This is a genomic window from Staphylococcus sp. CWZ226 (assembly GCF_018986355.1).
In the GTDB taxonomy this organism is placed as follows: Bacteria; Bacillota; Bacilli; order Staphylococcales; family Staphylococcaceae; genus Staphylococcus; species Staphylococcus simulans.
Genome location: NZ_JAHMSB010000005.1, coordinates 115,344 through 209,069, shown reverse-complemented (window position 1 = coordinate 209,069; position 93,726 = coordinate 115,344). Strand labels below are relative to the sequence as shown.

The following is a 93,726-nucleotide window of genomic DNA, read 5'->3' as shown; positions in this document are numbered from 1 at the left end:
TTAGCATACTATCACCTCATTATCTTATTACTATCATTATACAAGAAATGGGGAAAAGGTTATTATGTAAAATGTTAAAAAATAAAAAATGCCGACAAGTCCGTAGGACTTTGTCGACAGTCTGAAACCTTGCTCTCGCAGCAAGGTTTTTTATTTTGTTGAGATTGCACTTAAAATGCATAATAAAAAAATATAAGATATACTAGGAGTTAAGATGTAAGGAGATGAAATGCATGAAAACTATGTCAGAAATGCAAAAAGAAGTCGATGCATATATCGGCCAATTTAAAGCTGGTTATTTCTCACCCCTTGCGAATTTAGCACGTTTAACAGAAGAAGTCGGGGAGCTTGCTAGAGAAATCAACCATGTATATGGAGAAAAGAAAAAGAAAGATACTGAAGAGGAAAATACGATTAAAGCTGAACTCGGAGACAACCTGTTCGTTTTATTGTGTATCGCAAATTCTTTAGATATCGATATGACCGAAAGTTTTGATGAAACAATGCATAAATTTAATACACGAGATAAAGATCGTTTTGAACGTAAATAAAACTATATAGAGAGATAAAGGAGAGTCGGTTTGAAATGAAGATAGGAATTACATGTTATCCTTCTATGGGAGGTTCAGGTATTATCGCAACTGAACTTGGGATAACACTTGCTGAAAGAGGGCATGATGTCCACTTTATCACTTCAAACTTACCGTTTCGTATTAGAAAACCACTTCCAAATATTACTTTCCACCAAGTAGAAGTAAACCAATATGCAGTTTTTCAATATCCACCTTATGATATCAGTTTAAGTACAAAAATCGCATCTGTAATTCGTGAATATGATTTAGATATCCTACATATGCATTATGCAGTGCCTCATGCGATTTGCGGCATATTAGGACGTCAAATGTCTGGTAAAGACGTCAAAATCATGACGACTTTGCATGGTACAGATATTACAGTGCTTGGTTTTGATCATTCTCTTAAAGATGCGATTAAATTCGGTATTGAAAATAGTGACGTTGTAACAAGTGTAAGTAAATCATTAGCACATCAAACGCAAGAAATCATCGGTACTGATAAAGAAATCATACCGATTTATAACTTTGTCAGAGAAATTGATTTTCCGACAAAACGAGACGATGCATTGAAAAAAGTTTATGGTATCAAACCTGATGAGAAAGTATTGATTCATGTTTCGAACTTTAGACAAGTCAAACGTATTGATACGATTATTGAGACTTTCAAAAAAGTGCATGATCAAATACCATCGAAATTACTATTACTAGGTGATGGACCAGAGTTAATGGAAATGAAACGTTTAGTACGTGAACTAGATATTGAAGATGATGTCATGTTTTTAGGAAAACAAGAATTTGTAAATCAATTTTATCAAATGTCTGATTTAGTACTCTTATTAAGTGAAAAGGAAAGTTTTGGTTTAACTTTATTAGAAGCGATGAAAACAGGTGTTGTACCCATCGGTTCAACGGCTGGCGGTATTAAAGAAGTGATTAAACATGAAGAAACAGGCTTTATTGTTGATATTGGAGATAGCGATAAAGCGAGTGAATATGCGATTAAGTTATTAACGGATGATACGTTGTATCAACGTGTTCGCGAACAAATGTTGAAAGACGTGACAGAACGTTTCAACTCTGAGTTAATCGCAGATCAATATGAATATTATTACAACCAAATGTTAGAGGAAAATCATGAATAAAGACTTATTTTTAAAAGCTGCACCTATTTTAAACCAAATACAAGAGAATGGATTTGAAGCCTATTATATCGGTGGATCGGTCCGTGATTATTTAATGAACCGTCCTATTCACGATATTGATATTACTACTAGCGCTTCTCCCGATGAAATCGAATCCATATTTGATCATACGATCCCAATTGGTAAAGAACATGGAACGATTAACGTGGTTTATCAAAATGAAAATTATGAAGTAACCACATATCGTGCCGAAGGTGAATACAAAGACCATAGACGGCCAGATGAAGTTTATTTTGTACGTGATTTATATAAAGATGTAGAGCGTAGGGACTTTACAATGAATGCGATTGCGATGGATACTGATTTTACCATTAGAGACTATTTTGGCGGATATGAAGATATTAAACAAAAACGAATTGTTACAGTAGGGCCTGCAGAAGAGCGTTTTACTGAAGATGCTTTGCGCATACTACGAGGCTTACGCTTTAAATCGCAATTAGGGTTTGACATAGAAGATGCCACATACAATGCGATGAAAAATCGTATGGCTGATACTGTCTATTTGTCCATCGAAAGAATCATAGTGGAGTTAACGAAACTACTAAATGGTAAAGATGTCGCACACGTTTATCCATTATTACTTGAACTGAATTTCTTTGATTATGTGCCATTTTTCAAAAATTATAAGATGTCACACATTCATATTTGCGAACCAATTTCATTAGAATTTATGCTTGCGGTAATGATGTTTAAACAACCTGAAAATAATGGTGCTTTAGCAAAACTAAAAATTAGTAACGATATGAAAAAGAAGGTAAAAATGTATTGTAGTATTTTTGAAAAGCTAGAAACACTTTCAGATAAAAAAGCATTGCGTCTTTTAGTTTACGACTACGGCTTGCCTGTATTATCTTATATATTGTCGATGCATGAAACACTGAATGAAAACAGGATTTATTTAGGTCATCCTTTAATAATAAATCAAGAATCAATTAAAGAGATTGATAAGGACTTAGTGATTTCTAAAAGAAGTGATATCGCTATCAATGGTAAAATCATATTAGAAACATTAAATCGAAAAGGCGGCCCATGGTTAAAAGATATACTAAGAAAAATAGAATGTGCGATTATCAATCATGAGTTGCAAAATGAACAAAGTGAAATCATAAAATGGGTGAAAGCAAATGTCTAAATATAGTCAAGATGTCGTTAAAATGTTATATGATAATCAATCAGAATATATATCTGGTCAAATGATAGCAGAACAGTTACAAATTTCGAGAACTGCTGTTAAAAAAATTATAGATCAATTAAAAGCAGAAGGGTGTGTTATTCACTCTGTTAATCATAGAGGCCATCAATTAGAACAGCTTGCGGATACTTGGTATCCTGGAATTGTAGAGCAAATTGTGGATGCACAAGGTTTTTTCGATGATGTCTATGTTTATGATACGATTGATTCGACACAGCTTGCTGCGAAACAAAAAATGGTTGGCCATCAAAACGCAATGTTAGTGTTGAGTAATGAACAAACGAAAGGGCGCGGCCGTTTCAACCGTTTTTGGGACTCAGCAAAAGGGAAAGGTCTATGGATGAGTGCAGTATTTCGTCCTAAAGTTCCTTTTTCTTTAATCACTACATTTAATTTATTTATGGCTTTAGCAATTCGCGAATCTATCCAACCATTTTCAAACGATAAAGTTGAAATCAAATGGCCGAACGATATTTATATCGGTTCGAAAAAAGTATGTGGTTTTTTAACGGAAATGTCCGCAAACAGTGATGGTATAGAAGCTGTTATATGTGGTATCGGTATCAATATGAATCAACATGCAGACGAATTCCCAGAAGAGATTGCACATCGTGCCACAAGCATTTTTGAACATGCCGATCAAAAAGTAGACCGTTATGCATTTTTAGATACATTATTAAAAAATATGAAAAAACGTTATATTCAATTCTTAACCGTACCATTTGAATCTATTAGAGACGAATATAGAACACACTCGAATATCTGGCATAGAACATTGAAATTCACAGAAAATGATGAACAGTTCAGTGGTCAAGCGATAGATATCGATAAAGATGGTTTCTTATTAGTCGTAGATGAAGCAGGTACAAACCACCGTTTAATGAGTGCAGATATAGATTTATAGAAAGGAGGCGATCGTGTGAGTCAAACTACTTATGCAGTGGTAGATTTAGAAACGACAGGTAACCAGAAGGATTATGATGAAATCATCCAAATCGGTATTACATTTGTACGTAATTATGAAATTGTCGGCTCATACCACTCTTTAATAAAGACAGACTTAGAAATTCCGCCTTTCATTCAGGCACTCACGTCAATCGAAGACGCTATGTTAACACAAGCGCCATACTTTCATGAAATTGCAGATGAAGTTTATGAAGTCTTGAAGGATTGTGTGTTTGTTGCACATAATGTCTCTTTTGATTTGAACTTCTTAAAAAATGCATTTAGAAAATGTAATATTACTTATCATCCAAGAAAAACGATTGATACTGTAGAATTGTTTAAAATTGCATTTCCAACGGATAAAAGCTATCAGCTGAGTGAATTAGCAGAAAATCATAATATTCCACTGAATAATGCTCATCGCGCTGATGAAGATGCGGCTACTACAGCAAAATTAATGGTTAAAGCTTTTAATGTATTGAACGCATTACCGACTGATACATTGAAACAACTTTATTACTTAAGCAAAGATTTAAAATATCAGTTACATGATGTATTGTTTGAAATGGTCAGACACCATGGCGATCAGCCATTAGATAATCAATACGCTCAATTTGAACAAATCATTTACAGAAAACAAGTCGATTTCAAAGCACCTTCCATTGATTTTGAAGGTTCAACTGAAGACTTTTATAAAAAGGTCATTGACGCTTTGGGGTTCACATATCGACCAAAGCAACTTTATTTAACAGAAATTATTTTAGATCAACTCATGCATAATGATAAAGCATTGATTGAAGCACCCTTAGGTTCAGGTAAATCTATTGCGTATTTAATTGCAGCACTGATGTATAATATTGAAACTAAACAACATGTCATGATTTCAACAAATACTAAGTTATTGCAAAATCAGTTATTAGAACATGAAATACCTACACTAGAAAAAGTACTTGGTTACCGTATCAATGCGGCGATTATCAAAAGTAAACGTGAATATATTTCTTTAGGACTCATCAGTCAGATTCTTAAAGACGAGACACAAAACTACGATGTAACTTTGCTTAAAATGCAGTTATTGATATGGATTACCCACACAGAAACAGGGGACATTCAAGAGCTTAATCTTAAAGGCGGACAAAAGATGTATTTAGAGCAAAAAGCTGAAACTTATGTGCCGGTCCGTCATGATATTCATTACTATAATTTCTTAAAACGTAATGCACAAAATATCCAAATTGGTATAACAAATCATGCGCATTTAATACATGCTTCTCAAGAAAATAGTATTTATCAATTGTTTGAAGACTGTATTATCGATGAAGCACATCGCTTACCAGATTATGCATTAGACCAAGTCACAAATGAACTCAGCTATTCAGATATTAAATATCAACTAGGTTTAATCGGTAAGACTGAAAATGAAAAACTATTAAAGGCAGTAGATCGTCTTGAACAAAAACGTATCTTAGAAAGATTAGATATTCCACCGATTGATGTTTTTGGACTTAAAACCGCAGTAAATGATATTCATGAATTGAATGAACAATTATTTACGACAATCTTCGATATTATCCATGATTCTACGATTCATGATGATGATAATCATAAGATTCATTTTGTAAATCAATTTGATAAAGCGCCGATATTAAAAGATATCCATGAGATTATCCATAAATTGAACTTAACGTTAGAATACTTTAATGGCATGAGTCATAAAACTATCAAATCAATTCGTAAACATTTACTGTACATCAATGACCACTTCCGTGCGATTGAACAAAGTTTAAAAGCAGATCACACATGCTTTTTATCCATTAAAAATTTAGAACAGAAATCAACGATTACGATTTATGTGAAGGATTATAAGGTGAAAGATATACTTTCACATCAAATTTTAGACAAGTTTAATGCCTTAACTTTTATTTCAGGCACGTTAACTTTTAATGGATCCTTTGAAGCTTATAAAAAGTGGTTCAACCAAGATGCTGAATTCAACACGTATATTATTGACGATGTAGTTGATAACCAAAATAAAGCAACTATCTTTATTCCAAATGATGTTGAGCCTTATCATTATCGTGATGTAGAAAAATATGAGCACGCGATTGTCAGTTATATTACAGAATATGTAAATATGACTGAATCTAAATGTTTAGTGCTCTTTACAAGTTACAAAATGATGTATCATGTTCAAGAATTATTAAATGACTTACCTGATTTTGAAGATTACATTATCTTGTCACAGCAAAACAATAGTCAAAACTATAAAATAGCGCAACAATTCAACAGCTTTGATAAAGCAATCTTATTAGGAACAGGAACATTCTTTGAAGGCTTTGATTTCCAAGGTGACGGTATTAAATGTGTCATGATTGCAAAACTGCCGTTTATGAATCAGAACAATACGAAATACTGGTTGATGGATTCAGAGTTTGTCTCCACGTTTAAAGACTATGTGCTGCCTGATGCAGTCATTCGTTTCAGACAAGGATTAGGGCGTTTAATTCGAAACGAAAATGATAAAGGCATCATTGTTTCCTTTGATGGCCGCTTAATCAAAAGTAATTATCAGCATTTCTTTATGCATACGTTAAAAGCATTCAATCAGCAAATCGGTAATCTGCAAAAGTTCAGTAAAATATTAAAGCGATTAACCGCACAATAGAGTTTATCAACTAGAAGAAAACGCATTTATTTGATAAAATATATACGGGTTAAAAGTTAATCAAATGCTCAAAGCAACTTGATAAAATTAGAAGTTTCGAGCAATCATTAATTCTCTAATAAATGTCAAAAAGAAGTATAGGAGTTTGAATAATGAAGACTACAATCAAAGAAGCAAAGAACTACATTGGTCAAGAAGTCACAATTGGCGCTTGGCTTCAAAACAAACGTTCTAGCGGTAAAATTGCATTCTTGCAATTACGTGATGGAACTGGATTCATGCAAGGTGTCGTAGTGAAATCTGAAGTAGATGAAGATACATTTGCGACAGCTAAAAACTTAAACCAAGAATCATCAATGTACATTACAGGTACAATTACAGAAGATAATCGCTCAGATTTAGGTTATGAAATGCAAGTTAAATCTATTGAGATTATTCATGAAGCACATGATTATCCAATCACACCAAAAAATCACGGTACAGAATTCTTAATGGATCACCGTCATTTATGGTTACGTTCTAAAAAACAACATGCAGTGATGAAAATCCGTAATGAAATTATTCGTGCAACATACGAATTCTTCCACGATAACGGATACGTTAAAATTGATCCACCAATTTTAACAGCAAGTGCACCAGAAGGTACAAGTGAATTATTCCACACTAAATATTTCGATGAAGATGCCTTCTTATCACAAAGTGGTCAGCTTTATTTAGAAGCAGCAGCAATGGCATATGGTAAAGTTTTCTCATTCGGTCCGACATTCCGTGCTGAGAAATCTAAAACACGCCGTCATTTAATCGAATTCTGGATGATTGAAGGCGAAATGGCTTTCTATAACCACGACGACAGTTTAGAAGCACAAGAGCAATACGTTGCTCATGTTGTTCAATCTGTACTTAAGAATTGCGCCTTAGAACTTAAAATCTTAGACAGAGACACTTCTAAACTTGAGAAAGTTAAAACACCATTCCCACGTATCACATATGATGATGCAATCGAATACTTAAAACAAGAAGGATTTGATGACATCGAGTGGGGTGAAGACTTTGGTGCACCGCATGAAACAGCGATCGCAAACCATTATGATTTACCAGTATTTATCACAAATTATCCTACAAAAATCAAACCATTCTATATGCAGCCAAATCCAGACAATGAAGACACAGTCTTATGTGCTGACTTAATCGCACCTGAAGGTTACGGTGAAATTATCGGCGGCTCTGAACGTATTAATGACTTAGAATTATTAGAGTCACGTATCGAAGAACATGGTTTAGATAAAGAAAGCTATGAGTACTATTTAGACTTACGTCGTTATGGTTCAGTACCTCACAGCGGCTTCGGTTTAGGTTTAGAAAGAACAGTGGCATGGATTTCTGGCGTAGAACACGTTAGAGAAACAGCACCATTCCCACGCTTATTAAACCGTTTATATCCATAAACAATTCTATGATTTGAATGAAAAATAAATGGGTCCAGTCATGTGTGTAAACGATGACTGGACCATTTCAATAGGTAAAATATCAAAAAAGGAGGGTCACTTTGGATATAGAATTACTTAGAAAACGCCCCGTTGTTATTAGAAGAGAATTACTCGATCACTATGCTGACATGGGATTATCAGAAACTGATTTAATCATCTTATTAAAATTAATTTATGAATATGAGCATTCAAATAAACAACCTTCTATTTCATATCTTAGTAAAGGTACTACGATGAAGGAACGCGAAGTGACAGGTGTTATTCAGCGTCTAATTCAATTAGATTTATTAGATTTAACAGTACAAAAAGATGAAGAAGGACGTTTTGCGGAATTTATGAATCTAGATGGTTTTTATCAATCTTTCAGTAAAATTTTAAAATCCCAAGAAACACAACAACGTGAAATGAATAACCAAGAGTCCTTTAAGTCATTATTCCAAATGATTGAAAGCGCATTTGGCCGTCCTTTATCACCCATTGAAATTGATACATTAAATCAGTGGATTGACGTTGATCACCATGATATTTCAGTGATTCAAGCTGCGGTGAATGAAGCATTGAGTCAAGAAAAAATGAGCTTTAAATACATTGATAGAATCCTATTAAATTGGAAGAAAAACAACGTTAAAACAGTGGAGGACTCTAAAAAGATCAGTAGTCAATACCATACACCGCAAATGAAACATACAGTCAAAAGCATTCCGAAGTTTGACTGGTTGAATCAGGAGGAATCATAATGTTAAGTAAGAAAAAAGCATTAAGTATGATAGATGTCATTGATGAAATGTTTCCAGATGCAGAATGTGAGCTTAAACATGATAATCCATTTGAATTAACCATTGCGGTGTTGCTATCTGCACAGTGTACAGATGTATTAGTTAATAAAGTAACACGTGAGTTATTTAAAAAGTATAAAACACCACAAGATTATTTGGATGTCAGTTTAGAAGAACTGGAACAAGATATTCGCTCAATCGGGTTATATCGTAATAAAGCCAAAAACATTCAAAAGCTATGCCGATCACTTATCGATAAATTTGATGGCAAAATACCTAATAATCGTACAGATTTAGAAAGTCTTGCAGGTGTTGGTCGAAAAACTGCGAATGTTGTATTAAGTGTCGCATTCGGTGTTCCAGCGTTAGCAGTTGATACACATGTAGAACGTGTTTCTAAAAGATTAGGTATTAATCGATGGAAAGACAGCGTCAAAGAGGTAGAAGAACGCCTGTGTTCAATTATTCCAAAAGAAAGATGGAATCAAAGTCATCATCAACTGATTTTCTTTGGACGTTATCACTGTTTGGCACGTGCACCGAAATGTGATATTTGTCCTTTATTCGATGATTGTAGAGAAGGTCAGAAACGATATCGTGAAAAACTAAGAAAAGAAGCTAAAGCATAAGAGGTGATTTTTTGATTACAAAATCTGATTTTGAAGCTTTAGAAGCCCAAATTGATGTCTTTGCGAAAAAGAAACAATTAACATCAGACCAAGGAAAAGCGTTACTTGATGAATATTTAACTTTAATCGAACACTATTTTTGTCAGATTAACAATGTTGAAACAATTGATTACGATAAATTAGAAACTTATCCAGTTGTGCCCATTAATTTCCAAGAACGATTTGATTATATTCATCAACGAAAACATCACTTTATGGGTTATCGTCAGATGAAAACACTCATCAGTGAACTCATTAAAATGAACGCAGCGTATAAAGCAAGACAAGCACATCAAAAACGCTAATAATTTAAATGAAAATGATAAAAGACATGTTTGAATTTCTTGTTCAAACATGTCTTTTCATATTATTAAGTATAGAAAAAAGTGCAGTGCTCAGAAATTTGAGTCACTGCACTTTTATTATTTATGAAGCTTTATTATTGAAAATGGCATGTAGATTAAAGAATCTTGATAATGCATTGCCATTTTGATTATCGCCTTGCTGGTTGTTGTTTCCTTGTTGTTGATTATTGCTTTGTCCTTGTTGGTTATTGTTACCAAAGTTTTGACTTCTGTTATTTGAACCTTGTTGTTGACTATTGTTGCTATTACTGCTGCCGCCTTGAGTAGTACCATTACCGTTTACTTTACGGTTTGTAGTATTGTGGTCAGGGTTGCTAGCAACGTATAAGTCAGATTTGCTTGAACCATTAACTGAAGCTGGACGTTGGAAGTCTTGTCCGTCTCTAGGACTGATATCTGACATCACATCTTCAAGCAAGTATTGTGGATACTCTTGTTCGTTATGACCAACGAATGAGTTTTGACCATATTCTTTAACTTTATTGAAGCCCATCCAAACTGACATTGAGTATTTAGGAGTGAAACCGTTAATCCATACATCTTTCGCTGCGTTATCAGGTAAGTTGTATTGTTGGTAAGTTTCTGAACCATAAGTACCTGTACCAGTTTTGGCTGCTAAGTTAACACCAGATACGCCATGACCATAAGCAGAACCCCAAGCTTCAAATGTACCTTTTAGTACTTCTGAAAGCATGTATGCTGTGTAATCATGCATAGCTCTGTGGTGTTTGTGATCAAACTCTGTAGTATTACCTTCTTGATCAACAACTTTAGTAATACCGTGTGCTTGGTTGTATTCACCGCCATTAGCTAACGCTGCGAAAGCAGAAGCTAAATCAGTAGGTGAGAATTCAGATGATGAACCACCAAGTACTTCTGAAGGACCAATTTCACCTTCATATTTCAAGCCAACTTTGTCTGCAAATTTCTTAGGTGCGTCTTGACCAGCATCTTGTTTCGTTTGTTGCCAAGCTTTCAATGCTGGAATGTTGAAACTTTGACGTAATGCATCATAAAGTGTGACATTACCATGACTCTTCGTATCATAGTTTCTGAATGTAGTACCATCTACCATGTATTCTGATTCGTCTTGAAGTTCATGGTTTGTTGCCCATTGCATATTCTCAATTGCTGGTCCGTAAGATAAGAATGGTTTTAATGAAGAACCAGTAGGGTGAGGGTCAGTTGCTTGGTTACGGTCGACAACATCTTTGAAGTGTCTGCCACCAGAAATTGCGACTAATCCACCGCTCTTACTGTCAACAATTGTTGAACCAACTTGTTGATCTTCGTTCTTATAGTAATTGCCGTTATCAATACGGTTCTGCAATGCTTTTTGAACGCTAGAGTCCATATTAGTATAAATCTTAATACCACTATTCATTAAGTCGCCAAGATTTTTGTCTTGGAACTCAGGATGTGCCATTAATTCAGACTTCACAAAGTTCACATATGAGTTATACTCAGGATCTTTATTATCTGGCTTAATTGCACGATCATCAGCACTACGTTTAACTAAGTTTTTCTCAATTGGTGTATCTTGCGCTTTTTTCATATCTTGTTCAGAAATACGTTTATGATAATGCATTAAGTATAATACAGTATCTTTACGAGATTCCGCTTCTTTAGGATTATCATATACATTGTATAAGTTAGGTACTTGAGGTAAACCTGCTAAGTACGCTTCCTCAACTAAATTTAAATCTTTCAAATCCTTGTCGAAGTAATATTTAGCTGCTGCTTTAATCCCATAAACACCGTCAGAGTAGTAAATTTTGTTTAAGTAGATTTGGAAAATCTCATCTTTACTGTACTCTTGTTCTAAACGATACGATAAGTATGCTTCTTGTGCTTTACGGCCAATCGACTTTTGATCGGTTAAGAATGAACGTTTAACAACTTGTTGTGTTAATGTTGATGCACCTTGTGAACCGAATCCGCCAGTAATGTTTTTACCGACCGCACCGAATAAACGTTTATAGTCTAAAGCACCATGCTTATAGAAACGATTATCTTCAGTAGCTAGAACGGCATCTTTCATATTTTGCGGAACATCTTTTAAGTCCACGTGCGCACGTCTTTGACCGTTATCAAGTGTCTTGATTAATTTACCGTCTTTATCATAAACCTTTGCTGGTATAGGATCTTTTAATTTTGCATCAGAAAACGCTGGCGCTTTCCATGCGTAGTAAGCGAATAAAAGAACACCAACTAAGGCTAAGACAATAAACGCAATTAAAATGAAGCCAATAATCTTAATAATTGTCCTCTTAATATTCCTATTCTGTTTTTTACCAGACTTTCCATTCTTAGAATGAGAAGTCTTCTTTCTTTCCGTCATACGCGGTCCTCACTTTCATCTAATATCAACTTATCAACGGCTTTGAGGTAATTCAATCGTGGTTGATACTGATAAGGAATATGGTAACCATTTTTTCTTATTTCTTCAACTGTAATTGATTTTCTGATGTTATTTTGATGTCTTTGCCAAAAGTTTTCAAAGGAACGATAAGGCAGCATATAAACTTCATCTAATGCTTTAAAACGAATTAGTAAAAATACAATTCCGTTTTGTTCATAGCATGATTTCATATGCGCAACTTGGTGTTCATGAATATTTTGTAATGGAAAAGACGTCTTGCTCTGTGTTTCTTTTGCTTCAAAATCAATATAACGGCCATTATAAATACCGTTATAGTCAGTTGTAGATGGGGTGCGGAAATATGCTTCTTTAATCACAGCTTTACTGCGTTTAGGATAAGAAACATTTACGATTTGAACGGGTGTCGGTTTCTTGTGTATTACTGCTTTACCTGTAGAAAGGTAGTAATCGTTTGATAATTCGATTTCCTTTTCTAAAGTCATCCCACGTCCGCCATACTTGATTTTACTTGAATTGAATGGGTTTGTGCGTCCAACTTTAGTCTTATTTCTATTAAATGGTTTACCATTTGGATAATTCATTTGTTTCACCACACCAACAGGTTTTTAAACCGTAATAATTATACACAACTTACAGTGAGATGCAAACTCTCGAAACTTATTTCAATACAATGCTTACTTAAAAACCTTCCTTTAGTATTTAAGCAAACATTGGTTTGTGTATATGTCACTTATTTTAACGTTAATCAGGCTATTTAACAATATTGAACCCTTTTATCATAGGGATTTAAAGGTTTTCTGAAATGACGTACTTATCAATATATGATAATTTAATTGTGAGGGAGGCGAAATGTGATTGTATACCATTATCTCAACATTAATAGAACAAACCTATATTATGAAACAAAGATATGAAGAAGCTAGATCAGGTAAGGCATATGATTTCAAAAACGAGGTGATGCCTTTTGCTTATCACATCGATGATTTGTTGAACCAATTGGATGGTTATGCAGAAAATATCATTGCGCTTTCATACATGAATCAGTTGAAGTATCAAATACTCAAAGAAAATTTAGAACGCCTTTCTGTCGAATGTCATTATGCTTCAGCAAGCCGGAAACTCTTTATGGATAAACTGAAAAGTGTGAACTATGACTTAAACTATTTAAAGGAAAGTGAAACGCAATATGGTTAAAACAGCATATGTTACCGGCTATAAATCCTATGAATTAAATATATTTAAAGATGATGCACCTGAAGTAAAATACCTTAAATTATTTTTAAAAAATAAATTGCAAAATCTGGTTGAGGAAGGTTTAGAATGGGTATTGATACAAGGACAATTAGGAATTGAAATGTGGACAGCTGAAGTGGTGCTTGACTTGCAACAAGAGTATCCTGAATTAAAGCTCGGTGTGATTACACCTTTTCAAAATCATACAGAACGTTGGAATGAACAAAATCAGTTGAAGTATCAACAAATTATTGAAAAAGCTGATTTTCATGATTCAGTGCATCACGCACCCTACGAAGGACCCTTTCAATTCAAACAAACAGATCAATTTATCCTAGACCATACTGATATGACTGTTCTAATTTATGATGAAGAACAAGAAGCGAGTCCAAAGTTCTTTAAGCGGATGTTAGTTGATTTTGCAGAACAAACAAACTATACTTATGATGTTGTAACGTTTGATGAAATCAATACATTCATCAGTGATATACAGTGGTCTGAAGAAAGTTTCGAATGAGGTGGAGAAAAAATGGCAGATGTATCTTTAAAATTATCAGCAAAAGATATTTATGAGAAAGACTTCGAAAAAACCCTTGCACGTGGATATAGAAGGGAAGAAGTAGATGCATTTTTAGATGACATCATCGCAGACTATCAAAAAATGGCAGACATGAATAATGAAGTAATTAAATTAAATGAAGAAAATCATAAGTTGAAAAAAGAACTTGAAGAGTTACGTTTACGTGTAGCTACTTCTAGACCACAAGAAAACAAAAGTTTTTCTTCAAACACAAATTCTAGTAATGTAGATATTCTTAAACGTATCTCTAATTTAGAAAAAGCAGTATTTGGAAAATAGTTATTCTAAGTTTATGGCTCGAAGTCTGAAAAGTTGTGCTTTTTCGGATTAGCTTTACCATAGACAAAGAACCATGCTATAATTTTAAGAAGTGATATTTCGGGTAATCGCTATAGCAATATAGAGGAAAGTCCATGCTCACACAATCTGAGATGATTGTAGTGTTCGTGCTTGATGAAACAATAAGTCAAGGCTAATAGACGGCAGTGAAATAATCTAAGTCTTTTGGATATGATTAAAGTAGCTTGAAAGTGCCACAGTGACGGAGCCTTTACAGAAATGTAAAGGGTGGAACGCGGTAAACCCCTCGAGTGAGCAATCCAAATTTGGTAGGAGCACTTATTTAGCGGAATTCAACGTATAAATGAGGGAATAAGTGTGCGTAAATACTTATTCCAGACAGATGGTTACCACCGGCGTACGAGTGACTACTAGTGCACGTTATCAGTACTAAGGTACAGAACATGGCTTATAGAAATATCCTCACTAGTTCAGCTCTCCAAGATTGGAGAGCTTTTTTATTTGATATCTCGCTTACTACACATATATTACCGCTTCAAAATTTGCTACAATAATAAAGTAAATCAACAAAAATAGAAGGAAGGTCAATGCATATGTATCAATTATTAGCCGTATGTCCAATGGGTCTTGAAGCTGTCGTTGCAAAAGAAGTTAACGCATTAGGCTACGAAACAACAGTGGAAAACGGAAGAATATTTTTCGAAGGCGATGAAACTGCAATTGCCAAAAGTAATTTATGGCTGCGTACTGCTGACAGAGTCCGATTAGTCATGGGACGCTTTAAAGCAACAACATTCGAAGAATTATTCGAACAAACCAAAGCATTACCTTGGGAAACAATCATTACAGAAGATGGTAATTTCCCAGTACAGGGTCGAAGTGTTAAATCAACGCTTCATAGTGTACCTGATGTTCAAGCAATCGTGAAAAAAGCAATTGTTGAACGCTTAAAAGATGCCTACGCACATAAAGGATGGTTAGATGAAACAGGAAGTAAGTATCCTTTGGAAGTCGCAATTCATAAAGACGAAGTACTTTTAACAATTGATACTTCTGGTTCAGGTTTAAACAAACGCGGATACAGACTCGCACAAGGTGAAGCGCCAATTAAAGAAACATTAGCTGCTGCGTTGATTCGCTTAGCTAACTGGGATGGCAACACACCTTTAATCGATCCATTCTGTGGTTCAGGAACAATCGCAATTGAAGCATGCTTAATTGCACAAAATATTGCGCCTGGCTTTAACCGCTCATTCGTTTCAGAACAATGGGATATCATGCCTGATGATCTATACGAACAATTGCGTGACGAAGCAGATCAACAAGCAGATTACGACAAAGAAGTTGAAGTCTATGCGTATGATATTGATCCTGAAATGGTAGACATTGCGATACGTAACGCTGAAGAAGTAGGATTGAGTGAAGTCATTCAATTCGGTGTCAAAGATGTGAATACTTTAGATATCCATACCGATCAACCTATCGCATTAATCGGTAACCCGCCATACGGTGAGCGTATTGGTGATAGAGAAGAAGTTGAAGAAATGTATCGCTATCTTGGTAAGTTGATGCGTCAGCACAAAAACTTATCAGAGTACATTTTAACAAGTAATAAAGAATTTGAATTTTTAACACAACAAAAAGCAACAAAACGTAGAAAGCTCTTCAATGGTTATATAGAATGTACGTATTATCAATATTGGGCTAAGAAAAAGTAAATAGTTTGAAAAATTGGGGTGACTAGGATGAATCAAGAATTTAAACGCGGCATAGTATACTCCATAATTGCCTATATCCTTTGGGGAACATTACCAATTTATTGGTCGTTGCTCAATGATATCAGTCCGTTTGAAATTCTCGCTTATCGTATTATTTTATCCATGATTTTTATGGTTGTATTAATCATGGCAATGGGAAAAAGTTCACAATTTATAAGTGGCATTAAAGCCTTAACAACCAAACAACTTTGGGCTATTATTCTAGCCGGCTATATCATTACAGTAAACTGGGGCACATTTATCTGGGCGGTAAATAATAATCACGTACTCCAAGCGAGTTTAGGTTATTATATTAATCCGCTTGTCAGCATTTTACTTGCGATGATCTTTATGAAAGAAAAATTCAATAAGTTAGAATGGTTAGCAATTTTCCTTGCTTTTATTGGTGTGCTATACATGACGTTAAAAATCGGCGAGTTCCCGGTTGTTTCGATTATTTTAGCAGTGTCATTCGGATTTTATGGCCTGCTTAAGAAAATTGTACCGATTGATGCTTTAAGCAGTATTACATTTGAATGTATCGTTACAACGCCAGCAGCTTTGATTTATATCGTTTATTTATGGATCTCACATCAAACAACCATTGGTATCAACATGCCGACATTCTGGCTATTGTTCTCAGGGGCTATTACAGCGATTCCATTAATTTCGTTCTCTGCAGGTGCAAGACGTATTCCTTTATCATTAATGGGATTCATTCAATATATCGGTCCGACATTAATTTTTATTTTAGGTATCTTTATTTACAGAGAACCTTTTGATACAAATCAATTCGTTACCTTTATCTTTATTTGGGCTGGAATTATCGTTTACAGCTTATCTCGCTACTTACAAATTAAGCATGCGAATAATCCAGGTCTTTAAAATTATGATGCATTTGACTAAATATCAGTCAGATGCATCTTTTTTATTCTCCGCAACATCGATTTTAATCCTTTAGAGTAAAGCGCTTTTAGTATACAATTAAAGCAATGTTATTTATAAAGGGGTACATAATCTATGACGAGTAACAACCAATTAGATATTTTATATAAATTAAAAAAAGAAGTCGAAAAATCAAACCATCAAGATTTGGTCCATATTATCAACCAAGTCATTAAAAAAGTTTATCTAGATCAATACACATTAACATTTGTCGGTCACTTTTCAGCAGGCAAATCTACATTAATCAACTTACTACTAGAACAAGAAATCTTACCAAGTTCACCTGTACCGACAACCAGCAACACAGCAATCGTCAGTGTCGCTGATAAAAGTGAAATTATCGCAAACTTAGAAGGTCAAAAATATACACGCTTGAATAATTATGATGAAGTGAAGCAATTAAACAGACAAAATGGGGATGTAGAGTCTGTAGAAATTCGTTTTGAATCTGATAAATTCAAAAAAGGATTCACCTTACAAGATACACCAGGTGTAGATTCAAACGTTTCATTACACCAAGCATCAACAGAACAATTCATGTTTACCAGCAATATTATTTTTTATACAGTAGATTATAACCATGTTCAATCCGCAATGAACTTCCAATTTATGAAACGTTTGAATCATGCAGGCATCCCAGTAGTCTTCGTAATAAATCAAATCGATAAACATAATGATGAAGAGCTTTCATTCGATGCTTTCAAACAAAATATTCAGCACGCGGTAGATGAATGGGACTTAGAACTTCTGAAAACATTTTATGTTTCTAAGTATGACCACCCAGAAAATCAAATTAATGCACTGTCTGATTTCTTAATCGAACAAGATACACATCGCGAGTCTATGGAAGACTATATTGAAAGAATCACACAGTTTATTACCGAAGACCAAAAATCATATATTCAAGCTGAAATGCAGGATATTTTAGCAAACTTAGATATTGATGCTTCACAATTTGACCAAGCTTATTTAAACTTCCAACAGAATCAATCTGTTAGTGAAGAAGCACAGTTGTTAAATGATCCAGATAAGCTCTATAAATATTTAAATTATCAACGCAAAAACATTTTAGAAAACGCATACTTAATGCCGCATGAAATGCGTGAAAAGATTCGTCTCTACTTAGAGAGCCAAGTAAAAACATTCAAAGTTGGCGGATTCTTTAATAAGAAAAAGAAAACTGAAGAAGCTAGGGAAGAGCGTTTACAAAATGTAATGACAGCGTTACAAGATATTGTAAATCAACAAATCAGACAGCCTATGCGAGAAGATATGTCATTCTTAACCCGCTTCATCAACCAAACAGACGTCAACCAATCTATTTTAAATCAGCATTATGAAATACCATCCTCACTTGTCACAGATTTATACCAAGAACAAATGAGTATCAGTAATGCTTATGTATTAAACTTCTGTGACGATGTCGTTAAAGCTATTCATCGATTTATTAAAAAAGAATCTGAACCTCTATTAAAACGTGCTATTGAAAATGCTGAAACACAACATGTCGACGATGAAGAAGAGACGGATCAAAATGATTATGAAAAATATATTGAGTTACGTAAGCTGCGTGAATCACTCATCACAAGAAATTATCAACATTATTATATTCATTTAGATGATTCATTAGATAAATTGATTGACCGTACAGAAATCACATATACAAAAGAAGAGCTAGAAACACCGAAAAAACAACTGAACCAAACTAAACAAAAAACTGAGTTAAAATCTGATATCGATATTGAAACAATTAAGCAAGGTATCGATATCATTGATCCTGTTCCTTTATTTGAACAAACCAAATCTGATTTAAAGGCTGCTATTGAACGAATGGATCAACAAATTGTGAAAATCGGCGTCTTCGGTACATTCAGTGCTGGTAAAAGCAGCTTAATCAATGCGTTACTAGGTGAAAATTATTTAGTAAGTTCACCAAATCCTACTACAGCAGCAACAACAGAGCTCTCATATGGTAATTCAAGTGCAATCACTTTAAAACAAGCACCTCAATTACTCGTGGAATTAAATCAATTAGTTGAATCTCAAAAATTCCACTTTGAGAGTTTAGAGGACTTTAAAGCAACAGATACAACAGAGTTAAAACATTCATTGAAGAAAGAACAACTTGCTTTTGTTAATGCGGTTAAAGAACAATTAGATTTATACCAAAATATGATTCAAGATGGTTATCATCACGATATCAGTCAGGATGAAGTGAAAAAATGGAGTGCTCAAGATGAGTATGCTGCGTTTGTGGAAACTGTTCATTTAAACTTACCGATAGACTGGTTGAAAAATAAAATTATTGTAGACTCTTTAGGTCTTTATTCAAATAACCAACGTCATTCTAATGAAACGGAAAAAATATTAACATCATCTGATTTGATTTTATACGTAAGTTACTTCAATCATTCATTTACTGATAACGACAAAGCATTTATTGAGTATATGAAAGAGATGAATCAACTCAATGAAAATCAAACATTCAAGATGATTATTAATGCAGTAGATTTAGCAGAATCAACAGAAGATTTAGAAGCTGTGGAAGATTATGTCAGCGATGCATTACAACAAGTAAATATGCCTGCTGATATTTATAGTGTTTCTAGTCGACGTGCATTAAAAGAGGGCGATGAAGGGCTAAATAAACTAAAAGATAGTCTAGATTACTTTGCGGAGGTCGAATCTAAGGTTGTTTTACAACAACAAATGAAAGCGCAACTTGAACAAATTAGTGCCTCTTATACACAAATGTCAGAAGACTATCAAAATAATCGTGAAGAAATGGAAACGCGTCAACAAGAAGTAAGAAAGATTGAACAAAAAGGCGCGATTCCAAATACGACTTTAAAAACGACTAAACAACATGTTTATAACGAAGTTGAAGATCAAGTATATCACTTGAATGAACGCTTAAAAATTCAATTGTTTGATGAAGTTCGTACAGTATTCAACGGGCAAATGACTAAAAACAATGACTTTGATGCTGAAAAACGTGATGCAGTTAAAACATATCTTGAACAAATCCATGGCAGATTGTATATGGAACAAACTTTAATTGCTGAACGTATTAAAAAATTCTTTAATAAGCAACTGGAAGATCAACTTGCACCTATTGTTAAGCAATTGAATCAATTGCATATTTTATTGCAGCCACACTTTGAGATTGAAATGGATAAAGATAAAATTACAACGATGCATATTGATTTTAATGAAATGTTCGAACATCTTCCGAAAAAATTGACGAAAAAGCGTTTGTTTCAACTGAAAGCACAAAAAGAACTACAAGAGCAAATCACAATGGAAACGGTTGACTTGTTGCAAAACAACATTAACCAATTACGACAAGAGTTAGAACAACAAGTGTCTAAGATGGGCAAGATTGCAGATAAACAATTAAATGAGATTTCAAATGAAATACATGAACAAGCAAGCGCATTATTAAGCGTTAAAATTGATAATAGCTTGATTCAACAAATTGATGCGGCTAACCGTCAATTAAAAGAAATTATTTAACTTAGAAAGAGGAAGTAGTATGACAAACAAAGTATTGCTGGTAGATGGAATGGCGTTATTATTCCGCCATTTCTATGCTACAAGCATTCATCATCAATTCATGAGAAATTCAAACGGAGTTCCGACTAATGGCGTACAAGGATTTGTTCGTCACATCTTTTCAGCGATAGATGATATTCAGCCGACACATATCGCTGTATGTTGGGACATGGGGCAACAAACGTTTCGAAATGAAATGTTTGCAGATTATAAACAACATAGACCAGCACCGCCTGATGAATTGATACCACAATTCGATTTAGTTCAAGATATTTCAAACGCACTTGGGTTTGTTAATATTGGAGTTAAAAATTATGAAGCCGATGATGTTATCGGAACGTTAAGCAGAAATTTATCAGAGGATAACGAAGTTTATATCGTTACAGGAGATAAAGATATCTTACAATGTATAAATCCTAATGTTGAAGTTTGGTTGACTAAAAAAGGATTTAATATTTATAACCGTTATGATTTAACACGCTATCAAGAAGAATATCAATTACATCCGCTTCAACTCATCGATATCAAAGCGTTTATGGGGGATACCGCTGATGGTTATCCTGGCGTCAAAGGAATTGGTGAAAAAACAGCACATAAATTAATCTTAAAATATCAGTCTGTAGAAAATGTTATCAATCACATTGACGAATTGACACCGGCACAACAAAAGAAAATCATCAGCCAATTAGATGATTTGAAACTTTCAAAACAACTTGCAGAAATCCACACTAATGTACCATTAGATGTAACAGCGTTATTTAATCAAATGCAGTATCATCTGGATTTCATTGATATTTTCAATGTCTTAGATACTCACGATTTGAAAGTGTCTAAGAAATTTATTGAAAGAGAATTCTTACCATTTTAATCATTCAAAACAAAAGCGGGAGGGCGTTTCACAGTTAATAACTGTGGAGACGTCCTCCCGCTTCTTTTATTTTAATTGCTGATAGAGCGCTTGTTGCGCATGATGATTGGCTTCTTTATTTTGTGCTCTAGGAATCCAATCAATCAGACATAAATCAAATGCTTTCATTTTCTTCGCTGCTTCAACTAAATAACCTTTAAACTTCTCATTCTTAGCAAAGCCTTTATCTAAACTGTCAGTGATCAGCTTAGAATCGGTATAAATTAATGCTGTAGATACATTTAATTCTAATGCACAGTCTAAGGCAAAATTAAAAGCTTGCCATTCTGCTGAATGATTGTCAGTAGGTGCGATATCTTGCGTGAAAGTTTGATGGTTACTCTCTTCAATAATTGTTGCTGCAATAGATGCTGGTCCTGGATTACCTTTAACTGCTGCATCAAAAAATATTTTAGCCATACATCATTCCATCCTTAATCAAAATATTATATTATCTATACCCTTAATCAGTAACCTTCATCTTTAGATTGAATTTTACCTTTTCGGTACATTGATTTAGCCCAGTAACCAAATGGCACATTAAAGATTGTAGCAAGTAGTTTTAAGAAGTAAGTCGTAATAAAGATTTCAAAGACTGCACCTGCTGGCAGCAAACCAATAAACGCGATACTTACAAAAAGGGCAGTATCAATAATAGAACTTAATGTCGTACTCCCATATGCACGAATTGCAAATGTGCGATCTGACTTGAATACTTTTTTAATCGCATTGAAGATAAAGACATCGATATGTTGTCCGATGATATAAGCGATAATCGAACCTAACGCGATTCTAGGTACTATATTGAAAATTGTACTTAGCGCTTTTTGTGCCATATCTTCTGGAGCGGGAATAAAATGTAATGATAGTTGCATTAAAATTATCATCACTAATGATGAACTAAAGCCCATCCATACTGCTCTTTTAGCTACTTTACGTCCATAGATATCGTTTAAAATATCCGTCGCTAAATAAATAGACGCAAACATTACATTTCCTAAAGTCGCAGAAATCGTAAAGATGTCTACAGTTTTAATTACTTGAATGTTAGCAATTACAGTTCCGATAGCTACCCAAGCAATCAAACCTTGCTTACCGAACAAACGATACATTGCGACCATTAATGTAAAGGTTACTAGAAAGGCAATAATACCTAATATTTCATTGTAAAACATAATTAACCTCCTAAATTTTGTTAATGCGGGTGTTTAGAAACCGCAACTCAACTCATATATTCTATAGAAATCGTACATTAAATGCAATAGCCATTTAGTTACAACTACAGAGTAGAGAGATGAAGTTAACCGTGTCGCATGATATAATGAGGCTAAATTAATCGTCCTTAAACCATTTAAGGTGTTATTAATTATGTAAAGGGAGTGACGATTATTTTTTCAAAATCCGAAAAAAGAGCGCTTGATTCCATAGATGATTTATTAAGCACTTACTGCAAAAATTGTGAATTAAAAACATATAATCGTAAAACAAAAGGGAAAACATATGCACATCATTTTTGTATTTACGAATGTTCAGTAGGTAAACAAATCAAGCAATTTGGTAACGAACTACAATAATTGGGGGTTATTTTGATGGAAATCGTTCGTATTGAACCGACACCAAGTCCGAATACCATGAAAGTGGTATTGAATAAGAAAAGAGAGGACAATCAATCCTCCACCTATACAAAAGTAAAAGAAGGCCAACCTGATTTTATCAATAGACTTTTAGAGGTTGATGGTGTTAAATCCATTTTCCATGTCATCGACTTTTTAGCTGTGGATAAAGCACCAAAAGCAGATTGGGAAGCACTATTGCCTAATATTACAGCTGCAATTAGTAATGAATCTGAAACTGAAACAAATGATACACCTGCACCTGATGAACATTTCGGCGAAATTAAAGCGGAAGTGCTCAAATTTAAAGGTATCCCGTATCAGATTAAACTCACTACTACTAAGGATGAAGAACGCAGACAATTACCAGACTACTTTGTCGATACAATGCTAGCAGCACAAAAAGATGATGACAACGTAGTATTTATGCGTAAGTGGGAAGATTTAGGTACGCGTTATGGCGAACTAGAAGAAGTTATGGATAATGTTGAAGAAGAACTTGTTGCACTATATCCTGAAAATAAACTTAATGAATTAAAACAAGAAGCATTAAATACGGATATTGTGGTTCCAACAGCACACTATCAACATGTGACAGTTGATGAATTTAATGCGGCAGAAGATTGGAAAGCACAACTTAGAATGTTGAAATCTTTCCCGACACCAACCAAAGAAGATTATCCTCTCATCGAAGCTGCATTAAATCATCCTAAAATTCCAATTCGACGCGAAGCTATTGTGCTAGCAAGTATGGTAGAAGATGAGTCAGTTCTTCCATATATGTACCAAGGTTTACAGGATAAAAATCCTGGTGTACGCCGAACTGCCGGAGATGGATTAAGTGATTTAGGATTTAAAGCAGCTTTACCAGAAATGGAGAAAGCTTTAGATGATCCACAAAAGATTGTGCGTTGGCGTGCCGCGATGTTTATTTTTGATGAAGGTGGCGAAGCACAATTACCAGCTTTGAAAGCACATGAAGATGATGACGCTTACGAAGTGAAGTTACAGATTCAAATGGCCATCTCTCGTATTGAAAAAGGTGACGAAGCACTAGGATCTGTTTGGAAACAAATTGCTAACCGTAATAAATAAGCGGAATTAGGATGAATCAACAAATTAATTAGATTACATTTCTGATTATTTCATGTAAAATAAACTATAAATGAACAAGGAGTGTATATTATGAATCCGTATGAAGCATATATGCAAGAACTCGCACAAGGTATGCGTAGCGAGTTAACACAAAATGGTTTTGAAAGTTTAGAAACTGCAGAAGCAGTTGATCAATATATGGACAATGTAGGTGCTGAAGAGACTACATTTGTTGTTATTAATTCAGTATGTGGTTGTGCAGCTGGATTAGCTCGTCCAGCAGCTGTAGCAGTTGCTGAGCAAAATGATAAAAAGCCTGATCACAAAGTAACTGTCTTTGCAGGTCAAGATAAAGAAGCAACACAAGAAATGAGAGAGTTCATACAACAAGTACCTTCAAGTCCTTCTTTCGCTTTATTTAAAGGTACAGAATTAAAACATTTTATGCCTCGTGAATATATTGAGGGACGCGATATTCAAGATATCTGTATGGATATCAAAGATATGTTTGATGAAAACTGTTAATCAATTTGAATTGATTTCATAATCGAAGGTACGGGACAATATTTGATGGCTGACTCAGTCCATCAATTGTCCCATTTTTTATAATTGGAGATACATACGATTTGAGGAGGAGATAGGTATGAATTCATTCGACGAAGCATATCATGACCTATGTAAGGAAATTTTAGCTATCGGGAACGAACGCGATGATCGTACACGTACTGGTACCATTTCAAAATTCGGTCATCAATCACGCTATGACTTAAGTAAAGGCTTCCCTTTATTAACAACTAAAAAAGTATTCTTTAAGTTGATTGCGACTGAGCTGATTTGGTTTATGAAAGGCGACACAAATATCAAATATTTACTAGAATACAACAATAATATTTGGAATGAATGGGCATTTGAAAACTATGTTGAATCAGAAGATTATCATGGACCGGACATGACGAATTTCGCACATCGAGCATTACAAGATGAAGCATTCAACGAAGTTTACCAACAAGAAATGGAAAAATTTAAATCACGCATTCTAAACGATGATGATTTTGCGCAAAAACACGGCAATTTAGGGAATGTATATGGTAAGCAATGGCGAGATTGGGTTGGTGCAGATGGTCAACATTATGATCAACTTGCTACAGTCATCGAACAAATCAAAACTCACCCTACATCTAGACGTCACATCGTATCTGCATGGAACCCAGCAGAAATTGATACGATGGCATTACCGCCATGTCATACGATGTTCCAGTTTTATGTACAAGACGGCAAACTAAGTTGCCAATTATATCAACGTAGTGCAGATGTATTTTTAGGAGTTCCATTTAATATCGCAAGTTATAGTTTACTAACACATTTAGTAGCAAAAGAATGCGGCTTAGAAGTCGGTGAGTTTGTGCATACGATTGGTGATGCACATATCTATTCTAATCATATCGATGCGGTCAAAAAACAATTAAGTCGTTCAAGTTACGAACCACCTCAATTAAAAATCAATACAGATCGTTCAATTTTTGATATTCAATATGAAGACTTGGAGATTGTAAATTATCAATCACACCCAGGTATTAAAGCACCTATCGCTGTATAAAAACAATTAGAATTTTTGAAAGGGGATAAGAATATGACGCTTTCTATTCTTGTTGCGCATGATCAAAACAGAGTAATCGGTAAGGATAACCAACTACCATGGCATTTGCCTAATGATTTAAAACATGTCAAAAAATTAAGTACTGGCAATACACTCGTAATGGGCCGTAAAACATATGAATCTATCGGCAAACCGCTTCCAAACAGACGTAACGTCGTTTTAACACGTGATGAATCTTTTCATCCTGAAGGTGTAGATGTCATACACAATTTTGAGGATATTTATGATTTGCCTGGCCATGTCTTCATTTTCGGCGGCCAAGCATTGTTTGAAGAATTTATCGATAAAGTAGATGACATGTACATCACTGTCATTGAAGATAAATACCAAGGAGATACGTTCTTCCCACCTTATACTTTTGAAGATTGGGAAGTTGAATCTTCAGTTAAAGGAGAACAAGATGAACGCAATAAAATTCCGCACACGTTCTTACATCTTGTTCGTAAAAAGTAATAGGAGGTATGAAAATGCGTAAAAAAATTGTCACAGACTCAACAACAGATTTACCTCAATCATATCTAAAAGAGCACGATGTTCATGTGATTCCTCTTAATTTAACGATTGAAGGCAAATCTTATATCGACCAACAAGACATTTCTTCTGAACGTGTAATTGAGTTAATAGAAGAAGATGTAGATATCAAAACCAGCCAACCTCCTATTGGTAAATTTATTGAAATGTACGATGAATTAGGAAAAGACGGCTCAGAAATCATTAGTATTCATATGACATCTGGATTAAGCGGTACGTATCAAACTGCGTATCAAGCTAGTCAAATGACTGATTCAAAAGTTACAGTTATTGATTCAAAATCCATTTCATTCGGCCTTGGTTTCCAACTGGAACATATTGTTGAATGGAATAACGAAGGGTTATCAACAGAAGAAATTCTTAAAAAATTAAAACATTTACAAAGCAATATCAAACTCTTTGTAGTGATTGGACAATTAAACCAACTGATTAAAGGCGGACGTATCGGTAAAGCTAAAGGTATGATTGGTAATATGATGCGTTTAAAACCAGTGGGCATTCTTGATGATGGACAAATCAAAATCCTTCATAATGCACGTACGCAAAAGTCGAGTATTCAAATTATTAAAAAAGAGCTTGCTCAGTTCATTGAAAATCATTCGATTAAAAAAATCGGCTTAGCTCATGCAAATGCATTAGATTTTGTAGATAAGTTTAAACAACAATTTGCGATTGAAGAAAATAATACTGAAGTTGAAATCAATACGACAACACCAGTTATTTCAACACATACTGGACAAGGTGCAGTAGGATTCGTTGTCTTGCGTCAATAATCGATAATTCTCATGAAAATCATCGGGTTAAAGCAAACTAATAGAAAATAAAGTGCAGTCATGATAAATTTAGAATTGACTAAACGCCGAATGGAGGTAATATTTTGGCATATGCAACATTAGCTGGCGGTTGTTTCTGGTGTATGGTAAAACCATTCACATCATATCCTGGTATTAAGAATATTGTCTCAGGATACAGTGGCGGCCACGTAGAAAATCCAACTTATGAAGAAGTATGTACGAACACAACAGGACATGTTGAAGCAGTACAAATTGAATATGATCCTGAAATCACTTCATTTGAAAATATATTAGATGTTTATTTCAAGACGTTCGATCCAACAGATAATGGTGGACAATTCTTCGATCGCGGTGAAAGTTACCAACCGGTCATTTTCTACCATGACGAAGAACAAGAAAAAGCTGCACAATCTAAAATCCAGCAGTTAAACGAACAAATGATTTTTAATAAACCTGTGATCACACCGGTAAAACCATATAAAAACTTTTACCCGGCAGAATCTTATCATCAAGATTATTATAAAAAGAATCCAATGCATTATGAACAGTATCAAAAAGGTTCAGGAAGAAAAGACTTTATAGAAAGACATTGGGGGGAGCAAAATGCTTAAAAAAAGTAAAAATGAATTAACAGATATGGAATATCTTGTTACTCAAGAAAATGGTACAGAACCTCCTTTCCAAAATGAATATTGGAATCATTTCGAAAAAGGTATCTATATCGATAAACTTTCAGGCAAACCACTATTCACTTCAGAAGAAAAATTTCATTCTGATTGTGGTTGGCCAAGCTTCTCTAAAGCTCTAAGTGACGATGATATCATTGAACTTGTAGATAAGTCATTTGGTATGGTAAGAACTGAAGTACGTTCTGAAAACAGTCATTTAGGTCACGTTTTCAATGATGGACCAAAAGAAACAGGCGGATTAAGATATTGTATCAATTCAGCTGCTGTACAATTTATTCCTTATGATAAATTAGAAGAACTTGGATATGGTGATTTGATTCCACATTTCAAGAACCAAGGAGAGAAATAATATGTTTAAAAAATTATTTGGCAAAGAGGATAAAATAGATAAGTCAATCGAGGTTTATGCACCGATTTCTGGTGAATACGTTAAAATCGAAGATATTCCAGACCCAGTATTTGCGCAAAAAATGATGGGTGATGGCTTCGGTGTTAATCCAAGCGAAGGTGTCGTTGTTTCACCAATTGAAGGTAAAGTTGACAATATCTTCCCAACTAAACATGCGTTAGGTTTAAAAGCTGATAACGGTTTAGAATTATTAATTCACATCGGTCTAGATACAGTTCAATTAGATGGTGAAGGATTCAATGTATTAGTTGAAAGCGGCGATACAGTAAAAGTTGGAGATCCACTAGTTGAATTTGATTTAGACTATATTGGAAATAACGCTAAATCAGTCATTTCACCAATTATTATTACTAATACAGATCAAGCAGATAAAATCGATATCCACCCGCAAGATCAATTAGTTAAAAGTGAAACAAAAGTAATTGATGTGACAATGGGTTAATGAAAGATTATTCATTTTATCAATTTGCGCTTACTGTGCGAGGCAGACCTGATGAAAAAGGTCAATTAGCAGAACAGATTTTTGATGATTTAGCTTTTCCAAAACATGAGTCAGACTTTCATACATTGTCAGACTATATAGAGACTGAAGCTTCTATCAGTTCACCAATGTATGTATTTGATGACTTATTTGATGAATATCAGGAATGGTTAAAATTTTAAATTTTTGACGTAGGGTTGGTGTGAGGCACCAGCCCTTTTATTTTTTATATAGCCATATATAAGTTGATGAACGTGCTGAATTTGGTAAAATGAATTATCCATTCAAACTAGAACTTATTTATGCACATCAACGTAATTTAAGAAAGGGGCATATCCGAGTGACACAACATAATGATGAAACTAATCAACCTTCAGATGAACAAGACTCAAAAAAGGCACCTAAGTTTTTTAAAATTAAAAGATGGAAATTCATCACATTTAGTATACTCGCATTGTTGTTAACGATTATCCTTACAGTCTTTGCGACAATCGCGATAGCACACAAATTTTCAGGGCTAGACGACTCACAAAGAAAATCATTCAGTAAAGTTGAAAGTACATATCAAACATTAGCCAATGATTACTATAAAAAACAAGATTCAGAAAAATTATCTGAATCTGCCATTAACGGTATGGTTAAATCATTAAAAGATCCTTATTCACAATATATGACAAAAGATGAAACCAAATCATTTAATGAAGACGTTTCAGGTGATTTCGTAGGTATCGGCGCTGAAATGCAGCAACGTAATAAAGAAATCAGTGTAACCAGCCCCATGAAAGGATCTCCTGCAGAAAAAGCAGGTGTACAACCCAAAGATGTTTTAACTAAAGTAGATGGGAAATCTATTAAAGGTAAGTCACTGACAGAAGTAGTCAAAATGGTACGTGGTAAAGAAGGTACTGAAGTTACGTTAACTATTAAGCGTGCCAACCAAGAGCAAAACATTAAAATCAAAAGAGAAAAAATCCACGTTAAAAGTGTTGAATACAAAAAAGAAGGCGATGTTGGTGTCTTCACGATTAATAAATTCCAAGAAGATACAGCCGCTGAATTGAAAACTAATATTATGAAAGCACACAAACAAGGCGTACGAAAAATTGTATTAGATTTACGTAATAATCCAGGCGGATTATTAAATGAAGCCGTTAAAATGTCGAATATCTTCATCGATAAAAATAAACCGGTTGTGAAGTTGCAAAAAGGGAAAGAAATAGAATCGGTGAATACTCCGACCGATCCATTAAAAGAAGCAAAAGATATGAAAGTATCTATCCTTGTCAATGAAGGTTCAGCCAGTGCTTCTGAAGTCTTTACTGGTGCAATGAAAGACTATAATAAAGCGAAGGTTTATGGTGAAAAGACATTTGGTAAAGGTATTGTACAAACCACACAAGAATACTCAGATGGTTCGTTATTAAAATATACTGAAATGAAATGGTTAACACCACACGGTACTTATATCCATGGTAAAGGAATCAAACCAGATGTCGAAATTGCATCTCCTAAGTATCAATCATTATCAATGATTCCTGATGACAAAGTGTTTAAAGAAGGCGATCAAGATAAAAATGTCAAATCTATAAAAATTGGTTTAAAAGCTTTGGATTATCAAGTTGGAAAAGAAAACAATGACTATGATGCAAAACTCAAATCTGCAGTTGAAGATTTCCAAAAAGATAATCAATTACCAGTAACAGGCAAATTTGATAAAGAAACGAATCAAAAATTCGCAGAAAAGTTAGTAGATAAAGCGAATAAAGATGATGAAATGTTAGATGCTTTAATCAAAAAATTAAAATAAAGGGGCACAATTTATGATCAGAAACGCATCACAAGAAGATTTAAATGCGGTAGCCGCATTGACAGAAGAAGCCAAAAAAATTATGGCAGAAGATAATAATCCACAATGGGATGAAGCCTATCCATTACTAGAGCATTTTGAGGAAGATATTACAAATAAATCATTATTTGTATTAGAAGAGGAGAATACAATTTATGGTTATATTGTTATCGACCAAAATCAATCAAAATGGTATGATGAACTAGAATGGCCGATAGATAGAACCAATGCTTATGTCATTCATAGACTTGCAGGTTCTGCTAATTATAAAGGCGCAGCAACAGCATTATTTAACTTTGCTGTTGAACGCGCGTTAGATCACGGTGTTGATGTGTTACTCACTGATACGTATGCTGCGAATCAACGCGCGCAAAACTTATTTGAAAAATTTGGTTTTCATAAAGCAGGCGAAGCCAATTTAAATTATCCTCCTTACGATAAGGAAGAATCATTCTATGCCTATTATAGAATTTTAAAATAAGAATAGAGGTATTTATCATGACGAAAATTGCATTTACTGGCGGCGGAACAGTCGGACATGTTTCAGTCAATTTAAGTTTGATTCCAATTGCGAATGAAAGAGGTTACCAAACTTTTTATGTAGGTTCTAAAAATGGAATTGAAAAAGATATGATTTCATCACAATTAACAAATACACCGTACTTCCCGATATCCAGCGGGAAGTTACGCAGATATTTATCATTTGAAAATATCAAAGACGTATTTAAAGTACTCAAAGGAATTTTAGACGCACGTAAAATCTTAAAGAAACAAAAACCAGATTTACTTTTTTCTAAGGGAGGATTTGTATCTGTACCTGTAGTCATCGCGGCACGTTCATTAAATATCCCGGTGATTATTCACGAATCAGATATCACTCCAGGTCTTGCGAATAAAATTTCTCTAAAATTCGCAAATAAAATCTATACAACATTTGAAGATACATTAAAATATCTGCCAAAAGCAAAAGCAGATTTTGTCGGTGCAACTGTTAGAGATGACTTAAAACAGGGTAACAAAGAAAAAGGTTATCAACTGACAGGATTTAACGCTGAGAAAAAAGTGTTATTAGTCATGGGCGGCAGTTTAGGCAGTAAAACGATTAATGATTTAATTCGACGCAATCTTGACGAATTATTAAAAGATTATCAAATCATTCATCTAACTGGTAAAGGACTACTTGATTCATCTATTCAAAAAGAAGGTTATCGTCAATTTGAATTTGTGACGAGTGAATTAACAGATTTACTCGCGATTACAGACATGGTAGTCAGCCGAGCAGGTGCTAATGCAATCTATGAATTCTTAACATTAAACATTCCTATGTTGCTGATTCCATTAGGATTAGACCAGTCTCGTGGCGATCAGATTGATAATGCAAAATATTTCCAATCTAAAGGGTATGCGCAAACATTACTAGAAGATGAAGCTTCTCAACAAAAATTCATGGATGCGTTAAAAGAGATTGAAAATAATCGTTCAACTATTGAACAACAAATGTCGAACTATCACCAGCTATTTACTAAAGAAGATTTATTAGACAAGATTCTTAAAGATACAAACCAAAAGGAAACGAGGGAAAGCTGAGTTGAGTCGAGCTAAAAGAATTTCACTGATTCTAGTATTTACATTGATATTCAGCGCGATTGCTGTGTTCCATCAAAATAGAATCGGTAATTGGATTGATACAGAAGTCTATGATTTTATTTATGCCTCACACAGCATCATTACAACTAGTATTTTTATGGGTGCAACTTGGATAGGCGAAGTATGGTCAATGATCTGCCTTTCACTTTGTGTTGTCGCATTTTTATTAATGCGTAAAATGCAAATAGAAGCTTTATTCTTTGCGATTGTGATGGCAGTTTCAAGTATCTCTAATCCAATTATGAAAAACACAATTGATAGAGAGCGTCCTACTAAATTAAGACTTGTAGAAATTGGCGGCTATAGTTTCCCAAGTGGCCACGCGCAAGGTTCTACATCTTTCTTCGGTAGCTTGATTGCAATTTCAAGCCATTACTTACACGGGACACCACGTGTGATGATGACTTCATTCTGCTTCTTCATGATTGCGATGATTTGTATGTCTAGAATTTATTTAGGTGTACATTATCCTACTGATGTCATTGCAGGTGTACTTGCAGGTGCTGTATGTATTTTATCTGTATCATTATTGTTCAAAGGTAAATTCAAAGCCTTTGCTAAATGAGAATTAAAGTGAGATTAAGTGCTGCTTAATCTCACTTTTTTTAATTTATAATAGAAAAAAACCGATTCTGCTTAATTGAGAATCGGTTAAGTATGTCACGTTACTTTTAGTGTAACGTCAGTATTTACGGGCATATATAAAAGGGGATAAATCGAAAATGACCAATCCAATTAAGAACGAAATGTGGGGGGGGATGTCTCATTTGTGATTGATAATCATTTTCAATTACTATTATACATTAGTGAGAATGGTTGTCAATTAGAAATCAAAAATAATTTCACTTTTTTATTCAACTCCATATTTTTGTCACAATTAATCATTTGATTCGTTTCATTCGTTCTTAAACGTTTTGATTATGATAAAATCATGATTGAGGTGCTTTCAATGACAAAAATATTAATCGTAGAAGATGAGCAAAACTTAGCTCGATTCATTGAATTAGAATTAGTACATGAGAATTATGAAGTTGATATTGAAAATGATGGTGCAGAAGGATTAGAAACAGCATTAAAAAAAGAATATGATCTGTACTTACTCGATTTGATGTTGCCACATATGGATGGTTTAGAAATATGTAAGAGAATACGTGAAGTCAAATCTACTCCAATTATTATCATCACAGCAAAAGGTGATACATATGATAAAGTAGCAGGTTTAGATTATGGTGCAGATGATTATATCGTAAAGCCATTCGATATCGAAGAACTATTAGCACGTATTCGTGCAACATTAAGACGCCAACCAGCTAAAGACATCATCGATATTAAAGGCATTCAAATTAATAAAGAAGCCTTTCGTGTTACGATTGATGGTCAAGAGGTTGAATTAACTAAAACCGAATATGACTTGTTACAGCTGCTTTCTGAAAACTTAAATCATGTCTTGCAACGTGAACAAATATTAAATCATGTTTGGGGTTATGACAGCGAAGTAGAAACCAATGTAGTGGATGTTTATATTCGTTATCTGAGAAATAAATTGAAACCGTTTGGTAAAGAAAAGGTAATCGAAACAGTACGTGGTGTCGGTTATGTGATACGCAAATGAAGCAACGAAAATTAAAAACTCAATGGATGCTAATTACTACGAGTATTACGTTTTTGATTGTTTTCATTTTCAGCTTAGTCATCATTTACTTTTTGAGCATTACTTTAAGAGACAGTGAAATTAATGATGCAGAAAAAAGTGCTGATAACGTTTCAGCTTTACTTGCGACGAAATCTTTGGTTGATATTAAACCTTTAGATTTAAACGCATCACTTGGTAATTTCCAAAAAGTGATTCTGTTTGATAATGACAAACAAAAGATAACCGAAACATCGACTATGAGTGATTTTATTAATAGCACAAAAGGGATTGAACCTTCTCAGTATCACAGTGTTTACGTGCAACGTATTAAAGATGCAAACTTTTTAATCGTTTCTCATCCAGTCGAAACTGAAAAGTTTCATGGTTATTCTGTGATTATCCATTCGCTCGCAAGTTATGATAGTGTTATGCATTCATTAATCATCTTATCGGTGTTATTTGGTATTATTGCCATTATTATTACTGCCACTATCAGTTATATCTTTTCTGCACAAATCGCAAAACCTATTACAATTATGGCTAACAAAATGCGTAAAATCCGTAGAGATGGTTTCCAGGAAAAGTTAGAACTACCGACTGAATACGATGAAACAACTGACTTGATTGATACATTCAACGATATGATGATTCAAATTGAAGAACTATTTGATCAACAACGCCAGTTCGTAGAAGATGCTTCACACGAACTGAGAACACCGCTTCAAATCATTCAAGGTCACTTAAATCTTATCCAACGATGGGGTAAGAAAGACCCAGCAATTTTAGAAGAATCATTAGATATAACAATCGAAGAAATGAATCGTATTACCAAGTTAGTAGAAGAGCTGTTATTATTAACGAAAGAATCAACCTATAAAGATGCTTTAGATGTAGAACCTGTTGATGTAAACGACGAGATTAAATCTAGACTAAAATCTCTCGAACAATTACATCCTGATTATAGTTTTACATTTACACCGTCAGTGAAACCAATATGGCTGAATATTAATCGTTATCAACTTGAACAAGTATTGCTTATCTTTTTGGATAATGCGATTAAATATGATACAAGAGAGAAAAGAATAGAAATTTGTACTGCACTTAAAAATAGACAAGCAACTATTGAAATTACCGATCATGGTTCAGGCATTCCTAAAAAAGACTTAGACTTTATCTTTGACCGTTTTTATCGCGTAGACAAATCACGTTCTAGACAACGTGGAGGTAATGGTTTAGGATTATCGATTGCTCAAAATATAGTGAATTTACATGGCGGTACAATTCAAGTTGAAAGTGAAGTTGATACGTTTACAACATTCAAAATTACCTTCAACGTATAATTACATTTTAATGATAATTCGTCTATTATTGTACAATATTATATTTAAGGTTATATATGTGTATAAAGAGCCGTCATATCGGCTCTTTTTCATGCCATCAAATCGTCATTCTCCCTTTAATTTGTGAACATTTAATGATATTATTTATTTGTAAGCGTTTCAATATATTGTGGAGGGAGTAATATGACGAAATATACACAGGTTAGTGAAGCACCTGTAAATTTCGGAGCTAACTTAGGGGTAATTATTGATTTATACGATCAATATCTACAAGATCCAACTTCTGTCTCTGAAGATTTACAAATTCTATTTAGTACAATTAACAATGACAACAGAGAGGTGGCTGCAGCACCTTCATCAAGTTCTGATGATATGACAATTAAACAAGTTATGCGTTTAATCGATAACATCAGACAATATGGGCATCTGCAGGCAGATATTTATCCAGTCAATCGACCAGAACGTAAAAATGTTCCTAGATTGACACTTGAAGATTTCAATTTAACAAAAGAAGATTTAGAGCAAATTTCTTCAGGCATTGTGTCAGATCATTTTTCTGATATTTATGACAATGCCTACGAAGCAATCCAACGCATGGAAAAGCGTTATAAAGGGCCGATTGCTTTTGAATACACACACATTAACAACAATAAAGAACGCGCTTGGCTCAAGCGACGTATTGAAACGCCATATAAAGCAAACTTAAATAAAAGCCAAAAGCTAGAATTATTCAAGACATTAGCACATGTTGAAGGTTTCGAAAAATATCTTCATAAAAACTTTGTAGGGGCAAAGCGATTCTCTATTGAAGGTGTAGATACCCTTGTGCCAATGCTGCAACAAATCTTAAGTCGTGCAGCTAAAGAAGAAATTCAAAATATTCAAATAGGTATGGCACACCGTGGACGCCTCAACGTTTTAACACATGTGTTAGAAAAACCTTATGAAATGATGATTTCTGAATTCATGCATACTGATCCAATGAAGTTCCTACCACAAGACGGCAGTCTAGAATTAACTTCAGGTTCAGCATGGACAAGTGACGTTAAATATCACTTAGGCGGTACGAAAACAACAGACACTTATGGTATAGAACAACGCATTTCATTAGCAAACAACCCAAGTCACTTAGAAATCGTGTCACCGGTTGTATTAGGTAAAACACGTTCTGTACAAGATGACCGTCATCAAAGCGGCAAAGTACAAACAGATTTCAGAAAATCTATGCCGATTTTAATTCATGGTGATGCTGCTTATCCAGGACAAGGTATCAACTTTGAAACAATGAACTTAGGCAACTTAGAGGGGTATTCAACAGGCGGTTCATTGCATCTGATTACTAACAACAGAATCGGTTTCACTACAGAGCCACAAGATGGTCGCTCAACAACATATTCTACAGATGTTGCTAAAGGTTATGATGTACCGATTATGCATGTTAATGCAGACAATGTTGAAGCAACAATTGAAGCAATTGATATTGCAATGGACTTCAGAAAAGAGTTCAACAAAGATGTTGTTATCGATTTAGTCGGTTACCGTCGTTATGGTCATAACGAAATGGATGAACCATCTATTACAAACCCAATTCCTTATCATGCCATCCGTAAGCATCCAACTGTAGATCACATCTATGGTGACCAATTAGTTGAAGAAGGCATTATCTCTGAGGATGAAAAGAATGACATCTTAGATGATGTTCAAAAAGAACTACGTGCAGCACATGATAAAATCGATAAAAATGATAAAACAACAACACAAGATATGTCTAAACCAGACAATGTTGACTTACCGCTTCAACCTGATGATCGTCAATTTGATTTCGAAGAATTGAAATCAATCAATGATGCATTATTAACATATCCAACAGGTTTTGAAGTCTTGAAAAAACTGAACAAAGTTTTAGAAAAACGTAGAGAACCATTTGAAAAAGAAGATGGTTTAGTAGATTGGGCACAAGCTGAACAACTTGCATTTGCGACAATCATGCAAGATGGCACACCAATTCGTTTAACAGGTCAAGACAGTGAACGTGGTACTTTCAGTCACAGACATGCGGTATTGCATAACCCTGATACTGGCGAAGAATATGTGCCTTTACAACATGTACCAAATCAACGTGCATCATTCGATGTTCATAACTCACCGCTATCTGAAGCAGCTGTTGTAGGCTTCGAATACGGTTACAATGTTGAAAACAAGGGTACTATGAATATCTGGGAAGCTCAATACGGCGACTTTGCGAATATGGCACAAATGATGTTCGATAACTTCTTATTCAGCAGTTATGCGAAGTGGGGCGAACGCTCAGGTCTAACATTGTTCTTACCACATTCATATGAAGGACAAGGTCCAGAGCACTCATCAGCAAGATTAGAGCGTTTCTTACAACTCTCAGCTGAGAATAACGCGACTGTCGTAAATTTATCTAGCTCTAGTAACTATTTCCACTTATTACGTGCACAAGCAGCAAGCTTGGATACTGATGCAATGCGTCCACTAGTTGTCATGTCACCGAAAAGTTTATTAAGAAATAAAACTGTAGCTGACACAATCGATAAATTTACACAAGGCCATTTCGAACCTATCTTGCCAGAAGAGCATGAAACAAGCAAAGTCAAAAAAGTAATTTTAGCTTCAGGTAAAATGTTTATTGATTTGAAGGAACGTCTGCAAAAAGAACCGGATGAATCGATTTTATTGATTGCGGTAGAACGCTTATATCCATTCCCAGCTGACGAAATCAAAGCAGTTATTGATCAGTTGCCAAACCTTGAAACAATTGCATGGGTTCAAGAAGAACCGCAAAACCAAGGTGCTTGGTTGTTCGTATATCCTTACTTAAGTGATATCGCTAGCGATCAATACGAATTGCAATATAGCGGTCGTATTAAACGTTCTGCGCCAGCTGAAGGTGACGGAGAAAATCATAAACTCGTTCAAAAATCTATTATCGAAGAGAGTCTTAACAAAAATTAGGGGGAAATTAGTATGTCTGAGATCGTAGTTCCAGAGTTAGCAGAATCTATTACAGAAGGTACAATAGCTGAATGGTTGAAGAATCCAGGTGATTCAGTAGACAAAGGTGAAGCTGTTGTCGAATTAGAAACAGATAAAGTCAACGTTGAAGTTGTATCTGAAGAAGCAGGTGTTTTACAAGAACACTTAGCAGAACCTGGTGATACTGTTGAAGTAGGACAAGCAATCGCAACTGTAGGGGAAGGCAGCGGCAGTTCATCATCTTCAGCTTCATCTGATGACAAAAAAGAAGAAGCACCAAAATCTGAAGACAAATCAGAATCAAAATCTGAACCAGCAGAAGCTGACAAATCAGAAGAAAAAGAAAGTGCTTCTAGTGACCAACGCGTCAATGCAACACCATCTGCACGTAAATATGCGCGTGAAAAAGGTATCGACTTAGCAGAAGTTGCTTCTAAAGGTAACGATGTTGTACGTAAAGATGACATTGATCGTCAACAACAAGGTAACCAAAAACAAGCTGAGCCAGCGAAATCAGAAGCACCAGCTAAACCACAAAGCAGCACACCAAACAAACCAGTGATTCGCGAAAAAATGTCTCGTCGTAAACAAACAGCAGCTAAGAAATTATTAGAAGTATCTAATAACACAGCAATGCTGACTACATTCAACGAAGTTGACATGACAAATGTGATGAACTTACGTAAACGTAAAAAAGAACAATTTATCAAAGATCATGATGGAACAAAATTAGGTTTCATGTCATTCTTCACAAAAGCAGCCGTTGCAGCATTGAAAAAATACCCTGCAGTGAATGCTGAAATTGATGGACAAGACATGATTACTAAACAATTCTATGATATCGGTATTGCGGTATCTACAGATAATGGTTTAATCGTGCCATTCGTACGTGACTGTGATAAGAAAAACTTCGCAGAAATCGAAAGTTCAATCGCAGACTTAGCAGTTAAAGCACGCGACAACAAATTATCACTTGGTGATTTAATGAACGGTTCATTCACTATCACAAACGGTGGTATCTTCGGTTCAATGATGTCTACACCAATCATTAACGGAAGCCAAGCAGCTATTTTAGGTATGCACTCAATCATCACGCGTCCAATCGCGATTGATAAAGATACAATTGAGAACCGTCCTATGATGTACCTTGCTTTAAGCTACGACCACAGAATTATTGATGGTAAAGAGGCAGTAGGATTCTTGAAAACAATCAAAGAGCTTATCGAAAGCCCTGAAGATTTATTATTAGAATCTTAATCTATAAAGTAAATCATATTACAAACATTGATACGACGGCAGTTTTGCCGTCGTTTTTTTATGTTTATTTTTGAATTTCGAAACAAAAATAAGCAGCGTGATTGATTTAACTCATTAAAATCAATCATCGCTGCTTTTAATTCTATAACATATTGAAAACGACAAGTTCTATAATCGCAAGGATGACAAATACGATACATAAAACTCCGAAATGTTGCTTTTTAAACTTCGCATTTTCTTTAATTCGACCTGTGAAGTAGTTAATACCGGAGTACGCTGCTACAAGTATCGTTAAAGCGAATAATATCCAGAAAGTAAGCATTATTAATCATCTCCTTTGATCCAAATTTTCAGATCAAACATGCCTTTTCTAATCCTATATACTATTACTATACCTTATTTTGACTGAATTCATTCATTGAACACTTCATCATACAAAAACCACTTCATTTAAGTTATAATGAATGAGAAATCACAAAAGAAGGTGTGGGTAAAATGGCAGGTTTACGAAGTGTCACAATAGGTACTCGAAATCTAGAACAATCAATTTATTTATTTCATGATATTTTAGGATTGAATTATGAAAGACAAGGTTCAAAAAATGCAGTACGTTTTGGTGATGCATTTTTAAGTCCGGGTACAAGAATACACTTTATTGAAGTACCAAACTATTCGACAGAAAATAATCATGTCTTAAGTGTCGGTTTAAGAACACCATCAGATTTAGGATTAGAAGAGTATCAATCAATTTTAGACCAAAATGAAATCAAATATGGTGACGTTACTGAAATGAATAATAATAAACATTTTGAATTTAAAGACGGTAACGGACAATTCTTTGATATCTATTCTAATGAAAATAATAGTGGTGTACCATTAGGTATGCCTACCGATGAAGGTACGGTGAATCCGCTTCACCAAATCCAAGGACTTGGACCAGTGATTGTTCAAGTTAACGAAATGTTGCTGACTTCATCGATTTTATCTAAAGTATTCGGCCTTGATCATTTTGCTGAATACACACCGACTACAGATGATGACTTTAAAGTACAAGTATTTCGAATTGGAGAAGGCGGCTTAGGTGGAGAATTACACATCTTCCAAGCTACAGAATCAATCAATTTACCAGAATATGGTTCGGTCGAACAAATCGAATTTAGTACGCAATCTAAACAAGAATATCGCAATGCGGTCCAACAGCTAGAAACAATTGGCATTCCATATCAAACACTTGAACAACAAGATTCAGAATCAGTTCGTATTACAGAAAATAGTGGATTGTCATTCATCTTAACTTTAGAAAAAGCATAACCTGCACAGAAAGGATTGTGAACATATGTTACACGAAGAATGGAAAGACAAACAACCAATTAAAAAGGTAGAAGTACTGCATACAGACGCTAAAAAATTTACAGTATCTGATATGTTGACTATTGGAAAACAATACGATGTCGTTAACGAAACTGAAGAATATTATCAAATCATTGATAACTCAGGTAAAGTTGGCGGTTATTATAAAGAGTATTTTAAAGAAGTTTAATAAGCAATTTGAATTAAATATTCGATTAGGGACTTGGGCACAATGATGTGCCTCGGTCTATTTTTTGATGTATGAAAAGGAGAAATTTTAAATGGCACAACATCAGTATATTAATGCCGATAAAACAGTATTTGGTGACGCATATGCAATGATGCGCTTAAATAAAAACATTTTATTAAAAGGACCAACAGGGTCAGGTAAAACGAAACTCGCAGAATCATTAAGTGAAGATATTAATATTCCAATGCATCAAGTCAATTGTTCTGTTGATTTAGACGCTGAAAGTTTACTAGGTTTCAAAACTATCCAAACAAGTCCAGATGGCAATCAAGAAATTGTCTTTATTGATGGACCTGTTATCCAAGCGATGAAAGAAGGACACATTCTATACATTGATGAAATCAATATGGCGAAACCTGAAACACTTCCTATCTTAAACGGTGTGCTAGACTATCGTCGCAGTCTTACAAATCCGTTTACTGGTGAAATTATTAAAGCAAAACCTGGTTTTAATGTCATTGCAGCAATTAACGAAGGTTATGTAGGTACATTACCGATGAACGAAGCATTAAAAAACCGTTTCGTTGTTATTCACGTCGACTATATTGATGGCGAAACATTAAAAACAGTTATTAAAGAACAAAGTCGCTTAGACGATGATGCACTTATTTCAAAAATTGTCGCATTTAATGAAGACTTACGTACTATGACAAAACAAGGGCAAATTTCTGAAGAAGCTGCAAGTATCCGTGCATTGATTGATATGAGTGATTTAGCAACAGTCATGCCGATTGAACGTGCAATCCAACGTGCGATTATTGACAAGTTAGAAGATGAACGTGAACAACAAGCGATTATTAATGCAATAGAATTGAACTTTTAGTGAGGGATTTTTATGACCAATCGATTTATCAAGTTTAATGATGAAATCTTAGACGCTAAAAAAGTGATGATGTTGCAAGACCTTGCACGTTTACTTTTGGAAAATAATCAAACGCATGTCAAAATTCAAAAATTCCCTTATTATGATCCGATTGAAAATGAATTAATCGCTAGTGTCTTCTGGACACACCGTCCAAGTCATATTGAAATTACTGGACTAAAGACAGATGTTTTACTTGCGACCTATGGTTATCGATTAATGGATGAATTTATTGTGAATGAAGTATTAGACAATCAAGAATTTAAACATCCAAGTTTCTTTAAACAAGTCTTCAAGCTATTAGAAGATATGCGTGTCCTGAATGCGATTGTTAAAATTCGCCCAAGTATGAAAGATGCAATCGCTTTGCGCAAACAAATTCGTCTTAACTATACTGAGTCACAAATCAGTGTTTATCGCACAAAAACAACTTATACTGATTTAATCTTCTTATATTTAGAGAAATCACTATTAACTGAAGACTTTTATGAAGTGCCTAGTATTAGACCTGATTTAGATCCAATCTTACAAAGTATGTATATGTATCTGCCGAATTTCTTTATGAACTACACATCAGAAGACAATAAGTTCTTAGCTGAACGTATTATGTATCAGCTTGATGACTTATTAGATGAAGACATGCTAAATGAGTATTATTACATTCCACGTAAAGTTTATAAAGAAATCCAAGCTGAAACTTTCGATGACCTTAAACGTGTGGATGCAGCAAATGTTGACGGTAAAGATGACACAGATGAAGATGATGACATCGAGACAGCTGAAGCTGACACCAAAGCACAAGACTCTAAATCGCAAGGTGGTTCTTACCTAGAAATGGAACTCCATGAAGGCGAGAACAGTGAAGCTGTCAGTGATAATGACAACGCACGTGAAGGTGATGCTTCTGATGATATGACAGATATGATGACTAAAAAGGGTAAAGGATCAAATGAGACCATAGATAATGAGTCGGGTGGCCAAACAGGTGCTTCATCACAACCTTTTGCTTTAAAAGGTATCAATGAAAATGTGGAAATTAAATGGAATGTGCCGGAAATAACAGCTGAGGATCGTGCAGCATATCACGAAGTAGAACGAGAAGTACAATACGAAATCAAGGATTTAACACAAATCATTGAAAAAACGATAGAACGTGAACAAGTTGATGAACGTCATAACCTTACTAAAGGACGTTTACAAAGAGACTTAATCAATTGGTTTATTGATGACCAATATAAAATGTTCTATAAAAAACAAGATTTAAGTCGTTCCTTCGATGCGACATTCACATTACTTGTTGATGCATCAGCAAGTATGATTGATAAAATGGAAGAAACAATCAAAGGTGTCGTATTATTCCATGAAACCTTGAAAAAACTGAATGTAAAACATGAAGTTTTAGCATTTAATGAGGATGCATTTGATGCTGATGACAAATCGCAGCCTAATATTATTGATGAAATTATCAATTATAACTATTCTATCGGTTCAAAAGACAGCGCTAGAATAATGGAATTAACGCCACAAGATGATAATAGGGATGGTGTCGCAATCAGAATTGCAAGTGAACGCTTATTAAGCAGACCGCATCACCAACAATTTTTAATCATCTTTTCTGATGGTGAACCTTCAGCATATAATTACGATCAAGATGGTATTATTGACACGTACGAAGCTGTTGAAGAAGCTAGAAAATATGGTGTTGAGATATTTAACGTATTCTTAAGTCAAGAAGAAATTACCGAAGATATTGAACGTACCATCCATAATATTTATGGGCAATACGCTTTATTTGTAGAAGGTGTTGAGAACTTACCGAGTCAACTTTCACCTCTATTGAAAAAACTATTATTGAAGTCTGTCTAAAGACCTTATACAATACGCATACAAAACACAATAAGACATTATCTTGTTGATTGTATGCGTATTATTTTGTTTTAAAATTAGTAAAATGACATATTTCACTGATTATGTAACAAATTTCGCGTGATACTTTTTAAATTTTCTGAAAGTTTATATGGCAATTCCTAGTGCATTATGCTAAAATAAAGCAATATTTAAGATTTATAGTAACAGAAGGAGCACATCAAAATGAATAAAAACACATGGATTATCGGGTTTACCTTGTTTGCCATCTTCTTTGGCGCCGGAAACCTTATCTTCCCACCAAACTTAGGACTAGATAGCGGTCATTATTTCTGGCCAGCTATTCTCGCATTTGTATTAACGGGAATCGGGCTTCCGTTATTAGGTGTGGTAGTAGGTGCTTTAGATAAACAAGGTTATATCGGATCATTTAATAAAATATCACCTATTTTCTCAGTAGTATTCCTAGTGGCTATTTATTTAACAATCGGACCGTTGTTCGCAATTCCGCGTACAGCGTCAACATCATTTGAAATGACTGTTACACCGATCATTAATACAAGCAGCCCAATTGCGTTATTTATTTTCTCAGTTATTTATTTCGCAGTAGTATTATATCTTTGTTTGAGCCCTGGTAAAATGGTAGACCGTATCGGTTCATTATTAACGCCAGCATTGTTGATTACAATCATTGCTATGATTATCAAAGGATTTATGGACTTCGGTGGTAATCCATCTAGCCATGGTACAGAAGCATATACATCAACATTAACAGGTTTCTCTCAAGGTTTTACACAAGGTTACCTTACAATGGATGCAATTGCCGCAATTGCTTTCTCTATGATTGTAGTAAATGCAGTTAAAGCAACAGGAGTGACACATGCTGATACAATCTTCAAACAAACAGCAATGGCAGGTGTAATTGCAGCAGCTGGTTTAATGTTCATTTATATTTCTCTAGGTTATATCGGTAACCATATGGTTGTATCTCCAGAGAAATTAAAAGATTTAGCAGCACATGACCAAAACGTCGGTACATACTTACTGACTACAATTGCAGGAACTGGTTATGGTGAGTTTGGTAAATACTTATTAGGTATTATCGTTGCACTTGCATGTTTAACAACAGCATGTGGACTTGTAGTATCAGTAAGTCAATACTTTAATAGTATTTTCCCTAAAATCTCTTACAAAGCTTATGTATTAGTCTTTACTGGTATCAGTTTAGTACTTGCTAACTTAGGTTTAAACCAAGTTATTCAACTTTCAATTCCAGTATTGATGATTTTATATCCAATCGGAATTACAACTGTATTATTAATTTTGATGGCACGATTTGTTCCAATGAAACCAATCGTCCAACAATTTACAATTATTGTGATTACAATTACATCATTAATTAGTGTAGCGGTTGCTAAAGAATGGATTCATTTTGGAGCTTGGAGCAAATTACCACTTGCTAGCAACAGCCTAGAATGGTTCCCAATTGCGATTGTAGCTGTAATTATCGGGTACTTAATCAGCTTAGGCGCAAAAAATCAAAAACCAATCGTTTACGAAAAAGAATAATTCTATAAATCTAGAACGGGAGTGTACAAATCATACGTACACTCCCGTTTTCTATTCTTATTCGTTTTCTATATCTACATACAATAGTTTTACTTTGTCTTTTAACAATTTAATTTCAGCAGGCGTATCAAATAATATTTCTCCATCAATGTCCATTTTAGTATTTGGAGTCGTTTCTAAAGTTGCTTCATCAGTGGATACTAATGTGATATTCTCAGTGATATCATTCCAATTCATACTGTCTTTCACGTGGAAGAAATCCTTAATTAAACTCATATTATGATTTTTGAATAGGAAGATATTCATTTTACCATCGCAAGGGGATAAGTCTTCTAAAGGAATTCTGCTTCCACCGACAAAATTACCATTTGCGATGAGGATCATGGATGTTTCTCCTGAATAACTTTCACCATTTACTTTAACTTCATATTTATAGGTTTCAGGATCAGCAATTACTTTTAAAGTAGTAAAGATATAACTTAACTTACCAAAAACTTTCTTACTGTTTGAATCTACATTTTCTGCATTTTCTACCATCATACCGATTCCGGCAAAGTTTAACGCAATATGACCATTAATATCTAATACATCAAAAGATTTCACTTTAGCTTCAAGCAATTGTTGTGCTGCCTGTACAGGTCTAGCAGCCAAATTTAATGTTTTAGCAAAATCATTAAACGTTCCGCCTGGAATAATGCCGATAGGAATATTCAACTCATTTTTTACGACGCCGTTTACTAACTCATTAACTGTACCATCGCCGCCTAAGATAAAGAAGATATCATATGAATGGTCATCATTTTGAGCTACAGTATCACAAAACTTTTTAATATCTCCTTCTTCTTTACTTAATTTAATTGTTAAATCATCACACATTTGAACTAAGCTTTCTGTTACTTGTCCAATAGATTTATACAGGTTGCCTTGACCTGCAGCTTGATGATAAAACAAAACACCTTTATTGAAGTGTTGTGTCATTAGTTACCAGACTCCTTTGAACTTATCTCGTTATACTTACCCAAAAATTAATATTGTTCAATCATACAAAAGAAAAAACGATTATCTTTCACCAAAACGGTAGGGGAGATAATCGTTTTTGTTTGTTATTGTACTTTATTTTCTTTCATTGTTAATAAGCGGTCTTTCATATCCGCTTCTAAATGTTGCAATTCTTGTTCAGCTTGTTGACGTTTTTCACGACCTTCAGCTTGAATTTGCAATGTTTGTTCAACTGTTTCAATAATATTCTCGTGTGTTGATTTTAATGTTTCAATATCAACAATTCCACGTTCATTTTCAACAGCTGTATCCACTGCATTTTGTTTTAACAACTCTGAGTTCGCAGTTAACAGGTCATTGGTAGTATCAGTAACTGCACGTTGGGCTGACATTGCTTGTCGTTGACGCATCAATGTTAACGCAATAGCCATTTGGTTTTTCCACAATGGAATACTTGTCAAAATTGAGCTTTGAATTTTTTCGGCAAGTGTTTGGTTCACATTTTGAATCATACGAATTTGTGGTGCAGTTTGTAGTGATATTTGTCTAGATAACTGTAAATCGTAGATACGTTTATCTAAACGATCCGCAAATTGTTCTAAATCAGCTACTTCTTGAATATCCATTTGATTGCCTGATTCATATGCCTTTTGTCTTTTCTCAGGTAATTCTTGTTCTAAGATTGCTTGTTTCTTTTCTTGTGCCGCTGCAATATAAAGATTAAGTTCTTCAAAGTAGTCTTTATTTTGATCATATAGACCGTTTAATAATTGAATATCTCTGTTCAATCCATCTTTATGATTTTTTAATTCAACAGAAATACGGTCTACTTGAGAGCCAACTGATTGCATTCTTGAGAAAATTTCATTCGCAGAAGCTTTAGCGCGTTTAAAAATTTTCTTTATGAAAGAATCTTTTTCTTGTTTAAAGTCATCGGGTTGTACTTCTTTAAGTTTTACCATTAATTGATTTAATGTATCTCCGATAGGGCCTGTATCTTTAGACTTTACTTCAGTCAGCATTTTATGTGCGAAAGTCGACATACTAGATTGTGCATTGGAACCGAATTTCATCAGTGAGTCATAATTCATCGGTTCAATCTGATTTGCCAACTCTTGAATTTTCTTTTGTTGTTCTGGCGTGAAATCTTTATTAGCCTCCATGAGTGTCTGGTCATTTGAAATCTGGCTCTGTAACTCTGGATGTGTCGGCATTTCATTTTCGTTAGCCATTAATCATGCTCCTTTCTTTGTAAGTGACGTTGTTGCTCTATTTTATTCATTTCCATTTCAACATCAAGACGTGTATAGTCTTCTTCATTTAATCGCTTTAAATCAGCAACTAAAGTTCTTTTAACTTCATCTAAGGTAATACGTGTTTGTTCTAACTTTTGTTTTTCTTCTTTAGATTTTGCTGGCATTTTTGCCAATCTTGTATAGCTTTCAATCAAGTTCAACGCATTGTCTAAGTGCGAATAGAAAAAGCTATCAACAATAAAGAACTTTTGTGGTTGCTGTCTCACCGTAAAATATATCGTTCGTGCTAACCTATGAATTTCGTTAACTTGCTTGAAATCTTTTATTGATCGCACGTTGATAAAGGATTTTAGTAGTTTTCTAACTTTTGTTTGCGCATTATTTAAATGGTGACGCACAAATCTAAAGTCTCTTCGTGTTAATCCTATTTCATTTAAATATTTTTTGGATGTGAAAAATTGAGTAGGAAGGTAAAAAGCAAAGAATGCTGCAATACCGATTCCTAAATCATATACAAATAATATATCGAATGCATAAATACTTGTGAGCCAAGCGACAATAGCAGCTGGAACACCTACAAGTGTTCCATAAATTCGAGAAATATAATATCTCAATTTACATCTTCCTTTTTAAATAGTTCTAAATCTTTCTAAAGATGAATCTGTATCTAGATGTTCAATGTTGTAGTCTGTGACATTGGAAGCAGGGGAAGCACCCTCGATTATCGCTTGTGTGAATTGTTCGAGTTCTTGTTCTTCACCTTGGGCATATATTTCTACATATTGCTCAACATTTTGTACTGTTCCTGTAATATGATATTTTTGTGCAAGGCGTTCAGTAAAATAACGGAATCCGACACCTTGTACTTGTCCAAATACTTGAATTTTTCTACGTTGCATAAGATCACCTCTTTGTTTTATTATACGAATTTTCAGGGCAAAAAACTAATATTTACTACACAACCCAATATCTAAAAATACAAACACATTTCTTGAAATTATCTCTTCAATAGTTAAGAATATAAAGAGAAATGATTTTCTAAAAAGGGGATTTTAAAGTGTGGACAGTCAATATAATCAGAGCTGACTATGAGGGATGGTGGTTGTTCGATGATTGGCGCGATAATATCTATGAACAATTTCAATTTGAACAATATGAGGATATGCTTAAAAAATACAGAGAACTGATTTGTTTGTCTAAAATGAAGTTTGATAATTTCATAAAAGGTAAGTACAACATTTATGCATTCTACAATAATTGTGATATGGGGTTTTGTGAAGATTGCGATGAAGATATGCAAATATTTTATAGCTTTATCGTATTATATAATAACGAAGTATATTACGACCTCCCAATTATTGACTAATTATTTTTTACTATTTGTATTGCAATGATATGGGGAATGCACTATAATGGGTTTTAAGCAATAGTTTTATTCCATATTGCAAAGAATATTTAGCTCAAACACATATAGAACATACCGATAACATTGCTTTTGCGTGATCTGCAACTAAGGGTGGTATCGTAAGATTTATATTGAGTCATGAACAGTTATTAATCCACCTGCAGCATATACATAAGACTGTTGAAAAGTGATTAGAATGATATAGATATCAAGATTTACTTTTGTGGTTTTACAATACTCTAATTATCGTAAGTATTTTTTGTAATATGCGAATAAGCATATTGAATTTTAGTCTTGGAGGTTTCACAAATTATGAAACAAGGTACAGTTAAATGGTTCAACGCTGAAAAAGGATTCGGTTTTATCGAAGTTGAAGGAGAAAACGATGTATTCGTACACTTCTCATCAATTAACCAAGAAGGTTACAAATCATTAGAAGAAGGTCAATCAGTAGAATTTGAAGTAGTTGAAGGCGACCGCGGTCCTCAAGCTGCAAACGTTGTTAAACTATAATTAATAGATGGCTTTTATTGATTATTAAACACTTTACACTTTGTAAAGTGTTTTTTTCTTTGTCTTTTTCCTTTTTTGGCTTTATCCCCAATATAAAATAGAAGAGAAAATTAAGATAATGATATATTGTTGTTTCTTGGAAAAGAGTGATTTTTCTTCTGTTAATTTATTAAATCTCGTATAATACAAAAAAACGAACTGATCTTATCTCAGTTCGTTTTTTACATTTATGATTTATTTTACTTTTGTATCATTAATAATTAATTGACGTAGTGATTGACGTTTGATAACTTCTCTTGCTTTACCATCTTTCACAAATAACACTGCAGGTTTCTGCATTTGGTTATAGTTAGATGACATAGAGTAGTGATATGCACCTGTTGATAATATCGCAAGGTAATCGCCACGATGAACAGATGAAGGTAATTTCACATCTCGCGCAATAATATCGCCAGACTCACATAATTTACCAGAGATAGTGACTGTATCGTCCGCTTCTTCATCACGATTAACTAATAAGGCATCATACTTTGCACCATATAATGCTGTACGGATGTGATCACTCATACCACCGTCAATAGATACATATTTGTTAATACCAGGAATTTCTTTAATTGTACCGACTTCATAAAGCGTTACACCAGATTCTCCCACAATAGAACGTCCTGGTTCAATACCAATTGTTGGTAGTGGATAATCTGCTTCTTTCGCAATATCTTTTAAAGCATCTGTAATTTCTTTGATACCTGACTCGATAGGGAAGCTGACATCACCTTCAACATAACGGATACCGAAGCCGCCACCAATATTTAGTAAATCCACTTCTAAATTCAAATCTTTTAACCATTTAATCACAATTTTAGCTGTTTCAATCATTGCTTCTGTTCCTTCAATTTGAGAACCAATATGGAAATGGATACCTTTTAAGTTTAATTTATCGCTATTTTGAATTTTTTCAATCGCTTGATCTGCTAAACCATAGCGAATAGATAAACCAAATTTACTATCTTCTTGGCCCGTTTGAATAAATTCATGGGTATGTGCTTCTACACCAGGATTTACACGTAGTACAACATCAGCTGTTTCTGATGCATATCTATTAATTAATTCGATTTCATCTAAAGAATCAATCACGAAATAACCGATTTTACTTTCTAATGCATAACGAATTTCGTGTTTTGTTTTGTTATTACCATGAAAGTGGATGTTTGCTGGGTCGTAACCAGCTTCTAAAGCAGTATAAAGTTCACCTTCAGATACAACATCTAAACTTAATCCTTCTTCTTGTACAAGCTTAACCATTTGTAGGCAAGTAAATGCTTTTGATGCATATGAAATATTATAATCAAGGCCGCTAGCTTCAAATGCTTCTTTATATCTGCGCATTTGATTACGGATTTGGTCCTCATCATAAACAATCAGTGGGGTACCGAAGCTTTGAGCAATCATTTCTAAACTTGTGCCACCCATTGTTAATTTACCATTTTTATATTCTACAACCATTTTATCGAATCTCCTTTATCAAAGAATCATGGTTTAGCGCACTTAATTGTTCAGAGTTCGCGCCGACACCTTTAAACGTATATTCATCAATACGCATATCTTCATTATATAGTATCACTTCATCTTGTGCAGTAACGGTTTCATCAACCGCAACGAACATATGACTCATCATCAAAGCTTTGATAGGGTAACGTTTACCATTAATAATGGCTTCGTGTTTAGCTCTGGTTCTTAAAATACCGTCACCGTAACCCATATCAACAACCGCAAGTTTTGTATGATCTTGTTCGACTTCATACGCAAAGCTATAGCCGCAATAGTCACCTTTATTTACATCTCTGACTTGAATCACATTACCTTTAACAGTAAGTGATTGACTGATAACGTCTTCTGATAAGCTGCTGTAAGGTCTTGAGCCATATAAAGCAATACCGACACGTGCATGCGTGTGATGCGGTAAAAGTTGTTGTTCTTCTCGATAAAATGAAGCACTGTTTTGTGCATGAATTAAATCAAAATGATATCCCTCAGAAAGTAATGCATCGACAACGTCAACCCACGCTTGTTTTTCAATACCATATTCAGGAACATCAAATTCATCTGCGTAACCAAAATGTGTCCATAAACCACTGATAATCATCTGATCTTCATTTTGGTTATTCGCATGATCTTCAAGTACTTCTTTAATTTCTTGTATGGTTTTAAGCCCAGAACGATGAAGTAAGTTCTCAAATTCTAAGTGAACATGGATACCTTGTAACTCTTCTTTATATTGATAGTAATAAGTTAAAGAGGGCAGGGTCATGTGAATATGATTATCTCTTACCGCATCAAAATCATAAACAGCGTTCATTAAAAAAATCGTCGCATTTGGCGCAATTTTTCTGACACGAATAGCTTCAGCAAGTGAAGTTGTGCTGAATGTATCAATGCCAGCTTCTAAAAAGGCTTCTACAGAAAATTCTAACCCATAGTTATAAGCATTGTTCTTCACAACGGCCATTAAATTTTGGTTATGACGTACTTTTTTCGCATTATCTATAAATTGTTGACGGTTTACCGACCAAATCGCTGTCATGAAGAAACCTCCTTGCCATATTGGAATAATAGATTTTCATAATAATCCGCAATACGGATTAATTGTGCTTCGTCGAAGTTAAGTTTCGGTGTATGCAAACCATGTACCCAGTCATTTGCTTCATTACGAATACCGACAAAAGCAAAGTAACTTGGCGCAATTTGGCTATAGAAACTGAAATCTTCACCGAATAAATAAGGTTTTTCTAATTCTACTACATTAAAGTCCGCATCTTTTAAAGCTTTAACGACACCATCATGTAAAGTAGGGTCATTAAAAGTAGGTGGGTAACCTTCTTCAAACTTCACTTCGCAATTAACACCAAATAATAATTGTACACTTTGCGCAATTTTAGACATTTGATCTTTTACTGCTTGTAGATCATTTGTGTCATACGTACGAATTGTACCTTCTAAGTAACCTTGACTAGGAACTGTGTTAATCGCTTCACCAGCATTAAAACGACCAATATGAACTATATTTCTTTGTAAACCATTCAAATGATATTGTTGAATTTGACTCACTTGGTTTAATACATGGATTAAACCTTCACCACATGAGCGTCCTTGTTCTTTATTCGCAACGTGGCTAGATTGTCCTTTTAAGAAGAAGCGATATTCTGTGGCACTCGCAGTAATTTCTTCATTCATAATTGTTACAGTGCCTTCATCATTAAACGGCATAACATGGATACCAAAAACCGCTTCGATTGGATGATGATCAAATGCACCAGCTTTGATCAAACGGTTAGCACCTGCGCCTGTTTCTTCAGCAGGTTGGAAAATAAACACTACATTTTGCGGTAATTCGCCTTTGTCAAATAAAGCTTTGCATCGTCTGACAAATAAGAGTAGGGCAGTTGTATGGCCATCATGTCCACACGCATGCATCACATTTGCTTTTGAACTTTTAAAGTCGATGTCATTTTCTTCATCAATCGGTAAAGCATCAATATCAGCTCTAAACGCAATTGTATGATTACCGTTACCTTTTAAGTGTGCAACGACACCTGTTGCTAAAGGACGTTCATAAGGTACGCCGATAGATTCTAAAAAAGCAATGATATGATTCGTTGTTTCGTATTCTTCCAAACTTAGTTCTGGGTTTTGATGTAAATGGCGACGATGTTGTGTTACAAATTCTAATTCAGTTTGTGTCATAATATCCTTCCTTTTGTCTTACTAATAATATGTATAAAAGGCGTATGTGAGGCTCTGCAAAACGCACACGATACGCCTTTTTTTGATTTATTTAATAGTTGTTAACGTCTGGTTTTTGATTAGTCATTTAATTTACGTAAAGCAGATACGATTTCGCGTTTAGAATCTTCAACTTCAGAAGTTTGTTTGATTACTTTCGCTGGTGTACCTGCAACTACAGTACCGGCTGGAACGTCTTGTGTCACAATTGCACCTGCAGCAACAATTGCGCCTTTACCAACACGAACGCCTTCTAAAATAACTGCATTGGCACCGATTAATACATCATCTTCAATTACAACAGGGGATGCACTTGGTGGTTCGATAACACCTGCTAATACAGCACCTGCACCGACATGTACATTTTTACCTGTTGTTGCACGACCACCTAATGTCGCACCCATGTCGATCATTGTACCTTCGCCAACTACCGCACCGATGTTGATTGTTGCGCCCATCATCACAACTGCACCATCTTCGATAATCGCTTGTTCACGAATGAATGAACCTGGTTCAATACGCGCGTTTGTATGACGTAAATCTTTTAGTGGAATCGCAGAGTTGCGACGATCCATTTCAATTTCTACATCTTCAATGTAGTTTTGATATTCGTCATAGAATTTATCCCAGTCATCTGCTTCACAGAAAATTACTTTAGAATCTTCTCCGCCAAATACTTTAAATGATTCAGGGAATTCTACGTTTTTGAACGCTCCGTTAATATAAACTTTTAGTGGTGTTGATTTTTTCGCATCACTAATATATTGAATAATCTCCTCAGCTGTTAAATCTTTTGCCATGGTAAAAACCTCTCCTTTGTTTAATTAATTATTTAAATTATCAAATGTATAATACCCATTTGGTTTAGAAACCAATCGCTCAGCGGCTGTAATTGCACCGTTCGCAAAGATATCTTTTGATTGTGCCCGATGTGTTAATTCAATCGTTTCATCGACACCAGCAAACAATACTTCATGTTCACCAACAATTGTACCGCCACGAACAGCACTAATTCCGATATCTTCAGGTTTTCTACGTTCAGTTGTTTGTGAGCGATCATAGACAGGATTTACTTCTTTAATATCTTTGATAACATCTAACAATTTAATCAATGTACCACTTGGTGCATCTACTTTTTTATTATGATGTGCTTCGATTAATTCGATATCGTAACCTTGTAAAAGTGGTACGGCAACTTCTAATAATTTTGTCATGACATGGATACCATAACTCATATTTGCACTAAAGAAGACTGGCATGTCTTTACTTAATGCTTGTAGTTTTTCTTGAATTTTTTCTTTTTCACCTGTTGTAGCTACAACAACTGGTAATTTGAAATCTTGGTCTAATAACGGTAATAATAATTCCGGATTAGAGAAATCAATCGCTACTTCAGCATCTTTTGCTTCACTGATTTGTGAATAAGTAGGGTAGGGATAGTCATTTTCAGGATCTGGAACGATAACACCTACAATTTCATGTCCTTGCTCTTCAGTCAAACGTGCCACACGTTTGTTCATTGCACCATATCCGATTAACAAAATTTTCATTAAAGTTCACCTGCTTTATATTTGGCATATGCTTCTTCAAGTTGTTTACGGTCTGATTCTTCTAAAGTCACTAACGGTAAACGTACTTCGTAGTTACCGAATCCTTCAACAGCAGTAAGTGCTTTGATTGGGATAGGGTTAACATCTACTGATAACGCATTTAACAAACGGTTAATTGGTTCGAAATCTTTATCAATAGATTCGCCACGTTTTGCTTTTTCATAAAGCGCTTGGAAATCACCAGGAATCGCGTTTGCGATAACTGAAATTACACCATGGCCGCCTTCAGCGTAATAACGTACAACATTATCATCGTTACCGCTATATAATGAGAACTCAGATAAGTCTAAGCGTTCTTTTAACGCACGGTGATGTTCAAAATCATTAGTCGCATCTTTCAATGCTACAATATAAGGATTTTTCGCTAACTCAACCATTGTTTCTACATCAATTCTCATATTTGTTCTTGATGGTACATCATATAAAACAACAGGTAGTTCTACTGCATCTGCCACTGTAGTGAAGTGGGCGATTAAACCACGTTGGCTTGTTTTATTGTAGTAAGGTGTAATCAGCATAATTGCATCTGCACCTAATTCTTTAGCACGTAATGAAGCATCTAAAGATTTTTTAGTTGAGTTTGTACCTGTACCAGCAATAACAGTTGCTCTGCCATTCACTTGTTTAATAACTGCTTCTAATACTTTTTCTTTTTCATCTTCAGTTAAAGTAGGGTTCTCTGCAGTTGTACCATTTACAATAATCGCTTGAATATTATTGTCTAATAAATAATTAACATGTTTCTCTAATGCTTGATAATCGACTTCATTATTTGTGAATGGGGTCGTAAGAGCTACCCCAACTCCTTCAAATAAACGACTCATATTAAGAAACTCCTTTCATTGATAAAACTTGTTCTAAAATTTGGACTGTATTCAATGCTGCGCCTTTAAGTAAGTTATCTGATGTTACCCAAATATGGAATGTATTATCTAATGAATCGTCTTTACGGATACGACCGACAAAGACTTCATCTTTACCAGTAGAATAAACAGCCAATGGATATTCATTATTTTCTGGATTGTCTACTAAGACAACACGATCATCGTTTTCAAATAGTTCTTGAATTTCTTTTACTGTCGCTGGTTTATCTAAAGTAACGTCCATTTCAACACTGTGGCTGTCTTGTACAGGTACACGCACACAAGTTGCTGTTACTTTTAAGTCTGGTAAGTTTAAGATTTTACGTGTCTCATCAATCATTTTTTGTTCTTCTTTTGTATAACCATTTTCTAAGAAGACATCAATGTGAGGTAACACGTTGTTATAAATAGGATGAGGATAAGTTTTTGGTTCTTCTCCTTTTTCTCCATTTAATAAATCTTCACGGCCAGCGTAACCTGAACCTGATACTGCTTGATATGTTGTATAAGCAACACGTTTTAAACCATATTTATCTTGTAATGGTTTTAAAGGTACCACTGATTGGATTGTTGAACAGTTAGGGTTTGCGATGATACCTCTTGTAAATTTAGGTTCATTGACTTCTGGTACGACTAAATCAATATCATCGTGCATTCTCCATTGACTTGAGTTGTCGATAACAATGGCTCCCGCTTCTTCAAAAATAGGTGAGAAGTGTTCACTTGTAGCGCCCCCAGCACTCATCAATACATAATCAAAATGTTCGCTTGCAGCGTCTTCTGTTAGTTCTTGAACTGTATATGTTTTACCTTGAAACTCGATTTCTTTTCCTGCTGATCTTGCTGAAGAAAATAATACAAGCTCATCAAATGGAATATTTTTACGATCGATTGTCTCTAACATTTTGCTTCCTACTAAACCTGTTGCACCTGCGATTGCTAATTTTGTCATATTCAATTCACTCCATATTATTATTTAAGAAAGTCGTTAATTCTTTCTTGAGTTTCTGATTCTTGCTGCTTTCCAACTTTTAAATATCAAATGTTTCATAAAGTTGTTTGACTGCACGTTCTCCGTTATCAGCATCGATAACATAAGAGATACTGATTTCAGATGTCGTTGTTTGGTAGAACGGAATACCTGCATTAATTAAACTGATGAAAGCTTTCGATGCGACACCTGACATATCTCTCATACCTGATCCAATCAAGGAAATCTTTGCGTAGGCATCATTTAAATTATAATCTAAAGCTTGATAACTTTCTGACAATTTGTTAAAAATACCTTTGATTTGTGTCAAATCAGTATCTTTAATTGTAAATGAGAGCTGTAACCCTTCAAGGTTGACGATTTGAGAAATCATATCAACATTGACTTGTCCTTCTTCAAGTAAAGTAAATAAATCTGTTAAGAGTTTATTATCAGATAGGGGATAGCTGATAGTGACATGCATCATTTTGCTATCTAAAGCTACGCCCGTTACTGCTTTTTTCTCTAGTATTTCTGTTTGTGACATAATCCACGTTCCTTCCACATTTGATAACGTTCTTCCTAAATACAATGGAATGTTATAGTTATTTGCGAGTTCGACACTGCGTGTTTCTAAAACCCCAGCACCCAGTGCGCTCATTTCCATCATTTCTTCGTAAGAAACTACACTTAAACGTTTGGCATCTTTATAAATACGAGGGTCAGTCGCATAGACACCGTCAACGTCTGTATAAATTTCACATGGTGTTTGATTGGCTGCTGCTAATGCAACTGCTGTCGTATCCGAACCACCTCGGCCAAGCGTAGTCAATTCAAGTTCATCATTGATACCTTGGAACCCGGCTACAACAAGTACATCATGCGTTTCAAATGCTTTATCAAAAGTATCAGGGTTGATTTCTGCAATCCTGCTTTTGAGATGATGTCCAACTGTTTTAATTCCGGCTTGATATCCTGTCATGGCTCTTGCTTGAACGCCTATATCGTTTAGCACCATAGACAAGTAGGAAACAGTTTGCTGTTCACCAGTTGTTAATAAGAGGGCAAGCTCTTGTTGTTTTGGTTCGCTGGTCAGCGCAGCTACATTTTCCATTAATTGGTCAGTTGTTTTTCCCATTGCACTGACCACGACAATAAGTTGTTCGTCATTTTCAATTCTATTTTTCAGCATTTCAGCAATATTCCTAATTTTCGTAAAATCGCTGACAGACGAACCGCCGAATTTTAAAACACTTCTCTTCATTGCTTTACATATCCTCCTCGATAGTAGGGGAGAATCACATATATAAAAAGAGCAAGTCCGGAATGCGAACTTGCTCGTAAATTTATATACAAGTGATGCACTCCATTATTTGATAATAATGACAGACCCTTAGCTCTTAACCTGAAAGTCCAACAATCATAACTCTGCATTTATGATTATTTCGGCATCTCACCCTTTCCTTACCAACTGCAACAGACAGTAGGCGTGGCAAGTACTTATGATTGATGCGCCTCATCAAAAAACTATTCAATTAATTAGTATGTATCACATTATACATAGTTACCATTGAGATGTAAACCAGAAATATATGATTTTTGGAAATTTACTGAAAAAAGCCTAAATTCCGAAAGTATTTACTAATTAAGTGTAATTTATACTTTGTTTTTTTCATCGTCTATTATCAATTTTTTAGCTATATACTCTATATAGACTGAACTGTAGGGATTAAACATAGAAAAAGAGGTTAGGATTTTTCACCTAACCTCTGCATAATTTCTAGCTTAATACACCAGTTTCTTTTAGGTACTCTTCGTAACTGATTTCTTTAGAAAGGGCACCTTGTGGGTTTAAGTCGATCACACGGTTTGCGATTGTGTTAATAAACTCAAAGTCATGTGATGTGAAGATGATTGAACCTTTGAATGATTTCAATCCATCGTTGACTGCAGTAATACTTTCTAAGTCTAAGTGGTTTGTTGGTTCATCCATTAAGAGAACATTCGCACTTGAAAGCATCATTTTACTTAACATGCAACGTACTTTCTCTCCACCTGAAAGGACACTTGCTTTCTTCTTCACTTCTTCACCGCTGAATAACATACGACCTAGGAAACCACGTAAGAATGTCTCAGTTTGTTCATCTTCAGGTGCATATTGTCTTAACCAGTCGACTAATGTCATATTCACCCCATCGAAGAATTCTGAGTTATCTTTAGGGAAGTACGTACGTGAAGTTGTCACACCCCATTTAACTGTACCTTCATCTGGTTCCATTTCTCCAGCTAAAATTTTAAGTAATGTTGTTTTCGCAATTTCGCTATCTCCAACAAGTACAGCTTTATCGTTAGGGAACATTGTAAATGAAATGTTATCTAAGACTTTTTCACCGTCAATTGTTTTTGATACGTTTTCTACAAATAATAAGTCATTACCGATTTCACGTTCTGGTGAAAACTTCACGAAAGGATAACGACGAGATGATGGTTGAATATCATCTAATTCGATTTTTTCCAATTGTTTCTTACGGCTTGTTGCTTGTTTAGATTTAGAAGCGTTCGCAGAGAAACGTGCAATGAAATCTTGTAATTCTTTAATTTTTTCTTCTTTTTTCTTGTTTTGTTCTTGCGCCATTTTTTGAGCAAGTTGACTTGATTGATACCAGAAGTCATAGTTTCCGACATACACTTTGATTTTACCGAAGTCTAAATCAGCAATATGTGTACATACGTTATTTAAGAAGTGACGGTCATGGGAAACTACAATAACTGTATTTTCAAAGTTAATTAAGAAATCTTCTAACCAGCTGATTGCAGGGATATCTAAACCGTTGGTAGGCTCATCAAGTAAAAGAACATCAGGTTCACCGAATAAACTTTGAGCTAATAATACTTTTACTTTTTGGTTGTTTTCTAATTCAGACATCTTTTTATCATGTAAATCAGCAGGGATGCCTAGACCTGATAATAATGTTGCTGCATCTGCTTCAGCATTCCAACCATTCATTTCTGCGAATTCGCCTTCTAATTCTGCAGCACGAATACCATCTTCATCACTGAAGTCTGGTTTCATATAGATTTCGTCTTTTTCTTTCATCACTTCATATAAACGCTCGTGACCTTGAATCACAACATCTAATACGCGCTCGTCTTCATAAGCAAAGTGATCCTGTTTTAAAATCGCAAGTCTTTCGTTTTTACCCATTGAAACATGACCTGTTTGTGAATCTAATTCACCAGAAAGTATTTTTAAGAAAGTAGATTTACCTGCACCGTTTGCGCCAATCAAACCATAGCAATTACCTTCTGTAAATTTGATATTTACATCTTCAAACAATTTACGATCGCCAAATCGCAAACTTACATCAGTAACTTGTAACATGAATTTCCTCCATTAATTGATATTTCTAACGCATGAATTATACCACACAAATACGTTTCTTTCGATATATGGCGGTTAAACAAACATAATTCACCTATATTATAGAAAGAATCAATAGAAGTTCTGTCTATAAAAATGTTAACCGTGTTATAATATGCCTAATACAGAAAGTGGAAGGAGTTATTATGGCTTTAAAAGATAACGATATTATCGGTACAATTGAATTTCTCAAAGTAGTCGGTTTGAATGGTTCAACATACCAATTAGCAGGCCCAAATGGCGAAGAAGTGAAACTCAATCAATCAGAAGTAAATGAAGAGGATGACCTGGAAATAGGTGAAGAATATAGTTTCTTTATTTACCCAAACCGTTCTGGCGAATTATTTGCGACTCAAAACATGCCAGACATCACAACAACCAAATATGACTATGTTAAAGTACTAAAAACAGATCGCGATGGTGCGAAAGTAGATGCAGGACTTCCTCGTGAAGTTTTAATCCCATGGGAAGATTTACCAAAAGTTAAATCATTATGGCCGCAAAACGGCGATGAAGTGCTTGCGACATTAAGAATCGATAGTGAGAGACAAATGTTTGCGCGTCTCGCTTCAGAAACAATCGTCAGTCAAATGTACACACCTGTACATGATGATTCACTTCAAAACAATATTATCGAAGCACGTGCCTATCGTGTATTAAAGATTGGAAGTTTCTTACTATCTAAAGATGGTTATAAAATCTTTGTACATGAAAGCGAAAGAAAATCAGAACCTAGACTAGGGGAAGCAGTCAATGTGAGAATTATTGGTCATAATGAAAAAGGCGAGTTGAATGGTTCATTCTTACCATTGGCTCATGAACGTCTTGATGATGATGGCCAAGTGATTTTTGATTTACTTGTAGAATATGATGGAGAACTGCCGTTTTGGGATAAATCAAGTCCAGAAGCAATCAAAGAAGTGTTCAATATGAGTAAGGGATCATTCAAACGTGCAATCGGTCATTTATATAAGAAGAAAATCATTAACATTGAAACAGGCAAAATCAGCTTAACCAAAAAAGGGGAAGCGATTGCTGAATCAGAAAACCAATCTTAATAATATGAAAAACATTGAAACTAGGGTGCACTGCATCCTAGTTTTTTCTATTTTTTGTAATCTCACTGTAAAATAAGCACCTAAAAGAGCGATTTTTACATTCAAAATCAAAGCCACGCAATTTATTTCTCCTTTTTTCAAATTTTTTTACAGAAATTTTCAATCTAATTTCCATTGAGCAATTATGAAGGTCATATTAACACAATATTAAAACGTTGATATGACGCTGTTTATTGTGCGATTGTAAACTTTGTAAAGATTGTAAATTTAATCTGATTTCTCATTCACTGTATATTTACAATTCCTCTATTTGTAATTAACAATCCGTCTGTAATATAGGTGTTGAAAGTAATTACATACAGCTTGAGCAAACAAAAAAATCATAACGCTCAAATGTTTATTTTAGGAGGATTTCTTATCATGAAAAAATGGCAAGTTTTAGGAACTACAGTAATTGGTGCTTCATTATTATTAGGCGCATGTGGAAACAGCGGCGGCGGTAGCAGCGACAGCGGAGATAGCAAGGATAAAGAAGTCAAAGGCGAAGTTAAAGGTGACGGTTCTTCAACTGTAGGACCAATTATTGAAATTTTAAATGAGAAATTTGCTCAAAAATATCCGAACGTTACGGTTTCATCAGGTACTTCTGGTACAGGTGGCGGTTTTGAAAAATTCATCAATAACGAAACTGATTTCTCAAACGCTTCACGTCCAATCAAAGATGAAGAGAAAAAGAAATTAGAAGAAAAAGGCATCAAATACTCTGAATGGAAGATCGCTAAAGACGGTGTAACAATCGCAGTCAACAAAGACAACGATTTCGTTAAAGAGTTAACAGTTGATGAGTTGAAAAAAATCTACTCTGGTCAAGCTAAAACTTGGAAAGATGTTAACCCTAAATTCCCAGCTAAAGAAATCAAAGCATTCTCACCAGACCAATCACATGGTACTTACGATTTCTTCAGTGAAGAAGTTATGAACAAAGAAGATATCAAAGCTGAGAAAAACGCAGATACAAACGTTATCGTACAATCAGTTAAAAATAACAAAAACGGTGTAGGTTACTTTGGTTACAACTTCTACGAGCAAAACAAAGATTCATTAAAAGAAGTTAAAATCAAAGGTAAAGACGGTAAAGCAATCGAACCAACTAAGAAATCTATCCAAGATGGTTCTTACGCATTAAGCCGTGACTTATATGTATACACTAACGACAAAAAACTTAAAGACAATAAAGGTCTTAACACATTCATCAAATTTATCTTAGAAGATAAAGGTAAATCAGCAGAAAAAGCTGGCTATGTAGCATTACCTGAAAAAGACTACAAAGATCAACTTAAAAAACTAGAAGATTCAACTAAATAATCACAGCAGTACTCAAGTTAAACTTCCATTAGCAGTGAAACTTTCAACTTAAGTTTCGCATCTCATAAGCACTTGTCCACCCGAGCTGTGTCTCGGGTGCGCTTGTTTTAAGACTTATTCACACAATCAAATTGTTTAACACTTATTATTTTTCCAAGGGAAGGAAGAAGGGAATTATGAAATCTCAACACAACGTTAGAGAAATGATTGCTCATAACCAAAGAAACAAAAAAGGTGTCAGTGACAAACTTGTTCCTATTGTTTTAGCGGTTATCGCAGTGATATCGATTCTTACAACAATTGGTATCTTATTTACTCTATTAACAGAAACTATTACATTCTTCACACGTGTATCTATCGTAGAATTCTTGTTTACAAGAGAGTGGAACCCATTCTCTAGCGACCCGAAATACGGTATTTGGGCATTAATATTTGGTACGTTGAAAGTTACTGTCATTGCGACACTCTTTGCGGTACCTATCGGATTAGGCGCAGCGATTTATTTGAGCGAATATGCATCAGACAGAATGCGTAAAATTATTAAACCTGTACTTGAAATTTTAGCAGGGATCCCAACAATTGTGTTTGGTTTCTTCGCATTAACATTCGTAACACCAATGTTACGTAGTATCTTCCCTGAATTAGGAAGCTTCAACTCAATTTCACCAGGTTTAGTCGTAGGGGTTATGATCATCCCATTAATCACAAGTTTAAGTGAAGATGCGATGGCATCAGTACCGAACAAAATTCGTGAAGGTGCATTAGGATTAGGCGCAACAAAATTTGAAGTTGCGACAAAAGTTGTTTTACCAGCAGCCATTTCAGGGATTGTTGCTTCAATTGTTTTAGCAATCTCAAGAGCCATCGGTGAAACAATGATTGTATCTTTAGCAGCAGGTAGTACACCAGATGCAACATTTAATTTAACTGGTTCAATTCAGACTATGACAGGTTATATCGTACAAGTTGCAACAGGTGATGCAACATTCGGATCTGATACGTATTACAGTATTTACGCTGTAGGATTTACGCTTTTCCTTTTCACACTTGTAATGAATTTAATCTCTCAATGGATTGCAAAACGTTTCAGAGAGGAGTATTAAGATGGAGACTACAACAACTACAAACCAAAGTGGCAGCAGCAGAGCGCTGGTTAACCAACAACAAGTTGAAAAGAAATTATCATCTCGTTTAACTAAAAACAAAGTGTTGAAGTGGGTATTCTTCGCTTGTACTTTAATCGGACTTATTGTGCTAGCAGCATTATTAATCGATACATTAATCAAAGGGGTTCCTTATTTAAAACCATCATTCTTTACGAACTTCTCATCTTCAATGCCTTCAATGGCAGGGATTAAAGGTGCATTAGTTGGTACATTATGGTTAATGATTACAATCATTCCTATCTCAATTATTTTAGGTGTAGGTACAGCGATTTATCTTGAAGAATATGCGAAAGATAATGCATTCACAAGTTTCGTTAAAATCAGTATTTCAAACTTAGCTGGTGTACCTTCAGTTGTATTCGGTTTATTAGGACTTACGATTTTCGTTCGTGGTATGGGAATTGAATCTTTATCACTAGGTAAATCAGTCATTGCAGCCGCTTTAACAATGTCATTACTGATTTTGCCAGTAATCATTGTATCAAGCCAAGAAGCAATTCGTGCTGTACCTAAATCAGTACGAGAAGCAAGTTATGGATTAGGCGGCAACAAATGGCAAACAATTTACAAAATTGTTTTACCAGCTGCATTACCTGGTATCTTAACAGGATTCATCTTATCGTTATCACGTGCATTAGGTGAAACAGCACCATTAATCTTAATCGGTATCCCAACTATCTTATTACGCTTACCAACTGGTATCTTCGATATGTTCCAAGCAATGCCGATTCAAATTTACAACTGGGCAAAAATGCCGCAAGAAGCATTCCAACATGTCGCATCAGCCGGCATCATCGTTTTACTTGTATTGTTACTAGCGATGAATGGTTTAGCGATATTCTTAAGAAATAAATTCAGTAAAAAATACTAATTGATAAATTGAAGCTCACGAATAATAATTGATCAAAGGAGTTTTGACAGAATGGAAAAAGTTCAAGACAGAAAACAAGGACAAGACAAGGCAAAGCTAAATGAAGAGTTACAAAGCCACGCGTCAGAACGTACAATTAAAGTAGAATCATACTCTAATGAATCGTCTAAAATTGAAACAGATACAAATAAAGAAATTGTTTACTCAACTCAAAATTTAGACTTATGGTACGGTGAAAACCACGCATTAAAAAATATTAACTTAGATATTTTAGAAAACAATGTCACAGCGATTATCGGACCTTCAGGTTGCGGTAAATCAACGTATATCAAAACATTAAACAGAATGGTAGAACTTGTACCAAGTGTTAAAACAGCAGGTAAAATTCTTTACCGCGGCAACGATATTTTCAGCAATAAACAATCTGTTGAAAAATTACGTACAAACGTAGGTATGGTGTTCCAACAACCGAACCCATTCCCGAAATCAATTTATGATAACATCACATATGGTCCAAAAATCCACGGCATCAAAGACAAGAAAGTCTTAGATGAAATCGTTGAAAAATCATTACGCGGCGCAGCAATCTGGGATGAATTAAAAGACAGATTAAACCAAAACGCATATGGTTTATCAGGTGGACAGCAACAGCGTGTATGTATCGCTAGATGTTTAGCAATCGAACCTGATGTAATCTTAATGGATGAACCTACATCAGCACTTGACCCGATTTCAACATTAAAAGTTGAAGAATTGGTTCAAGAATTAAAACAAAAATATTCTATCATCATGGTAACGCATAACATGCAACAGGCAGCACGTATTTCAGACAAAACAGCATTCTTCTTAAATGGTTACGTAAACGAGTACGATGATACTGATAAGCTCTTCTCTAATCCTTCTGACAAACAAACAGAAGACTACATTTCAGGACGTTTCGGTTAATGACTGTTATCCGTCAGCATTATGAAGAGCAACTAAAAGACTTAATCAAAGATTTACGTGCTTTGGGAATTAAAGTCTACTTCAGTATCGAAAAAGCGGTTCAATCTTTAAATAAAGAAGATCGAAATTTCGCTCGCCAAATCATTAAAGGTGATTTGGATATTAACCAATTAGAAGATGAAATCAATGAAAAAGTTGTGATGTTAATCACAAAACAACAACCGATTGCGACAGATTTACGTATGATGATTGCTGCATTAAAAATCGCATCAGAATTTGAACGAATCGGTGATAATGCCGCAAGCATTGCGAAAATCCGTAAACGTGTAAAAATCACTGATCATTACATTTTAACGCGTTTAAAAACAATGGGTGATTTAGGGTTGCTTATGCTGAAAGATTTAGATACAGCATTTAAAAATAAAGACGTAACTTTAATTCTTGAAATTATCGAACGAGATAAAGATATTGACGATTTATATAAAGACATCGTAAATACAACTTATTTAATCGATAATGATCCATTTGTGGCAGGGCAAGCCCATTTAGCCGCAAGACATTTAGAACGTATGGGAGACCATATCGCAAATATCGCTGAAAATATTTACTACTATATTACTGGCGAAGCTTACGAATCAATGGTCTAAAAATATAAAAACAGGGAGAACACTCAATGCGAGCGTTCTCCCTGTTTTATTTGTGTATCTCAACAATATATAATGCTTGATATGAACTTTTCTTATGATTGTTGGTTAATTTCTTCTGTTAATTCTTCAAGTTCATCTACAAGACTGCTGATATAACTGATTGTCTCACGCAATGGGGCATCTGTTGTAATATCAATACCTGCTGTTTTTGCTAAGTCTACAGGTGATAAACTGCCGCCAGCTTTCAAGGTATTCAACCAATCTTCTACTGCAGGTTGTCCTTCATTTTTAATACGTTGTGACATCACTGTACCTATTGTTAAACCAGCAGAATACGTATAAGAATAGAGTCCCATATAGTAGTGTGGTTGACGCATCCAAGTCAACTCTGCTCCTTCAGAAATTTCAACTGCATCACCAAAGAAGTCTTGATAAACTTTGCGTGTAATATCATTAAGTGTAGAGGCTGTTAATGTTTCACCTGCATCTACTAAGCGATAAACTTCTCTTTGATACGTTGCTTCTAATAAGTGCGTCACCATATTGTGATAGTATGTTCTTGAAATAATAGAACCGATTACCCAACGTTTAAATTTAGGGTCATTACTACTTTCAAAGAGATAGTTCGACATTAACATTTCATTGGTAGTAGATGGTGCTTCTACAAAGTACATAGACGCTTCTGATTCTAAGAAGTTTTGATGACTTTGTGCAAGATTGAAATGACCTGCATGTCCTAATTCATGTGCTAATACAAAGGCTTCATTCATTTTACCAGTCCATGAGATAAAGACATAGCTATGAGAAGCATATGGACTTGCGCAATAAGCACCTGTTTCTTTACCTTTATTTTGAGCAAAATCAATCCAACGATCATCATAAGCAGCTTGTACCATGTTTAAGTAGTCATCACCTAAAATACCTAATGCATTATAGATATAGTTTTTAGAATCTTCAATTGAGATTTCTGGATCGTATGATGGATCAATAGAGACTTTCAAGTCTTCAAATTTCATATGATCAAAACCATGTACTTTTTGAAGTAATTTCGCATATCGTTGCATGACAGGTGCTAATTCACTCATAATGACATCAATTTGACGGTCATACATTTCTCTTGTCACTTCTTGTTCTTCCAACAAGTAGTCAATGACTGAATCATAGCCTCTTAAATCCGCTTCAATTTTCTCTTGTTGTACATGCGTATTATAAATCGCAGCTGTCGTATGTTGATATTTACGTAAAGCTTCACTGAAATGTTTAAAACTTTTACGTCTGAATGTTGTATCAGGATTATCTTCATATTCATTTTCGAAAGTAGGGTAGTCTAATGGATATGTTTTACCATCTACTTCAAATGGCTCAAAATGAATATCCAACATTTTAGTGATACCGTACATATCATAAGCTGCACTGAATGTCGGTGATAAAGCTGCTAATGTTTTTTCCACCTCGAATGACAATTGGTGTGGTTTACGACGTTTCAATTGTTTTAAATAATGCGGATAAGGTGTATCAGCAATCAATTCGTCGATTTGCGCATCAGATAATGCGAGAATTTCTGACTCAACAAAAGCAAGTTGACTCGCAATTTTTCCGTATGATGTACTAAGTTTAGCACTCAATTTTTGACGATTTGGGTCAGTAGTATCTACGCTGTGATACATTTCCGCGTAATTACCTAAACGATCAATTTGAACTAATAAATCTACAAATCGAGGTAATGCTGCTTTCACTTGTTCTACTGAATCTAAATGATTTTCAAACGTCTTATTGAACGCAAGTGTATCACTTAATACTTCTTCTAATGTTTGATAAAATGCTTCATCACTTTCAAATAAATCCGATAAGTCCCATTTCTCTTGCTTAGGAATATCTTTTCTTAATGGTAATCCTTGGCTCATATAGAATTCCTCCTGCAATCTTAATAATTGTTATGAGTAAATTATACATCAAGCGATTCATGAAAGCATCTAGCACAAGCTTTGATTTATTTCATGTTTTAATCACTTTACTGTACAATATGTATAAAGCAAACGATTAAATTCTCATAGAAATGAGAGGAGTAAGTATATGACGATTTTTGATATGCCGAATTATTTATGGATTACGATTGTAGCAGTATTAATCGTAACTGTCTTTTTCGGACTCGCTTTAAGTAAATGGGTAGCACCTGCAGTATTAACATTTGTAGTACTGGGCGTGCTTGCATTCTTCTTGCCAAACTTTTTTGATATCACCTATCAGCCATTATTAGGGTATGCTGCGTTTATGGCAATTATCAGTTTAATTGAAAGTTTCTTAGTCTGGTATTTCACACGCGACTTCAGACGTCGTCGTTTAGAAAAACGTCTTCAAAAAGAGCTGCATGAACATGAAGGCAGACGTTCACGCATACATGGTTTCCGCAGAAATAAATAAATATATTTATAACAAACAAGGCTGTTTTCTAAGCAGTCTTGTTTTATTTTGTTTATACTATAGCGCCAACGCACTCTTCTTTTAAAATGAATATTTACGTATTATAATTAAACAATAATGCCTATAGATAGAAAGGAAGTGAACAGCATCTCAAAAGATGATGTTTAAACTTACATAACATAACTTTAACTGAGATGTCTTTCATGAAACGATTACTTACATCACTTGCTGCAGGTGCAGTCATACTTGCTGGATGCAGTAATAACGGAGGTTCCTCATCAGCTGATGATCAATTAAAAGTTGAACTCCCTCTAAAAACGACAACACTTGCACCGTATGATACAGATGTTCCTGTTACAATTGGAGCGGCTGAAACATTATTTAAAACAACAACGAAAGGTGAAATTAAACCACACCTCGTTAAATCATACGACCAACCATCTGATGATACATTAACTTTCACCTTAAAAGACGGCATTAAATTCCAAAATGGACATGCCTTAACAGGACAAGCTGTCAAAGATAGCTTAGAGCAAGGTTTGAAAAAAAGTGACCTGCTGAAAGCAACATTACCTATTGAATCTATTAAAGCTGAAGGCCAAAAAGTAACGATTAAGACTAAAGGTGCGTATCCAGAGTTGATTTCCGAACTTGCGAGTCCTTTTACCGCTATTTATGATACAAAATCCAAAACAGATATCAAACAAACACCTGTCGGTACAGGCCCATATGCCATTAAAGATTTCAAACGAACACAACAAATCAATTTAAGTCAAAATAAAGATTATTGGCATGGTGAACCAGAATTAAAATCTATGAAAGTTACCTTTAATGAAGATGGCAGTTCAAGAACAGAACATGTACTCTCTGGCCGTACGGATGTCACTACTAATGTACCTGTAGATAAAATCAACAGCGTCAAAAAATCAGATAAAGCAAAACTAGAAAATACTTCAGGTTTCAGAACATCACTATTACTTTACAACCACACAAGTCCTAAAATGACTAAAGACGTGCGAGAAGCATTAGATGCTGTGATTAATCGCCAACAAATCAGTGATAAAGTCGCTGATCATTATGCAGCACCAGCCAATGGTCCGTTCAATACAAAACTAGATTTTATTAAAGATAAAGCCATTCCGAAACAAGATATCTCTAAAGCCAAAGCACTAATGGAAAAAGCAGGCTATTCAGAGAAACATCCATTAAAATTGAATGTTTCATCTTATTCAGGCAGACCTGAACTGACTAAAATCTTACAAGTCATTCAATCTGATGCGAAAAAAGCACATATTCAAATTAAAATTCAAAACGTAGATGATATTGAAGGCTTCTTGAAAAACAAAAAAGATTGGGATGCCTCTATGTATAGTTTCGGTACGATTCCTAGAGGAGATACAGGTTACTTCTTTAATATGGCATATAAAAAAGATGGTGCAGTGAATAAGGGCGCTTATCATAATCACAAAGTAGATCAATTGATTGAACAATTGAATCATACTGTAGATAAAAATGAGCGTCATCACTTAACAAATGAAATATTAGAAGTATCAAAGCAAGATATTCCAAATAGTTATATCCTTTATAATGACCAAATCAATGCGATGAACCAAAAAGTCGAAAATGTTCAAACGACACCAGAAGGTATTTACCTGATTGATGAAAAGGTAGATAAACGAAAATGATAATTAAACACTTACTCTCTAGAATAGGACAAATGATCTTAGTATTATTTGTCCTTTCTACTATTACATTTATATTGATGAAACTTTCGCCTGGTGATCCAGTCAATAAAATGCTGCATTTAGATGTTGCAAATGTATCTCATGACAAAATTGAACAAGCCAGAGCACAATTAGGATTAAATCAACCGATAATTGTGCAGTGGTGGGAGTGGTTTACACATATGTTACGTTTGGACTTCGGCACGAGTATTCAAACACAGGAGCCAGTACTGAATGAACTATTATTCTTCACACCACCCACACTCACTATCGCATTTGGTACATTACTGATTACGTTGTTATTATCTTTAACACTTGGAACGTTAGCTGCTGTTTATTATCACACTTGGATTGATCGTACCATTCGTGTGTTAACTTCAGCTTTTGTTTCAATTCCTTCATTCTTTTTAGGAATGTTACTGATTTATTTCGTAGCACAAAAATTAGAGCTATTACCAGCAGCTGGTATTGATACGCCTGCTGGTTATATTTTGCCTATTATCGCGTTAAGTATCGGTTTAAGTGCGTATCACATTCGCTTAATGCGTTCGACTTTAATCGATTTATATCGAAGCAGGGAAGTGAAAGCGTCACGTGCACGTGGCATGTCAGAAAGTTATATTCTATTTAAAGACATCTTCAAACCTGCTTTGATACCCGTGATTTCTATTATCGGTATGTCTATTGGCGGTTTAATCGGAAGTACTGTTGTAATCGAGAATTTATTCGATATACCGGGTATCGGTTATTTCTTAGTTGAAAGCATTCGTTCGAGAGATTATCCTGTCGTTCAAGGCGCTGTATTAATGATAGGCGCCTTTGTGGTGATTGGAAATGCGATTGCGGATATCATTATCTTATTCTTAGACCCGACACAACGCTATAAACATTTGAAACCTAAATCTTTATGGTCACGCAGAAGAGAAGGGCGAGTGAAACAATGATGAAACTGACGAAACATAATATCATTTTTTATATTTTCGCTATCTATTTGCTTTTACTCATTCTTCTTCAATTTACAGTAACAAGTAACCAAGCATTAACGGTACATTTAAACGATGCATTACAAAATCCAAGCCTACAACACTGGCTTGGGACTGATGATTATGGCAGAGATTTATTTGCGCGACTCGTGATAGGTGCACGTTATACACTTGCGATTACACTGCTAACAATTGCTTTAATCGTAATAATAGGTGTACCGCTAGGTTTGATTGCGGGTTATCGCAAAGGTATCTTAGACACCATTATTATGAGAATCATTGATATTGGTTTAGGTATCCCTGACTTTGTCTTAATGATTGCATTTGCGAGTTTCTTTAAACCAAGTATTTGGAATTTAGTCATTGCCATTACAATCATTAACTGGATGACTTATACGAGAGTAACGCGTACGATTGTAAATACAGAGATGGACAAAAATTATATTAAACTAGCCCGTTATTTCCATGTACCAGGCTATGTAATTATCTTTAAACACTTATTACCGCAAGTGCTTCCTTCATTAATCGTCTTGATGATTGTAGATATTGGTAAAATCATCCTATATATTTCATCACTTTCATTCTTAGGGTTAGGCGCACAACCACCTTCACCAGAATGGGGTGCTATGTTAGCGGCTGGTAGAGATTTCTTTACTGAACATCCGATTATGTTATTAGCACCTGCAACATTGATTTCCATTACTATTTTGCTCTTTAATTTGGCAGGGGATGCATTGCGAGACCGTATCTCAGAAAGAAGGGATATTCATGACTAAAACCTTGATGCAATTGAATAATTTGAATATCACTGATCAACAGAAACGTCCCCTAATAAAGGACTTAAACTTGTCTATTATAGAAGGTAAAGTGAATGTATTAATCGGTGAAAGTGGTTCAGGCAAAAGCTTAACCGCAAGTGCATTAATCGGTCAAACGCCTAGAGAATTAAAAGTATCTTATAATCAATTCTATTTTGAGAACCAACCCATTCAATCTATTAAACCATTATTAGGTAAACAAATTGGGTATATCTCACAAGATTATGCGCATAGTTTTAATAATCACACCCGTCTTGGCAAACAATTAAGTGCCATATATCGTACGCATTATGCTGTTTCTAAACAAGAAGCATTAGAACATATTGAACGCGCCTTGAATTGGGTGAATTTAGACAGCAATAATATCTTATCTAAATATCGTTTCATGTTATCAGGTGGACAGTTAGAACGATTGTATATTGCGAGTGTTTTAATGTTAGAACCTGATTTAATTATTGCGGATGAACCTGTCGCATCGTTAGATGTATTAAATGGCCAACGTATTATGAAGCTGATTAAGCACTTAGCTGAAGCTCACAATACAACTTTACTGTTAATCACACATAACTTAACACATGTGATTCAATATGCGGATGAAATTAATGTTATTAAAGATGGAACCATCATTGAAAGTGGACCTATATCGCAATTTAAAGAAGGTAATATTGCTGGATATACAAAGCACTTGTTAAATGCGAGAAGTCGCTTAATACGAAAGGAAGATACGCATGATTAAAATTAAACATCTCAGTTTTGCGTATGACAAAGCAGATATTCTTCATAACATTAACCTCAATATTCAAAAGGGCGAATTAGTAGGGATTATCGGTGAATCAGGCTCTGGTAAAACGACATTAATGAACTTGATTCTAGGTGAATTAACGCCTGTTCAAGGCACAATAGATATTAATTCGCCTCGTATCTTGCCAATTTTTCAACAAGCGACACAGAGTTTCAATCCAAAGTTAACGATTAAAGCATCATTAATAGAACCTTTAAAATACTATGCGAATGCTGAACACTCATTTGACCAAGTTGTATTACCTTTAATGTCACAATTAGACTTAGATAGCCAACTCTTAACGCGTTATCCAGATCAAGTCAGTGGGGGGCAATTACAACGATTTAATGTATTAAGAACGGTTATGTTGCAGCCTGATGTTTTAATTTGCGATGAAATCACATCAAGTTTAGATGTTGTTGCTGAACAAAAATTAGTCGAAAAGCTTAAAGCCATCCATAATCAACAACAAACAACAATGATCATTATTTCTCATGATATAGCAATGTTAAATCAAATTGTTGAACGAATGATTGTCATTCAAAACGGTCAAATTGTAGATGACTTCAAAACAAAACAATTATTTGATGAATCACGTCATTCATATACTAAAGAACTCATAGCTGCTTATAATGAAGATTAAATTACTCATATAGTATCCAGGTACAAAAAGGTATCTGGATACTATTTATGTAATATCTTAGATTATGTAAACTAGAGATAGATCAGCTGATTCAATTAATGACCAATGCTTAATCAAAGCTTTTTACATACTTAAATCCATAACTTGCTATATGTACGAATTTACCTAAATTAAAATACATAAAAACAGCTTTTTTGGTTTAGAATTTGAGGAAGTTCAAACTAAAGCAAACAAAGACTCAAACACAAGTTACAAATCATGACCAAGCAACATAAACATAACAACAAAAGTATCAATACATATACAATAGAGTATAGGTAAAACCACTTCTTCTGCTCAATACATAACTTCCTATAATATATATTATGTAAACTAAAAGAACAAAAAGAATAGTTACATACAGCTACCTCGCTTTTATGGTCATATTTACCATATATTCAGTTTTGCTAACTTATGTTATTTTCTGCATACAGTCATTAACTAACAAATCTATAATTCATTTTAAGCTGAACTGACTTATCTTAATTACCGTGGATCTTCATATTAATTTATTCAAACTACAAATCTAAGTTCAAATCAAATATCTCATTATTATAAATCAGCTTAGTCATTTCTAATTGCTATTATGAAACGCCATTGGTATTTATCCATCATATATAATTCTCATTGCAGCTCAGAGCGTCTCTCAGCATCTTATTTTATGATAAATACCTTATTTATGTTCACAATATCCATCTTTGACATTACTTAAATCAATCCAGATTAAACATCGTTAATCATACCATTTTAATTATAACTACTTAGCGTCATCTGTATGATTATCCGTAATGTTAATTCTCGATGCAATACAGAAGCTCTCTCAGCATTCAAATTTTCCAATAACAGTATTTATAATGGTTAAACACAGATATTTGTACATATTCAATCAATCCTTATATGCAATGATTTTAAATACAATAACGTTAATTGGTTTACATAACATAAATATATTTAATTCTATCTTTTACAGTCATTTAGCTTTCCAAACAACTAAATCTCTTAATTTTTAGCTATTTATCGCTAAATAACTGTATACATTAATCACTTGATGCTAAAATCGATGAACGTTTTAACATGCTGGATCAAAAAATTGATGATAAATTTAATGCATTAGATGGTAGAATTGTTAAACTTGATACAAAGTTTGACGATTTCCAAAAAACTCAAATACTCAGTTCAAATGGTTAATGACAACTATTCTCAGCATGATTCTAATAGTTCTTGGTGTATTGACTTACTTTATATAACGTTTTTTTATATTTTGAGGTTTATTTTAAGTCACTTAACCTCCCTAGTATCGCTTATTTATCCCTTCTCTCTATGTGCATCTATGTATATTTGCATGTCTTCTTACCATTTTAAGTAAGGAGTATTCTATTTAACTTCACTTTAAACACCATTTAATTATACAATTTACTTCTTTTGTTGATTATCATCTTATTTTAACTATTTATGAATTTTTTAACATGTAATTTTTCGTTAAAGGGTATATACTAATGTATATAATTCATGAAAGAGGTGTTAAAATTGTCTACTAATCACATTAGATGGTCAAGTTTAATCATCGGTTTATTATTCGCATTGATTGGAATTTTAAGCGTGAGCTTCCCTGTCGAAAACTTAACAGTCATCACTTGGTTATTCGGGATTTTCTTCATATTTAATGGTATTGCTGAATTATTCTTCAGACGTTTAACAAAAGCTTTTGTAGGTATTGCTAGCGGCTGGTTAATGATACTTGGTATTCTTAATATTATTTTCGGTATTTTATTTATTGTTTTTACTAATGTAGGTCAAGTCGCAATTATTTATATGCTTGCATTTTGGTTTATCTTTTCATCTGCATTAGGTGTCTTTACTGTGACACCAGTAGAGCGTACGAATAAGGTATATCACTTTTTCTCATTACTCGTTAATATCATTGGTATTATCGTAGGTATCATTTTATTGTTCAATCCATTAATAGGTGCATTTTTAATCGCTTTCTTTGTTGGTTTCACTTTCCTATTAATCGGTTTAAACTATGTCTTTGACGCATTTGCGCACTAATTAATTCAAAAAAACGTGCTTTCTTCAAAATTTGATGAGGAAAGCACGTTTTTTATTATGTTAGGTTGCTTCTTATAAAAGCATTTATTTTTTTACTTTTTGACGGATGTTATTCAACGTATTGAAAATCCAATATTTCACTTTTTGAATTGGTTTATAGAAATCTCCGATTAATTCTTCAATTTGTACATTGAAGCCGCGTTTGAAGCGGTACACACCGTAGTCTTCACTATCTTCAGTGAAATCACCTGATAAACCATAGAAATTATAACGATCATAACCATGTTCGAAGCAATAGTTAATCATGAACCAATGCATCATATATGGTCCCATATATTGATTATATTTCTCTGAAGAACCACCAGAGAAGTAGTTCACTTCATAGGCATTTGCGAAATAAACCCCTGCAGCTAAATCTAGAATTGAACCATCTGTTTGACGCAATTCGCTCGCTTTCAGCAATTCTTTTTGGTCATGTTCAATTTGTTTATCCAACTCTGAGATTTTCTTCAATTGTTTATCAGATTTATTTTCTTTCGCCATCATTTGATCACGACGGCCTTCTTTATCATTTAATGACTCTTGTAGCGATGTGATGTACTCATCTAAATCAATATAAGCTAATGGGATTAATACTTTATCACCATAGTGCTCAATGAAGTTTTTGAAGTACTCATCTGTTTTTGAAACGAAACCAGCACGTTCTTCAGTTTCACGATATAACTTGAAGAATTTATCTAGTTCGTCTTCACCTAAGAAACGAACTTTTACCCCATAATTAATTGACTTATTGATATTACGTTTACGTTGGCTATCAAATTGTTTTTTAAGAGAGGCTGGTGTTTCGTCTTTAAGATCTAAGACCCCCATCCAACGCACTTGGCTTGAAGTGTCGTATTTTGTTGTGAAGCCATGGTGATGGTAACCGTGTGATTTAAATAAGTTCACAAGTGCATCGTTTTGTTCACGACTTGGGAATGGGTTTACGTCTTTATCATAAATTTGGTAAATCCAATATGGATCTAATTTCACATATAAGCAATTATGCTGACGTAAGTATTTCTCTAACTCACGTAAATAAAACTCTACAAGACCTAAATCGCTATAGTCCATCACCGGACCACGGTTTGAATAATAAACATAACTTCCCATTGTAGGAATTTTAGAGAATAAACTTGCTGCAATCACACGGTTGTCGATGTCTTTAATCCCTAATAATACAACTTCAAAACCGTCTGCTTCTCTTGTGCCGATATTTTCTTTCGTTTGAAAATAATGGCTTTCTAGCGATGGATTCTGCACAAAATTGTCATATTCTTTAACTGTCAACTCTGTAAATTTCATTTCTTTATTTCCCTTCTACCTTATGTTTATCTATCTTTGATTTTCTTAAGCGTTGTATAAAGTTTATACATCGGCTTATTAATCGGTGCAATAAAGTCTCCAACATATTCAATTACATCTGCGTTAAATCCTTTTTTGAACTTCACAACGCCTGCATCCTCAGCGTCTTCAGTAAAGTGGCCGCTGATACCATAGAAGTTATAACGATCGATACCATGGTTGATCGCATAGTTGATCATTTCCCATTGCACTGCATAACTTCCCGCAAAGTGACGGTATTCATTCGCAGTACCACCTGCATAATAAACAACTTCAAATGGATTAATAATAAAGAATCCAGCTGAAATCGGTAGTTCATTACCATGTTTTTGTTGTAAGTCGCGCGCTTCAGCAACTTTTTGATGATGTGCTTCTAATTGTTGTTCAAGGTTTTCTTTTTTGCGTGCAGCTTTTTGGTTCTCAGGATTCTTATTCAAGTCTTTCTCAGCTTTATTGATTTCTTTTTCTAAATTCTTTTGTTCAGCGTTCAATTCATTAATATACTCTTCAAAATCAATGTAAGCCATCGGTACTAAGACACGATCTTTATAGTGTTTTAGTCTGTGATAATAGAAGTCGTCTTCACGATCATCAAAGTCTTTCGCTTCTGCAGTATCTTCCATAAATTTACGGAAAATATGCATTTCATCTTCACCTAAGAAGCGGACTTTTACACCATTACGTTTTACTTTTTTCGTATTACGTTTACGTAGACTATCCATACCTTTTAAAACATCTTGTGGTGTTTTATCTTTTAAATCTAATACAGAATGGAAACGAATTTGAATAATCGGATCAAAGCCAGTTGTAAAGCCTTGATGGATATAACCCAATTGTTCCATTTTATCAAATATCCAATCATGACCTGCATTTCCTATAATCTCACCATCATGGTTACGGTATTGATATGGTAAATATGGATCTACTCTTAAGTATAATGCATTGTATTGTTTAACATATGCCTTTAATTCTCTAAAGAAGTAATGGACTAATTCTTTATTATCATAGTCAATGACCGGCCCACGGTTTGAATAGAAATATTTAAAGAATTTCATTACTGGCACAGCTGTAAGTAAACATGCTGCAATGACATTGTCATCTTTGTCTTTCACCCCGACAAGATGTGTTTCTGTACCTTCTGCAACTTTCAACTCATAGTTGCCTACCATTTGTGTAAAATGGCTATACGGCATTTTATCTGTAAAATCTCCAAATTCAGCTGTAGTTAAATTGGTAAACTTCATAATTTCAATAACTCCTAATTCGTATTCTCTATCTTTTAATTTCTTATTGGTATCAATTTTCAATCTTCATTATTATACAATACCCAAAAGGAAAACTAAAATTGAAACCTTTCATTTCTGTTGTTTTATTATGTATGTTAAGCAAGAATTTAACTTCTTACAACTATTCTGGTTCGCCTTTAAGTAAGTACTTTGTGTAATAACCTTGCTTATCTATCATAACACGCACACGTGTCAAACCGTTATCAAAACCACTATATATAAAGTGAAAATCAGAGTCTGAGACAGACCCTGATTTAAAAAAACATTTTATGATTGTGCAGTTGTTTTATTTTCATCTAATGCTTTACGAATACTTTGTAAGTAACCTCTTGTTTTTGCTTCTTCGTCATTTGCGAAACGTTTGACGATTTCACTGCCAATGACTGCACCATCAGCGAAACGTGTCACTTCTGCGACTTGTTCTGGTGTTCTGATACCGAATCCTGCTACAACAGGTACATTTGCTTTTTCTTGAATGAATGCAATTTTTTGTTGTAATTCTGGGTGGAACGCTCCATTATCTCCAGTTGTCGCATTCATTGTTACAGTATAGATGAATCCTTCAGCATGTGCTGCGATGTGTTCAATACGTTCGTTTGAAGCGGTCATAGCAATTAATGAGATGATATTGACTTTGCGATCAGGGAAACGTGCTTTGAGTTGTTCTGCAAGTTCAAATGGTAAATCCGGAATAATTAAACCGTATACACCTGCTGCCTCACAGTCTTCTAGAAATGCTGCTTCTCCATAATGTAATATCACATTATAGTAAGTCATTAAGACATATTTAGACCCTTGTAATTCATCTTTATGTGCTTTAAGCTCATCTAAAATCACGCGTGCACTCATACCTTCTTTAATTGCCTTACTGCCTGCATCCATAATTGTTGGACCATCTGCGACAGGATCTGAAAATGGTAGGCCGATTTCAACAATATCTGCCCCTTCTTCTTGTAAGACTTTTAAATTATCAATGAATTTTTTGTTACCCATAATATAAGGAATAAATAGTTTACTCATGACCTTCACCTCGTTCTTGTGTATATTTACGAATTGTATCCATGTCTTTATCTCCTCGACCTGAAACAGTAACAACAATAATTTCATCTTTGCCCATTGTCGGTGCTAATTTTTCTACATAACTTAAGGCATGTGCACTTTCAATTGCTGGAATAATGCCTTCTGCTTTCGTAAATCTGATTAAAGCTTCCATCGCTTCTTCATCTGATGCACTTGGGTATTCCGCACGACCAATATCATGGTAGTAACTATGCTCAGGTCCAATACCTGGATAATCTAGACCCGCTGAAATAGAGTGTGCTAAACCGATTTGACCGTTGTCATCTTGTAATAGATACATTTTCGTACCATGTAAGACACCAACAGAGCCTTTACCGATTGCTAAAGCATGTTTTTCTGTGTCTTCACCTTCACCTGCAGCTTCTACACCATACAATTTTACGTCTTTATCTTGTACAAAAGGATAGAACGTACCAATTGAGTTAGAACCGCCGCCTACACATGCAACTACTGCGTCAGGTAAACGACCTTCTTTTTCTAAAATTTGTGATTTAATTTCATTGCCGATGACACTTTGGAAATCACGAACCATTGTTGGGAACGGATCTGGTCCTAATGCTGAACCTAATAAATAGTGTGTATCGTCAACGTGGCTGACCCAATATTGTAACGCCTTGTTCACCGCATCCGATAATGTACCTTGACCATCTGTCACAGACACTACTTTGGCACCTAATAATTCCATTCTGAATACGTTCAATGCTTGACGTTGGATATCTTCTTCACCCATGAAAACCACAAGTTCCATATCAAAGAGTGCTGCCACGGTTGCACTGGCTACACCATGTTGGCCTGCACCTGTTTCAGCAACCAATTTACGTTTGCCCATACGTTTAGCTAGTAAGGCTTGACCTAAAGCATTATTAATTTTATGTGCGCCTGTATGGTTTAAGTCTTCACGTTTTAAATAAATTTTTGCGCCACCTAACTCTTCTGTATAGGATTTCGCATAAGTTAAAGGTGTTTCACGTCCTACATAATCTTTTAAATAGTAATCTAATTCTTGTTGGAATTCGGGATCATTTTTAGCTTCATCATAAGCCTGTCTTAATTCTTGAATCGCTGGCATTAATGTTTCTGGGACATAGCGTCCGCCATAATTACCAAAGAATCCAAGTTCATCTACTTCAGTTTGAATGGGTTGTGTTGTTTCGTTCGTCATTTTTATCTCTCTCCTTAATATAATTTGAAATTTGTTTCATTGCTTGTGGATCTTTTCGACCTTCTACTTCAATGCCACTTGCGATGTCGAATCCTGTTGTTTGAATATCGAGTTGTTCGAATTGTTGAATCTTCTCTAAATCCATACCGCCTGCCACTAAATACGGAACATCTGAGAGTTGTTTCAGTAATTGCCAATCAAATGATTGACCAGTGCCGCCATAATGGATGGAAGGTGTATCGATAATAAATAAATCTACTTCGTTTCGATAAGTTTCAATGGCTTCAACTAGTTCAGAACTTGCTGGAAGTGCTTTGTATATTTGAATGCCAGGATATTGTGAGTTGCACCATCGTAATAGTGCAACATCTTCATGTCCGTGAAATTGAATCGTATCAATATTTGTTTCTTCTATAAGTTTTGCAACAATTTCCTTTGTTGGATTAACGACCACTACTACTTTATGAATCTTTTCTGGTACAAGTTTTGTTAATTGTGCAATGTCTTCTATACTTTGATGACGTTTACTTTTGGGATAGTGGATAAAGCCTATCGCATCTATATCATTCTCTATGGCTCGTGTAACATCGTCTTCTGATTGAAAGCCGCAATATTTTAAGAACATCTTACTGCTCCTTTTTTAGCTGTAAGCTTGGTAAGAATTGGGATAAATCATCACACTTCATAAGTGATTCACCAACTAAGATGCCATCTATACCTGAACCCACAATTTTTTCGACGTCTTCTTGTGTATGAATGCCGCTTTCTGAAATATAGTAATAACCATCTTTTTTATTCTCTAGTATTTCATTAGTATGTTCGACATTCGTCACAAAACGTGTTAAATCACGGTTGTTTACACCAATAATATCTGGCGCAAGTTGATAAGCTCTCGCTAATTCTTGCTTACTGTGTACTTCTACTAACACATCTAAATCTAAAGATTTCGCATATTGATAAAGTTCATGCATTTGTTGATCATCTAAAATATTGACGATGAGTAAAATGATGGATGCACCTGCGCGATATGCCACATCAATTTGAATCGGTTCTATCATAAAGTCTTTACATAATACAGGTAATGTCGTTTCTTGTGTAAGTTTATTTAAGCGTTCATAACTGCCGCCGAAATAATATTCATCAGTCAGAATAGAAATTGCTTGTGCACCGTAGGCTTCATAATCTTTAACTTGTTGTGTCAAATCTCGATCAGGTAATTTCTTAACTGAAGGACTTTTAGATTTAATTTCTGCGATGACTGATAAATGACTACGTTCTTTTAAACGTTCACTTAGTTTCTTTTTATATTTAACATTGGTTACTGGAAGTGTACGTAATAAACGATCATAGTACCCTTCTTCTAATAACGATTTCTTATATTCAACAATGTCATCCAATATAGTCATGCACTTGCCCTCCTGTTTTTTTATATTGAGCAAAAGCTTTACCTTCATCGATTAATTGTTGTGCTAATGTCACACCTTCTTGAATCGAATCTGCTTTTTCTGCGACATACAATGCGATACCAGCATTTAATACCACGACATCACGTTTACTTGAATGATCTTTGCCAGTTAAAATATTTAAGGTAATTTCTAAGTTTTCTGCAGGTGTGCCGCCTTTTAATGTTTCATTACTTGCTGGTGTTAAGCCCACATCTTCAGCATTTAAATGATAAGACGTAATACCTGTTTCTTGGTTCACTTCATAAATAATGTTTTCTCCAGACAATGTCGCTTCGTCCATTCCGTTTGCGCCGTGTAACACGATGGCACGTTTTCGACCTAAGTCATAGAGTGTTTCAGCCATTGGTTTCACAAACTCTGGATTGTAAACCCCTACGACTTGATACTCTAATTTGAATGGATGAATCATAGGTCCTAAGATGTTAAAGATGGTTGGACCTTCTAACATTTTGCGAATCGGTTGGATATATTTCATGACCGGATACGTGTCTGTCGCATTTAAAAAGGCTAAACCTGTTTCTTGCATTCTTGTTTCAACATCAGCGACTTGCGAACTAGCGATTCCCATTTTATTGAGTAAGTCACTGCTGCCTGAAGCGGATGTGATACTGCGGTTGCCGTGTTTTAGTACGTTGACACCTGCTGCAGCGACGATGAAAGAAGCGGTTGTTGAAATATTGAAGCTATTTGATTTATCGCCACCTGTACCACATACACACATAGCACCAGGGTAAACCGGTTGTACAGGATACATCGTTTGAATCATTGCTGCTACTAAATAAGTGACTTCTGTTTGATTTAATGGGCGAGCAGTATAATCACGTAACAATTCTGCTTTTGTTTCATTATCAATATCCGGGTTTATTAACGTTTGGATAAATGTATTAATGTCTTGTTGCGTTAAGTTCGGTTGTGTTTGGATTTTTTGAATAAGTGTCATGGCTGCTAGCCCCTTTCTCAACGAGTTTAATAAAGTTATGAATAATCTCAGTACCATGTTCAGTCGCAAAAGATTCTGGATGATACTGGATACCATAATGTGGTTTATCTTGATGTTCGAAAGATTGAATACAATCCGTTGTTTCTCCTGTAATAACTAATGATTCTGGGAATGTTTCTGGATCGCTGATGAGCGAGTGGTAACGCATGATTTTAAATGCTTCAGGCAACCCTTCGTATAAGACTGTCGGTTTTAATTGGTGCATCGTATCAATCTTGCCATGTAAGACACTGGCACCTTGGATAACATGTCCTTTGTAGTAACATGTCAAAGCCTGTGCACCTAAGCAGATACCTAAAATCGGCAAGTCTTCAAAGTGTTTAATAATACGATTTAAGTCGTCTGTATCTTCAGGATGACCAGGTCCCGGTGAAATAATCACCGCATCTGGCTGTAAGTCAAAGACTGTCGGATCATCAGGGTATTTCACCACGACATCTGTGTAACCTGCTACGATATTCACTAAGTTATAAGTAAATGAGTCATAATTATCTACGATTAATATCATGGTGTAACCTCCAATAAGCTTTTCGCTTTAAGTTTCGTTTCTTCTAATTCTTTTTCAGGTATTGAATCATATACAACACCACATCCTGCCTCTACATCTACATACGTCTGATCAATTAACATCGTACGAATCGCTAAAGCGAAATCTAAATCGTGATTGCAGTTGATATAACCGACACCACCGCTGTAAACGCCACGTTTATACGGATGTGCTTCATAGATACGTTCAATTGCTCTGAGTTTTGGTGCACCCGATACCGTGCCTGTTGGTAATAAGCTTGCGATAATGTCCATAGGTGACATTTTTTCATTTAGCTGCCCAGTTACGACACTAACGATATGCATCACGTGTTCATATTTTTCAATTTCCATTAAACGTTCAATTTTAGATGTGCCTGTCTTACTGACACGATGAATATCATTTCTTCCTAAATCTACTAACATACGATGTTCACTTAACTCTTTTTCATCACTTAACAATTGCTGTGCATTAGCTTCGTCTTCTTCAGGTGTTTGTCCCCTTTTGATTGTTCCGGCAATTGGATTAGTAACAACTTCATTACCTTTAACTTTGACGAAACTTTCAGGTGAACTTCCGACGATAATCGGTTCATCGATATTTAAGTAATACATATATGGACTTGGATTTTGACGTTTCAACTTACGATACAGTTGATAAGATAAGTCATGTAATTTATCGCCGAACTCATGTTTATAACGATAAATTCTTGAAGGGACAACTTGGAACATATCTCCCTCAGTAATTAACTGTTTAAATTTCGAAATATTTTGAATAAATTGATTGTCATGAATATTCGGAATAATATCTTTTTGACTTGGCACAAAAGAAGTATCTGGCTGATACAATTTAACATTTTGTAAAGCATCTATTTGTTGGTTTACTCTTTTTTCAATCGCTTCAGGCGGCTCATTCGAGAATAAGTTTGTAGATATCACATACAAGTATTCTTTATAATGATCAAATACATATACATTTTCAATCATGTATAAATGAACATCAGTTTGATTTGGTTTGTCAGCTACTTGTCTTTTCTTTAGTACTGGAAATTCATGTCTGACTAAATCAAAACTACATGAGCCGATAAATCCTGAAATAAATGGTAGATCTTTTAATAAGTCCTCTTCAATCTCTGCGTAATAGCTTTGAACATAATCTTTAAGTCTTTGATAAGGTTGTTTCGTTTCTGTGATTGTTTGTTCTGATGTTTTTATTGTAAGTTCATCTTCAGTCAATATCACCTCACCGTATATATCAAAGGCAACGACTGAATAACGACCTTTAGTTTTATTTTGACTTGCACTTTCTAAAATAATTTTTCGCTTTGCTAATTGTGCTAATGCTTCAGGGGTAATATCAGCATTTAATCTCTTGTATACTACATCCATTATGTTAATTCTCCTCCCATAATAAAAAGCGTCCTTGTTTGTTGTAACAAGGACGCTTTTGGCGCGGTACCACCTTTATTAGCCATCAGTTTGATGACCCACTCATACTTGATTGAATTGTCAGCTTCCAACAAAACCCAATTCATTAGGCAGCGAGGTTAGTTTGCATCAACCACTAACTTTCTGAATTTACTCTAACTGCTTAACTACTTCATTTTATCTCTTCACTGTATTTCTCTTTTTCTTTTTAACTCAATATAAAAACACCACAATAACGCTCTTCCGATAAGGACGCGTTACCGTGGTGCCACCTTAGTTCAACATTTTCATGTTCTTATTCATTATTTAAATTGTTGATCTTGCACATTAAAAGCCCAATTCACATTATATGTTGTACTGATTTACATCAACCATCAGTTTTCTGTGTGCTACAAATCATATAAGCTACGTTTACTTCTAACGTCGTTTGCAATGTACTTTGAATAATACACGCTCTTTTTTAAGATGTCAACACATAAATTCAAAAATTCTAACTATTTCGAATTAATCTCCAACCATTTCTGAATAAAGATAGACTTCAAGTAAACGTTGTGTCGCTTTGATTGAATCAAGATGCGTACGCTCTAACGCATGTGAAGATTCGATACCCGCACCAAATAAACCGTGTTTTATATCTGCTCCTGCGCGTAACGCAGCTGAAGCATCTGAGCCATAGTAAGGATAAATATCAACTTTGTATGGAATATTATTTTCTTTCGCCAATTGTGTAAGATGTTGGCGTAATTTTTTATGATATGGTCCTGATGCATCTTTAGCACAAATCGACACTGTATATTCGTCTGACGTTTGACCATCACCTAACGCACCCATATCAAATGCGATGTATTCATTCACTTTACCTGGAATTGACGCATTCGCACCATAACCAATTTCTTCATTATTTGAAATAAAGAAGTGTGTCGTATAAGGCAATGTTTTATCATTGTTGCTATAGTCTTCTAAGAAATCCATAATCATCGCAACACTTGCCTTGTCATCTAAATGACGAGATTTAATAAAGTCATTCTCTGTAATGATTGTTCTAGGATCTAAACTTACAAAGTCCCCTACTTCAATACCTAATTGGCGTGTATCTTCTTCATTATGTGTTACCGCATCAATTCTGATTTCCATATGTTCTTTATCTCGTGGAATATTATGGTTGTCTTTATAAACATGAACTGAAGTTTCATGTAAACAAATAGTGCCTGTATAGTTTTTACCTGAATCTGTATGAATCGTACAGTATTCACCTTCAATTGCGTTGAACGCATAACCGCCAATCAACTCAATACCTAAGCGACCATCTTCTTTAATTTCTTTGACCATTGCGCCTAAAGTATCTACATGTGCAGTAATACAACGATGATCTACATCATTTTCACCTTTAACTGTAATCATCAATGCACCTTTATTTGTCACATAAGTCGGATACCCTAAATCCTCCGCAAAAGATTGCACATACTCTATAGCTTGATAAGCATCACCTGATGGGCTTGGAATTTCGGTTAATGTTTTAATAGTTTCAAAAATATTTTTTGACATAAAAGACCCCTCCTTACTCTTATTGTACCGATTAATTTTCCAAATAGAAATCGAAATAGATAAGTGAAAGACCTTGCACCATTTGAAAATATACACTATAATATCGCTATTCTGAAAATTTAGACAGAGGTGAGTCTTTTGACTAAAAATATTTTATTTGTTGGTTTAGGTTTAATCGGAGGCAGTTTAGCTACCAATTTCAAGTACTTTCATGATGATGTCAATATCATCGCCTATGATTCTAATCCAAGTCAACTTGATAAAGCCCTATCTATTGGGATTATTGATGAAAAAGTATTAGATTATGAAGCAGCAGTAGCAAAAGCAGACATTATCATTTATGCAACACCTGTCCAACAAACCGTTCAATATCTAAAGACTCTTACAAATTTGTCTACAAAACCTGGGTTGATCATTACAGATACTGGAAGCACTAAAGGGACAATTCAAGCCTTTGAAAAACAATTACTAGCAGAGAACATTCACTTGATCGGAGGACATCCAATGGCCGGCAGCCACAAATCAGGCATCTTAAACGCTAAAAAGAATTTATTCGAAAATGCTTACTACATGCTGGTGCATTCAGAAAAAGACAACGATGCAGCTTCAGAAGAAATTAAACAGTTACTCCAAGCCACACGCGCAAAAGTCATTGCTACATCACCTGAAGAACATGATTTTGTGACGAGTATTGTCAGTCATATTCCTCATATCGCTGCAGCATCTTTAGTCAATTTAAGTTTAAATCATGATCAAGATTCCCCGTTAATTAAACAGTTAGCAGCTGGTGGTTTCCGAGATATCACACGTATTGCCAGCAGCAGTCCTGAAATGTGGAGCGATATTATGCATGAGAATAAAGCATATATCTTATCTGGTATCGAAGAATGGCAAACACAACTCGCCCTACTCGCTTCACAAATCAAAAATGACGATAACGAAGGTATTTATCAATTTTTCGAGCAAGCACGTGAGTACCGTAATCAGTTACCAGCGAAAAAACCAGGTGCTGTGTCTAGTTCTTACGAATTATACGTCGACATCCCTGACGAACCTGGTATGATTAGCAAAGTAACATCTATACTAAGTTTACATAATATTTCTATAAGTAACATTAATATTGTGGAAGTCAGAGAAGATATCTATGGTGCATTACGCATCAGTTTCAAAACACCTGAAGATCGTGAACTTGGCATTAATGCCTTAAATGAATTCGATACTTACAGTCTATAAATCATTAAAAGCTCCCTTCAAAGCATACATCAAGCTTTATAGGGAGCTTTCTTTACATTTTATGGCCTGCCATAAGACCTAAGCGTCCGTATTTCGTACCAGCATCTGTATAAGAGATGGCTTTTGAAACAATACCTTTACCATATTTTTCTTGTAGTTGATCAATTGCTTTCGCTAAAGCTTCACTTCGTTTTCTTTCATACTCATCTACAAATAGATTTAATTGTTGAATACCTTCAGGCACAAATTGTGTTAATGAAACACTGAGCGTGCGATAAAGCAGCTCTTTTTCGCATAATTGATTTGCCCACTTTTCTACGCCTTTCCAAATCTCTTTTTCCAAATTTGTCGGTTCGTCTAATGTGAACTGTTTATGCACGCCTCCACCATCTTTATAACCAAAAGAAAAATGAATAGTACGTGCACGCATTTTACGTAATCTAACGCGCATTGCTACATCTTCAATTAACTCTTGCATGACGACTTTCGCATCTTCATACGTATAGTCGTGCATTAATATCTGACTCTTACAAATCGATGGATTGGTAATTTTATGTTTCTCCCGTATTTTACTTTGATCAATCCCATGTGCATGCAGATGTAAATCAATCCCTTTAATTCCAAAATCTCGTTTTAGGTATTGATAAGGATAATGTGCTAAATCGCCAATCGTAAATATCCCACGCTTATTCAATTTCTTTTCGGTACGTGTATTGATTCCCCAAAACTTATGCAACGGTTGGATATTCCATAACTTCTCTGGCACATTTTGATAACGCCATTCCGCAATACGGTTATCATTATGTTTTGCTTCAATATCCATCGCAAGTTTACTCAGCAACATATTTGAACCAATACCGATTGTACAGTATATCTGTGTCTGTTCATAAATTTCTTTCATCAATTTGATACAAAATGAATGGACGGTACTACTGAAGCGATGATAACTGTCTGTCACATCCATAAAAAATTCATCAATACTATACTGATGCAAATCTTCAGGTGGTACATACTGCAAAGCAATTTTAGAAATCATAATCGAAACGTCCAGATACTTACGCATACTGGGATTAATAATATAAATATCATTGCGGTGCGGAATTTCAAACAATCTTGAACCTGTGGTTATACCGATGGCTTTTAATGGCGGTGTTGCTGCTAATACAACAGAACCTTGTCGTTTTGTATCAGCGACCACCGCAAGCTTTGTCTTTAAAGGATCTAAACCTTTTGAGATACACGATACACTCGCAAAGAAGCTTTTTTGGTCAATACATAAAATATCTCTATCCTCTAATAAATGGTAATCATACATTGTAACACCCCCGCTTCTGATACTTTTAGTATATACGAACATTTGTTCTTATTCAATACTAAAGAGAACAAATGTTCTGTTTTAAAAATTATTATATTCCTAATCTCTTCGATACATTAGTGGTATAATAAACTTACATCAAACAAGGGAGGCGTTCTCATGCCATTAGTAAACATTAAATTAATCGAAGGTCGTACAGACGAACAATTAAAAGCATTAGTGAAAGAAGTAACAGATGCTGTAGAAAAAACTACAAATGCTGATCGCAACGCTATCAGTGTAGTATTAGAAGAAATGAAACCAACACATTACGGTGTCGGCGGCGTTAGAAAATCAGACCAATAATAAAAAAAGGTGAGCAGCAGTTAATCATTATCACTAACCGCTTCTCACCTTTCTTATTTTACCTCTCTATCTCCTCTTTCACCTTTACCTCTCATCTATTTCTATCCTCTTTACTACTTACCTCTCCTTTACCTTAACTTCCTTCGTTTCACATCAAAACTGTTCTCTTCTCACTACACCCTTATACCTATAGCTCACCTTCACATCTCTATCCACTTTACACACACATACAGACCACCCACACCGCTTTAAACGTAAAAAACAGCCGACATCTATATGCCGACTGCTTGCTACTCAATCCATATATTCCATCAATATGAACCAAAGTACTGCGCTGTTAATTTTGTCCTTCTTTTTTCTTGTTGCTGTTATCATTGCTGTTGTCATTTAAAAATTCTTCAATTGCCTTTTTATTCGCAGGCTTATCTACTTCTAACGCACTGCCGCTTTCAGGTGTTTGAATATCTTGATAAGTCCCTTTCATCGGAACCGTTAATGTCTTCACGTCTTTATCACCGCGGATACCGAAGTTCATACCCGTTTGAATTAACGCAGAGTCTGGAATATCTGTATTCAAATAACCACGTAAAATACCTGCGACTTTAGGTAATTTAAAAATCGCACCTGGTTTTGTCATTTCTTGTTTTAACGCTTGAATCACTTGTTGTTGTCGTCTGACACGACCAAAGTCACCTTCAGGGTCATGACGAAAACGTGCATAACCTAATAACTCTTTACCATTTAAATTATGATGCCCTTTTTTCAGTGAGACACCAATTAATTCTGACATATCTTTCTCTACATCAATCGGAACACCATCAGGAGCTAACTCATCGACCATTTTCTCGAAACCTTCGAAATCCACGACCGCATAGTATTCAGGGTTAATACCATAGTTTTCAACCAAAGCTTTTCTTAAAAGCTCAGCACCGCCTAATGAATAGGCTGCATTAATTTTATAGTCTCTATATCCTGGAATTTTTGCGTATGTATCACGCATCACAGAGACCACTTTCATTTTTTTATGAATATAGTCATATTGTGCTACCATGATAGAGTCTGTTCTAGATTTACCGCCATCTGATTTGTCTGCCCCTAAGAGTAAAATAGAAATCTTACCGTCGTTTTTAACAGGACCGTTAAACTTTTCTACTTTCATATTCGAATTATGTTTTTTCGCATAATTAATACCGCTTCTATACCCAGACACCGCATATACAACCATAATAATAAATACAATTAAGATACCTAAAATCACAAACGGAAGTTTGCGCATGCGTTTCTTGGTGCGTTTCGGAAGCGGTTGTTCGCCACTGCTTCGTTTATAATTGTCATTATTCGTTTCATTTGTCATTTTAACCAACCTTATACTTCAAAATTAACAGCCTATGTAATATAATTAATACATACTAAAGTTATATAATTTTCTTTTAAAAATCAAGTATTTTCTAAGCAAATGGTACTAAGGTCCCATAAAAAGAAAGGATAGATTGAATGAATATCAATACAGCTTATTTTGCCGGGGGATGCTTTTGGTGCATGACTAAACCTTTCGATACCTTTGATGGTGTTGAAAAAGTTACATCCGGCTACATGGGAGGCACTGTTGATCATCCCACGTATGAACAAGTTAAAACAGGTCAAACCGGTCATTTAGAAACCGTTAAAATAGAGTACGATGTTGCCTTAATTTCATACAATAAATTACTTGAGATTTTCTTTTCAGTCATCGATCCTACCGACGCTGAAGGTCAATATCAAGATCGAGGCTCACAGTACCGTACAGCTATATTCTATACTAATGAAGACCAACAAGAAACCGCTGAACAATATATCGAGTCATTAAAATCAACTATCAACAAAGATAAAGCTGTTGCGACGAAGGTTTTACCTGTTGCGACATTCTATGAAGCAGAAACATATCATCAAGACTTCTATAAAAAGAATCCAGAACGTTATCAAGAAGAACAAGCACAACGTGAAGCCATCAAACAACAACGAAAAGACTCATAAGCTGATTATCATATAAAAATGCGCAAGCTCATCATAATGATTGATGACAGACTTGCGCATTTTTTCTATGCTTTATTTTGTTTTAGAATTGAATCTGCTGTTTGGTCTGCATTTGACCAACGCGATGCATACATCATATCCGTCCAGTTTTGGAATAATTGTTGCGCATAAGAAATCCAATGGGCTGGCAACAAGTCTAGAGAATCTCTTCTGAAGTAGTTTTTAGGTTTAACTGCGGTTTCTTTAGACTTATCACTATCACGTTTAAATTCATTTAACAACGTATCATTCTCATATTCAAAATGACCGCCGATAAATAAATCTGTTTGATTGCGATTAGAGATAAAGTCTATACCCGTATACGGACTATACGTAATCACATTTAAGTCTTCTTCTTCCATGACTTCTCCTGGATCCATATAAGAACCTCTAGATTGCGGAATAATGTATTCTGGTATTTCAGATAACGCGGGATGTGCTTGTAAAATATGATAGCGATAAATTCCAGTGAGTTTCTTTTTAAACATTCGCTTATGAATACCGAAGCGATAATTCAAAGCAAATTGCGCACCCCAGCAAATAAACAAACGTTGTTTCACATGTGTATTCGACCAATCAAAAATCTTTCTTAATTCCTCGATGTAATAGACTTCAGAGAAATCAAGATGTTCTACAGGAGCCCCTGTCATAATCATGCCATCGTAATGGCGATGTTTGACAGCTTCAAACGTTTTATAATACTGTTCTGCATGATTATAAGAAGCAGACTGCGATTTGTGAGTAACCGGATAGATGAAGTCAACATTAATTGCGTGGCTCGTCAAACCAAGCAGTCTCAGCAACTGTCTTTCAGCATCTTGTTTCACCGGCATCAAATTAACAATCAATAAATTCAAACCTTCAGGTATACGCTTCTCTTTAAATTCGATTTGCTCTGTTTTTAGTACAGGCAGAATCGGAACGCTATCAATAAACAACATCTTAAATCGCGTCTAATCCTTTTTCTAAGTCAGCGATAATATCATCAATATGTTCAAGACCGATAGACACACGGATTGTTTCAGGTGTAATACCTGCTTTCAATTGATCTTCTTCATTTAATTGTGCGTGTGTTGTAGAAGCCGGATGAATCACTAATGATTTCGCATCGCCGACGTTCGCAAGTAAAGAGAAGAGTTCTAAAGATTCGATAAATTTAATGCCTGCGTCATAACCGCCTTTGACACCGAAAGTGAAAATAGAGCTTGCACCTTTAGGTAAATATTTTTCTTTTAAATCATAGTATTCGCTTGATGGTAAGCCTGCATATTTAACCCATTCAACTTTGTCATGGTTTTCTAAGAATTTCGCAACTTTTTCTGCGTTTTCAACATGACGTTCAACACGTAATGATAATGTTTCTAAACCTTGTAGTAATAAGAAAGCATTAAATGGAGAAAGTGCTGCACCTGTATCACGTAATAATGTTGTTCTGACTTTGAATGCTAAAGCAGCAGGTCCGAACGCTTCAGTGAACACTAAATCGTGATAAGATGGATCAGGTTCTGTTAAGCTTGGGAATTTATCGTTTTGTGTCCAATCGAAGTTACCGCCATCAACGACAACACCACCCATTGAAGTACCATGACCACCAATAAATTTAGTCGCTGAATGTACCACAATGTTCGCACCGTATTTGATTGGTTGGATTAAGTATGGAGAAGCAAATGTATTATCAACAATTAATGGAATACCCGCTTCATGTGCAATTTCTGCTAATTTTTCGATATCTTCAACATTACCTTCAGGGTTACCGATTGTTTCGATATAAAGTGCTTTTGTATTCTCTTTAATCGCATTTTTAACTTCATCAAAGTTTTTGCTGTCTACGATTGAAACATCAATACCGAATTTAGGTAACGTATGTGCAAATAATGTATGTGTACCACCGTATAACGTAGAGCTTGCGACAATGTGATCACCTGCATCTGCAACAGTTTGAATCGCATATGTGATTGCAGCCATACCTGAAGCTACCGCAACCCCAGCGACACCGCCTTCAAGTTCTGCTACACGTGTTTCAAACACTGCTACTGTCGGGTTTGTTAAACGTGAGTAAATATTACCTAATTCTTTTAAGCCGAATAAATTGGCCGCATGTTGTGTATCATCAAATGTGAAAGATGTTGTTTGATAAATCGGTACCGCTCTCGAA

The 93,726-nt window shown here is 34.8% G+C and carries 90 protein-coding genes, 1 other RNA gene and 1 riboswitch (1 of these 92 cut by a window edge); of the genes, 58 read left to right on the top strand and 33 right to left on the bottom strand.

The window, feature by feature from the left end; genetic code table 11:
- Positions 1-233 precede the first annotated feature (233 nt).
- The 9 genes from KRR19_RS06290 (at position 234) to KRR19_RS06250 (ending at position 9,815) form a co-directional block, all read left to right on the top strand.
- The gene (locus tag KRR19_RS06290) at positions 234-551 is read left to right on the top strand and encodes a nucleotide pyrophosphohydrolase (protein WP_002480964.1); all 318 of its coding nucleotides are present in this window, start codon (positions 234-236) and stop codon (positions 549-551) included.
- Between the two features lie 35 nt (positions 552-586).
- Positions 587-1,717 carry an N-acetyl-alpha-D-glucosaminyl L-malate synthase BshA gene (gene bshA, locus KRR19_RS06285; RefSeq protein WP_105967080.1) on the top strand — a complete coding sequence of 377 codons (1,131 nt, stop codon included), beginning with the start codon at positions 587-589 and terminating at the stop codon, positions 1,715-1,717.
- On the top strand, positions 1,710-2,909 hold the full coding sequence (locus tag KRR19_RS06280) for a CCA tRNA nucleotidyltransferase (protein ID WP_216733545.1): 1,200 nt from the start codon (positions 1,710-1,712) through the stop codon (positions 2,907-2,909). The genes bshA and KRR19_RS06280 overlap by 8 nt, the downstream gene beginning before the upstream one ends.
- Entirely contained in the window at positions 2,902-3,873 is a 972-nt protein-coding gene (locus KRR19_RS06275; RefSeq protein WP_156666587.1) for a biotin--[acetyl-CoA-carboxylase] ligase, read from the top strand. The genes KRR19_RS06280 and KRR19_RS06275 overlap by 8 nt, the downstream gene beginning before the upstream one ends.
- 15 nt (positions 3,874-3,888) lie before the next feature.
- Positions 3,889-6,579, top strand: coding sequence for a helicase C-terminal domain-containing protein (locus KRR19_RS06270; protein ID WP_207021197.1), 2,691 nt, complete (start codon positions 3,889-3,891; stop codon positions 6,577-6,579).
- A gap of 152 nt (positions 6,580-6,731) precedes the next feature.
- The gene (gene asnS, locus KRR19_RS06265) at positions 6,732-8,024 is read left to right on the top strand and encodes an asparagine--tRNA ligase (protein ID WP_002480959.1); all 1,293 of its coding nucleotides are present in this window, start codon (positions 6,732-6,734) and stop codon (positions 8,022-8,024) included.
- A gap of 101 nt (positions 8,025-8,125) precedes the next feature.
- The gene (locus tag KRR19_RS06260; RefSeq protein WP_002480958.1) at positions 8,126-8,803 is read left to right on the top strand and encodes a DnaD domain-containing protein; all 678 of its coding nucleotides are present in this window, start codon (positions 8,126-8,128) and stop codon (positions 8,801-8,803) included.
- On the top strand, positions 8,803-9,471 hold the full coding sequence (gene nth, locus KRR19_RS06255) for an endonuclease III (protein WP_002480957.1): 669 nt from the start codon (positions 8,803-8,805) through the stop codon (positions 9,469-9,471). The genes KRR19_RS06260 and nth overlap by 1 nt, the downstream gene beginning before the upstream one ends.
- An 11-nt stretch (positions 9,472-9,482) precedes the next feature.
- Positions 9,483-9,815, top strand: a complete 333-nt coding sequence (locus tag KRR19_RS06250) for a YpoC family protein (RefSeq protein WP_002480956.1) — start codon at positions 9,483-9,485, stop codon at positions 9,813-9,815.
- 121 nt (positions 9,816-9,936) lie between these two features.
- Here KRR19_RS06250 and KRR19_RS06245 read toward each other — a convergent pair whose 3' ends face one another.
- Complete coding sequence (locus tag KRR19_RS06245; protein ID WP_216733544.1) at positions 9,937-12,216, bottom strand: transglycosylase domain-containing protein; 2,280 nt, start codon at positions 12,214-12,216, stop codon at positions 9,937-9,939.
- Positions 12,213-12,839 carry a Holliday junction resolvase RecU gene (recU, locus tag KRR19_RS06240; protein WP_023015200.1) on the bottom strand — a complete coding sequence of 209 codons (627 nt, stop codon included), beginning with the start codon at positions 12,837-12,839 and terminating at the stop codon, positions 12,213-12,215. Before recU ends, KRR19_RS06245 begins: the two co-directional genes overlap by 4 nt.
- Before the next feature lie 274 nt (positions 12,840-13,113).
- Here recU and KRR19_RS06235 point away from each other — a divergent pair, with 274 nt between their 5' ends.
- The 8 genes from KRR19_RS06235 (at position 13,114) to KRR19_RS06200 (ending at position 21,496) form a co-directional block, all read left to right on the top strand.
- Positions 13,114-13,452 carry a DUF1798 family protein gene (locus KRR19_RS06235; RefSeq protein ID WP_002480953.1) on the top strand — a complete coding sequence of 113 codons (339 nt, stop codon included), beginning with the start codon at positions 13,114-13,116 and terminating at the stop codon, positions 13,450-13,452.
- Entirely contained in the window at positions 13,445-14,008 is a 564-nt protein-coding gene (locus KRR19_RS06230) for an SLOG family protein (RefSeq protein ID WP_057510508.1), read from the top strand. Before KRR19_RS06235 ends, KRR19_RS06230 begins: the two co-directional genes overlap by 8 nt.
- Positions 14,009-14,020: 12 nt before the next feature.
- The gene (gene gpsB / locus KRR19_RS06225) at positions 14,021-14,350 is read left to right on the top strand and encodes a cell division regulator GpsB (RefSeq protein ID WP_002480951.1); all 330 of its coding nucleotides are present in this window, start codon (positions 14,021-14,023) and stop codon (positions 14,348-14,350) included.
- Between the two features lie 95 nt (positions 14,351-14,445).
- Positions 14,446-14,827, top strand: an RNA gene (gene rnpB, locus KRR19_RS06220) — RNase P RNA component class B.
- Between the two features lie 137 nt (positions 14,828-14,964).
- Positions 14,965-16,089 (top strand): THUMP domain-containing class I SAM-dependent RNA methyltransferase, encoded by a 1,125-nt coding sequence (locus KRR19_RS06215; protein WP_002480950.1) that lies wholly within the window; start codon positions 14,965-14,967, stop codon positions 16,087-16,089.
- A 27-nt stretch (positions 16,090-16,116) separates the two neighbouring features.
- The gene (rarD, locus tag KRR19_RS06210) at positions 16,117-17,013 is read left to right on the top strand and encodes an EamA family transporter RarD (protein ID WP_002480949.1); all 897 of its coding nucleotides are present in this window, start codon (positions 16,117-16,119) and stop codon (positions 17,011-17,013) included.
- A gap of 135 nt (positions 17,014-17,148) precedes the next feature.
- Positions 17,149-20,589: a dynamin family protein gene (locus KRR19_RS06205; protein ID WP_216733543.1), complete on the top strand. Its 3,441-nt coding sequence runs from the start codon at positions 17,149-17,151 to the stop codon at positions 20,587-20,589.
- A 19-nt stretch (positions 20,590-20,608) separates the two neighbouring features.
- Complete coding sequence (locus tag KRR19_RS06200; RefSeq protein ID WP_023015204.1) at positions 20,609-21,496, top strand: 5'-3' exonuclease; 888 nt, start codon at positions 20,609-20,611, stop codon at positions 21,494-21,496.
- 66 nt (positions 21,497-21,562) lie between these two features.
- On the opposite strand, the gene KRR19_RS06195 is transcribed toward KRR19_RS06200, so the two are convergent.
- Both KRR19_RS06195 and KRR19_RS06190 read right to left on the bottom strand, forming a co-directional pair.
- A complete protein-coding gene (locus KRR19_RS06195; protein ID WP_023015205.1) occupies positions 21,563-21,955 on the bottom strand; it encodes a ribonuclease HI family protein in 393 nt (130 codons plus the stop codon).
- A gap of 47 nt (positions 21,956-22,002) precedes the next feature.
- A complete protein-coding gene (locus KRR19_RS06190; RefSeq protein WP_002480945.1) occupies positions 22,003-22,710 on the bottom strand; it encodes a queuosine precursor transporter in 708 nt (235 codons plus the stop codon).
- A 204-nt stretch (positions 22,711-22,914) separates the two neighbouring features.
- On the opposite strand from KRR19_RS06190, the gene KRR19_RS06185 reads away from it, so the two are divergent.
- The 18 genes from KRR19_RS06185 (at position 22,915) to sucB (ending at position 39,527) form a co-directional block, all read left to right on the top strand.
- Positions 22,915-23,109 carry a zinc-finger domain-containing protein gene (locus tag KRR19_RS06185; RefSeq protein ID WP_081600395.1) on the top strand — a complete coding sequence of 65 codons (195 nt, stop codon included), beginning with the start codon at positions 22,915-22,917 and terminating at the stop codon, positions 23,107-23,109.
- A gap of 15 nt (positions 23,110-23,124) precedes the next feature.
- On the top strand, positions 23,125-24,243 hold the full coding sequence (locus KRR19_RS06180; RefSeq protein ID WP_023015206.1) for a conserved virulence factor C family protein: 1,119 nt from the start codon (positions 23,125-23,127) through the stop codon (positions 24,241-24,243).
- A gap of 90 nt (positions 24,244-24,333) precedes the next feature.
- On the top strand, positions 24,334-24,768 hold the full coding sequence (brxA, locus tag KRR19_RS06175; RefSeq protein WP_002480943.1) for a bacilliredoxin BrxA: 435 nt from the start codon (positions 24,334-24,336) through the stop codon (positions 24,766-24,768).
- A 118-nt stretch (positions 24,769-24,886) separates the two neighbouring features.
- Positions 24,887-25,840: a thymidylate synthase gene (locus KRR19_RS06170; RefSeq protein WP_002480942.1), complete on the top strand. Its 954-nt coding sequence runs from the start codon at positions 24,887-24,889 to the stop codon at positions 25,838-25,840.
- 33 nt (positions 25,841-25,873) lie between these two features.
- A complete protein-coding gene (locus tag KRR19_RS06165; protein ID WP_002480941.1) occupies positions 25,874-26,353 on the top strand; it encodes a dihydrofolate reductase in 480 nt (159 codons plus the stop codon).
- A 14-nt stretch (positions 26,354-26,367) separates the two neighbouring features.
- On the top strand, positions 26,368-27,204 hold the full coding sequence (locus KRR19_RS06160) for a DegV family protein (RefSeq protein WP_002480940.1): 837 nt from the start codon (positions 26,368-26,370) through the stop codon (positions 27,202-27,204).
- Positions 27,205-27,308: 104 nt separating this feature from the next.
- Positions 27,309-27,836 (top strand): peptide-methionine (S)-S-oxide reductase MsrA, encoded by a 528-nt coding sequence (gene msrA, locus KRR19_RS06155; RefSeq protein ID WP_002480939.1) that lies wholly within the window; start codon positions 27,309-27,311, stop codon positions 27,834-27,836.
- Positions 27,829-28,263 carry a peptide-methionine (R)-S-oxide reductase MsrB gene (gene msrB, locus KRR19_RS06150; protein ID WP_002480938.1) on the top strand — a complete coding sequence of 145 codons (435 nt, stop codon included), beginning with the start codon at positions 27,829-27,831 and terminating at the stop codon, positions 28,261-28,263. The genes msrA (KRR19_RS06155) and msrB overlap by 8 nt, the downstream gene beginning before the upstream one ends.
- 1 nt (position 28,264) lies before the next feature.
- The gene (locus KRR19_RS06145; RefSeq protein WP_156666581.1) at positions 28,265-28,765 is read left to right on the top strand and encodes a PTS sugar transporter subunit IIA; all 501 of its coding nucleotides are present in this window, start codon (positions 28,265-28,267) and stop codon (positions 28,763-28,765) included.
- Positions 28,765-28,986, top strand: a complete 222-nt coding sequence (locus KRR19_RS06140; protein WP_002480936.1) for a YozE family protein — start codon at positions 28,765-28,767, stop codon at positions 28,984-28,986. The genes KRR19_RS06145 and KRR19_RS06140 overlap by 1 nt, the downstream gene beginning before the upstream one ends.
- Before the next feature lie 89 nt (positions 28,987-29,075).
- A complete protein-coding gene (locus tag KRR19_RS06135) occupies positions 29,076-30,611 on the top strand; it encodes a S41 family peptidase (protein WP_156666580.1) in 1,536 nt (511 codons plus the stop codon).
- A gap of 13 nt (positions 30,612-30,624) precedes the next feature.
- Positions 30,625-31,131: a GNAT family N-acetyltransferase gene (locus tag KRR19_RS06130; RefSeq protein ID WP_002480934.1), complete on the top strand. Its 507-nt coding sequence runs from the start codon at positions 30,625-30,627 to the stop codon at positions 31,129-31,131.
- Between the two features lie 17 nt (positions 31,132-31,148).
- On the top strand, positions 31,149-32,237 hold the full coding sequence (locus KRR19_RS06125; protein ID WP_216733542.1) for an undecaprenyldiphospho-muramoylpentapeptide beta-N-acetylglucosaminyltransferase: 1,089 nt from the start codon (positions 31,149-31,151) through the stop codon (positions 32,235-32,237).
- 1 nt (position 32,238) lies between these two features.
- A complete protein-coding gene (locus KRR19_RS06120; RefSeq protein ID WP_216733541.1) occupies positions 32,239-32,862 on the top strand; it encodes a phosphatase PAP2 family protein in 624 nt (207 codons plus the stop codon).
- Between the two features lie 384 nt (positions 32,863-33,246).
- Positions 33,247-33,909, top strand: a complete 663-nt coding sequence (locus KRR19_RS06115) for a response regulator transcription factor (protein WP_002480931.1) — start codon at positions 33,247-33,249, stop codon at positions 33,907-33,909.
- Positions 33,906-35,270: a HAMP domain-containing histidine kinase gene (locus KRR19_RS06110; RefSeq protein ID WP_156666578.1), complete on the top strand. Its 1,365-nt coding sequence runs from the start codon at positions 33,906-33,908 to the stop codon at positions 35,268-35,270. The genes KRR19_RS06115 and KRR19_RS06110 overlap by 4 nt, the downstream gene beginning before the upstream one ends.
- 183 nt (positions 35,271-35,453) lie before the next feature.
- Positions 35,454-38,249, top strand: coding sequence for a 2-oxoglutarate dehydrogenase E1 component (locus KRR19_RS06105; protein WP_156666577.1), 2,796 nt, complete (start codon positions 35,454-35,456; stop codon positions 38,247-38,249).
- Positions 38,250-38,261: 12 nt separating this feature from the next.
- Positions 38,262-39,527, top strand: coding sequence for a dihydrolipoyllysine-residue succinyltransferase (sucB, locus tag KRR19_RS06100; RefSeq protein WP_023015213.1), 1,266 nt, complete (start codon positions 38,262-38,264; stop codon positions 39,525-39,527).
- A 142-nt stretch (positions 39,528-39,669) separates the two neighbouring features.
- On the opposite strand, the gene KRR19_RS06095 is transcribed toward sucB, so the two are convergent.
- Positions 39,670-39,849 carry a hypothetical protein gene (locus KRR19_RS06095; protein ID WP_002480927.1) on the bottom strand — a complete coding sequence of 60 codons (180 nt, stop codon included), beginning with the start codon at positions 39,847-39,849 and terminating at the stop codon, positions 39,670-39,672.
- 173 nt (positions 39,850-40,022) lie between these two features.
- On the opposite strand from KRR19_RS06095, the gene KRR19_RS06090 reads away from it, so the two are divergent.
- From KRR19_RS06090 to brnQ3, 5 genes are all read left to right on the top strand, one after another.
- Positions 40,023-40,838, top strand: a complete 816-nt coding sequence (locus KRR19_RS06090) for a VOC family protein (protein WP_105978039.1) — start codon at positions 40,023-40,025, stop codon at positions 40,836-40,838.
- A gap of 25 nt (positions 40,839-40,863) precedes the next feature.
- Positions 40,864-41,067: a DUF6501 family protein gene (locus KRR19_RS06085; protein ID WP_002480925.1), complete on the top strand. Its 204-nt coding sequence runs from the start codon at positions 40,864-40,866 to the stop codon at positions 41,065-41,067.
- A 91-nt stretch (positions 41,068-41,158) separates the two neighbouring features.
- Positions 41,159-41,950 carry an ATP-binding protein gene (locus KRR19_RS06080; RefSeq protein WP_002480924.1) on the top strand — a complete coding sequence of 264 codons (792 nt, stop codon included), beginning with the start codon at positions 41,159-41,161 and terminating at the stop codon, positions 41,948-41,950.
- A 12-nt stretch (positions 41,951-41,962) separates the two neighbouring features.
- On the top strand, positions 41,963-43,855 hold the full coding sequence (locus KRR19_RS06075) for a vWA domain-containing protein (protein ID WP_057510515.1): 1,893 nt from the start codon (positions 41,963-41,965) through the stop codon (positions 43,853-43,855).
- 225 nt (positions 43,856-44,080) lie between these two features.
- Positions 44,081-45,424: a branched-chain amino acid-like transporter carrier protein BrnQ3 gene (gene brnQ3 / locus KRR19_RS06070; RefSeq protein ID WP_023015216.1), complete on the top strand. Its 1,344-nt coding sequence runs from the start codon at positions 44,081-44,083 to the stop codon at positions 45,422-45,424.
- 57 nt (positions 45,425-45,481) lie between these two features.
- Here the strand turns inward: brnQ3 and KRR19_RS06065 are convergent, their stop codons facing one another.
- The 4 genes from KRR19_RS06065 to KRR19_RS06050 form a co-directional block, all read right to left on the bottom strand.
- The gene (locus KRR19_RS06065; RefSeq protein ID WP_156666574.1) at positions 45,482-46,402 is read right to left on the bottom strand and encodes a diacylglycerol/lipid kinase family protein; all 921 of its coding nucleotides are present in this window, start codon (positions 46,400-46,402) and stop codon (positions 45,482-45,484) included.
- 125 nt (positions 46,403-46,527) lie between these two features.
- Positions 46,528-47,655, bottom strand: coding sequence for a toxic anion resistance protein (locus tag KRR19_RS06060; RefSeq protein WP_156666573.1), 1,128 nt, complete (start codon positions 47,653-47,655; stop codon positions 46,528-46,530).
- The gene (locus KRR19_RS06055; RefSeq protein WP_002480919.1) at positions 47,655-48,293 is read right to left on the bottom strand and encodes a 5-bromo-4-chloroindolyl phosphate hydrolysis family protein; all 639 of its coding nucleotides are present in this window, start codon (positions 48,291-48,293) and stop codon (positions 47,655-47,657) included. Before KRR19_RS06055 ends, KRR19_RS06060 begins: the two co-directional genes overlap by 1 nt.
- Before the next feature lie 15 nt (positions 48,294-48,308).
- Positions 48,309-48,578, bottom strand: a complete 270-nt coding sequence (locus KRR19_RS06050) for an acylphosphatase (protein WP_002480918.1) — start codon at positions 48,576-48,578, stop codon at positions 48,309-48,311.
- 158 nt (positions 48,579-48,736) lie between these two features.
- Between KRR19_RS06050 and msaA the strand changes: the two genes are divergently transcribed.
- Positions 48,737-49,045, top strand: coding sequence for a regulatory protein MsaA (msaA, locus tag KRR19_RS06045; protein WP_023015218.1), 309 nt, complete (start codon positions 48,737-48,739; stop codon positions 49,043-49,045).
- A gap of 351 nt (positions 49,046-49,396) precedes the next feature.
- Positions 49,397-49,597 (top strand): cold shock protein CspA, encoded by a 201-nt coding sequence (gene cspA / locus KRR19_RS06040; protein ID WP_216733540.1) that lies wholly within the window; start codon positions 49,397-49,399, stop codon positions 49,595-49,597.
- Positions 49,598-49,831: 234 nt separating this feature from the next.
- Here cspA and lysA read toward each other — a convergent pair whose 3' ends face one another.
- The 9 genes from lysA to KRR19_RS05995 all read right to left on the bottom strand — a co-directional run bounded on the left by lysA (position 49,832) and on the right by KRR19_RS05995 (position 60,202).
- Positions 49,832-51,100, bottom strand: a complete 1,269-nt coding sequence (gene lysA, locus KRR19_RS06035; RefSeq protein ID WP_156666571.1) for a diaminopimelate decarboxylase — start codon at positions 51,098-51,100, stop codon at positions 49,832-49,834.
- A gap of 1 nt (position 51,101) precedes the next feature.
- Positions 51,102-52,178 carry an alanine racemase gene (locus KRR19_RS06030; protein WP_002480912.1) on the bottom strand — a complete coding sequence of 359 codons (1,077 nt, stop codon included), beginning with the start codon at positions 52,176-52,178 and terminating at the stop codon, positions 51,102-51,104.
- The gene (locus KRR19_RS06025) at positions 52,175-53,338 is read right to left on the bottom strand and encodes a M20 metallopeptidase family protein (RefSeq protein ID WP_156666570.1); all 1,164 of its coding nucleotides are present in this window, start codon (positions 53,336-53,338) and stop codon (positions 52,175-52,177) included. The genes KRR19_RS06030 and KRR19_RS06025 overlap by 4 nt, the downstream gene beginning before the upstream one ends.
- Positions 53,339-53,457: 119 nt before the next feature.
- A complete protein-coding gene (dapD, locus tag KRR19_RS06020) occupies positions 53,458-54,177 on the bottom strand; it encodes a 2,3,4,5-tetrahydropyridine-2,6-dicarboxylate N-acetyltransferase (protein WP_002480910.1) in 720 nt (239 codons plus the stop codon).
- 24 nt (positions 54,178-54,201) lie between these two features.
- Positions 54,202-54,927: a 4-hydroxy-tetrahydrodipicolinate reductase gene (gene dapB / locus KRR19_RS06015; RefSeq protein WP_156666569.1), complete on the bottom strand. Its 726-nt coding sequence runs from the start codon at positions 54,925-54,927 to the stop codon at positions 54,202-54,204.
- The gene (gene dapA, locus KRR19_RS06010) at positions 54,927-55,811 is read right to left on the bottom strand and encodes a 4-hydroxy-tetrahydrodipicolinate synthase (RefSeq protein WP_156666568.1); all 885 of its coding nucleotides are present in this window, start codon (positions 55,809-55,811) and stop codon (positions 54,927-54,929) included. The genes dapB and dapA overlap by 1 nt, the downstream gene beginning before the upstream one ends.
- Position 55,812: 1 nt before the next feature.
- Positions 55,813-56,802, bottom strand: coding sequence for an aspartate-semialdehyde dehydrogenase (locus tag KRR19_RS06005; protein WP_023015223.1), 990 nt, complete (start codon positions 56,800-56,802; stop codon positions 55,813-55,815).
- A gap of 79 nt (positions 56,803-56,881) precedes the next feature.
- Positions 56,882-58,084: an aspartate kinase gene (locus KRR19_RS06000; protein ID WP_002480906.1), complete on the bottom strand. Its 1,203-nt coding sequence runs from the start codon at positions 58,082-58,084 to the stop codon at positions 56,882-56,884.
- 87 nt (positions 58,085-58,171) lie between these two features.
- Positions 58,172-58,348, bottom strand: a riboswitch (Lysine riboswitch).
- Between the two features lie 252 nt (positions 58,349-58,600).
- Entirely contained in the window at positions 58,601-60,202 is a 1,602-nt protein-coding gene (locus KRR19_RS05995; protein ID WP_002480905.1) for an ABC-F family ATP-binding cassette domain-containing protein, read from the bottom strand.
- 185 nt (positions 60,203-60,387) lie between these two features.
- Between KRR19_RS05995 and cvfB the strand changes: the two genes are divergently transcribed.
- The 6 genes from cvfB to phoU all read left to right on the top strand — a co-directional run bounded on the left by cvfB (position 60,388) and on the right by phoU (position 66,293).
- A complete protein-coding gene (gene cvfB / locus KRR19_RS05990) occupies positions 60,388-61,299 on the top strand; it encodes an RNA-binding virulence regulatory protein CvfB (protein WP_023015224.1) in 912 nt (303 codons plus the stop codon).
- Positions 61,300-61,719: 420 nt separating this feature from the next.
- Positions 61,720-62,664 (top strand): phosphate ABC transporter substrate-binding protein PstS family protein, encoded by a 945-nt coding sequence (locus KRR19_RS05985; RefSeq protein ID WP_002480903.1) that lies wholly within the window; start codon positions 61,720-61,722, stop codon positions 62,662-62,664.
- 176 nt (positions 62,665-62,840) lie between these two features.
- Positions 62,841-63,767 carry a phosphate ABC transporter permease subunit PstC gene (pstC, locus tag KRR19_RS05980; RefSeq protein ID WP_002480902.1) on the top strand — a complete coding sequence of 309 codons (927 nt, stop codon included), beginning with the start codon at positions 62,841-62,843 and terminating at the stop codon, positions 63,765-63,767.
- A 1-nt stretch (position 63,768) separates the two neighbouring features.
- Positions 63,769-64,701 carry a phosphate ABC transporter permease PstA gene (gene pstA, locus KRR19_RS05975; protein WP_156666567.1) on the top strand — a complete coding sequence of 311 codons (933 nt, stop codon included), beginning with the start codon at positions 63,769-63,771 and terminating at the stop codon, positions 64,699-64,701.
- 51 nt (positions 64,702-64,752) lie between these two features.
- Entirely contained in the window at positions 64,753-65,646 is an 894-nt protein-coding gene (gene pstB / locus KRR19_RS05970; protein ID WP_002480900.1) for a phosphate ABC transporter ATP-binding protein PstB, read from the top strand.
- Positions 65,646-66,293, top strand: coding sequence for a phosphate signaling complex protein PhoU (phoU, locus tag KRR19_RS05965; RefSeq protein ID WP_002480899.1), 648 nt, complete (start codon positions 65,646-65,648; stop codon positions 66,291-66,293). The genes pstB and phoU overlap by 1 nt, the downstream gene beginning before the upstream one ends.
- 92 nt (positions 66,294-66,385) lie before the next feature.
- On the opposite strand, the gene pepF is transcribed toward phoU, so the two are convergent.
- Positions 66,386-68,197 carry an oligoendopeptidase F gene (gene pepF / locus KRR19_RS05960; protein ID WP_002480898.1) on the bottom strand — a complete coding sequence of 604 codons (1,812 nt, stop codon included), beginning with the start codon at positions 68,195-68,197 and terminating at the stop codon, positions 66,386-66,388.
- 169 nt (positions 68,198-68,366) lie between these two features.
- Between pepF and KRR19_RS05955 the strand changes: the two genes are divergently transcribed.
- From KRR19_RS05955 to KRR19_RS05925, 7 genes are all read left to right on the top strand, one after another.
- Entirely contained in the window at positions 68,367-68,714 is a 348-nt protein-coding gene (locus KRR19_RS05955; RefSeq protein WP_002480897.1) for a hypothetical protein, read from the top strand.
- A gap of 203 nt (positions 68,715-68,917) precedes the next feature.
- Positions 68,918-70,399, top strand: coding sequence for a nickel ABC transporter substrate-binding protein (nikA, locus tag KRR19_RS05950; RefSeq protein WP_156666566.1), 1,482 nt, complete (start codon positions 68,918-68,920; stop codon positions 70,397-70,399).
- Positions 70,399-71,382: a nickel ABC transporter permease gene (nikB, locus tag KRR19_RS05945; protein ID WP_371106798.1), complete on the top strand. Its 984-nt coding sequence runs from the start codon at positions 70,399-70,401 to the stop codon at positions 71,380-71,382. Before nikA ends, nikB begins: the two co-directional genes overlap by 1 nt.
- Positions 71,379-72,197 carry a nickel transporter permease gene (nikC, locus tag KRR19_RS05940; protein ID WP_002480894.1) on the top strand — a complete coding sequence of 273 codons (819 nt, stop codon included), beginning with the start codon at positions 71,379-71,381 and terminating at the stop codon, positions 72,195-72,197. Before nikB ends, nikC begins: the two co-directional genes overlap by 4 nt.
- The gene (locus KRR19_RS05935) at positions 72,190-72,975 is read left to right on the top strand and encodes an ATP-binding cassette domain-containing protein (RefSeq protein ID WP_061054730.1); all 786 of its coding nucleotides are present in this window, start codon (positions 72,190-72,192) and stop codon (positions 72,973-72,975) included. The genes nikC and KRR19_RS05935 overlap by 8 nt, the downstream gene beginning before the upstream one ends.
- Complete coding sequence (locus KRR19_RS05930; RefSeq protein ID WP_002480892.1) at positions 72,968-73,663, top strand: ABC transporter ATP-binding protein; 696 nt, start codon at positions 72,968-72,970, stop codon at positions 73,661-73,663. The genes KRR19_RS05935 and KRR19_RS05930 overlap by 8 nt, the downstream gene beginning before the upstream one ends.
- Before the next feature lie 1,566 nt (positions 73,664-75,229).
- The gene (locus KRR19_RS05925) at positions 75,230-75,751 is read left to right on the top strand and encodes an HdeD family acid-resistance protein (protein WP_105979716.1); all 522 of its coding nucleotides are present in this window, start codon (positions 75,230-75,232) and stop codon (positions 75,749-75,751) included.
- 84 nt (positions 75,752-75,835) lie between these two features.
- On the opposite strand, the gene KRR19_RS05920 is transcribed toward KRR19_RS05925, so the two are convergent.
- The 10 genes from KRR19_RS05920 to KRR19_RS05875 all read right to left on the bottom strand — a co-directional run bounded on the left by KRR19_RS05920 (position 75,836) and on the right by KRR19_RS05875 (position 86,626).
- Entirely contained in the window at positions 75,836-77,095 is a 1,260-nt protein-coding gene (locus KRR19_RS05920; protein ID WP_002480890.1) for an aminoacyltransferase, read from the bottom strand.
- Between the two features lie 26 nt (positions 77,096-77,121).
- On the bottom strand, positions 77,122-78,378 hold the full coding sequence (locus KRR19_RS05915) for an aminoacyltransferase (protein WP_156666563.1): 1,257 nt from the start codon (positions 78,376-78,378) through the stop codon (positions 77,122-77,124).
- 309 nt (positions 78,379-78,687) lie between these two features.
- On the bottom strand, positions 78,688-79,440 hold the full coding sequence (gene trpA, locus KRR19_RS05910) for a tryptophan synthase subunit alpha (RefSeq protein ID WP_070848662.1): 753 nt from the start codon (positions 79,438-79,440) through the stop codon (positions 78,688-78,690).
- Positions 79,433-80,662, bottom strand: a complete 1,230-nt coding sequence (gene trpB / locus KRR19_RS05905) for a tryptophan synthase subunit beta (protein ID WP_023015235.1) — start codon at positions 80,660-80,662, stop codon at positions 79,433-79,435. Before trpB ends, trpA begins: the two co-directional genes overlap by 8 nt.
- Positions 80,628-81,287 carry a phosphoribosylanthranilate isomerase gene (locus tag KRR19_RS05900; RefSeq protein ID WP_070863779.1) on the bottom strand — a complete coding sequence of 220 codons (660 nt, stop codon included), beginning with the start codon at positions 81,285-81,287 and terminating at the stop codon, positions 80,628-80,630. The genes trpB and KRR19_RS05900 overlap by 35 nt, the downstream gene beginning before the upstream one ends.
- 1 nt (position 81,288) lies before the next feature.
- Positions 81,289-82,068: an indole-3-glycerol phosphate synthase TrpC gene (trpC, locus tag KRR19_RS05895; RefSeq protein WP_156666562.1), complete on the bottom strand. Its 780-nt coding sequence runs from the start codon at positions 82,066-82,068 to the stop codon at positions 81,289-81,291.
- Positions 82,052-83,068 carry an anthranilate phosphoribosyltransferase gene (gene trpD / locus KRR19_RS05890; RefSeq protein WP_216733539.1) on the bottom strand — a complete coding sequence of 339 codons (1,017 nt, stop codon included), beginning with the start codon at positions 83,066-83,068 and terminating at the stop codon, positions 82,052-82,054. The genes trpC and trpD overlap by 17 nt, the downstream gene beginning before the upstream one ends.
- Entirely contained in the window at positions 83,013-83,636 is a 624-nt protein-coding gene (locus KRR19_RS05885) for an anthranilate synthase component II (protein ID WP_002480883.1), read from the bottom strand. The genes trpD and KRR19_RS05885 overlap by 56 nt, the downstream gene beginning before the upstream one ends.
- On the bottom strand, positions 83,633-85,042 hold the full coding sequence (locus KRR19_RS05880; RefSeq protein WP_156666561.1) for an anthranilate synthase component I: 1,410 nt from the start codon (positions 85,040-85,042) through the stop codon (positions 83,633-83,635). Before KRR19_RS05880 ends, KRR19_RS05885 begins: the two co-directional genes overlap by 4 nt.
- A gap of 543 nt (positions 85,043-85,585) precedes the next feature.
- Positions 85,586-86,626 carry a M42 family metallopeptidase gene (locus KRR19_RS05875; RefSeq protein WP_023015240.1) on the bottom strand — a complete coding sequence of 347 codons (1,041 nt, stop codon included), beginning with the start codon at positions 86,624-86,626 and terminating at the stop codon, positions 85,586-85,588.
- Between the two features lie 138 nt (positions 86,627-86,764).
- Between KRR19_RS05875 and KRR19_RS05870 the strand changes: the two genes are divergently transcribed.
- Entirely contained in the window at positions 86,765-87,859 is a 1,095-nt protein-coding gene (locus KRR19_RS05870; RefSeq protein WP_060804260.1) for a prephenate dehydrogenase, read from the top strand.
- Positions 87,860-87,911: 52 nt separating this feature from the next.
- On the opposite strand, the gene KRR19_RS05865 is transcribed toward KRR19_RS05870, so the two are convergent.
- Complete coding sequence (locus tag KRR19_RS05865; RefSeq protein WP_002480878.1) at positions 87,912-89,174, bottom strand: Y-family DNA polymerase; 1,263 nt, start codon at positions 89,172-89,174, stop codon at positions 87,912-87,914.
- A 159-nt stretch (positions 89,175-89,333) separates the two neighbouring features.
- Here KRR19_RS05865 and KRR19_RS05860 point away from each other — a divergent pair, with 159 nt between their 5' ends.
- The gene (locus tag KRR19_RS05860; RefSeq protein WP_002480877.1) at positions 89,334-89,519 is read left to right on the top strand and encodes a 2-hydroxymuconate tautomerase; all 186 of its coding nucleotides are present in this window, start codon (positions 89,334-89,336) and stop codon (positions 89,517-89,519) included.
- A gap of 337 nt (positions 89,520-89,856) precedes the next feature.
- Here KRR19_RS05860 and KRR19_RS05855 read toward each other — a convergent pair whose 3' ends face one another.
- Positions 89,857-90,873, bottom strand: coding sequence for an LCP family protein (locus tag KRR19_RS05855; protein ID WP_002480876.1), 1,017 nt, complete (start codon positions 90,871-90,873; stop codon positions 89,857-89,859).
- A 140-nt stretch (positions 90,874-91,013) separates the two neighbouring features.
- On the opposite strand from KRR19_RS05855, the gene msrA (KRR19_RS05850) reads away from it, so the two are divergent.
- Positions 91,014-91,532, top strand: coding sequence for a peptide-methionine (S)-S-oxide reductase MsrA (msrA, locus tag KRR19_RS05850; protein WP_002480875.1), 519 nt, complete (start codon positions 91,014-91,016; stop codon positions 91,530-91,532).
- A 65-nt stretch (positions 91,533-91,597) separates the two neighbouring features.
- Here the strand turns inward: msrA (KRR19_RS05850) and KRR19_RS05845 are convergent, their stop codons facing one another.
- Both KRR19_RS05845 and KRR19_RS05840 read right to left on the bottom strand, forming a co-directional pair.
- Positions 91,598-92,512: a homoserine O-acetyltransferase/O-succinyltransferase family protein gene (locus KRR19_RS05845; protein WP_216733538.1), complete on the bottom strand. Its 915-nt coding sequence runs from the start codon at positions 92,510-92,512 to the stop codon at positions 91,598-91,600.
- A 1-nt stretch (position 92,513) separates the two neighbouring features.
- Positions 92,514-93,726 carry the 3' portion of an O-acetylhomoserine aminocarboxypropyltransferase/cysteine synthase family protein gene (locus tag KRR19_RS05840; protein WP_002480873.1) on the bottom strand. Its footprint extends 68 nt past the window's final position, so 1,213 of the gene's 1,281 nt are visible here — the last part of the coding sequence; the start codon falls outside the window, past its right edge; the stop codon is at positions 92,514-92,516.

Coding starts and splice junctions, on each gene's coding strand:
- KRR19_RS06200 (WP_023015204.1), top strand. CDS start 20,609: ATGACAAACAAAGTATTGCTGGTAGATGGAATGGCGTTATTATTCCGC.
- KRR19_RS06165 (WP_002480941.1), top strand. CDS start 25,874: ATGACGCTTTCTATTCTTGTTGCGCATGATCAAAACAGAGTAATCGGT.
- KRR19_RS06135 (WP_156666580.1), top strand. CDS start 29,076: ATGAATTATCCATTCAAACTAGAACTTATTTATGCACATCAACGTAAT.
- KRR19_RS06130 (WP_002480934.1), top strand. CDS start 30,625: ATGATCAGAAACGCATCACAAGAAGATTTAAATGCGGTAGCCGCATTG.
- KRR19_RS05845 (WP_216733538.1), bottom strand. CDS start 92,512: ATGTTGTTTATTGATAGCGTTCCGATTCTGCCTGTACTAAAAACAGAG.
- dapD (WP_002480910.1), bottom strand. CDS start 54,177: ATGGCAAAAGATTTAACAGCTGAGGAGATTATTCAATATATTAGTGAT.
- bshA (WP_105967080.1), top strand. CDS start 587: ATGAAGATAGGAATTACATGTTATCCTTCTATGGGAGGTTCAGGTATT.
- pstB (WP_002480900.1), top strand. CDS start 64,753: ATGGAAAAAGTTCAAGACAGAAAACAAGGACAAGACAAGGCAAAGCTA.
- gpsB (WP_002480951.1), top strand. CDS start 14,021: ATGGCAGATGTATCTTTAAAATTATCAGCAAAAGATATTTATGAGAAA.
- KRR19_RS05995 (WP_002480905.1), bottom strand. CDS start 60,202: ATGTTACAAGTTACTGATGTAAGTTTGCGATTTGGCGATCGTAAATTG.
- rarD (WP_002480949.1), top strand. CDS start 16,117: ATGAATCAAGAATTTAAACGCGGCATAGTATACTCCATAATTGCCTAT.
- KRR19_RS06110 (WP_156666578.1), top strand. CDS start 33,906: ATGAAGCAACGAAAATTAAAAACTCAATGGATGCTAATTACTACGAGT.
- KRR19_RS05900 (WP_070863779.1), bottom strand. CDS start 81,287: ATGTTCTTAAAATATTGCGGCTTTCAATCAGAAGACGATGTTACACGA.
- KRR19_RS06195 (WP_023015205.1), bottom strand. CDS start 21,955: ATGGCTAAAATATTTTTTGATGCAGCAGTTAAAGGTAATCCAGGACCA.
- recU (WP_023015200.1), bottom strand. CDS start 12,839: ATGAATTATCCAAATGGTAAACCATTTAATAGAAATAAGACTAAAGTT.
- KRR19_RS06215 (WP_002480950.1), top strand. CDS start 14,965: ATGTATCAATTATTAGCCGTATGTCCAATGGGTCTTGAAGCTGTCGTT.
- KRR19_RS06080 (WP_002480924.1), top strand. CDS start 41,159: ATGGCACAACATCAGTATATTAATGCCGATAAAACAGTATTTGGTGAC.
- trpB (WP_023015235.1), bottom strand. CDS start 80,662: ATGACGAACGAAACAACACAACCCATTCAAACTGAAGTAGATGAACTT.
- KRR19_RS06065 (WP_156666574.1), bottom strand. CDS start 46,402: ATGACACAACACTTCAATAAAGGTGTTTTGTTTTATCATCAAGCTGCA.
- KRR19_RS06145 (WP_156666581.1), top strand. CDS start 28,265: ATGTTTAAAAAATTATTTGGCAAAGAGGATAAAATAGATAAGTCAATC.
- KRR19_RS06095 (WP_002480927.1), bottom strand. CDS start 39,849: ATGCTTACTTTCTGGATATTATTCGCTTTAACGATACTTGTAGCAGCG.
- KRR19_RS06115 (WP_002480931.1), top strand. CDS start 33,247: ATGACAAAAATATTAATCGTAGAAGATGAGCAAAACTTAGCTCGATTC.
- KRR19_RS05880 (WP_156666561.1), bottom strand. CDS start 85,042: ATGGATGTAGTATACAAGAGATTAAATGCTGATATTACCCCTGAAGCA.
- nikC (WP_002480894.1), top strand. CDS start 71,379: ATGATGAAACTGACGAAACATAATATCATTTTTTATATTTTCGCTATC.
- cvfB (WP_023015224.1), top strand. CDS start 60,388: ATGGCTTTAAAAGATAACGATATTATCGGTACAATTGAATTTCTCAAA.
- KRR19_RS05920 (WP_002480890.1), bottom strand. CDS start 77,095: ATGAAATTTACAGAGTTGACAGTTAAAGAATATGACAATTTTGTGCAG.
- KRR19_RS06060 (WP_156666573.1), bottom strand. CDS start 47,655: ATGGCTAACGAAAATGAAATGCCGACACATCCAGAGTTACAGAGCCAG.
- pepF (WP_002480898.1), bottom strand. CDS start 68,197: ATGAGCCAAGGATTACCATTAAGAAAAGATATTCCTAAGCAAGAGAAA.
- KRR19_RS06290 (WP_002480964.1), top strand. CDS start 234: ATGAAAACTATGTCAGAAATGCAAAAAGAAGTCGATGCATATATCGGC.
- KRR19_RS06090 (WP_105978039.1), top strand. CDS start 40,023: ATGGCAGGTTTACGAAGTGTCACAATAGGTACTCGAAATCTAGAACAA.
- KRR19_RS06275 (WP_156666587.1), top strand. CDS start 2,902: ATGTCTAAATATAGTCAAGATGTCGTTAAAATGTTATATGATAATCAA.
- trpC (WP_156666562.1), bottom strand. CDS start 82,068: ATGACTATATTGGATGACATTGTTGAATATAAGAAATCGTTATTAGAA.
- KRR19_RS05930 (WP_002480892.1), top strand. CDS start 72,968: ATGATTAAAATTAAACATCTCAGTTTTGCGTATGACAAAGCAGATATT.
- msrB (WP_002480938.1), top strand. CDS start 27,829: ATGCTTAAAAAAAGTAAAAATGAATTAACAGATATGGAATATCTTGTT.
- KRR19_RS06050 (WP_002480918.1), bottom strand. CDS start 48,578: ATGCAACGTAGAAAAATTCAAGTATTTGGACAAGTACAAGGTGTCGGA.
- KRR19_RS05875 (WP_023015240.1), bottom strand. CDS start 86,626: ATGTCAAAAAATATTTTTGAAACTATTAAAACATTAACCGAAATTCCA.
- nikA (WP_156666566.1), top strand. CDS start 68,918: ATGAAACGATTACTTACATCACTTGCTGCAGGTGCAGTCATACTTGCT.
- dapB (WP_156666569.1), bottom strand. CDS start 54,927: ATGAAAATTTTGTTAATCGGATATGGTGCAATGAACAAACGTGTGGCA.
- trpD (WP_216733539.1), bottom strand. CDS start 83,068: ATGACACTTATTCAAAAAATCCAAACACAACCGAACTTAACGCAACAA.
- trpA (WP_070848662.1), bottom strand. CDS start 79,440: ATGAGTAAACTATTTATTCCTTATATTATGGGTAACAAAAAATTCATT.
- KRR19_RS05985 (WP_002480903.1), top strand. CDS start 61,720: ATGAAAAAATGGCAAGTTTTAGGAACTACAGTAATTGGTGCTTCATTA.
- brxA (WP_002480943.1), top strand. CDS start 24,334: ATGAATCCGTATGAAGCATATATGCAAGAACTCGCACAAGGTATGCGT.
- KRR19_RS06245 (WP_216733544.1), bottom strand. CDS start 12,216: ATGACGGAAAGAAAGAAGACTTCTCATTCTAAGAATGGAAAGTCTGGT.
- KRR19_RS05855 (WP_002480876.1), bottom strand. CDS start 90,873: ATGACAAATGAAACGAATAATGACAATTATAAACGAAGCAGTGGCGAA.
- KRR19_RS05865 (WP_002480878.1), bottom strand. CDS start 89,174: ATGTATGATTACCATTTATTAGAGGATAGAGATATTTTATGTATTGAC.
- brnQ3 (WP_023015216.1), top strand. CDS start 44,081: ATGAATAAAAACACATGGATTATCGGGTTTACCTTGTTTGCCATCTTC.
- pstA (WP_156666567.1), top strand. CDS start 63,769: ATGGAGACTACAACAACTACAAACCAAAGTGGCAGCAGCAGAGCGCTG.
- KRR19_RS05955 (WP_002480897.1), top strand. CDS start 68,367: ATGACGATTTTTGATATGCCGAATTATTTATGGATTACGATTGTAGCA.
- nth (WP_002480957.1), top strand. CDS start 8,803: ATGTTAAGTAAGAAAAAAGCATTAAGTATGATAGATGTCATTGATGAA.
- pstC (WP_002480902.1), top strand. CDS start 62,841: ATGAAATCTCAACACAACGTTAGAGAAATGATTGCTCATAACCAAAGA.
- sucB (WP_023015213.1), top strand. CDS start 38,262: ATGTCTGAGATCGTAGTTCCAGAGTTAGCAGAATCTATTACAGAAGGT.
- KRR19_RS05915 (WP_156666563.1), bottom strand. CDS start 78,378: ATGAAGTTTACCAATTTAACTACAGCTGAATTTGGAGATTTTACAGAT.
- KRR19_RS06160 (WP_002480940.1), top strand. CDS start 26,368: ATGCGTAAAAAAATTGTCACAGACTCAACAACAGATTTACCTCAATCA.
- msrA (WP_002480875.1), top strand. CDS start 91,014: ATGAATATCAATACAGCTTATTTTGCCGGGGGATGCTTTTGGTGCATG.
- KRR19_RS06190 (WP_002480945.1), bottom strand. CDS start 22,710: ATGTTTTACAATGAAATATTAGGTATTATTGCCTTTCTAGTAACCTTT.
- KRR19_RS06180 (WP_023015206.1), top strand. CDS start 23,125: ATGGAAATCGTTCGTATTGAACCGACACCAAGTCCGAATACCATGAAA.
- KRR19_RS06140 (WP_002480936.1), top strand. CDS start 28,765: ATGAAAGATTATTCATTTTATCAATTTGCGCTTACTGTGCGAGGCAGA.
- KRR19_RS06125 (WP_216733542.1), top strand. CDS start 31,149: ATGACGAAAATTGCATTTACTGGCGGCGGAACAGTCGGACATGTTTCA.
- KRR19_RS06105 (WP_156666577.1), top strand. CDS start 35,454: ATGACGAAATATACACAGGTTAGTGAAGCACCTGTAAATTTCGGAGCT.
- KRR19_RS06075 (WP_057510515.1), top strand. CDS start 41,963: ATGACCAATCGATTTATCAAGTTTAATGATGAAATCTTAGACGCTAAA.
- KRR19_RS06170 (WP_002480942.1), top strand. CDS start 24,887: ATGAATTCATTCGACGAAGCATATCATGACCTATGTAAGGAAATTTTA.
- lysA (WP_156666571.1), bottom strand. CDS start 51,100: ATGGTTGTAGAATATAAAAATGGTAAATTAACAATGGGTGGCACAAGT.
- KRR19_RS06280 (WP_216733545.1), top strand. CDS start 1,710: ATGAATAAAGACTTATTTTTAAAAGCTGCACCTATTTTAAACCAAATA.
- KRR19_RS06000 (WP_002480906.1), bottom strand. CDS start 58,084: ATGAAGAGAAGTGTTTTAAAATTCGGCGGTTCGTCTGTCAGCGATTTT.
- KRR19_RS06005 (WP_023015223.1), bottom strand. CDS start 56,802: ATGACAAAATTAGCAATCGCAGGTGCAACAGGTTTAGTAGGAAGCAAA.
- cspA (WP_216733540.1), top strand. CDS start 49,397: ATGAAACAAGGTACAGTTAAATGGTTCAACGCTGAAAAAGGATTCGGT.
- KRR19_RS05935 (WP_061054730.1), top strand. CDS start 72,190: ATGACTAAAACCTTGATGCAATTGAATAATTTGAATATCACTGATCAA.
- KRR19_RS06205 (WP_216733543.1), top strand. CDS start 17,149: ATGACGAGTAACAACCAATTAGATATTTTATATAAATTAAAAAAAGAA.
- KRR19_RS06230 (WP_057510508.1), top strand. CDS start 13,445: ATGGTTAAAACAGCATATGTTACCGGCTATAAATCCTATGAATTAAAT.
- KRR19_RS05860 (WP_002480877.1), top strand. CDS start 89,334: ATGCCATTAGTAAACATTAAATTAATCGAAGGTCGTACAGACGAACAA.
- phoU (WP_002480899.1), top strand. CDS start 65,646: ATGACTGTTATCCGTCAGCATTATGAAGAGCAACTAAAAGACTTAATC.
- KRR19_RS06025 (WP_156666570.1), bottom strand. CDS start 53,338: ATGACACAAACTGAATTAGAATTTGTAACACAACATCGTCGCCATTTA.
- KRR19_RS05885 (WP_002480883.1), bottom strand. CDS start 83,636: ATGATATTAATCGTAGATAATTATGACTCATTTACTTATAACTTAGTG.
- dapA (WP_156666568.1), bottom strand. CDS start 55,811: ATGAGTCGTTTATTTGAAGGAGTTGGGGTAGCTCTTACGACCCCATTC.
- KRR19_RS06085 (WP_002480925.1), top strand. CDS start 40,864: ATGTTACACGAAGAATGGAAAGACAAACAACCAATTAAAAAGGTAGAA.
- asnS (WP_002480959.1), top strand. CDS start 6,732: ATGAAGACTACAATCAAAGAAGCAAAGAACTACATTGGTCAAGAAGTC.
- KRR19_RS06030 (WP_002480912.1), bottom strand. CDS start 52,178: ATGACAGCGATTTGGTCGGTAAACCGTCAACAATTTATAGATAATGCG.